The sequence below is a fragment of the Bradyrhizobium sp. Mp19 genome (assembly GCF_029952935.1).
Lineage (GTDB): Bacteria > Pseudomonadota > Alphaproteobacteria > Rhizobiales > Xanthobacteraceae > Bradyrhizobium > Bradyrhizobium elkanii.
In genome coordinates this window covers 1-88,642 of record NZ_JASAUT010000034.1, presented here as the reverse complement: position 1 = coordinate 88,642, position 88,642 = coordinate 1, and the positions used below count along the sequence as shown (strand labels likewise).

Annotated in this window: 94 protein-coding genes, 1 tRNA gene and 3 pseudogenes; 48 read left to right on the top strand and 50 right to left on the bottom strand. The window is 63.2% G+C overall.

The features are described 5' to 3' along the window. Positions 1–344 precede the first annotated feature (344 nt). The 4 genes from tnpB to QJT82_RS30095 all read left to right on the top strand — a co-directional run bounded on the left by tnpB (position 345) and on the right by QJT82_RS30095 (position 1,898). Positions 345–701 carry an IS66 family insertion sequence element accessory protein TnpB gene (tnpB, locus tag QJT82_RS30110; protein WP_011082867.1) on the top strand — a complete coding sequence of 119 codons (357 nt, stop codon included), beginning with the start codon at positions 345–347 and terminating at the stop codon, positions 699–701. Further along, positions 688–990 carry a transporter substrate-binding domain-containing protein gene (locus QJT82_RS30105; protein ID WP_014490263.1) on the top strand — a complete coding sequence of 101 codons (303 nt, stop codon included), beginning with the start codon at positions 688–690 and terminating at the stop codon, positions 988–990. Before tnpB ends, QJT82_RS30105 begins: the two co-directional genes overlap by 14 nt. A 12-nt stretch (positions 991–1,002) precedes the next feature. Then, positions 1,003–1,359: an ABC transporter permease subunit gene (locus tag QJT82_RS30100; protein ID WP_011082869.1), complete on the top strand. Its 357-nt coding sequence runs from the start codon at positions 1,003–1,005 to the stop codon at positions 1,357–1,359. Between the two features lie 257 nt (positions 1,360–1,616). After that, entirely contained in the window at positions 1,617–1,898 is a 282-nt protein-coding gene (locus tag QJT82_RS30095; RefSeq protein WP_011082870.1) for a helix-turn-helix transcriptional regulator, read from the top strand. Between the two features lie 109 nt (positions 1,899–2,007). Here QJT82_RS30095 and QJT82_RS30090 read toward each other — a convergent pair whose 3' ends face one another. Further along, a complete protein-coding gene (locus QJT82_RS30090) occupies positions 2,008–2,130 on the bottom strand; it encodes a hypothetical protein (protein ID WP_256379488.1) in 123 nt (40 codons plus the stop codon). A gap of 166 nt (positions 2,131–2,296) precedes the next feature. On the opposite strand from QJT82_RS30090, the gene QJT82_RS30085 reads away from it, so the two are divergent. Next, positions 2,297–2,536 carry an AAA family ATPase gene (locus QJT82_RS30085; protein ID WP_011082871.1) on the top strand — a complete coding sequence of 80 codons (240 nt, stop codon included), beginning with the start codon at positions 2,297–2,299 and terminating at the stop codon, positions 2,534–2,536. Between the two features lie 328 nt (positions 2,537–2,864). Here the strand turns inward: QJT82_RS30085 and QJT82_RS30080 are convergent, their stop codons facing one another. The 16 genes and pseudogenes from QJT82_RS30080 to QJT82_RS30005 form a co-directional block, all read right to left on the bottom strand. After that, positions 2,865–3,260, bottom strand: coding sequence for a GFA family protein (locus QJT82_RS30080; protein WP_014490264.1), 396 nt, complete (start codon positions 3,258–3,260; stop codon positions 2,865–2,867). A 536-nt stretch (positions 3,261–3,796) separates the two neighbouring features. After that, positions 3,797–3,898, bottom strand: a pseudogene (locus QJT82_RS30075) (P-type conjugative transfer ATPase TrbB); the annotation flags it as partial. Next, positions 3,895–4,335, bottom strand: a complete 441-nt coding sequence (locus tag QJT82_RS30070; protein WP_011082874.1) for a ribbon-helix-helix protein, CopG family — start codon at positions 4,333–4,335, stop codon at positions 3,895–3,897. The pseudogene QJT82_RS30075 and the gene QJT82_RS30070, both read right to left, overlap by 4 nt. 7 nt (positions 4,336–4,342) lie before the next feature. Next, positions 4,343–6,325, bottom strand: coding sequence for a conjugal transfer protein TraG (locus QJT82_RS30065; RefSeq protein ID WP_018269525.1), 1,983 nt, complete (start codon positions 6,323–6,325; stop codon positions 4,343–4,345). A gap of 41 nt (positions 6,326–6,366) precedes the next feature. Next, positions 6,367–8,106, bottom strand: coding sequence for a VirD2 family relaxase/mobilization nuclease (locus tag QJT82_RS30060; RefSeq protein WP_018269524.1), 1,740 nt, complete (start codon positions 8,104–8,106; stop codon positions 6,367–6,369). 468 nt (positions 8,107–8,574) lie between these two features. Then, positions 8,575–9,483 carry a lytic transglycosylase domain-containing protein gene (locus QJT82_RS30055; protein WP_011082877.1) on the bottom strand — a complete coding sequence of 303 codons (909 nt, stop codon included), beginning with the start codon at positions 9,481–9,483 and terminating at the stop codon, positions 8,575–8,577. 4 nt (positions 9,484–9,487) lie between these two features. Then, entirely contained in the window at positions 9,488–9,823 is a 336-nt protein-coding gene (locus tag QJT82_RS30050) for a DUF736 domain-containing protein (RefSeq protein ID WP_011082878.1), read from the bottom strand. 34 nt (positions 9,824–9,857) lie between these two features. Continuing rightward, a complete protein-coding gene (locus QJT82_RS30045) occupies positions 9,858–10,403 on the bottom strand; it encodes a S26 family signal peptidase (protein ID WP_011082879.1) in 546 nt (181 codons plus the stop codon). Further along, complete coding sequence (locus QJT82_RS30040; RefSeq protein WP_011082880.1) at positions 10,400–10,918, bottom strand: DUF2840 domain-containing protein; 519 nt, start codon at positions 10,916–10,918, stop codon at positions 10,400–10,402. The genes QJT82_RS30045 and QJT82_RS30040 overlap by 4 nt, the downstream gene beginning before the upstream one ends. After that, complete coding sequence (locus tag QJT82_RS30035; RefSeq protein ID WP_011082881.1) at positions 10,905–11,171, bottom strand: hypothetical protein; 267 nt, start codon at positions 11,169–11,171, stop codon at positions 10,905–10,907. The genes QJT82_RS30040 and QJT82_RS30035 overlap by 14 nt, the downstream gene beginning before the upstream one ends. Further along, positions 11,168–11,806: a ParA family partition ATPase gene (gene parA / locus QJT82_RS30030; protein WP_011082882.1), complete on the bottom strand. Its 639-nt coding sequence runs from the start codon at positions 11,804–11,806 to the stop codon at positions 11,168–11,170. The genes QJT82_RS30035 and parA overlap by 4 nt, the downstream gene beginning before the upstream one ends. Then, positions 11,803–12,918 carry a replication initiator protein A gene (locus QJT82_RS30025; RefSeq protein ID WP_014490269.1) on the bottom strand — a complete coding sequence of 372 codons (1,116 nt, stop codon included), beginning with the start codon at positions 12,916–12,918 and terminating at the stop codon, positions 11,803–11,805. The genes parA and QJT82_RS30025 overlap by 4 nt, the downstream gene beginning before the upstream one ends. Positions 12,919–12,931: 13 nt before the next feature. After that, positions 12,932–13,183 carry a helix-turn-helix domain-containing protein gene (locus tag QJT82_RS30020; protein ID WP_014490270.1) on the bottom strand — a complete coding sequence of 84 codons (252 nt, stop codon included), beginning with the start codon at positions 13,181–13,183 and terminating at the stop codon, positions 12,932–12,934. Between the two features lie 203 nt (positions 13,184–13,386). Beyond that, positions 13,387–13,902 carry a DUF2285 domain-containing protein gene (locus tag QJT82_RS30015; RefSeq protein ID WP_014490271.1) on the bottom strand — a complete coding sequence of 172 codons (516 nt, stop codon included), beginning with the start codon at positions 13,900–13,902 and terminating at the stop codon, positions 13,387–13,389. A gap of 61 nt (positions 13,903–13,963) precedes the next feature. Beyond that, positions 13,964–14,173, bottom strand: coding sequence for a DUF6499 domain-containing protein (locus QJT82_RS30010; RefSeq protein ID WP_014490272.1), 210 nt, complete (start codon positions 14,171–14,173; stop codon positions 13,964–13,966). Positions 14,174–14,292: 119 nt separating this feature from the next. Then, positions 14,293–14,556, bottom strand: coding sequence for a hypothetical protein (locus tag QJT82_RS30005; protein WP_011082886.1), 264 nt, complete (start codon positions 14,554–14,556; stop codon positions 14,293–14,295). 231 nt (positions 14,557–14,787) lie between these two features. On the opposite strand from QJT82_RS30005, the gene QJT82_RS30000 reads away from it, so the two are divergent. Both QJT82_RS30000 and QJT82_RS29995 read left to right on the top strand, forming a co-directional pair. After that, positions 14,788–15,021 carry a helix-turn-helix transcriptional regulator gene (locus QJT82_RS30000; protein ID WP_016841283.1) on the top strand — a complete coding sequence of 78 codons (234 nt, stop codon included), beginning with the start codon at positions 14,788–14,790 and terminating at the stop codon, positions 15,019–15,021. A gap of 163 nt (positions 15,022–15,184) precedes the next feature. Beyond that, positions 15,185–15,595 (top strand): hypothetical protein, encoded by a 411-nt coding sequence (locus QJT82_RS29995; RefSeq protein ID WP_011082888.1) that lies wholly within the window; start codon positions 15,185–15,187, stop codon positions 15,593–15,595. A 116-nt stretch (positions 15,596–15,711) separates the two neighbouring features. Here QJT82_RS29995 and QJT82_RS29990 read toward each other — a convergent pair whose 3' ends face one another. After that, entirely contained in the window at positions 15,712–16,038 is a 327-nt protein-coding gene (locus QJT82_RS29990) for a DUF736 domain-containing protein (protein ID WP_011084751.1), read from the bottom strand. Positions 16,039–16,745: 707 nt separating this feature from the next. Between QJT82_RS29990 and QJT82_RS29985 the strand changes: the two genes are divergently transcribed. Then, positions 16,746–17,087: a hypothetical protein gene (locus QJT82_RS29985; protein ID WP_011082890.1), complete on the top strand. Its 342-nt coding sequence runs from the start codon at positions 16,746–16,748 to the stop codon at positions 17,085–17,087. Positions 17,088–17,118: 31 nt separating this feature from the next. On the opposite strand, the gene QJT82_RS29980 is transcribed toward QJT82_RS29985, so the two are convergent. Further along, entirely contained in the window at positions 17,119–17,352 is a 234-nt protein-coding gene (locus tag QJT82_RS29980; protein WP_011082891.1) for a cold-shock protein, read from the bottom strand. 407 nt (positions 17,353–17,759) lie between these two features. On the opposite strand from QJT82_RS29980, the gene QJT82_RS29975 reads away from it, so the two are divergent. Then, a complete protein-coding gene (locus QJT82_RS29975; protein WP_011082892.1) occupies positions 17,760–18,533 on the top strand; it encodes a class I SAM-dependent methyltransferase in 774 nt (257 codons plus the stop codon). Positions 18,534–18,581: 48 nt separating this feature from the next. Here QJT82_RS29975 and QJT82_RS29970 read toward each other — a convergent pair whose 3' ends face one another. Next, entirely contained in the window at positions 18,582–19,004 is a 423-nt protein-coding gene (locus tag QJT82_RS29970) for a hypothetical protein (RefSeq protein ID WP_014490276.1), read from the bottom strand. A 295-nt stretch (positions 19,005–19,299) separates the two neighbouring features. Here QJT82_RS29970 and QJT82_RS29965 point away from each other — a divergent pair, with 295 nt between their 5' ends. Next, complete coding sequence (locus QJT82_RS29965) at positions 19,300–19,968, top strand: hypothetical protein (RefSeq protein WP_011082894.1); 669 nt, start codon at positions 19,300–19,302, stop codon at positions 19,966–19,968. Between the two features lie 75 nt (positions 19,969–20,043). Here the strand turns inward: QJT82_RS29965 and QJT82_RS29960 are convergent, their stop codons facing one another. The 4 genes from QJT82_RS29960 to QJT82_RS29945 form a co-directional block, all read right to left on the bottom strand. Further along, a complete protein-coding gene (locus QJT82_RS29960; protein ID WP_011082895.1) occupies positions 20,044–20,973 on the bottom strand; it encodes a DUF2493 domain-containing protein in 930 nt (309 codons plus the stop codon). A 326-nt stretch (positions 20,974–21,299) separates the two neighbouring features. Further along, positions 21,300–22,358: a toprim domain-containing protein gene (locus QJT82_RS29955; protein WP_011082896.1), complete on the bottom strand. Its 1,059-nt coding sequence runs from the start codon at positions 22,356–22,358 to the stop codon at positions 21,300–21,302. Between the two features lie 56 nt (positions 22,359–22,414). Further along, positions 22,415–24,508 (bottom strand): ParB/RepB/Spo0J family partition protein, encoded by a 2,094-nt coding sequence (locus QJT82_RS29950; protein ID WP_014490278.1) that lies wholly within the window; start codon positions 24,506–24,508, stop codon positions 22,415–22,417. 172 nt (positions 24,509–24,680) lie between these two features. Beyond that, positions 24,681–25,877, bottom strand: a complete 1,197-nt coding sequence (locus tag QJT82_RS29945) for a hypothetical protein (protein WP_026192137.1) — start codon at positions 25,875–25,877, stop codon at positions 24,681–24,683. 382 nt (positions 25,878–26,259) lie between these two features. Here QJT82_RS29945 and QJT82_RS29940 point away from each other — a divergent pair, with 382 nt between their 5' ends. Together QJT82_RS29940 and QJT82_RS29935 are read left to right on the top strand one after the other, a co-directional pair. Further along, a complete protein-coding gene (locus QJT82_RS29940) occupies positions 26,260–26,418 on the top strand; it encodes a hypothetical protein (protein WP_016839828.1) in 159 nt (52 codons plus the stop codon). 361 nt (positions 26,419–26,779) lie between these two features. Further along, entirely contained in the window at positions 26,780–26,995 is a 216-nt protein-coding gene (locus tag QJT82_RS29935; RefSeq protein WP_011082899.1) for a helix-turn-helix domain-containing protein, read from the top strand. Between the two features lie 267 nt (positions 26,996–27,262). Here the strand turns inward: QJT82_RS29935 and QJT82_RS29930 are convergent, their stop codons facing one another. Genes QJT82_RS29930 through QJT82_RS29920 form a run of 3 tightly spaced genes read right to left on the bottom strand, consistent with a single transcriptional unit; the run spans position 27,263 to position 29,563 of the window. Then, on the bottom strand, positions 27,263–28,669 hold the full coding sequence (locus QJT82_RS29930; RefSeq protein WP_011082900.1) for an exodeoxyribonuclease I: 1,407 nt from the start codon (positions 28,667–28,669) through the stop codon (positions 27,263–27,265). Positions 28,670–28,676: 7 nt separating this feature from the next. Further along, positions 28,677–29,198 carry an ImmA/IrrE family metallo-endopeptidase gene (locus QJT82_RS29925; RefSeq protein ID WP_011082901.1) on the bottom strand — a complete coding sequence of 174 codons (522 nt, stop codon included), beginning with the start codon at positions 29,196–29,198 and terminating at the stop codon, positions 28,677–28,679. Continuing rightward, positions 29,195–29,563: a helix-turn-helix transcriptional regulator gene (locus tag QJT82_RS29920; protein ID WP_016839826.1), complete on the bottom strand. Its 369-nt coding sequence runs from the start codon at positions 29,561–29,563 to the stop codon at positions 29,195–29,197. The genes QJT82_RS29925 and QJT82_RS29920 overlap by 4 nt, the downstream gene beginning before the upstream one ends. 161 nt (positions 29,564–29,724) lie before the next feature. Here QJT82_RS29920 and QJT82_RS29915 point away from each other — a divergent pair, with 161 nt between their 5' ends. From QJT82_RS29915 to QJT82_RS29900, 4 genes are all read left to right on the top strand, one after another. Further along, positions 29,725–29,946, top strand: coding sequence for a DUF2188 domain-containing protein (locus QJT82_RS29915; RefSeq protein WP_011082903.1), 222 nt, complete (start codon positions 29,725–29,727; stop codon positions 29,944–29,946). 75 nt (positions 29,947–30,021) lie between these two features. After that, positions 30,022–31,272: a nucleotidyltransferase gene (locus QJT82_RS29910; RefSeq protein WP_011082904.1), complete on the top strand. Its 1,251-nt coding sequence runs from the start codon at positions 30,022–30,024 to the stop codon at positions 31,270–31,272. 6 nt (positions 31,273–31,278) lie between these two features. Continuing rightward, complete coding sequence (locus QJT82_RS29905; RefSeq protein WP_202557271.1) at positions 31,279–31,728, top strand: hypothetical protein; 450 nt, start codon at positions 31,279–31,281, stop codon at positions 31,726–31,728. Beyond that, the gene (locus tag QJT82_RS29900; protein ID WP_014490283.1) at positions 31,721–32,848 is read left to right on the top strand and encodes an SAVED domain-containing protein; all 1,128 of its coding nucleotides are present in this window, start codon (positions 31,721–31,723) and stop codon (positions 32,846–32,848) included. The genes QJT82_RS29905 and QJT82_RS29900 overlap by 8 nt, the downstream gene beginning before the upstream one ends. Positions 32,849–33,210: 362 nt before the next feature. On the opposite strand, the gene QJT82_RS29895 is transcribed toward QJT82_RS29900, so the two are convergent. Then, a complete protein-coding gene (locus QJT82_RS29895; protein WP_011082907.1) occupies positions 33,211–33,765 on the bottom strand; it encodes a restriction endonuclease in 555 nt (184 codons plus the stop codon). 115 nt (positions 33,766–33,880) lie between these two features. Beyond that, a complete protein-coding gene (locus tag QJT82_RS29890; RefSeq protein WP_264641751.1) occupies positions 33,881–35,692 on the bottom strand; it encodes a hypothetical protein in 1,812 nt (603 codons plus the stop codon). A gap of 571 nt (positions 35,693–36,263) precedes the next feature. Here QJT82_RS29890 and QJT82_RS29885 point away from each other — a divergent pair. The 6 genes and pseudogenes from QJT82_RS29885 (at position 36,264) to QJT82_RS29860 (ending at position 44,586) form a co-directional block, all read left to right on the top strand. Continuing rightward, positions 36,264–37,403: a 5'-methylthioadenosine/S-adenosylhomocysteine nucleosidase gene (locus QJT82_RS29885; RefSeq protein ID WP_223153803.1), complete on the top strand. Its 1,140-nt coding sequence runs from the start codon at positions 36,264–36,266 to the stop codon at positions 37,401–37,403. Between the two features lie 246 nt (positions 37,404–37,649). Further along, positions 37,650–37,814 (top strand): annotated as a pseudogene (locus QJT82_RS29880) (JAB domain-containing protein); the annotation flags it as partial. A gap of 330 nt (positions 37,815–38,144) precedes the next feature. After that, positions 38,145–40,259 carry a glycogen debranching protein GlgX gene (gene glgX / locus QJT82_RS29875; RefSeq protein WP_028340438.1) on the top strand — a complete coding sequence of 705 codons (2,115 nt, stop codon included), beginning with the start codon at positions 38,145–38,147 and terminating at the stop codon, positions 40,257–40,259. Between the two features lie 390 nt (positions 40,260–40,649). Beyond that, complete coding sequence (locus QJT82_RS29870) at positions 40,650–42,515, top strand: sigma-54-dependent Fis family transcriptional regulator (RefSeq protein WP_028340437.1); 1,866 nt, start codon at positions 40,650–40,652, stop codon at positions 42,513–42,515. 83 nt (positions 42,516–42,598) lie between these two features. Continuing rightward, on the top strand, positions 42,599–44,182 hold the full coding sequence (locus QJT82_RS29865; protein WP_035631471.1) for a hypothetical protein: 1,584 nt from the start codon (positions 42,599–42,601) through the stop codon (positions 44,180–44,182). Next, on the top strand, positions 44,182–44,586 hold the full coding sequence (locus QJT82_RS29860; RefSeq protein ID WP_028340435.1) for a hypothetical protein: 405 nt from the start codon (positions 44,182–44,184) through the stop codon (positions 44,584–44,586). The genes QJT82_RS29865 and QJT82_RS29860 overlap by 1 nt, the downstream gene beginning before the upstream one ends. A gap of 9 nt (positions 44,587–44,595) precedes the next feature. On the opposite strand, the gene QJT82_RS29855 is transcribed toward QJT82_RS29860, so the two are convergent. After that, positions 44,596–45,351, bottom strand: coding sequence for an SDR family oxidoreductase (locus tag QJT82_RS29855; protein ID WP_028340434.1), 756 nt, complete (start codon positions 45,349–45,351; stop codon positions 44,596–44,598). A 462-nt stretch (positions 45,352–45,813) separates the two neighbouring features. Between QJT82_RS29855 and QJT82_RS29850 the strand changes: the two genes are divergently transcribed. After that, a complete protein-coding gene (locus QJT82_RS29850) occupies positions 45,814–46,290 on the top strand; it encodes a hypothetical protein (RefSeq protein ID WP_028340433.1) in 477 nt (158 codons plus the stop codon). 295 nt (positions 46,291–46,585) lie between these two features. On the opposite strand, the gene QJT82_RS29845 is transcribed toward QJT82_RS29850, so the two are convergent. The 3 genes from QJT82_RS29845 to QJT82_RS29835 form a co-directional block, all read right to left on the bottom strand. After that, positions 46,586–47,140, bottom strand: coding sequence for a flavin reductase family protein (locus QJT82_RS29845; RefSeq protein WP_016847112.1), 555 nt, complete (start codon positions 47,138–47,140; stop codon positions 46,586–46,588). Positions 47,141–47,296: 156 nt separating this feature from the next. Beyond that, positions 47,297–48,397, bottom strand: a complete 1,101-nt coding sequence (locus QJT82_RS29840; RefSeq protein WP_018269514.1) for an LLM class flavin-dependent oxidoreductase — start codon at positions 48,395–48,397, stop codon at positions 47,297–47,299. 321 nt (positions 48,398–48,718) lie between these two features. Next, positions 48,719–51,061 carry a mechanosensitive ion channel domain-containing protein gene (locus QJT82_RS29835; protein WP_028340432.1) on the bottom strand — a complete coding sequence of 781 codons (2,343 nt, stop codon included), beginning with the start codon at positions 51,059–51,061 and terminating at the stop codon, positions 48,719–48,721. Between the two features lie 314 nt (positions 51,062–51,375). On the opposite strand from QJT82_RS29835, the gene QJT82_RS29830 reads away from it, so the two are divergent. The 3 genes from QJT82_RS29830 to QJT82_RS29820 all read left to right on the top strand — a co-directional run bounded on the left by QJT82_RS29830 (position 51,376) and on the right by QJT82_RS29820 (position 53,775). Next, positions 51,376–53,106, top strand: coding sequence for an ATP-dependent Clp protease adaptor ClpS (locus tag QJT82_RS29830; protein WP_028340431.1), 1,731 nt, complete (start codon positions 51,376–51,378; stop codon positions 53,104–53,106). A gap of 103 nt (positions 53,107–53,209) precedes the next feature. Next, on the top strand, positions 53,210–53,497 hold the full coding sequence (locus tag QJT82_RS29825) for a type II toxin-antitoxin system RelE/ParE family toxin (RefSeq protein ID WP_338132175.1): 288 nt from the start codon (positions 53,210–53,212) through the stop codon (positions 53,495–53,497). A gap of 32 nt (positions 53,498–53,529) precedes the next feature. Beyond that, on the top strand, positions 53,530–53,775 hold the full coding sequence (locus QJT82_RS29820; protein ID WP_244435836.1) for a helix-turn-helix transcriptional regulator: 246 nt from the start codon (positions 53,530–53,532) through the stop codon (positions 53,773–53,775). Between the two features lie 35 nt (positions 53,776–53,810). On the opposite strand, the gene QJT82_RS29815 is transcribed toward QJT82_RS29820, so the two are convergent. After that, the gene (locus QJT82_RS29815; RefSeq protein WP_051447851.1) at positions 53,811–55,898 is read right to left on the bottom strand and encodes a tetratricopeptide repeat protein; all 2,088 of its coding nucleotides are present in this window, start codon (positions 55,896–55,898) and stop codon (positions 53,811–53,813) included. A 340-nt stretch (positions 55,899–56,238) separates the two neighbouring features. On the opposite strand from QJT82_RS29815, the gene QJT82_RS29810 reads away from it, so the two are divergent. Beyond that, positions 56,239–56,703 carry an Rrf2 family transcriptional regulator gene (locus tag QJT82_RS29810; RefSeq protein ID WP_028340427.1) on the top strand — a complete coding sequence of 155 codons (465 nt, stop codon included), beginning with the start codon at positions 56,239–56,241 and terminating at the stop codon, positions 56,701–56,703. Further along, on the top strand, positions 56,690–57,508 hold the full coding sequence (locus QJT82_RS29805; protein WP_035631469.1) for a class I SAM-dependent methyltransferase: 819 nt from the start codon (positions 56,690–56,692) through the stop codon (positions 57,506–57,508). Before QJT82_RS29810 ends, QJT82_RS29805 begins: the two co-directional genes overlap by 14 nt. 39 nt (positions 57,509–57,547) lie before the next feature. Here the strand turns inward: QJT82_RS29805 and QJT82_RS29800 are convergent, their stop codons facing one another. The 9 genes from QJT82_RS29800 to QJT82_RS29760 all read right to left on the bottom strand — a co-directional run bounded on the left by QJT82_RS29800 (position 57,548) and on the right by QJT82_RS29760 (position 64,080). Then, positions 57,548–57,715 (bottom strand): hypothetical protein, encoded by a 168-nt coding sequence (locus QJT82_RS29800; RefSeq protein WP_196238152.1) that lies wholly within the window; start codon positions 57,713–57,715, stop codon positions 57,548–57,550. Positions 57,716–57,765: 50 nt separating this feature from the next. Continuing rightward, positions 57,766–58,185: a large conductance mechanosensitive channel protein MscL gene (gene mscL, locus QJT82_RS29795; protein ID WP_028340425.1), complete on the bottom strand. Its 420-nt coding sequence runs from the start codon at positions 58,183–58,185 to the stop codon at positions 57,766–57,768. Between the two features lie 79 nt (positions 58,186–58,264). Beyond that, positions 58,265–58,543, bottom strand: a complete 279-nt coding sequence (locus QJT82_RS29790) for a hypothetical protein (RefSeq protein WP_028340424.1) — start codon at positions 58,541–58,543, stop codon at positions 58,265–58,267. A gap of 77 nt (positions 58,544–58,620) precedes the next feature. Beyond that, positions 58,621–59,025, bottom strand: a complete 405-nt coding sequence (locus QJT82_RS29785) for a DUF3597 domain-containing protein (RefSeq protein ID WP_028340423.1) — start codon at positions 59,023–59,025, stop codon at positions 58,621–58,623. Between the two features lie 499 nt (positions 59,026–59,524). After that, on the bottom strand, positions 59,525–60,025 hold the full coding sequence (locus tag QJT82_RS29780) for a Rab family GTPase (protein ID WP_028340422.1): 501 nt from the start codon (positions 60,023–60,025) through the stop codon (positions 59,525–59,527). Beyond that, positions 60,025–61,776, bottom strand: a complete 1,752-nt coding sequence (locus tag QJT82_RS29775; RefSeq protein ID WP_028340421.1) for an OmpA family protein — start codon at positions 61,774–61,776, stop codon at positions 60,025–60,027. Before QJT82_RS29775 ends, QJT82_RS29780 begins: the two co-directional genes overlap by 1 nt. Before the next feature lies 1 nt (position 61,777). Then, positions 61,778–62,164: a hypothetical protein gene (locus tag QJT82_RS29770; protein ID WP_245288701.1), complete on the bottom strand. Its 387-nt coding sequence runs from the start codon at positions 62,162–62,164 to the stop codon at positions 61,778–61,780. Between the two features lie 139 nt (positions 62,165–62,303). Continuing rightward, positions 62,304–62,960: a response regulator transcription factor gene (locus QJT82_RS29765; RefSeq protein WP_018269507.1), complete on the bottom strand. Its 657-nt coding sequence runs from the start codon at positions 62,958–62,960 to the stop codon at positions 62,304–62,306. Positions 62,961–63,009: 49 nt separating this feature from the next. Next, positions 63,010–64,080, bottom strand: a complete 1,071-nt coding sequence (locus QJT82_RS29760) for a histidine kinase (protein WP_028340419.1) — start codon at positions 64,078–64,080, stop codon at positions 63,010–63,012. Between the two features lie 248 nt (positions 64,081–64,328). On the opposite strand from QJT82_RS29760, the gene QJT82_RS29755 reads away from it, so the two are divergent. The 5 genes from QJT82_RS29755 to QJT82_RS29735 all read left to right on the top strand — a co-directional run bounded on the left by QJT82_RS29755 (position 64,329) and on the right by QJT82_RS29735 (position 67,545). Beyond that, positions 64,329–64,643 carry a hypothetical protein gene (locus tag QJT82_RS29755; protein WP_245288700.1) on the top strand — a complete coding sequence of 105 codons (315 nt, stop codon included), beginning with the start codon at positions 64,329–64,331 and terminating at the stop codon, positions 64,641–64,643. 222 nt (positions 64,644–64,865) lie between these two features. After that, on the top strand, positions 64,866–65,318 hold the full coding sequence (locus tag QJT82_RS29750; protein WP_028340417.1) for a MarR family transcriptional regulator: 453 nt from the start codon (positions 64,866–64,868) through the stop codon (positions 65,316–65,318). Between the two features lie 40 nt (positions 65,319–65,358). After that, positions 65,359–65,973, top strand: a complete 615-nt coding sequence (locus tag QJT82_RS29745; protein WP_028340416.1) for an isochorismatase family protein — start codon at positions 65,359–65,361, stop codon at positions 65,971–65,973. Continuing rightward, a complete protein-coding gene (locus QJT82_RS45625; protein WP_348652649.1) occupies positions 65,960–66,097 on the top strand; it encodes a hypothetical protein in 138 nt (45 codons plus the stop codon). The genes QJT82_RS29745 and QJT82_RS45625 overlap by 14 nt, the downstream gene beginning before the upstream one ends. A gap of 185 nt (positions 66,098–66,282) precedes the next feature. Further along, positions 66,283–67,545 (top strand): MFS transporter, encoded by a 1,263-nt coding sequence (locus QJT82_RS29735; RefSeq protein WP_028340414.1) that lies wholly within the window; start codon positions 66,283–66,285, stop codon positions 67,543–67,545. A gap of 67 nt (positions 67,546–67,612) precedes the next feature. Here QJT82_RS29735 and QJT82_RS29730 read toward each other — a convergent pair whose 3' ends face one another. After that, positions 67,613–67,789, bottom strand: a complete 177-nt coding sequence (locus tag QJT82_RS29730) for an MJ0042-type zinc finger domain-containing protein (RefSeq protein ID WP_311986722.1) — start codon at positions 67,787–67,789, stop codon at positions 67,613–67,615. A gap of 391 nt (positions 67,790–68,180) precedes the next feature. Between QJT82_RS29730 and QJT82_RS29725 the strand changes: the two genes are divergently transcribed. The 6 genes from QJT82_RS29725 to QJT82_RS29700 all read left to right on the top strand — a co-directional run bounded on the left by QJT82_RS29725 (position 68,181) and on the right by QJT82_RS29700 (position 75,726). Beyond that, a complete protein-coding gene (locus QJT82_RS29725; protein WP_028340413.1) occupies positions 68,181–68,888 on the top strand; it encodes a TetR/AcrR family transcriptional regulator in 708 nt (235 codons plus the stop codon). Between the two features lie 19 nt (positions 68,889–68,907). Continuing rightward, entirely contained in the window at positions 68,908–69,879 is a 972-nt protein-coding gene (locus tag QJT82_RS29720; RefSeq protein WP_018269503.1) for an ABC transporter permease, read from the top strand. A 42-nt stretch (positions 69,880–69,921) separates the two neighbouring features. Further along, positions 69,922–70,938, top strand: a complete 1,017-nt coding sequence (locus tag QJT82_RS29715) for a sugar ABC transporter substrate-binding protein (RefSeq protein ID WP_028340412.1) — start codon at positions 69,922–69,924, stop codon at positions 70,936–70,938. Positions 70,939–71,015: 77 nt separating this feature from the next. Then, positions 71,016–73,139, top strand: coding sequence for an SMP-30/gluconolactonase/LRE family protein (locus tag QJT82_RS29710; protein WP_028340411.1), 2,124 nt, complete (start codon positions 71,016–71,018; stop codon positions 73,137–73,139). Then, positions 73,136–74,233: a hypothetical protein gene (locus tag QJT82_RS29705; protein ID WP_028340410.1), complete on the top strand. Its 1,098-nt coding sequence runs from the start codon at positions 73,136–73,138 to the stop codon at positions 74,231–74,233. Before QJT82_RS29710 ends, QJT82_RS29705 begins: the two co-directional genes overlap by 4 nt. Then, the gene (locus QJT82_RS29700) at positions 74,230–75,726 is read left to right on the top strand and encodes a sugar ABC transporter ATP-binding protein (protein WP_028340409.1); all 1,497 of its coding nucleotides are present in this window, start codon (positions 74,230–74,232) and stop codon (positions 75,724–75,726) included. Before QJT82_RS29705 ends, QJT82_RS29700 begins: the two co-directional genes overlap by 4 nt. Before the next feature lie 116 nt (positions 75,727–75,842). Here the strand turns inward: QJT82_RS29700 and QJT82_RS29695 are convergent, their stop codons facing one another. The 3 genes from QJT82_RS29695 to QJT82_RS29685 are packed head-to-tail and all read right to left on the bottom strand — an operon-like array spanning position 75,843 to position 77,351. Continuing rightward, positions 75,843–76,217: a hypothetical protein gene (locus QJT82_RS29695; RefSeq protein WP_028340408.1), complete on the bottom strand. Its 375-nt coding sequence runs from the start codon at positions 76,215–76,217 to the stop codon at positions 75,843–75,845. Positions 76,218–76,267: 50 nt separating this feature from the next. Further along, on the bottom strand, positions 76,268–76,555 hold the full coding sequence (locus QJT82_RS29690) for a DUF5658 family protein (RefSeq protein ID WP_244435841.1): 288 nt from the start codon (positions 76,553–76,555) through the stop codon (positions 76,268–76,270). Then, positions 76,542–77,351: a sterol desaturase family protein gene (locus tag QJT82_RS29685; RefSeq protein ID WP_016848119.1), complete on the bottom strand. Its 810-nt coding sequence runs from the start codon at positions 77,349–77,351 to the stop codon at positions 76,542–76,544. The genes QJT82_RS29690 and QJT82_RS29685 overlap by 14 nt, the downstream gene beginning before the upstream one ends. Before the next feature lie 303 nt (positions 77,352–77,654). Between QJT82_RS29685 and QJT82_RS29680 the strand changes: the two genes are divergently transcribed. Then, positions 77,655–79,442 (top strand): adenylate/guanylate cyclase domain-containing protein, encoded by a 1,788-nt coding sequence (locus tag QJT82_RS29680; protein ID WP_051447845.1) that lies wholly within the window; start codon positions 77,655–77,657, stop codon positions 79,440–79,442. Between the two features lie 160 nt (positions 79,443–79,602). Here QJT82_RS29680 and QJT82_RS29675 read toward each other — a convergent pair. Both QJT82_RS29675 and QJT82_RS29670 read right to left on the bottom strand, forming a co-directional pair. Next, a tRNA-Arg gene (locus tag QJT82_RS29675) sits at positions 79,603–79,679 on the bottom strand. Positions 79,680–79,832: 153 nt separating this feature from the next. Further along, positions 79,833–81,311 carry a HAMP domain-containing sensor histidine kinase gene (locus QJT82_RS29670; protein WP_028340405.1) on the bottom strand — a complete coding sequence of 493 codons (1,479 nt, stop codon included), beginning with the start codon at positions 81,309–81,311 and terminating at the stop codon, positions 79,833–79,835. Between the two features lie 365 nt (positions 81,312–81,676). Between QJT82_RS29670 and rpmH the strand changes: the two genes are divergently transcribed. The 8 genes from rpmH (at position 81,677) to QJT82_RS29630 (ending at position 88,465) form a co-directional block, all read left to right on the top strand. Further along, complete coding sequence (gene rpmH / locus QJT82_RS29665) at positions 81,677–81,811, top strand: 50S ribosomal protein L34 (RefSeq protein WP_008542748.1); 135 nt, start codon at positions 81,677–81,679, stop codon at positions 81,809–81,811. A gap of 32 nt (positions 81,812–81,843) precedes the next feature. Beyond that, positions 81,844–82,239, top strand: coding sequence for a ribonuclease P protein component (gene rnpA, locus QJT82_RS29660; RefSeq protein WP_028340404.1), 396 nt, complete (start codon positions 81,844–81,846; stop codon positions 82,237–82,239). A gap of 3 nt (positions 82,240–82,242) precedes the next feature. Beyond that, complete coding sequence (gene yidC / locus QJT82_RS29655; protein WP_028340403.1) at positions 82,243–84,150, top strand: membrane protein insertase YidC; 1,908 nt, start codon at positions 82,243–82,245, stop codon at positions 84,148–84,150. Between the two features lie 253 nt (positions 84,151–84,403). Then, positions 84,404–85,054: a ribosome biogenesis GTP-binding protein YihA/YsxC gene (gene yihA / locus QJT82_RS29650; protein WP_028340402.1), complete on the top strand. Its 651-nt coding sequence runs from the start codon at positions 84,404–84,406 to the stop codon at positions 85,052–85,054. Further along, positions 85,054–85,422 carry a DUF423 domain-containing protein gene (locus QJT82_RS29645; RefSeq protein ID WP_028340401.1) on the top strand — a complete coding sequence of 123 codons (369 nt, stop codon included), beginning with the start codon at positions 85,054–85,056 and terminating at the stop codon, positions 85,420–85,422. The genes yihA and QJT82_RS29645 overlap by 1 nt, the downstream gene beginning before the upstream one ends. A gap of 224 nt (positions 85,423–85,646) precedes the next feature. Continuing rightward, on the top strand, positions 85,647–86,540 hold the full coding sequence (argB, locus tag QJT82_RS29640; protein WP_016848093.1) for an acetylglutamate kinase: 894 nt from the start codon (positions 85,647–85,649) through the stop codon (positions 86,538–86,540). 59 nt (positions 86,541–86,599) lie between these two features. After that, a complete protein-coding gene (locus QJT82_RS29635; RefSeq protein WP_028340400.1) occupies positions 86,600–87,586 on the top strand; it encodes a DUF1036 domain-containing protein in 987 nt (328 codons plus the stop codon). Positions 87,587–87,772: 186 nt separating this feature from the next. After that, positions 87,773–88,465, top strand: a complete 693-nt coding sequence (locus QJT82_RS29630; protein ID WP_028340399.1) for a pyrimidine 5'-nucleotidase — start codon at positions 87,773–87,775, stop codon at positions 88,463–88,465. A gap of 39 nt (positions 88,466–88,504) precedes the next feature. Here QJT82_RS29630 and QJT82_RS29625 read toward each other — a convergent pair. After that, positions 88,505–88,642, bottom strand: a pseudogene (locus QJT82_RS29625) (IS110 family transposase); the annotation flags it as partial.

The window sequence follows — 88,642 nt, the reverse complement described above, 5'->3', positions numbered from 1 at the left end:
CCTCCCTGCGTCACGAGCCCGGCGTAGCCCTCTCATCATGGTCGACGCTCCACTTCCATCCTGTTCGCCGCGCGGCAGTCGACAAGCCAATTGTTCACGTGGCGCCGGTTGGCGCGGGAAGGCAAGTTGAGCGGGGATGCCGCGCCGGTGCTTGTTCCGGTTGAGATGACGCCTGCGGCGGCTCCGATCTCGAGTGGCGCGCCACAACCGGTGTCTTCACCGCCTGCGCAACGTGCACGGGCCGGCATTATCGAGATCGAGCTTGGGGGCGGCTGTCGCGTGCGCGTTGACCGGGACGTGGACGCGGAGGCGCTGCAGCGGGTTCTTGAGCTTCTGAGACGGCGATGATCCCGATCCCGAGCGGCGTCAGGGTCTGGATCGCCACCGGCCACACCGACATGCGCCGCGGGATGCAAAGCCTGGCGCTTGCGGTCCAGGAGAGCCTGAAGCGCGATCCTCATGCTGGCGATCTCTACATCTTCCGGGGTCGCCGCGGCGATCTGGTCAAGATCCTCTGGCATGACGGGCTGGGCATGTCGCTCTACGCCAAGCGCCTGGATCGCGGCAAGTTCATATGGCCTTCGGCGTCGGACGGCGCAGTATCGATCTCGGCGGCGCAGATGGGTCCAGAAACTAAAGGTCCCAAACGTGAAAATCCTAAACATCTCGAATTTTTCAGAAGGACTCTTGGCTGTCGATAGCGATCGCGCCGACGCGTTTTGTTCGGACGACGCGATCCTCTACACTTTGCGACAAAAGCCGGCTCGCGACCGTCTGGAGGTCGTCGGCCGCCCGCTCTCCTTCGAGCCGTACGGGTTAATGATGCGCCGTGACGACTCTGCGTTTCGCTTGGCTGTCAACAAGACGCTGGCCGAGCTCTTTCGCTCGGGAGAGATAACATCTCTCTACCACAAGTGGTTTGACCAATTTGGAATTCCACTGAGCGAGAAGCTCGAGACCGTTTTGCAAGCGCAAGCAGTCCCTCAATAGCGGCTGGGTCGAATGCTCTCCTACAATTGGAACTGGAGTATTCTCTTCCAGCAGCCGCAGCTTGGATGGCTGCTGGAAGGTCTGCGTCTCACAATAGTCATGGCGGTGGTGAGCTTCCTCCTAGCGCTTGCGATCGGAACCTTAGTCGGTACAGCCCGCACTGCTCGATCGAGAGCGGTGCGTGGAATAGGCTTCGTCTACACAGCTCTCTTTCGGAACGTGCCATTGCTGATCCAGATGTTCCTGTGGTTCTACGTCTTTCCGGAGCTCCTGCCCTCAAATCTTGGACGCTGGGTGAAGCGGGATTGGGCGTGCTTGTCGTCCCTTATGGCGATCGATACGTACGGTTGGTCATCTACGCTGGAATAGGACGGGATCAGATCGATGCGGTCTTGAGCGCTTTTTCGGAGATAGGCCAAAGCTTAGAGGCGAAATACCCCGATACACTGTCGACATCCTAAGCCGCGGGCATCGTGCGAAGCGCGTGGGACGCCGACTGCCCACGTGCATCGATCACGGTCCCGGCCGCGTTTGAGGCTAGATCACGTCGAGGAACACCGACCAAGAAATAATAGCGGGATTATAGCCAGTGTTTTGAGGCCTAGCACCATGGCATGAGTTGACGTATGAAAACTCGTGCGATTGTAGCCTGGAATGTGCGTCGGATTCGCGTGAATCGGGGTATCTCGCAGGAGCAATTGGCTTGGAAGGCCGGGATCGACCGCTCCTACATGAGTAGTCTTGAGCGGCAATCGAAGAACCCGACGATTGATCTTCTCGACCGCATCGCCGAAACGCTGGACGTGCAGTTGTCCGAGTTCTTTGTTCTGCCGCCCAAAGGTGCTAGGTCTCCGAAGACCTTGCCTAAAAGCCGCAAGCCAGCGGGTCCACGTCGCAAGAAAAAATAGCGAATTTCAACGGCTTCTACGTAGCCAATTGAGGGACTTAGAACACCAATTTCGCCCGACAAGCCTTCTTTGCCGGCCGAACAGGGCTGTGATTAAATTGGAGTGCGTTTCACAGCACGGGAGTGAGTGACGACTGGTTGCCGGATGCAGGTTCGCGAAATGCATTGGCGGGCGCGGTCGCATCGGAAGAGGAGACTTCGATAATCGCAATTGCCTCGACTTTTTCAACCATTTGTACGCAGCCGATTGACCACGGCAACCGGGTTCATCCCCACTGGGGCGATCTTTCGTAGTCCACGTGTGATGTGTCCGGAGGCGCAAAGGCGCGGAGATTACGCCTCATCAGGCAAGTCTATTGGAGCGCCAATTGAGCTTGAAGAATATCTGATCGATTCGCCGTGATCTCGGGATGCCCCGGCTGTGGGAAGTCCACGCTGCTGACCGAACTCGGCCGACGCGGCTACGCGACGATAGATGAGCCTGGACGCCCGGTCGTAAGGAAGGAATTGGAGTCGGGCGTTCCCGCGTTGCCCGGGACAGGTATTGAAGCGCGCCTGCACAGTGCGTTTGATCTTTCCCTTGAAAACCTGACGCGAGCGAGTGCGTTCGACGGCTGGGTTTATTCGATCGCGGCCTGATCGACGCCGCAGCGGGTCTCGAACGCGTGACAGGCGAGCCGGCGACAAGGAACTCGGACAGGCACGCCACTATCATCGACGCGTGTTCATCGCTTCCGCCTTGGCCGGCCATCCACGCGACCGATCAAGAGACGCGTCATGATTTCGAGGATGCCTGTCGAAAACGAGCATCTTCTGAAGGTTTTCCCGATGCTCGGCTATGAAGTGGCACTACTCCCAAACTCAGCGTGGTGGAAAGGGCCGATTTCGTTCTTTGAGTGCCGACGTCCAACGAACATCACCAATTATAAACACGTGCAGTCGAACGGAAAGTCCATGGCAAGGGCCGCTATGGCGAATCAATTGTCAGCCTGCTGCCGTGAATCTGCCGAACGGGCACTGAAAACGGATCGAAGTCCTTCAGGCAACGCACGTTCACTGCCCATCCGTCGAACGGCCGAATGCCGGCTTCGCGTTCTGCTGCGGTGGGCTGGCTTGGTTTGCGGAACGGCAAAATACCGCAAACCGGGCAAAAATAGTCAGCCGCAGTGAATAAACCCCAGCGATAGACCGACAACTCCTGGAGGGGCGTCAGGAGCCGGAAGTCGCCCTCGGCGACGCGATAAATCAGCGCGCCACGCTTCGAGCAGATAGAGCAGTCGCAAACCCGCACATGGTCGATATCGGCGTCGATCTCGAAACGGACGGTGCCGCAGTGACACGAGCCGGTGTACGTCTTCATCATCGGCGGTTTGTCTCTAGAAGCCCGACCGAAGATAGATCAACGGATGGGGCCTGACAAAATCTCGTTGATCCTGTTCGCAAACACATAATAGCCGCAACTCCGCCAGCAAGTCACGGGCGCGGCGCGCTGATTGGCTCCTGGCTTACTCGCTCGATTGGAGTCGAGAAGAACTCGGGTGGAAGAAATGCCAGTCGTCGCCTTGAGACACACACCGTCTAAAGATACGCCCGCTTCAATGGCGAGGTCATTGGTTAACCAGTCTGGGAAATCGAGCGTGAATGTGCGAACACTATCCGTGTCTTCGACTGAGGCAATCTTGGCAACGCTTGTACAATTGTCGCAAACACAGGATCCCCCCTCATCCCGTTGACATCACTCGCTAGGTCGCAGTCGATCCTGGCAGGCCGTCGAGGGATATAGCTCGCATCAGACGGTCGCATACGGGGCCAGGGGGTCGCCTCTGATCGAGTTGATCCAGGGGAGGGCATGCATTTCGCAGTTGAGCACGCGGGTCGCCTAACACTTTTTGGATGGTCCACGATCCGCTCGCCGTCGGCGGCGGACATCGTTCGTCCGCTATCCTCCAACCCGCCAGACAGCCAATCGATCCAGAGCCGACCGTCGGGGTTGAGCATCACTCGCCTGGGGACGAGTCAGTCTGCTGGGCATCCTCCGGGATTTCTTGCCGCAGTTTCGGCCCTTGATTGAGCCGGCGGCCCAATGCGGCAAGGAAATTATCATAACGCGCTCCGGCCTGTGCTCTCGCGGCCTTGGCGGCGGGTTCGGGGAGTGATGGTGTTGTCGTGAGCCAGAAGCGGATGAAGAGAGCGATAGTCTCGACCGAAATCCCGACATCCCGCTCAAGGCGCGCGATCCGGCGGTCGATCTGGTCAAGACGCTTGGCAGTAGCAGCCTCTCGCCGTTCATCGGCGTCCGGCGACAGAAAGGAAGCGATCGCGGCTTCCGCGATAAGCGACAGCGACTGCTCGCGCCGGGCGGCGTAGGCCGATAGCGCCTTCATGACATCAGGATCGAGATAGACCGACAGCTGAGCCTTCTTTTTTGTCCCGATCATGGCTACCTCACAATCCGAGATCGTCGCCGGGATCGAGGGAGGCTTGGCGCGCCACGCCCTGCATCATGTCGTTCATGCGCCTGATCCGCGGGACATCTTCATCGAGCTCATCCACGAGGTCCGAAGCGAACTCGTTCTCGAGTGGTTCCTTATTCTCCACCGTGTCTCGATCGAGTTCCGGCTGCTGCCTGCGGTCGGCGGCCTTTGGATCTTCGTCATCCGTCTGGTCGTCGTTCAACGTCTCCAATGCCCTTGGGCGCGGCGGCAATGGCCTTGAGCTCCAATCGTCCAACCGGCCGCCATTGGATTTCGTCAGCATCGGCGGCGCCATGATGCGCTCCTGGAAACGTCTATCTTCGTAATAGCGCGCCTTCTTCGCCCGAATCGGATGGAGGCCCGACATCATGACGATCTCGTCGGAGGGCGGGAGCTGCATCATCTCGCCGGGCGTGAGCAGCGGGCGGGCGGTCTCGGACCGCGACACCATGAGGTGGCCCAGCCAAGGCGCCAGCCGGCTGCCGGCATAGTTCTTCATCGCCTTCATCTCGGTCGCCGTGCCGAGCGCGTCGCTCACGCGCTTTGCGGTGCGCTCGTCGTTGGTCGCAAAGCTGACCCGGACGTGGCAGTTGTCAAGGATCGAGTTGTTGGGCCCGTAGGCCTTCTCGATCTGGTTCAGCGACTGAGCAATCAGGAAACTCTTGATGCCGTATCCGGCCATGAAGGCCAGCGCAGACTCGAAGAAGTCGAGCCGGCCGAGCGCCGGGAATTCGTCGAGCATCAGGAGGAGCCGGCGCCGGCCGGCCTTGGCTTGCAGATCCTCGGTCAAGCGGCGGCCTATCTGGTTGAGGATCAGACGGATCAGCGGCTTGGTGCGATTGATGTCGGAGGGCGGCACGACAAGGTACAGCGTGGTCGCTCGCTCTCCGCCAACGATATCGGTAATCCGCCAGTCGCAGCACCGCGTCACCTCCGCCACCACGGGATCTCGGTAAAGGCCCAGGAACGACATGGCGGTGCTCAAGACACCGGAGCGTTCGTTGCCGGACTTGTTCAGCAACTCGCGGGCAGCGGACGCGACGACGGGATGAACACCGGCCTCGCCGAGATGCGCGGTTCGCATCATTGCGGCAAGCGTCGTCTCAATGGGCCGCTTGGGATCGGACAAGAAGGCTGCGACACCGGCGAGCGTCTTGTCTTCCTCGGCATAGAGGACGTGGAGGATCGCGCCGACCAGCAGGGCGTGACTGGTTTTCTCCCAATGGTTCCGCTTCTCGAGGCTGCCCTCCGGGTCGACCAGAATGTCGGCAATGTTCTGGACGTCGCGCACCTCCCACTCGCCGCGGCGCACCTCGAGCAACGGGTTATAGGCCGACGACTTCGCGTTGGTCGGATCGAACAGAAGGACACGGCCGTGTCGGGCGCGAAAGCCGGCAGTGAGCTGCCAGTTCTCCCCCTTGAGGTCGTGGACGATAGCCGAGCCCGGCCACGTCAAGAGCGAAGGGATGACGAGGCCGACGCCCTTGCCCGATCGCGTGGGTGCGAAGCACAGGACATGCTCCGGTCCATCATGGCGAAGATAGGTGCGCTCGAACCGGCCGAGCACCACGCCGTCGGGTCCAAGCAATCCAGCCTGCTCGATCTCCTTTGCCTTCGCCCACCGCGCGGACCCATAAGTCTCGGCATTCTTCGCTTCGCGGGCGCGCCAGACCGACATACCGATCGCGACCGCCGCAGCGATGATGCCGCCGGATGCCGCGATGAAGGCGCCCTCGGTGAAGATTGAGGGCGCGTAAGCATCGTAGGCATACCACCACCAGAAGAAGGCAGGCGGAAGGTAGAACGGAAAATGGAGCAGCTCGAACCAGGGCTGCCCGAGCTGCGGCTGAAAGCCGAGGCGCCAAGCCGTCCATTCCGTCGCGGCCCAGATCGTGAGCAGGACGATGCCGAAGACCATGATGACCTGCCCCCAAAGAATCTTGGTCGCCGACATGGCGGCCGCCCTCTCCTGACGTCGGTGATTGGAAGGATCACTCACAAGCCGAGCCCCCGGTTGCGCCCAAAACCCCAATCGATGCCGCCATCCGCGCGCGCGACGCCAGAGACATGCCGGCCGAGCTGTTTATCGAGTGAGGGCGTCCAAGGCACGAGCTGGAAGCCGAGACCGTCGTCGATCATGGCGAAGCGGCCGGAGGCGAGCGCGAAGCGCTGCCGATAGGTGCCTGCCACATACTCGCCGCTAGCCGACGGGTTGAACGGCTGACCGGTCTCGGCGGCGAGCTGCTTGCCGAGATCCTCTAACTCCCGACGGCGCAGCGTGCCGATAAGGTTTTTCGCGAACACCAGTCCACGCGCCTGGCGTTCGGCGAGCCCCTGCCCGATGAGCTGCTCGGGCCGCCGTTCCATAGCGTCGCGGACCTCGGCGCCGAAGCCGCCCTGGCCAAGCGCCACAGGGTCGCGCGCGACGGCCTGCCGATCGAGCCATGTCGCGCCGCTCGCGGTCACCTGCGCTTCGATCGAGAGATCGGAGCGGACGGCAAGCGCCACGCGACGCTGCCCTCTTGCGTCATCGAATTTGCGAAGCTCGACGATTGAGCCTGGCGCGCTGTCGCCGGCAGCGTCGAGGTCGGGCAGCCGGATGTGGTGGGTGCGGCCGTCGACCCCGTCGACCACGGCATAGGCGGTCGCCTTGAGCTCGTCGTCGAGACCGCGATCAACGAGACGCCCGATGACGGGGACGTCAAGATTTTCGCCTGATAACACGTAACTCGCGCTCCCGCGCTCGATGCCGCGTTCGGTCAAGCTGCGGTGGATACGCTTGATGATGTCGCCGCGTTCGCCGAGCTCGCGCAAGGTCGTTTCGGCGGCCTCGTCCATGGACCATTGGCCGGGCCCGAGTTGATGAGCGAGGCCAAGACTTTCCAAGTGTCGCAGCCGGCCAACCTTCAACGCATGGAATTGATCGGGCTGCTGCTCGGGACGCGGCGCAAGGTCGATAACACCGTGCTGGTTTGCATCGCGAACAAGCTGGCGATCGAGCTGCGTCCAGCGCTCGGCTCCGATCTGGCTCTCGAGCGAGCGACGAATGTCGAGATCGGAGCGCAGTCCAAGTTCCTGGGTGACCAGGTCCTGGGCGCGGGCGCGCATCCCTTCCTTGATGTAGTCGCGGGAGATGACGAGGTCTTGGCCGTCCTCTGCGACGCCGCGCACGATGATGTGGACGTGGGGGTGCTGGGTGTTCCAGTGATCGACCCCCACCCAGTCGAGCTTGGTACCCAGATCCACTTCCATCTGGCCGACCAATTCGCGGGCGAAACCCTTGAGGTCGGCCATGTCAGGCGCGTCCTCGGGGGAGACGATGAAGCGGAAATGGTGGCGGTCATTCTGACAGCGCTCGGCGAAGGCCTTGGGATCGGCATCCTCGGTGCCCGGGCCGAACAGGTGGGCCTTCTCCCCGTCCCGGGTCACGCCTTCGCGCCGGAGATAGCCGAGATGCGTCGCGAGCGGCGCCGACCTCGCCCTGTGCCGGACGACCCGGGTCTTGATGGTCACCAGACGCGAGCGGCCGGTGAGCAGACGGTTTGCCCGCACGCTGGCGGCTCGGCCGCGGCCGAAGCGCGAATGACGGTGGCTGACGAGCTGGCCGGCTCGCGAAATGCCGCCGCCAGCGCGTTGAGCGGCGGCAAGCGCCTGGGCGATGAAGGGCTTGGCCCGCTGGCTCCTCGAGGAGCGGATGCGGCCGGGCCGTGGTTGAAAATCGCTGTCTTCAGCCATGGCCAGCCTCGACAATGTGCGGAATGCAGAATCCCTGCAACGGGTTGATAGTCGAGCGCACATTGCGCGCCGAAGCCGCACATTGCGGACCCGAGGAAAAATAGCAGCACAAACAACCAACCGACCGAGCCGCACATTGCGGCCTTTTATCTCGCCATCGTTCGGTCGGTACTCGCGGAAGCCCCCACTGTTTGCGAGTGTTTGCGATAGCGATCGTTACGCGAAGGGCCGAGACACCCGTAGGGTGGCTCGGTGAGGAGCGAAGCGACGAGTAGAGCGCGGGCCGAAGGCATCGCCCGTATGACTGTGTTGCAGCGTTTCGAATGCAAACCGAATGTTCGTCAAGGGGCGCCAGCGAACCTGGAAACTGACAGCTGATATCGCGAGCTGCCCGATGTGCAGCCGCCGCAACAAGGGTGCCTGCAGACGTACCGCGATCCGCGCATTGACGTTGAAGATGCCGTGCAGTCATTGCGATCGCCCCATGGCCGAGAGCGCGACGAACAGGCCCTCCGACTGCGGCGCAATCGCCGAAATATCGTGCACCGTAGTGCCGACTGAGCCGCCGTGCGCGGGTTGATCGAGCGCCGCTCGCGCGCCAGGGGACGGCCCGTCAGCGTGGTCGAAGAACAGCGGCGCCCGCGTCCAGGATGAACGAGAAGAAGCCGCGAGGAGAAGAGGTCCTGGCGCTCCCTCCGCGTCGACAAAAGGGACGATGGCCGCGACATAGGCTGTCGTCTCCGCGGGCAGTGGACGGTGTCTATCCCGAAACTCCTCGTAGCGGCCGGGACCTGCATTATAGGCCGCGAGAAAGCCCGGCGAGCCGTAACGGTCGTGCAGTTCGCGAAGAAAGGCGGCGCCGGCGAGGATGTTGTCACGGGGATCGAAGGGATCGCGCCCGAGACCATAGCGCGCGCGCATGTCCGCCCAAGTCTTGGGCATGAGTTGCATCAGGCCGAGTGCGCCTTTGGGTGAGACGGCACGCCGATCGCCATTGCTCTCGACCCGCATGACGGCTCGTATCCATGCAGCCGGAATGCCAAAGCGCTGCGCGGCCTCTGCCACATGAGATGCGTAGTGATCGCTCGCCGGTTGACTTCGTGCCGGTGCTCTCTGCCCGGACACTGCTGCCGTTGGCCCGCCAATCACCAGCAGGCCGGTAAGGAGGAGAACGGCAAGGCTCGCCCTGTCTCCGCCATCATGGCGAGGCGTCTTGCTGCCTACCGGCGGTGCGCACGGACCACCGGTTTGACCGCCGCTGTGCGTGGCGGCCGCCCGACGGTTGCGTGGACCCGAGTTATGAGAGGGCTTTTCCCCGAACAAGGGGGTGGACCGTTGATGCGCCTGGTTGGCGGCACGCGCGACAGGATCCTGCATGCAATCAGTCCCGCTCGGCGCGTTGGGGCTGACGATTCCAGTTCAGCGTCCAGGCCGCTTTGTCGTTGCCCGACTGGAAGAGATTTGCGCGGATCGGCCGCGGCAGCGCCGGGTCGTCGATGACGAGCGAAACGTAATCGCCGGCCTTCTCGCCGGTCCGCTTCCAACCTGCGCCGATCTCCGGGCCATCGGCATCGCCGAGGCGGATACGGTAGTCCGGCGCGTTCTCGGCATCCGAGGATTCGGCCGGGACGAGGGTGAGAATCCGCTCGAAGAACAGCGTTTCAACGCGACCGGTGAAGCCGGACTTATCGCGCGTGAACTGGCCGATTTGTGCCATGGGAAAGCTCCTGGGTTGCTGGGTTGGAAACGGGTCAATGAGTGGCGGCGCGCCAGACGAAACGGCCGTCGGCGGCTTCGTCCGTCCAAAGCGGGACTGCGCGCGCGACGATCGAGCTGACGGGGAGCGCGCCGAAATAGCGGCCGTCCAGGCTGTCTGGGACGGTCGGGTTCATGAGAAAGACCTCGCCCGGTTCGAGGGTATGGCAACCGCTCCAACGCGGCAGCGGACGGCCGCGATGATCGTGCTCGTGTGCGGCGCCGACATCGACAGCATCGACCGTGATGGCATCGCCCGACCGGCACACGGTTTGCCCGGGCAGCGCCATCACACGCTTCAGCAGCGGCAGACCTTTTGGAAGAAAGCCGCCATCGGCAAGGAAGCTGGCGATCGGTTCCGGCAGCCGTACCGCGACCAGTTCCAAGTCGCGCAGCTCTCCGAGCGGATGCAGCGCGTAGAGCCCTATTGGCGTGCTCGCGGTAGCGTTCCAAATCAGCCGCGGCGCAGGATGAACGAGGGCCAGGGCGCCGGCGACCAGCGCCGCAAGGTAGGTCAACATGAGATAGCCGAAGCGGGTCATGGCGTGACGCTCCGGCGCTTGAGCCAGGCGATATGCTGCTCGCGCGTGTAGGCGCGCGGCACATGGTCGGCGGCGAGACGGTTGTGGAGATGCCGCCAGTATTCGGGTGCGGCGTCAGCCGGATCGATGGAGAGCGCCTCGATGGCGTCGATGGCCTGCAACACGCGCTCGACCTTCGGCCAGCTATCAACGCGCAGCAGGATTTCGCCACCGGGGCGGACGAAGGGCAGCGTCTGATAGCGCTGCCCGGCTTCCACGGCACGCACGATGTCCATGCGCGACACCACGGTGCCATAGTCGTTCGATGCCCAGCGGACGAAGCCGAAGATGCTGCCCGGCTCAAAGCTCGAGATGCTGCGGCGACGGTCGAGAATCTTCTCCTCCGCGCGGCGGCCGAAGCGCAGCCAGTGCTCGATCCGCTTCTCGATCCAGGTCAGCTCGACATGGGTGAGCGCGACATCCCGTCGATGCGAGGGCGGCACTGCACGCGGCGGCAAGGCTTCATTGTCGTTCATGACGGTTCTCCGGGGCGTCAGCGGGGAACTCTCGCGCCAGCAATTCGCGCAGCATGTCGGCGACGGTCACGCCGCGCTGGAACGCGGCGACCTTGATGCGGCCGCGCAGCGTGGGCGTGACGTCAATCGTCAGGCGCGCGGTGAATGCGGCAGCATCATTCACGCTGCGTGGCGGCGTATCACTGGCTTTGATCCAGCTCTCGGCATCGCCCGGACGCGAGGCGAAGCCGCGTTTGATAGAGCGGTCGCTCATGGCGCGAACCTCGCAACTTCTGCCGCGAGCGCGGCGATCTCGCGGGCGGCGGCGCTCTGCTCGACGAACTCGAAGACGAGCCGTCCGGACTGAGCGGCGTCGGCGAAGACAACGCGTTGGCCGATGGTGCTGGCGAGCACCGGCGGATCGTGGTCGGCGAGAGTTTCGGCAGTCTCGCGGGCGATGATCGTGCGCGCGCCGCAGCGGTTGAGCACAAAGCGAGCAGGAAGCTGCGGACGATAGATGCGAGCCTCTCGCAGCAGAGCGAGCATCTCGGCCGAGGCCCAGCCGTCGAATGGCGACGGCTGCACGGGGATCAACACGAGATCCGCCGCCAGCAGCGCCGAACGCATCAGTCCCGCGACGCGCGGCGGTCCGTCAATGACGACATGATCGGCGGTGCGTGCGATTTCCGGCGCCTCGCGGTGGAGCGTATCGCGCGCGAGGCCAACGACGCCGAATAGCCGTGCGACATTCTCCCGCGCACGCTGCTGCGACCAGTCCAATGCGGAGCCCTGGGGGTCAGCGTCGATCAGCGTCACGCGCTTTCCGCGCAGCGCCCATACGCCGGCGAGGTGCAGGGCGAGCGTGGTCTTGCCGACACCGCCTTTCTGGTTGAGCACGGCGACGATCATCGCATGCCTCCCGTCTTGCGACCTGAAAGCGGCAGAGATGGTTGGCTTGGGTGCTCGGTTGGCGGCTGAGCGCGGATGTCGGTGTTATCCGCAAGACGCGCGGCCCCACTACAACAGTTAGATTCTAAGTTAGACTCTAAGTTAGGGCAGGCGATCGTGTTTCCTGGCCAAAGCGTTAGCTGTGGTTTGCACTCCCGGAATCCCGATACCGGCACGCCCGGAGTCCCGATAGTGTGAACGCCCGAAGTCCCGAGCTGATTCACAGCGCCGTCCACAGGAGCTGTGAATGACTTCGATGGCAGGATGCGCAATAGCTCTCGGCGTTCCCTGCGTTCGATGCTCAGGCAGTAGCCTGGCAGCGGTTGACGTGCCGCGATCCGGCGGAGATCAAAGGCGAAGTCTGCAGGCTTGGCGAGGCTGCCGGATTTCTCATGGAGGTGTGCGACCTCGAACAGCCAACCTCTCGGCTGGCGGCCAGCATGCTTGCGCGCGACGCGGTAGAGCCAGCGCTCGATCCCACCAGTCAGGCTGAAATAGGCCGGATCGATCGTGAGAACGAGTGAGCGATCGATGACGCCGCGATAGAGCCAGTCGGGAAGGACGAATTCCATTCCCTGCACCCGACCGTCGCGCGTCGCGCATTCCTCCCATTCGTTGATCCATGAGAACTGGTGGCGCCGCCAATGCTCCCCCTGCCGGATGCTGGTGCGGATGACGGTCGCCTGCAGGCGGGCCAATGCCCCCTTCAAGAGCTTGTAGTCGCGGGCGCCGGTCTGCCGGCCGACTGCGGTCAGAAGCTGGTAGGGTGTGAAGCGCAGGAAGCGCGAGGTCTTCAGACCGAGGTTCTCGGCCTCGACAATCTGGCTCGCCGCCCAAATCAGCACGTCGGCATCCCAAATGGTCGCCATACCGTGCTCAGGAACTGCATAGACTTCGACACACACGTCGCCGGTCTGGTAGAGGATCGGTCTTGTTCGCTTGGCCTTGGCGAGCGAAAAGAACGGGCGCTCCATCAGGTCGCGTTGATCACGCGGGCTGGCATCACCGGTGGCGACAACGAACGGGTCGAGCTTGCTTCGCTCGCTGGGTGTGATGAGGCGACGCGACGACATGACGAGCGTTGCCTTAGCGATGCGCGTTGCCGGCGGCGCGCGCTTCGAGGTAGCGCGGATCCGACGTTGAGCTGCAGGCGGCCTGATCGGCCCAGGCTTCGAGATCGCCGATGGCGTAGACAACGCGGCCGCCGAGCTTGCGAAAAGTCGGGCCATTGCCATGGCAGCGATATTTTTCAAGCGTGCGCGGCGAGATGCCGAGGAGGCGCGCGGCCTCGGGGGTGCGCACGTAACGGGTGGCGAGTTGCGCAGGCCTGTCGAGCATGGGAGATCTCCGTCTTGCCTCGAAGTGCCGCGGCCAAGTCGCGGCATGTCCGGGCCAGAGTGGCGGAGAGTTCAGGCGTTGGGGGTGGACGAAAATTGACGTACGTTTGTGTCCCCCCATCGTCGCAACCAGGCGAAGCCAGGCGTACTACCGGGGCGCAACTAACTCATCAGGTCGATGGCTTGAAGGAATCGGGGAGCCGATCAGAGGCCGCGTAGAAGTTTCAGATAGCCGCGCTCGACCAAAGCGATTGAATCGTGAATGAGCCGGTTCGCCTTGCGGCGGGCATGAGAATCCTTCCACTCGACCGAGCGGCGCTGAGCGTGGTCGGAGGCGAGCACCTTCGCTGCCACGTCTCGCGGGCCGCCACCCAGGTCGTGGACGTCGAAGGCGTGCAGGAGCTGAATCAGTCGCCGTTTCTGAAACGACGTCAGCCGCAGCGCCGCCGGGAGAAGACCGGTGCGCTGGCCGCTGAGGCGACGCACGAAGTGTAGCGCCACGTCGGCCCGCAGTTCGCCCATGCCGTCGAGCGGCACAAGCACGGCGGGACGGCGCGCGGCCTGCTCGTCGCGCAAACTGACATGGAGCTCACCCGAGCCGTCGGCGACAACCAGCTCGCGACCGTCAGCATCTGTCCGCCCGACGATCGACAGTCCGAAAGCGTTGCGATCAATCGAATGAACGGTCTCGAAGTCCGGCGGCGCGGGCGTCAGGATCAATGTTCCCGGTGATGCCTCGGGCAGCCAAATGGCTGGTTCGGGCCAAACCGGAGAGGCGGGGTCATGGGCGACACCGCAACCTCCATCGACGTGCGAAACTGGTTCGGATGGTGTTGGGATCGGATTCGCCGCGCGCGATCTGTCGCTCAGTGCGGGCGAAGTCGCGGCGGTAGTCGGCATTGCGACGAAGGAATTCGAGGGCAAAACCCGGGCGCTCAAGACGATTCAGGCGTTCGATGGTCTCCGGCGAGCGCCAGTACTGGGTCGGCATGGTCTGTCTTCTCGTCTTTTTGTTCTGTGCCCCGCACCACGATCCCTAAAGACGCTACAAGAGACCAGACCCGGAGGTTGCATCACGCGAGATCGCAATTTGCGTGATTGGGGCGCAAATCACTGCATCCGCGGTTCCAAAAGGCCCTGATATCCGGCTTCCACCATCCATCGCGCGCGGGCGAGATGGCTATCATGGACATTTTTGGCACGATCTGGTTCGCGCGTGGGGTCGAGGCCGAAGATCACGCTGACCACCTCGCGCCAGTCGGCGCCCTCCTCTTCGGCCATCAACAACCGAACGTAGATAGCAAGATGTTTCTCGTCATAGGCGTTGACGCGATCCGTTATTGGCGGCCGGTCCTGGAATGGCGCGCCGTTCATTGCAATTGCCCCTCAGCATTGATGCAGCGATTAGAATTCATCTAAGCTCCAGAACTTTGCAAGCTGGGAAATCGTCACACTCGAATTGTGCCGTGATGCGCAGATCGCATCGCGGCGCTCCCCGGAAGCGGCACACCAGGGCCTAGCCAGACGATATGAATAGCACAGTGACGCACGAATCGGAACGATCGTTCCTGGAACGATCATTCCGATGTGAGTTCCCTTGTTGCCATGGATCTCAAGGAGGTCATGGCGGTCAATCTGCGTCGGATACGTCATGTGAAGAAAATGACGCAGGAAGAGTTGGCCGATGGCGCTGGACTAAGCGTCCGTTACGTCGGCGCAATTGAACGCGCAGATGTGTCGGCCAGCGTGACCGTGCTTGGCCGAATCGCGGAGGCGCTCGGCGTCGAAGCAACCGATCTCGTCAAGCGAACGACGGTTCATTCCCATCGGGCTCGATGACGCGACAATTTTGTGCCCCACCGCAACACCGGCACGTCGTGAATCAACTCCGCATTGCCTCACGCATAAGTTGATAGTCGGCTTTACGTAAATCTGATCTGTCTCCAAAGCGCATGCCTAGTTCAGAAACGGACGAGCATGCTGGGGAGATGGAGTAGGCCTCATGACTCTGTACGAGCACTTGCCAGCCGACATTCGCGAGACAGTGGATGCTCTGGTCACGGAACTCAGGCCGCAACCTTGGCCAACGCGGTTCTTTGCGCTGATTGGCCTGCTCGGAGAGAAGTTGGAGGCGCGGCGCGAGGCGGAGCCGTGGCATCTGATCCAACAGTGGACCGGCATAGTGACGGCAACGATGGAGCACTTGCTCCCCGACAGTTCGGTTGTCGAATGCCTGGGACTGATGAGCATTAGTTTCAACGACCAGTGGCGCGCTCAGGCGCTTGGCCAGATCGAACGGGATCCCACAGTGCTGGATCGTCTCGTCGCCATTTGTCCGGACTGGGAAGACATCGTCGAGAGCGTGATCGAGGCCAACCAAAGACGTCCAATCAAATCGGCACGCGGCCGCTGATCGGCATCGGTTACGCCCTTGCCGCTTGCGCCGTCACGGCAAACGAGGTGCCTTCGCGCTTCCTCAGCGTGGCGGTGCCCCGCCCGGGCCAGCCGGGCGGGGCATTGCGGATCGGCTCAGTCGCCGTTGCGACGGTTGGGGCGAGACCAGATCAGGCTGAAGCCCTCGCCCTCTTCATCGGCGAAGAGGTTGGCGAAGATCGGGGCGGTGAAGCTCGGATCGTCGAGCTTGAGGCCGAGATAATCGCGGCCTTCGTTGGAGCGCTTGGACCAGGCGGCCCCGATCTCGACCCGGCCGACATAGATCCGGTGGCTGGGGGCGTTGTCGCCCGAGCGGCTGGTTTCGGGGACGATGCGGACGTTCCTCGCCTGGAGCGAGAGAGTGACGATCTCGCCGTTGAACTCGTTGTTGCCGGTCTTCTTGAAGGTGCCGATGGTCGCCATGGTAGTTCTCCTTGATCTCTGTTTTCGAGCCCGCACCTTGCGGCCTCGATGGTGATCGACAGGCCGGAGGCGATCGACGGCGCACCCCGAAGGGGCTGGACAGCAAAGGAGGAACTTTCTTGTCTCGCGCGAGGAATGGCGGCGCAGCCGGCAGGGGAAGAAAGTTGTGACGCCGCTGTTGCGCCAAAGGCGGTCGAGGCTTCAGCCGTCCTTCGGCCAGATCCATCCATCGAAGAGGCCGTTGGTGCGCTCGATCCAAACAGAGCTGACATCAAGGAGAACGTGGCGATTTGGGAGCCCACCGAGAGAGCTGGCCCAACGAATCCAATGCTGCTTAGCCCTCTGTAATCGAGACGGACGGATCTCCGCTTCCGCGATCGCGCGTCGGCAGCACGCCCCATTCACGAGAGCGGCTGGCCGTAGTTGTGATCCGTCACCGTTTGGTCGATGCCGCACAACGACTGCCACGAAACTGCCACTCTGCGATGATCGGTCGTGTCTCGATGCTTGGCCGCTCTGTGTGAAGCTCACAGACTAGAATGCGAGCACGCTGGATGTCTGATCGAGTCAGCCCCTTCCAATGGACGCTGCCGGCTTGCGCCAGGCCTTCCCGCCCCTACAGGGGTTACGACAATTCGCCGCGCGGACCCAGAGGAGGATCTCGCGCAAATGATGACCGCTAAGAGCTCGAGTGAGAAGAGAACCGGATGAGCGACAAAAGCGATCTTGAAAACAGAGCCATCGAAGCGATATGGAACTATCGTGAGGCCTTCGCCGTGGTCGGCCGCCTGGAGCGAAAAGAACGTTCCGCGCATCGAGCGGTGACCAGGATACTGCCTGAATTGGGGCGCGCCTTACGCAGCCAAGACACGCGGTGTCTTAAGAATAGCATTAAGATCGGCTCGGCAGCTGTCTCGCGGCAGAACGAAGCGTGGGCCAACCTAACTGAGGCGACCGCACGTTTGGATTCAGCCCACTCGACTTTGGCCGCCCTCGAGCGCCAACTAGGATATCTTCCAAAGGTCTCAAAACCACGAGATTCAGGCTAGCTCAAAGTATGCCAGGACGTCGAGCTGCGCCTTATCCTAGGCGGAGATTTTCTGCGGCTTGTTTGCCGCTGCGGTTCATCACCAGCTCGTAGCTGACCTTCGCGCCTTCAACAAGCGAGGTATAGCCGGCCTTCTCTACCGCCGAGATGTGCACGAAAACATCGTTGCCACCGTCGTCCGGCGCAATGAACCCATAGCCTTTGGTCGGGTTGAACCACTTAACAGTCCCTAACGCCACGTCATTTGCTCCAAAAAGAAAAAACACCTTCCCATCTAAATCATTGAACGAGCCGATCGCAAGTCTCCGCGCGAAAGCGGCTCGATGGGATCCGTTGTCCCGCCCGTTCGTAGGTCTTGGACAGAAGAAATAGAGTGCCCCACTCGATGAAATGAACGAGCACGCTGAAATCGGCCGGCATTCAAGAACGACGAGGCGAAGGTCACATTTTCTTCGAAAACTCCGTGCTAACTGTCGCCTGCTTGTCGCGGCCGGATGTACGTCGTGGCATCACGGGAGCCCCGGCTTTCATGCCGGGGTTTTTCGTTTCCGGCGCGAGAAGCAGCTTGACCGGATAGGCTCGTCAAATGGCGCAGCCCACTGCGACAATTCGACTTGGATGCGTAAGAATCATCCGGAGCGGCACAGAGCGAAAAGCCGAATAGCAGGCAGATATGGCGCAGAATATCTACGACAATCCCGATTTCTTCGCTGGCTACAGCCAATTGCCCCGGCAGGTGCATGGGCTGGACGGCGCTCCTGAATGGCCGGCGATCCGGGCCATGCTGCCCGATTTGGTCGGGAAACGTGTCGTTGATCTCGGATGTGGCTTCGGCTGGGCCTCGCGCTGGATGCGCGAGCAGGGCGCGGCCTCGGTTCTGGGTCTCGATCTGTCGCAGAACATGATCGAGCGTGCCAGGGCGGACACAGCGGATACGGCCATTGAGTATCGCATCGCCGATCTCGACACACTGGACCTCCCTGAGGCGGCTTTCGACCTCGCCTACAGCGCACTGACCTTTCACTATGTTCAGGACTTTGGCCGTCTCGTACATGTGATCCGCAAAACGCTCGTTCCTGACGGGCATTTCGTCTTTACGATTGAGCATCCGATCTTCATGGCCGCGGCACATCCGCACTGGATTTCCGATGAGGAGGGCCGCAAAACCTGGCCGGTCAATCGATATTCCGTCGAGGGCGAACGTCGGACGGACTGGTTTGCCAAGGGCGTTCTGAAATACCACAGGACACTTGGCACTACCTTGAATACGCTGATCGGCGCAGGCCTTCAAATTCGGCGGATCGAGGAGTTTGCCCCAACACGCGAGCAGATCCAGCAGATGCCGCAATTGGCCGAAGAACTCGAACGCCCCATGATGCTGATTGTATCTGCGTCCACATCGATCGGCGGTAAGCTTCGAAGCCTTCGTGATATCCGGCCGGATTAGGTTCCTGCCGGGCCCGCCCCGGTATTGATATCAGCCCGGCGTCAAGCGCTATCTTGCCGGCCCGTCTGCGGCCATGCCGGTGAAGCGAGCCAAGGCCGTGATGCTGACCGCAACGGCCCCGGCGATCGCGAAGACCGTTTGCCAGGTGGGCGAAGACATCGCCATCTGGGCGATTCCATGCGTCGCGCTGTAACCGGCGACGGTCGCGGGCGCGACATAGAGGATGATGATTAAGAGCCGCAGCCAAGCCCATGTCACGAGGGCGAGCGCGAGTTGGCCGATGCCGAAGGTTACGGCGCCAGCCGCGAACGCAACCGCGATTCCGCCCAGAGCGCCAGCCCCTGTGTGGAAGGCCCGAAGACCAATCGTCACGCCGGCGAAGACGGGCACCGCGAAGACCGCAAGCGTGAAGAGTAGCCAGGCGAAGAAGCCTATGGCGAGGAAAATAAGCAGTGGTCCCAAGGCAATCATGGTGGTGGGCTCCGTGAGATAGGGGTCTGACGGTCGCGCCTTCCACCACCACCACGGCGCAAACGCAGTATAGCAGCAAATGCCAGCGACCGGAATCGTCACAAATCCGGTTGCGGGCGAATGACAAAATGACCATATTGAGCGTCAGGAGCCGATCGCCCGGGCTGCAAGCGACCCAAAAGGCGGCATCTCGATTTCCCAATCGAACACCCGAACGGCAACCATTCTGCCGGCGCGCGGTGGTCATGAAGCGCTTGTGACTGCCACTAAGACGCCGGTGTGAAATGGATTTGCCATGTCTACCATCCAAAAGAAGTGCGCAGACTTTCTGCGTATGACCTTCAACGATCTGGCCGGCGGCAAGCTCGGATCAGGTCACGCCCACGAGATCGTGGCTGCGTATTTCGGCTATGGTACCGCGGCGGCTCTAAGGGCCGAGCCGAAGTATCAGCTTGCGGCTTTGGATAAAGCCGCGATCCTGATGCCTGATCTGCGCTTGATGGATCAGCGCGTGCAGCACCTCAATGGTCTCCCTGCAGGTCTACCCAATGTTGACGAGCTGGCTTCGCTGCTCTCGAGCTTTCTTAACGCAAACGGCTACTTTTCAGGTGAGGTTTGGTACACCCGAGATCTCGAGGAGTATATCGATGTATCCTTCATTCAAGAAGATCCCATGATGATCGAGGACGCTCTCTCGGGTGAGATGGCTATGACGAATGCTTTTTTTGACGAGCTTTACATAGACAAAGTAAGCCTAGACGTCGGAGACGATGTGCTCGTGGCAAATGTCTCAGGTTCTCTCAATGGAGAGAACGATCCGGATAAGCCGTTCCACGGGGATTCGATCGCTTTCACGACGATGATAACATTTGAGCGTGTGGCCGGTCGAACCGGCTATATGCGGCCGGAGCTGGAGACGTCGGGCGCCATTGATGACTCACATTACTATGATCAGGACGCCTGAGGGCAGCTAGGCATTTCATGGCACGATTGGGCTCTCATTTCGTCTGTCGTTCTGCACGACAAGGTACGGCGGCGCTCACGAGCCGCCGTACCTCCAGACCGGGATGCCTAGCTTCTTCGCTTTGTCAGCGAGATTGTCTTGGATGCCGGTGCCAGGAAAGTGCATCACGCCGATGGGTAGCGTCTCCAGCATCGCATCGTTGCGTTTGAACGGCGCGGCCTTGGCGTGCTTTGTCCAGTCGGGCTTGAAGGCGATCTGCGGGACCTTGCGATTGTCGGCCCACTTGGCGGCAATCAGCTCGGCGCCCTTGGGCGATCCGCCGTGCAGCAGCACCATGTCCGGGTGCTTGGCGTGCACCTGGTCGAGCTTAGCCCAAATTAGCCGGTAGTCGTTGAAGTCGAGTCCACCGGTGAGCGCGACTTTCGGTCCGCGTGGCATGAGCACCTGATTTTCGGCGCGCTTCTTCGCGGCCAGGAAATCGCGGCTGTCGATCATCGCTGACGTCAGATTGCGGTGGTTGACCTTCGATCCGTTGCGCGGCCGCCATGCGGAATGGGCGTGGCGTTCGAACTCGTCGGCGGCCTGGTCGCGCATCAGCTCGAAGGCGTTGCGTCGCTCGATCAGCGTTTGCCCTTCTGCCGTCAGACGCTCCAGCTCGACGGATTTGATTTCGCTGCCGTCCTGCTCCCGCTGCGAGCGCTGCTGGGCCAGCTCGTTATCGTCGAGCTCGCGCTCGATCCTGTCGATCGCACGATGGAAGACGTTTACCATCGACCAGAGCAGGTCGTCGAGGTCGGGCTCAAGACGGGTATCGGACAGCGCCACCACCAGGGCATCGAAGATGTCGGCGACGCTGCCGGCGAGGATTCGCGCTTCAGGAAGCCCCCGGGGATCGGGATCATCGTGGAAGGGACGGTAGCCATGGAGCTGGAGTTCCTGGAGGACCTGGTCGGTCGGGGATGAGCTGTGGTGCGGCTCGAAATCGTTGTCGTGGTCGGCGGTCATTGCGGTTTTCCCTCGTCGGATCGACCGCGCCCATCGCGGCCTTCATGGCGACGAAAGCGGCAGGCGGAACGGACTTGCACCCGCAGCGCAGCGGAGGGCCGGAGCCTTGGCGGAGGACCGAAGGGGGCCGACTATTTTGTCTCGCGATGTAAAGGCGGCTCTGCCGCCGACGGAAAATAGTCGGCCCACGAGGTTGCCGGTCCGGGCCGCCTGCCGCCCGATCGCCCTCTCAGAAGGCCGTGGGGCAGTCCTCTGGCGCCGAGGGGAAACACGTTCACCGACCGTGCGGTAACGAAGCGGCCGCGTCGCCCCTCATCCCGTTTCGGCTATGCCGCCAGCTCCATAAAGCGCGCGACGTCCTGCGCCGCGATCTGTACGCGGCTTGCGGCCCGAAGGGCGTCAAATCCGAGCAGGCGAAGATCCTCGTTGAAGTCGCCAAGCTGTGGCGAGATCACGATTGCCTCGATGCCGGCCTCCTGCGCCCGATCCATCAAGGTCGCCATGGCGCCGTCACCGGCAGGATCGTCGTCCCGGGCGATGTAGAGCCGGCGGAGCGTATCCGGAAGAAGGACGGCGGAGAGATGCGCTGCCGAGAGAGCTGCGACCATCGGCATGGTCGGCAGGGCGCAGCGGAGCGACAGCATCGTCTCGATGCCCTCACCGGCCGCCATGACTTCACCAGCGACGCCAAATCGAACAGCGTGACCAAGCAGGTCGCCCATCGCCCGCTTTGGCGTGTCGATTGGCGCCTTGCCCAGCGTCGCCTCGCTGAAACCATGCGGGTCGAGCCAGGTGCGGTGTACGCCAGCCAGCTCGCCGGACAGATCGGTGACGGCGGCGATCATCGCCGGCCAGGTCTCGGTCGGGCTGTGGTCGTCGGGCCGGTAGTAGCAACGTGGGTGAAAGCGCAGGCTTCCGGTTTCGTGCAAAGACGTAATGCCGCGATTGCGGAGATACGCTTCTATGAGTGTGCGTTCGATCGGCTGCGACATGGCAAAGAGCCGACGAGCGGCCTCCGGCGATCCTCGTGCCGCGCTGGAATTGCGGAGCCGCGGCTGATTGGGCTCGGGCTCTGGATGCGGCAAGCTGAGAAACAAGCGCGCCTCGTCGAGGACGTTCTTGAAGTCGACCAGGCGGCAACTCTCGCGAATGACATCGAGCAAATCGCCATGTTCCCCGGTGGCGGCATCGGTCCATTTGCCGGCGGCTCCCTTCGCCGACTGCTTGAGCCGCACGAACATTGAGCGGCCAGGCGTATTGCGGACGTCGCCGACGAGCCAATAGCTACCTTCCCGTCGTCCGGCAGAGAGGTAGTGACGGCACACGGACTCAGCCTGCCGGCCGAGACGCCGTGCGAGATCGTGTGCGTTATCGGCCATCGTCATCCCCAAAAAGAAAAGGTCCGCCGTCGCCAGCGGACCTTGTTGTTGCTCTCGACGGCTTATTCGGCTGCCATAATCTGCTCACCGGCTCGCTGATTGTGGGCGGTCCGCTCTTCTTCGTCTTCCAGTTTGTTTTCGCTAGGCTGCTCTGGAGTTTCCTCGACTATAGATTCGACCGCCGGTTCGTCGCCAATGGCTCGGCCCAGCGTGCGAAGCGGTTCGGGCAGCCAGGCCGTGTCGGTGAGCAAGGTCTGCGCCTCGGCAGCCATGTCACCCTTCTTCAGATGCTCGATCCGATCGGCGGCGCGCTGCCCTTTTGCCTCCACCACGGCCTGGAGGATTCGCGTCTTCGTCACCCGACCGAAGAAGTTGTCTACGGTCGGTTTCCACCCCGCCGCAGCCATGTCGAGATCGACAGCCCGGGCGAGACGGTCGGCGTGAGCGAGCGCACGCGGCCGCCGATTCCAGGGTTCATGCACGGCGTTGACCGACAGGCTGACGACATGGGCAAAGAGCATCGCCTGGCTGTCGCCGTCCCACGCCTGAAGTGCGTCCCAGAGGTCGGCCGATTCCTTCGGCAAAGCCTTCGCCCAGCGCTCGTGCCGAGCGCGGATCGCCTCGGCTAAGGCGCTGTCGTTCAGGCCGAGCGCCTGGGCGCCGAAACTCACGCTCTTCAGATCCAGCTCCAGGCAGCTATCCGAGCCGTAGTGGTAGAAGGTCTTCAATGTCAGAGCATGCAGGGCCGCATGAAAGGCGACCTGCGGCTGCTCACCGAGGGCATGACGCAGGCCGAGTGTCCGATGGGTGGTGAGCTCGGTCATCAGCCGGTCGGAGATGGGCGAAAGGCCCTCGTCCTCCTCCTGCTCGGCGCCGGGCTCGACCGACACGTTGCGCTCGCCGCCTTCGTAGCTCGCGGCCTTGGCCCGTTCGGCCTCACCATCTTCTTCAGCAAGACCGGGCTCCGGCTCCGCCGACGGTTCGTCTTCGGGCCGGACGTAGCCGCGCTCAACACGAAGCTCGCCTTCAGCGCCAATGCTGACGAAGACGCCTGCGCGCACGATCTCGGCCGGGTCGAAAACAACCGGCCGGCTCTCGAGCCCCTCCAAAGCTGTTTCCAGCTCGGACAACCGTTCGTCGACCTCGTCGGGCAGTTCATCGGCGTCCGCGTGTTTCTCAGACAGCTGATCGAACTCTGCTTGCAAGGCGTTGCGGGCCGCTTCCTCCTCGGCAGTGAGGGTGACGATCTCGCCGCGAAGTTGTCGCAGACCGAAAGCGTGGCCGTAAGCGAAATCGGGGGCGACCTCGGTCCACTTCCAACCCTCGGCGGCAATCGTCTCGGATTCCGCCTTCAGCTTGTCGGCCACCATCTGGTCGACGAGCGCGACATCCTGCATCCAGCCGCCATCGTCGCCCTGAAACAGATCTCGCAGCACCGTGCCACCGGCGGCAGTATAGGCGTCAACCCCGATGAACAGCGCCCGCTTGTCGGAAGCGCGGACCGCGCCTTCTGTCAGCATGCGGCGGATGACGTAGGGCTGCTTGTCGTGGGACGCCTTCAGCCGCTCGAACACAACTTCCTGACGCTCGTGGTCGCCAGATACAGCGAAGGCCATGAGCTGGTCGAGCGTCATGCCGTCCTCCGCATAGACGTCGAGCAGCGTCGGCGAAACCGACGCGAGCTTGAGGCGTTGCTTGACGACGTTGACGGAGACGAAGAAGGCGGCAGCGATCTCCTCCTCCGACTGGCCCTTTTCGCGCAGCGCCAGGAATGCCCGGAACTGGTCGAGCGGATGAAGCGGAGCGCGCTGGACGTTCTCGGCGAGCGAGTCTTCCTCAGCGATGCCGCTATCGCGGACGACGCAGGGCACCGGGGCGGTCTTGGCGAGGCGCTTCTGCTTGACGAGCAGCTCCAGCGCGCGGTAGCGCCGGCCGCCAGCCGGGATCTCGAACACGCCGGTCTCGGCGCCGACCTGGTCGACGACGGGCCGGACACTGAGGCCCTGCAGAAGGCCCCGGCGGGCGATGTCCTCTGCTAGCTCCTCGATCGAGACGCCGGCCTTCACGCGCCGGACGTTCGACTGACTCAGCACGAGCCTGTTGAAGGGGATATCGCGCGAGGGCGAAAGGGTGATCTTGCGAACGGTAGTCGCCATGGGATGATACTCCGCGACGGGCGCCGAGAGCCTCTCTCTCGACATCAACTCGTCACGAAGCGCAGCGCCGCCCTCTCACTTTGGAGGGCGGCGTCGCAAAGCCAACGAACAGGAAAGACGGAAAGCCTCGGAACCGGAAAAGCACCGTTCCGTATCTCCGGTTGTCCGGGAATCAGGCCGCGCGGTCGAGCAGCTTCTTCGCCCGTGCCTCCATGTCGAGTCGTGCGTCCTGATGAGTCTTGTCGCGCGCGACGGCTGTGATGCCCTGGACGAAATCAAACACGCTCTCGGGCTTCCGGCCTTCCTCGGACAGAACTGTGTCGATGATCTTCGCCGTCTCGGTCTTGGAGAAGCCGCCCTTGCGCAGAAACTCGCTGCGGTCCTCGTCGGTCCGGGCGACGATCCGCTCCCGCGCCGATTTGATGCCGTTGACGAAGGGCATCGGCGAAGAGTTCGCGAAGCGTGTCAGCGCCGGCGCCGCCTCATGGGCGAAGCGCGTCGCGGCGTATTTCGAATGGCGGATGGTGATCTCCTCGAAATCCTGAACACCCCACAAATTCCGATTCTGACAGACGGCGCGAAGATAGAAGCTCGCTATGCCGAGCGTCTTCGCGCCCACCTCGGAATTCCAGCAGTAGAAGCCGCGGAAGTAGAGGTCCGGCAAGCCGTCGGGCAGCCGGCCGGCCTCGATCGGATTGAGGTCGTCGACCAGAAACAGGAAGACATCGCGATCGGAGGCGTAGAGCGTCGTCGTATCCTGGGTGATGTCGACGCGCGGGTTGTAAACGCCAGTCGACCAATCAAGCACGCCTGGGACCTTCCAGCGCGTGTCACCCGTGCCATTGCCGGCGATGCGCTGAACAGCTGCCACGAGTTCGTGGTCAAATATACGCCCATATTCCGGACCCGTCGCGGCGCGAAGCTCGAGGCGACTGCCCTGCACCTCAAGCGTTTTTATCTGCTCGGCTCGATGAAAGCTGAGGCCGAACTGCAGGTTGATGCCAGCGAGCGGTGCCGGAAGCTGACGGAGGTAAGCCGCCGGCGCTCCGACCAAGCTGGCAAGTTGACCGAAGCTCCAATGAGTCGGCGCGATCGGCGCGTCGCAACCGGGTAGCATCAGCGTCAGGCGCTCGGCATCGTCGCGGTTGGCCTCCACTCGGATCGCGGTGCTCTCGACCGTTCGGGTCCGGCTGCGCTCGCTCCGGCTGCGCACGGCGGAGTAGAGATCCGACAAGGACAGATAGCGTTCGTCCGCCGGCCGCGAGAACCATTCGGATGAAACGCGGCCGATGCGCTCGCCGCGACTCACATCCACCTTGTAGCCGCCGGCGCAGTCGTGGGCAGCGATCAAAACTTCTGCTTGGGTCATGGGACAATCTCCATGACGGGCGCCGGAGGCCTCTCCTCCGATCATCAACCCGTCACGGCGAAGCCGATCCGTCCTCTCACTCTAATGGGGGCGTTGCGGGGTCTCCCCGCAGAAGGGGGTGCGTCGGCGACCGCGGCGCCGACCAGGGGGAAGGCTTTCCCCTCAAAGGCGCACCGCCGGAATTCGCCATATCATCGGAGCAACAGGCTGCGTAACCCGATGGACCAGCTCGGAAAGTTAGTGCGCGCGCAAACAAGGGGAACTGAACATCGGAGCCAACTGGCGGGTGCTTTCGCCATTTTCATACGACAGCTTGACTTGACGTCCCACACACCGGCAGAACGATCCTCCACAGACCACAACGTCAGCGATTGAAACGAAAATGACGTTCGATATCAGGGGCAGCATCAAGAATACGAAGATCAGCTCGAACCTGTATGTCGTTTTTGAGGAACCGATCTCAAATGCGACCGACTCATTCCTTATCCGCAAGCACGAAGACGCCTCTGAAACGGACATGCTGGTTGAAATCGACGTCTAATTTATTCGAGCTGACATGCTCGACGACCGAGAGTCCATGATCGTTTCCTGCAAAGACAACGGATACGGGTTGGGAGACGATCAGCTCAAGGCATTTCTAACCAAAGACACTTCCTACAAGGACGACCTTCCGATCTTCGCGATTGGTCAGTGTACCTGCGGCCGAGAGCCGCAAGTATTTTTGCTACGCTCCGTTACGCTATCTTGCGGCTATCAACGCAGGCTGACGCGTTAACTCGCTCGCGTTTGACGCGAGCTATGCGGGGTCATCGAGAATATCGTTTTCTTCCGTCATTCTGGGTGCCAACATCTCAGTCATCTCGACCGTGACGTTTCGTGCGGCGGAGTGATGGAGAAGACGAATGACGGAGTCCAAATTCCTGACACCGGAGGAAGTGTCTGCACGATACCGTGGCGAGGTCTCCGTGGGTACGCTGCGGAATTGGCGCGCAATGCGAACTGGGCCTGCATACATCAAGATCGGCAAAGCCGTCTTATACCCGGTGGACGAGCTTGACGCATGGGATCGGGGAAATCTGGTGATTTGTAGTGCGTCGAAAGAACTGAACGTGAGCTAGCTTGAGAAAAACAAAATCGCGCTCTAATATGATGACTCAATCCGCTGGCACGCTCGAGACAACGACTCGGTTGCTGTGCTCGGAATGATAGGGAGCTAAAATCGCGAACCGCGCTGCGTTTCCCCTGTTCAGCGGTGCACCGTCAGACCACCGCTTTCATCATAAGTCGGCTCAACACTGACGCCATGTCCTCGCGGCACTCCGTCCGTGACCAAATACTCAGCGCAGAGAAGGCGACGTTGAGTTGAGCGCTCCGAACCGGTCGGTTCAGGCAATCAGCCGTGTCCGATAGGCCTCAAGCCGCGCCAGTCGATCCTGCAGATACGTGCGATATTGGATCAGAAGATCATCTGGACTGGCGAACTCGCCAAGCACCCTTTCCGTCTCTGCCATCGCCTGATCGATGGTGAGGCAGCCCGAACCGTCGCCTGTCATCTGATCGGTCAAGTAGCGCTCGACCTCCAATCGAGTAGGTTCGGGGAGAACCGAGCGCGCTTCGAAATAGATCAACCGGAGCCCGAACCAGCGCAGTCGCTCGTCCTCCATGCCCTGGACGATCGCGAGGCGGTCCTCCCATCGCGCATCGTGGAACGCGGCAATGCGTGCCTCATCAGCAGGACCGGGAAAGCCGCTATAGATGCGCTCTTCGAGGTGCGGAGATAATGCGTAGGGCTCGCGCGCAGCCATGTAAGCAGCCACAAGCCGCGCGCACAGACCAGTGTCCGCCTTCATGAGACAGGCCCGGTCTCCGGTGGCGCCCATCGAACCGCCATCCAGCATATGCTCGGGAGCGTCGTAGAACGCCGTCAGCGTGGGCGCGGCATTGATCCTGAAGCGACGAATCGGACTTGGCTTCTGCGTCAGATGAACTTGCAGTTCGAGATCGCTCATCGCGGCAAGCCGGCCCATGTCTTCGTTGAGACTCAAGCAAAGCCGGCCATTGGCCTGATCGGGATCCCTGCCGATGCAGACGACCGACGTATGATAAGCTTGGCCGCCGAAAAACTCGGTCAACACGAAGCCGTCTTCGACCTCAATGAAATCCGCGACGGTCGCTTTGTTCGAGAAGCGCACGAAGCGCTGCCACAACTCCGGAGACCTTCGATAGACCAATCGGCTCAGTTCGAGCGTCGCAAGCACATCGGACATCGCGTCGTGTGCCCGAGCATGTGCGACGCCATTTGCCGCCGCCAACTGTTGCAAGCGAAATGTCCGCCGCCCTTCTTCGCTGACCGGCACAACTAGTTGCGCAGGCGACACGGCATCGGCGGCCATCACCAGACTGAGCGCATCGGCGCGGCAGTTTCGATGATTACTTGTCAGATATGCCGGATATAGGCACTGGAAGAGGGCGTGGCGCAGCATCTCCTCGTCGAAGCGGATGGAGTTGAAGCCGACGAAAACCGCAGGGCTCCAGGAAATCAAGGTCCGGCGAATATCTCCTACCATGGTGTAGTGCGACGGCAGGCTGGAATCAGTCAACGACTCGATCGGCAATCCGTTCGTCCGAAGCGCCGAAGGATGGGGAAGCACATGTGGCTGAAGGCGCGAGCGCGTCTCGAACCGAGCCACCTCGTTCAGGTTTTCATCGGTGCGAACAGCGGCGAAGTGGAGAATCTGATCGAAGCCACGCTTAAGCCCCGTCGTCTCGGTGTCGAAAAAGACGAAGCTCATGGGTGTGCTACCAACGAGTCAACCGGAAACGCATCGCCGCCGGGCTTACCCTAAACCGGCGCGCGAGACCCTCAATCGCTGCCTCGTCCTCGAGATCCACACCACCGCCTTCCAAGACGGCGGCTAAGAGGTCGCCGGGGATCAACAGCTCTGAGGCGAAGGCGTTGGCTTCGATCTCTATCGGTTCGGTTCCGAGCGCTGAGATATCATCTCGGAAGAGAACGCGTATCCCCTTGTCGACGTGAACGGCTTGTCTGATGTCTTCGTCGTGCAGCACATGATGGGCGAGTTCATGGGCGGCGGAAAAACGCTGGCGGTTGGGATGATGTAGCGCATTGACGCCGATGATGCCGATGCCGTCCTTGATATAGGCCATGCCCGAAAGATCCTCCTCCAGCGGTGCGTACTGAAGGACGATCTTGCGCGATTTAATGATGCGTTCGACAGGGACGGGCGGCGCTGAAACGCCGAACTCCCGAAGGATCGAGCGCGCAGCTTCGCGCGCTCGACCTGGATCAGCGTCCCTCACGATCCGACCTTAGAGCCGCGGCGTGGCGCGAGCGCGCTGCTGATCAAATCAGCGACCTGGGCGCCCGCGTTCTCGGACAGCGACTCCTTCGAAAGCTTCTCATTGACCAGCGTCATCTTCAATTCCTCCCCGATGGACTTATGCGGCATTGGCGGCAGCAGGTCGGCGACCTTCGCGAAATCAAGCGCGGTGGCGAGGGCATAGACATGGTGCAGCAATATGTTCTGCCGGCCGCTCTCGATGTTGGCGATCGACGCGCGAGACATCTTAACTTTGCTCGCCAACTGGGCCTGGGTCAGCGAAAGAGCCTTGCGCCGCGTCGAGACCGCGTTGCCGAACGCTATATAGACCGGATTGCCCGCCATCGCCGATGTTTGCGCTGCTTCGGGCATAATGTCAATCCCGCAAACATTATGTGCTTATTACAAACTTACTAGTGTGATCATTACTTGACATATTGGCCAATCTCAGGAATCCATATCCCGCCGGAGAGCGCGACGCTCACCGACGAGGCGAAGGAACCGAGATGTCGAAGCGCATTCATGTCGTGCCGCACGAATCAGGTTGGGCAACCCGACGTGAGGGGGCGTTGCGGGTGGGGTCCACCCATCACACCCAAGCCGAGGCGACGGAGGCGGCGCGTAGCACTGCGCTTCGCGAGCACGGCGAAGTCGTCATCCACCGTCCCGATGGCCGCATTCGCGACGCCAACTCCTACGGAAACGATCCCTTCCCGCCGAAAGGATAACCCAACGGATCGCTCACCAGGGCGATCCGGTCGGATCGGCGCGCGGAGGTCATTCAAAGAAGAGGACCAATATCGATGTCGAATTTTCCGTCCCTGCGCCGCGATGATCGGCCTGATGATCCCTTTGCCGACCCGCTGGACGCGGTACTCGCCGAGCTTGCCATCAATATTCAGCTTCCGCCCGGCCTGCATGCCAAGGCGGTCGAGCGATATGAGGCGGTCCGACGCTACATCGAACGACCCGGTAGTCCGCTCGAAGGCAGGGTCGCCTGCTTCTATCCCCAGGGCTCCATGGCAATCGACGCAACCACGTCGACCCGCGGCACGGACGACGAGTACGATCTCGATATCGTCGCCGAGATCGAAGGCCCCGACCTCGGTCCCGAGGCGCTGCTGGATGACCTGGAAGCCGCACTCGAGAGCTACCCGGTAAGCAAGGTCGTGCGCCAAACTCGGTGCATCACGCTCTACTACGCCGACGGCATGCATCTTGACATTACGCCGTCGCGGCGGCGGGCGCCGAAGGAGAAGGAAGGCGAGATCCCGCATGCGAAGAAGGGGACTCGCAGCGACCCGGCGCGCTATGTGCCGATGAACTCATATGCCTTCGGGAAGTGGTATTGCGCCCGAACGCCTACCGAGGAGCGGTTCGCGCTGGCGCTGAATCGTCAGCTGTACGAACAGGCCGGAATCGCCTTCGCCGCAGCGGACGTCGAGGACGTTCCGCCGCAAACGCCGCTCATCATCAAGAGCGTGACGACGGTCGCGCTGCAGCTAATCAAGCGGCACCGCAACATCGCCTACGCGACCGAGACGGGCCGGATCCCGCCATCGGTGATGTTGTCGTGCCATGCCGGCCATGCCGCCCGTCCGGGCATGAGGCTTGCGGAAATGCTGATCCGGCAGGCGCGCTGGACGGCCCGCGCGATCGACGACGCCGCGAAGCGCGGCCAGCTCCTGGTCGTGCCCAACCCCGAATTTCCGGTCGAGCGTTTCACCGACCGTTGGCCAGAATCTCAGCTGCAACAGACAACCTATTCTCGCCACCTGCACACCCTCGCTAACGGGCTCGAAGCCGCCCGCACCGGCGACGTGCAGCTGGAGGACTTGCAGGAGTGGTTGCGCGGGCAGTTCGGGGACCGGGTCGTCACGCGTTCTGTCAAAGCTTTCAACCAGCGGCTCGGGCGCCAAGTTCAATCACGGCAGCATGGTTATACGCGCTCCGGCGGCCTGTTCGTTCCCGCCGCGCCGGCGATCATCGGCGCGGCGACCAGCCTGGCGCCAGTCGCGGCTCGCGCACACACCAACATGGGAGAGCGCCGATAAGTGGTGATGACGGTCGACGCCCAGATCACTGACATGGCTTCCTTGTGGCCGAACTTGAAACTCATCGGCCGCCACGGCGCAATCGCGGCGTGGCAGGGCCCTCTCCGGCCTTTGCTTCAGACGTTTCAGGTCGAGATCACTTATCGAGCGCCGCTGGTGATCGAACGGCTCGACGTGCGCATTCTCCAGCCACGCGTCAAAGTCTTGTCACCGCCGTTACGGCACCGTCCGGGCGACCCGGAGGGTAGGCTCCCTCACGTGTACTACGGTTCGGATGGCGAAGTGACGCTATGCATGCTCGATCCCGATTCCGACGATTGGTCGCCGTTCGACAGCCTCTCGCAGACAACTGTGCCCTGGGTGATCGAGTGGCTTGCCGCTTACGAGGGCTGGCGCGCAACGGGTCAATGGACAGCGAGCGGCCGCCACGTCGTAGCAGGTGGCGTCGGTGTCTAAGAGCAGCATTCCGCAAAAGGTCCAATCGGCGCTGTGGGCGCGGGCTGCTGGCCGCTGCCAATATCGTGGATGCAATACTGATTTGGTCGGCGACCTGGTGGCCGGGCGGCAAGACGGGATCTTCGGCTTCATCGCACACATCGTGGCTGACGTCGAAGGCGGCCCGCGCGGCGATCCGATCCGGTCGACTCAGCTCGCGCGTAGTCTGGAAAATCTAATGTTGATGTGCGCCCGACATCACAAGCTGATCGATCTTGACGCCGTCGCCGATCATCCGGAATCTGTTCTGCTAACTATGAAAGCCGAGCACGAGGGCCGGATCGCGATCGTTGCCGGCATCGACGAAGACCGGGCATCTCACGTCATCAGGTTTGGGGCGAGCATTTGTGACAACGAGGCGCTTGTATCGACGCAGGCGATCTTTTCGGCGATGCCGCCCGACCGCCACCCAGCCAGCGGCCAGAGGTTGGATCTTGAAATGGTAGGCTGTGCGTTTCGAGACAACGAGCCTGCCTATTGGACGGTCCAGCGCGAGAACCTGAGACGCCAGTTCGAAGCGAAGGTGCGAGGCCGCGTAGAGCGACAGGAGATTAGGCATCTAAGCGTATTCGCACTCGCACCGCAGCCGCTGCTGATCGAGCTTGGCCGGCTGCTCTGCGATATCGTTCCGGCCGTCGTTCATCAAAGGCATCGCGAACCCGCGAGTTGGCGATGGGCGTCCGATGGCCCCCCGATCACATTCCAGGTCACCGAACCGGATATCGGGCTGTCAGGCTCGGTCGCGCTAAAGCTCGGTGTCAGCGCTACCGTGACCGACGCGCGACTCCAGGCGGTTCTCGGCGACGAAGCCGCGATCTGGTCGCTCTGCGCGGATCAACCTCACAACGACGTCTTGCGGCGAGCTGACGATCAGGCCGCATTTCGGCGCGAACTCCGACGGCTCTACGACCGCATCAAGGCTCGGCATGGCGAGGGAACGCTGCTGCATGTTTTTCCCGCGCTTCCCGCCTCCCTGGCGGTCGAGGTCGGCCGCGTCTGGATGCCCAAATCGGATCTTTCCCTCCGGCTCTACGACAACAATCGATCGCACGGGTTCATACGGACCTTCGATATTCCCTAAACCCGATGCGACAAGCGCGCGGACATCTTCCTGTCCGCAATCCTCCTCGCCGCTGCGATTACCTGGTGGATCAATTAAGTCCGGACCCAAGCCCTCTCTCGTAGAGGCATGTATCCGAACGGGAGAAGCCTATTTTTTCAGGAGGCCACCAAGCCACTTTTGAAGGCTGTCACCGTTCATCAATTCGAGACGCGTCGGCAGAAAGGGAGTTATGAACGGATCAGATATTAGCCTTGGCGGAAAGTCCGACGTTGTAGTCAGGATTCCCTTAGAGGCATTCTGCTCCCCGCTGAGTACGCCCAGCAATGCACGAATGTCATCATATGAAACCTCGTTCCTCGGCTTATACGCCTTCACCGATCCTATGATCTTGATGCAACCAACCCCCTTCGAACAGCTATGACATCCCGTCCGTGATCCCCTGAGCGTGGCGTTAATGTCACCTCGTCGAACCCCGCTTTATCGAAGGCACCAGCGACGATCTCTTCCCAACGCGTCGCAGAAAGTGAATACGCTTGGCTCCAATCCGATTGCAGGCTTGCTACAATTTCATACCAAACCGCTGAGTTTGCCTTTATTAGAAATCCCTCTGCCGTTTTACGATCTGCCAGGACGATCTTGTGATCTGGTGTAATGATTCCCGCTACTCGCAACTCCGCTTGCTTATTCCCCTCGGAAAACCGCCGAGCGATAAACGACTCGAACACTGACGGAAGCCTGTCTTCGTAGATCAAGTCAGTAATTTTGATCTTCTCTGGTGGAATTTCCAGATTCCTAAAATCCACTAGTCGTGTGAACTCTAAAAGAATCGGAAACGCTAATTTCTGCGCAATAGGAAACAGCTTAACGGGCATGTAGAATATCAGTTGCTGCGCTAGGCGAACCCTTACCTCTTCCATCTGCTGCAAAGTAAGCATGGCACGCGCTCTTTACTACAACTGCGCATAGGTTAGCAGTCAGCCGGCTGTCGGGCCTTAACAGCCGGAATAGCCAAATCGCAGTTTCGAATACCGACTCCGTGATCAGCGCCTGCTAAGTTTGACAGATCACGTATCCATGTGCGTTCATTTCGGTACACGCCGAGAAGAATGACATCAACAGCCAATAGAGCTGAACGAAGTATGGGTCTGGCGCTTGGCCGGCTGCGACTTCCTTTAGCGCCTCTTCAACAGCACCGCGGCTCAGCGAAGAGGTCACGATGAAGACCCGACGAATTGCATCCGGCGCAAGCCGCACTTGAGCGAATTCGTTCATTAGCTCGTCGGCATCGCCTCGGACAATCCTCTTGATCCGGGTTTTGACTCCGCTACCGCTTACATACTTGTTGTCCCAACCACGAATTTTCGCTTCCATCGATTCCGGCGGAAGGCTCATACGCTGCAAGTTCTTAATTGCTTGGCTCACGGAGATATGGAACGGCCCAGCACCGAGCGATAGTGGACCATGCTTTGCGTGATAAAAGGTAATTCTAGGCGGGCTGCTGGAGTTGTTTAGCCCAATATAGTCCGCCCATTCGTCGCCAAGATCGTCGCACACAAGCACATCGTCCCCGTCCGCAACACTCGCTTCGATCACACCGAAAGTGGAGTCAGCATCAAAGGTGGCCTTTCGCGTCGAAAAGTTACCCTTTTCATCAGTCACTCCGTCTAGGAGCGGATCAGAGCGCAAATGGCGCAACAGGGCTGCGCCACCATCTACAAAGCCTTCGTCGCGGAACAAGGTCCCGTCGATGTAAGCTAAAGAGAGGGCGTCGAACAGCAATATGAACTTATCCTCGCGATCGATGTAGCGTCGGAGCGAGATCCGATTTGGATCGTGACCGAGAGCATACTCTGTACTTTCGACCTCGATGCCGGCAGTGATCGGCAATTGCAAGTCACGCAATGCTACGCGAGCTTGGTTGATTGCAATTGCTCCAACCGAATCAGCACCGTCGAAGATATCCATCCTCTTTCCGTCGCCGCTGACCCTAAACGCACGATCGAGCTCATTTAACGCTGCATCGATTTCATGCTTGGAGAGTTGAGTGAGTCTACCGCTATCTTCATGTACAAGTCTGATTTCGCGATCGACATGGATCGCATCAACAAATCCCGCAACGTCGACGGCAAAACTTGTTGGACGCGCGGTGCCGCCAATACTCGCCAAATCGATAGCGCGGGCTAAGGTACGGAGAAAGCTGGCAGGTGCAGCTCTTCCACCTACCAGCTCGTCAATTACAGATTTCGCGTACTCCACAAGTGCGAGGTGATCGACCCGATCAGACCGCTGCCCTATCCTGCCGGTGCTAGGAGTTGTAGAATAGTGGTCAGTTCCCGACCGGACCGCGTACGCCTGGGGCACATACCGGTTTGCGCCAGCAGGCCCGACAACATTTTGTAGGTCATCGGCTTCGAACGTTTTACTCCTCATCACGTGCTTGGAGACCGACATGTTTCGAAGCCGAATCTTTTCGAACACCGCTCCCTGCCGTGCGACCGCACGATCCACGCGTTCGGCTGATACTCGACCGAGATAGCGGGTGAAAAATCCTGCCGGAAGATCGAGCTTGGATTTAAGAATCGCGAGATGATCGCGATATTCGATCAAAAGAATAAATCCGCAGATTCGTTCTCGGATTCCTGCGTCTTCGGTTAAGAATGAAGGCGAGCGGTCATAGAGGAAGGAGATCGCAGACCAACGCGCGCGCCCAGCTTGGACGCGCCGATGGTAGAATATGTTTTGGGAGGCCGAGGGCTGGCTTGCCCGAACTTGGCGAAAAAGGTCATCCAATGCGGCATTGCTCATCTGCCGCTTAAGAATGTGAAAATTTGCTGTTTTTGCAACGCGAAGAGAGTCGATCATCCATCCCCCGTCGCGTTTCCGCGCGGAAGTACGCCATGTCAATTAAGACGGACCTTCAATATGATCAACTTAAGCGCGAATGCCTCCACGATGCAAATGGAAAGAACATGCCCCCCGCAAAGAAGAGTTAGAAGGCTACTCGATGTCGCGCAGCTCTAGACGGCCTGCTCAATAGCAACGTTAGCCACAAAGTGTCGGCTTATCGACACGTATCCGGTTGATGGGCGTTGAAGGCTATGATCTCTTGACTACGGGGCGACGGCATGCGGAGCGTGCTTGAGGTGCTATGCGACGACAACCCAGTGATCGTTCGATAAAGATTCTGTTCGCTTCTTCGGGGGGCCTATGCGCTTTCCCGGGATGTACAACGCAGCTCGTTCAGCCTCAATCTCGCGCATTACTGGGCGAACTCTGCCACATTCGTGCGGCCTCTCCCGGGGGGCCGAGATTCGATCCCGCGCAATCCGAAGAGTCGCGCAACGACGCAGACAACTTGATCATCCTATGTCCAACGCATCATCGTTTGGTCGATCAGGATCCGACCACTTACACAGCGGATTCGTTGCTTCTCATGAAACGGCGCCATGAGAGCCGCGTCGCAGCATTTCTCAGCTCGGTTGCTGTCGAGCTTACTGACAAGCAGGCTACCGACCTCTCGCGACAGGTGGAGGACGAATCAGTCGACTTCGCAGTTGTCGTCGCGTTGCGGAAGGAATTGGCTGCGCTTAAGCATTATTTTCCTGAGCTGGTACCGATTTCGTCGACATCGGATTCGACCCGCACGTACCTTCGCGGAACGATTCCAACAAGACGCGGCGGCTCGTATCGAGTTGTTGCCACTCTCCTTCATTCGATGGGAAATCTCGATGCCGCACATGCGACATCGGACCTCATCCACAAATGGAAGCCGCGATTTGTACTTGTGAATGGAATTGCTGGTGGAATCTCTAGAAAGGATCAGGGCTTCGGCGATATCGTGGCCTCGAACTCCATTTTCTATTATGAGCTCTCGAAGGTTCGACCCAATCATCAGGAGCATCGAGCTCGGCAATTTCAGGCGGACCCCATCCTCGTGGATGGAATACTGAACTTGACCGACTCAACGTGGCGCGCACATTTGCCTTCAAGGCCCGATGGGAAAAGCGCGAGCGCCATCGAGCCGAGAATTCATGTCGGACCAATTGCCTCTGGAGAGAAGGTGATTGCTTCAAGCGAGGCTGCCCAAGAGCTTCGGTCGTTGCAACGCGATCTCATCGCAATTGAGATGGAGAGTGCAGGAGTCGCTTCTGCGGCATTCAGCGCTGTCAAGAAGGTGGGATTCTTGACGATCCGAGCCATCTGCGACTTCGCCGACGGCAAAAAGAATGACATGTGGCAAGAGTACGCAGCGTATTCCGCGGCTTCGTGCTTGCGAAGCTTCATTGAGTCGCGCCCAGTTTCCCTCTCGGAGGGGGCGTGGCCGAAGTCCGTTGCTTCGGTAGCGGCAACGAAGTCGCGTATTTCGATAGCTCAACGTAAGAAATTGTTCGATGAGCTGTGTACGGCGTTCGATATGGAAGAGTTTAAGAACCTTTGCTTTCTCCTGGGCGTGGACATTGACGAAATTCCCGGCGACCGCAAATCGGCCCGGGTCAGAGAGCTAATTTTACTGTTCGAGCGGCGCGATACGTTGCACGTATTGGAGGAAGCCGTCGATGAAAGGACACGTTAACGGAAAACCTGAGCATTCAGGCTGATGCTTTCGGCGGTGTCCGTAAGCCGTCGATACGCACTGAAATGCATGTCACGGACAGATCGGGCATTGAAACAAGGACTCCAATCGAAGCGGCCAGGACCGAGCGTGAACTCTCGTGACTATCACGAACAATCACCCACTACATGCCCCAGTCTCCGCCTCCTACAGCTCGATCAGAATCTAAAATAACAGCAAACTCAAATAGATAATAGACGCCGCAGGCTCATGCACAACCATCCCTCCGGCGACCCGACGCCGTCGCAGGCCGACATCCAGATGACGAAAGCCATCGTCGACATCGCCAAGCCGCTCGGGATCGCCGTGCACGATCACATCATCGTCGGCAAGAACGGGCATACCAGCTTCAAGGGCATGCGGCTGATTTAGGATTGCACTCAACAAGCCCTCCGCTGTCGTCCCGGCGAAAGCCGGGACCCATAACCACGGGGTGAATTGTTGAAGCAGGCTGCGGCCCCACCATCGCCAACCAACTGATATCCGGGGTAATGGGTCCCGGCCTTCGCCGGGACGACAGTGAATATGTTGCGCGCTCAGTGAGTCACACATACGCTTCGTATGCCCCGAATGACGAACGGAGAGAGCGGCGCCGCGTTTGAACCGTCACACAGGCCAAGGGCAAACTCTCCTAACATGACCCATGCAACGTTTTCCGCGCGGCGGCGTTTGTTGCAGGTTGATCTCATGGCTGGGGGACCGATGTCCGATTACGTCATTGAGGAGGGGCTGCCCTATCCGCTGGGCGCCCACTGGAGCGGCCACGGCACCAACTTCGCGGTGTTTTCCGCCAACGCCACCAAAGTCGAGGTCTGCCTGTTCGACGGCGAGCGCGAGACGCACCGCTTCGAGCTGCCCGAATATACCGACCAGGTGTTTCACGGCTTCATCCATGGCGTGCAGCCGGGGACGTTCTACGGCTATCGCGTTTACGGTCCCTACCAGCCGGATGGCGGTCACCGCTTCAATCCGAACAAGCTGCTGCTCGATCCCTACGCCTGCGCCCACGCCGGCAGCCTGACCTGGAATCCGGCGGTGTTCGGCTACAAGATGGAGAGCGGCGACGACCTCACCTTCGACGAGCGCGACAGCGCGCCGTTCATGCCGAAATGCGTGGTGGTCGATCCCAATTTCGACTGGGTCCAGGAAGCGCAGCGGCAGGACGTGCATTGGGACGAGACCGTGGTCTACGAGACCCACGTCAAGGGTTTCACCAAGCAGCACCCGGGCGTCGACGAACATTTGCGCGGCACCTATGCCGGCTTCGGCTCGAACGCGGCGATCGACCATCTCAAGGCGCTCGGCATCACCTCGGTCGAACTGCTGCCGGTGCATTCCTTCATCAACGACAGCAACCTCCTCGACAAGCGCCTCACCAATTACTGGGGCTACAACACCATCGGCTTCTTCGCGCCGGATCCGCGCTACGCCGCCGACGTGCCTAACAGCCTGCGCGAATTCAAGGAGATGGTGTCGCGGCTGCATGGCGCCGGGCTCGAAGTCATTCTCGACGTCGTCTACAACCACACCGCCGAAGGCAATGAGCGCGGCCCGACGCTGTCGTTCAAGGGCATCGACAATGCGAGCTATTACCGGCTGCTGCCGGACAAGCGGCGCTACTACATCAACGACACCGGCACCGGCAACACGGTGAACCTGTCGCATCCGCGGGTGATCCAGATGGTGATGGACAGCCTGCGCTACTGGGCCGGCCACATGCATGTCGACGGCTTCCGCTTCGATCTCGGCACCATCCTGGCGCGCGAGGTCTACGGCTTCGACGAGCAGTCCGGCTTCCTGAAGGCGATGAACCAGGACCCGCTGCTCGCGACCGTCAAGCTGATCGCCGAGCCTTGGGACTGCGGTCCCGGCGGCTACCAGGTCGGTGGCTTCCCGCCAGGCTGGGCGGAGTGGAACGATAAATACCGCAACGTCGTCCGCGATTTCTGGCGCGGCGAGGCGGCACCAGGCAGCCTGGCGCCGCGGCTGCTCGGCTCGCACGACGTGTTCAACCGCGAGGGCCGCCGCACCTGGGCCAGCGTCAACTTCATCACCGCCCATGACGGCTTCACGCTGAACGACTGGGCGAGCTACAACAACAAGCACAATGAGGCCAACGGCGAGCACAACAATGACGGCTCGTCGGACAACCACTCCTGGAATTGCGGCGCCGAGGGCCCGACGAACAATCCGGATATCCGCACTTTGCGTGAACGCCAGAAGCGCAACATGCTGGCGACGCTGCTGGCTTCGCAGGGCACGCCGATGCTGCTCGGCGGCGACGAGTTCGGCCGCACCCAGCGCGGCAACAACAATGCGTACTGCCAGGACAACGACATCTCGTGGTTCGACTGGAATTTTTCCGACGACGCCGGGAAGCTGCTCGCTTTCACCAAGCGGATGATCAAGCTGAGGCGCGACTATCCGATCCTGCGCCGCAGCCGCTTCCTCTCCGGCGATCGCGATTCCCAACTCAAGATCCGCGACGTGGTCTGGATCAGCGCGGCAGGCGTCGAGATGACGCAGGCCGACTGGACCACCGGCTGGATCAAATGTTTCGGCGTCGTGCTCGACGGCCGCGCGCGCAAGACCGCGATCGCGCGTGAGGGCGAGGACGACACGGTGCTTGTCATCCTCAACAGCTACGAGGGCGAGGTCGACTTCAAGCTGCCGCGGACGTCGGCCGGCCCGCGCTGGTCGCTGCTGCTCGATACCAATGCGCCGGAAGAGCCGCCGGGCGCGCAGTTTGCGTTCGACGGCACGTACAAGGCGGCGGGGCGTTCGTTCGTGCTGTTCGCGGCGGGTGAGGTCAAGTAGTCCCCGTAGCCCCGGATGGAGCGCAGCGAAATCCGGGGACTGGACCATCCGCGGTTGAAGCAACCCCGGATTACGCTGCGCTCCATCCGGGCTACAGGTGCGCCTTCTCCTTCCCCCTGAAAGAGGGAAGGTCGGGATGGGGGTCAGCCACAGGCGACGCTGCAAGCGGAGAAAGCAGATCCCCACCCGCTTTGCTCTGGCGAGCAAAGCGACCTCCCCTTTTCAAGGGGAGGTTGGAGCCGATCCGCTCGGAATGGCGGATTACGCTTCGCTGATCCTCTGGACAGAGCTGCCTTCCCAAACGCTCCCCGCCCCGCGACCCTGTCGGCCAATTGACATTCGGCCGCGGACTGCCAGACTTCGCGGAAAATTAGGGGTGGAGACCTCTGGATGGCCAATCTTTCGGCCTCAAATCACGTCGCCCGTGTTTTGTCGGCGGCCAACCAGGTGGCCGGCGTCGACACCGAGACGCGGATTGCCGCGTCCTGGCGGCGCTGCGTGGTCAGTCACAACCTCGATCCGGCCCGGCGCGGCCCGCCGCAGACCCTGACCGAGGCCGAGGTCCGGCACCTCGCCGAGCCGATGGAGGATTTGATCCAGGTCGCGATCCCCGAGCTCGAGGACCTCGCCCGTGTGCTCCACGACTCCGGCTACTGCGTCAACCTCGCCGATCCCAACGCCACCATGCTGGTGAGCCGGCTGCCCGGGGGCGACTACGCGCGGATGTTCCTGGAATGGAAGATCTACACCGGCTCGAACTTCGCCGAGATGTTCGAGGGCACCAACGGGCTCGGCACCGCGCTCGCCGAGCAGCGGCCGATCCTGGTGCATGGCGACGAGCATTTCCGCGAGCAGTGGCACATGTTCACCTGCGCGGTGTCGCCACTGTTCGATCATGCCGGCCGCCTCGCCGGTGCCGTCAACATCACCTCCTGCCGCAGCGACCTCGGCCGCAGCGCGCATGAACTGGCGCTCGCCGTCACCACGGAGGCAACGCGGCGGATCGAGCAGTCGTTCTTCCGCCGGCGCTACCGCGCCTCCTGGATCGCGATGCTGCCCGGCGATGGGCACGGCATGCTGGCCTATGACGACGACCGCCGCGTGGTCGGCGCCTGCCGCACCGCACGCGCCGCGTTCGGCCTGACCGATGCGATGATCGACGACGGCATCGACCTGTCGCATCTCATTCAACTGGACGATCGCGCGACGCGGGCCGCGGACGAGCAGGTCGCGCTGCGCCGCGCCGACGGCACGCCGTGGGGACGCGGCCATCTGGCGCCGCCGGTGCGGACGCGATCGCCGCGTCCACCATCGACGCCGCCGCGCGAAAAACCGGCCGGACAGTTTTCCGGCCTGCACAGGCTGGCGGGCCGCGATCCCGCGCTGATCAAGGGCGTGAAACGGCTGATGACGGTCGGCAATCTCGATCTGCCGATCCTGCTGCATGGCGAGACCGGCGCCGGCAAGGACGTGTTTGCGCGCGCCATCCATGCCGCGAGCAATCGCGCCGGCCGCAACTATGTCGCGCTGAACTGCGCGGCGATGCCGGAGAGCCTGATCGATGCCGAGCTGTTCGGCTACGAGGCCGGCGCCTTCACCGGCGCGCGGCGCGAGGGATCGAAGGGGCTGATCGTGCAGGCCTCTGGCGGCACGCTGTTCCTCGACGAGATCGGCGACATGCCGCTTTCGCTGCAAACCCGGCTGCTTCGCGTGCTGGAAAACCGCGAGGTGTGGCCGCTCGGCGCGCTGAAGCCTGTCGCCGTTGACATCCGCCTGATCAGCGCCACGCACCGTGATCTGGCGCGGATGGCGGAGGACGGCAGCTTCCGCTCCGATCTGTATTACCGGCTGCGCGGCATGGAGATCCGCCTGCCCGCGTTGCGCGAGCGCGCCGACCGCAGAGACGTCATCGCGCAGATCGCCGACGAGGAAGCGCCGCATTGCCGCATCGCGGCCGACGCCTGGGCGCAGCTGATGGCCTATCCGTTCCCCGGCAACATGCGCCAGCTTCGTCACGTGCTGCGGCTCGCCGGCGCCACCGCGGAGGACGGCGTCATCACCGAGGCGGATCTCGATCTGCCGCCGCTCAGCGCACGCGATGTGGAGGCCGATCACGCAGCGAGCGAGCGCGCCGCGATCGTCGATGCATTGCGCGCCAATGACGGAAGAGTGACGAACGCGGCCAGGGCGCTCGGGCTCAGCCGCGCGACGTTGTACCGGAAGATCAAGGCGTTAGGGATCGCGTTGGACAGCTAGACCAGAACGGCCCCTGCTGTTCCGGCGGTGCGGGAAAGGTGATATCGTACGGTTTTCGCCTTCAACGCCACGGAGCGGGTCCCATGACACGGTTTCCCCTCGCTGTGGTCGTTGGCCTCATTGCCGCGACCATTTCGCAGCCTGCCGCCTCGGATTCTCCTGAACAACGATTGGGCAAAGTCCATTTTGTAACATCCTGCAAGCCTGAAGCGCAGGAGCTGTTCGATCGCGCCATGCTGTATCAGCATTCGTTCTGGTACAGTGCGTCGCGACGCACCTTCGAGGAGGTGCTGGAGGCCGACCCGCAATGCGCCATCGCCTATTGGGGGATCGCGCTCAGCTATCTCTACAATCCGCACGCGCCGCCGCCGCCGGAAAACCTTCCGCTCGGTCTCGAAGCTGCGAAAAAAGGCCAGGCGCTGAATGCCGGCACCCCGCGCGAGCGGGAATACATCGATGCGATCGCGGCGATGTATGTCGACTACGACAAGGTCGATCACCGCACCCGCGTGCAGCGATTCCTCGCGGCCGAAGAGCAGGTCGCGACGCACTATGCCGACGACGACGAGGCGCAGATCGCCTATGCGATAACGCTCAACGTCGCGGCCTCCCCGGGTGACAAGACCTACGCCAACCAGCTGAAGGGCGCGGCGCTGCTCGAACCGATCTTCACGCGCCAGCCCGAGCACCCCGGCATCGCCCACTATCTGATCCATCTCTACGACTACCCGGCGCTCGCGGCGAAGGGCCTCCCCGCGGCGATGCGCTATGCCAAGATCGCCGAACACGCGCCGCACGCCCAGCACATGCCGTCGCACATCTTCACGCGCGTCGGCTACTGGAAGGAGTCGATCGCCTCGAACAAGGAATCCGCGCGCATCGCCAAGGAAGACGGCGAGCAGCAGGACCAGGCGCACGCGATGGACTATCTGGTCTATGCGTATCTGCAGCTCGGGCAGGACAAGGAGGCGCGTGCGGTGGTCGACGAGCTCGGCAAGCTCCAGTTCAAGCTCGACCGGTTCGCAGGCCCCTTCGCGGTAGCGGCAAGCCAGGCCCGCTATGTCTTCGAACGCGGCGACTGGAAGGGTGCTGCCGCGCTTGAAGTGCATCCGACCAAATACGCCTATGCTGACGCCATCACCTATTTCGCCCGCGCGGTCGGCGCCGCGCGCTCCGGTGACCCCGTCGCCGCCAAAGCCGATGTCGCCAAGCTGGTCGAGCTGCGCGACAAGTTGAAGGACGCCAAGGACGCCTACTGGTCCAACATCGTCGACATCCAGCAGCAGATCGCGAGCGCCTGGGTGCTGTACGCGGAAGGCAAATACGACGATGCGCTCGGCGCGATGAACGCCGCTGCGGAGGCGGAAGACAAGACCGAGAAGCATCCCGTCACCCCGGGACCGCTCGCGCCGGCGCGTGAGCTCTACGCGGCGATGCTGCTCGATCGCGGCATGGCCAGGGAGGCGCTCGCCGCCTATGAAGCGGTGCTCAAGAAAGAGCCCAATCGGCTGGCGACTTATCTCGGCATGATCAAGAGCGCCAAGGCGGCCGGCGATCAGGCCAAGATCCGGGAATGCGCTGATCAGATTGCCCGGCTCACCGCGGATGCCGATCTGTCGCGGCCGGAGCTGATCGAATTGCACCAGACGACCGGAAGCAAGCTGTGATGCCACTGACGACATGGCGCAACGGTGGTGCGGCGCTGCTCGGCGCCGTTGCGCTATCGCTTTGCCAGGTGCCGCCGGTTGGCGCGATGGAGATCCTCGGCCAGGCCGGCGTGCTCGGCGAATGGGAGCTGACCGGACATCTCACCGAAAGCGCGCCGGGCACACCCAGGCAGTTTTCCGGACCGCTGAAGATGAAGCATGTGGGTATCTGCACGCAGGACGGACCGGACGAACGCGCCGGAGAAATCAAGCTGCAAATCACGGGTGCGGATTCGCAGGTCACCGCCGAGCTGGTGCTGGACGGTGCGCCCTGCACCTACAGCGCCCGCAAGACGCGCAATTACGAGGGCACGCTGTCCTGCGTGGGCCGCGCGCCCGTTCCGCTGCTGGTGTGGCTCAAATAGCTGATACCGTCAGGCCGCCGGCCGCGCGCGGCGCAGCCATTCGTTCAGATCGATGCGGCCGAGGCGCGCCTCGCCGAGCGGCACCAGCGAGTGCTGCTCGACCCGGCCGCCCCAGTAAAGCGCGTCGGGATCTTTGACCACCTCGCGCGGATCGCCTTTTGCCTTCAGGTAGCGCGCGACGATCTCGTTGAACGGCGCGCGGTCGGGACCTGCGATCTCGACGATGCCGTTGCGCGGCGGCTCGAGCGCGATATCGGCGACGAGCGCGGATACGTCTTCCGCCGCGATCGGCTGGAACAGGCCGGGCGAGAGCCTGATGGTGTTTCCAACAGCGCTCGCATCGGCGATCGCGCCGACGAATTCCATGAACTGGGTCGCGCGGATGATGGTGTAGGGAATCCCGGACGCCTCGATCAGCTTCTCCTGCGCCACCTTGGCGCGGAAGTAACCGTTCTCGGGCGTGCGGTCAGTGCCGACGATCGACAGCGCGACATGGTGCCTGACGCCGGCCGGCTTCTCCGCCGCCAGCAGGTTGCGGCCGGAGGTCTCGAAAAATTCCATCACCGCCTTGTCCTCGAACGAGGGCGAATTGGCGAGGTCGATCACGACGGCCGCGCCGGCCAGCGCCTCCTTCAGCCCCTCGCCGGTGATCGCATTGATGCCGTTTTTCGGCGAGGCGGCGACGACGTCATGGCCGCGCTGGCGCAGAATGGCAACGCTCCTTGAGCCGATCAGTCCGGTACCGCCGATCACAACGATCTTCATGGTGATACTCCTTGTCGGTGACGAGGTTTCTCGAGACATGCTTGCCGGATTCACCGCGGCAATCGTCATGGGTATGTCGATCCGCCGCAACTTCGATGGTTGCCGCGCGCGCGGCCGACCACGTCAGCGGGGAGAAGGACTAATGAGTTCGCGCTCCCTCCTCGGTCGCTCTCTCGCATGCAACCACACTATAGCACGCCACGGGTGTTCTGATGTCGCGGAACCTGCCATCTGGTGCGTCATCTGATGCGCACGAGCCGTCGGTGGCTACGCTTGCTGAACCTTCTACCGTCGCGTAAACTAATGCGTGCGTTCCAGCCAGCGTGCTGGGGTACCGAAAGCTTCGGCCGCTGCCGGGATATCACCGCGGGCTCTCTTTCGTGCTGCAACGCAAATGCTGGGCATGACGTTTAGCCCGCTGTGCACTCCTTGATTTGATTTCAGCAAACACAGGAGGAGTCTATGCGGAATTTTATCACCTTTTTCGTTTCCAGCGCGGCAATCGTCGTTGCGGGGTCGACCGCGTTAGCGGGTGAGAAGGTGCTCGAATTCAAGCTCGTCACCAAGCCTGTCGACGTCAAGGTCATCGAGGCAGCAAACGTCGAAGGACAGACGGTCGTTTCCGGCAAGTTCTTTGGTGTCGCCGTCTTCAGTGACGGCCATATCGGGGTGAAGGAGTTCGTCCATTCAGGGGACATGCTGAAGGGCTCGGGCTCCTATTACGGCTACAGCACCTACACGTTCGAGGAAGGCGCGATCACCGCGCGTTACACCGGCGCGATCAAGGACGGAAAATCAAACGGCGAATATACGATCCTTTCGGGCACGGGCGCCTATGCGAATGCAACGGGCACAGGAACGATCGAAAGCGCGCCGAACCCGTTCAAGGGGGTCAATCTCCTGAACATCAAACTGGTCGTGAGAACGCCGGGGTCATAGCAGCGCAGCGTCCGCGCGACCACGGCAAGGACAGCGACGCCTCACATGAGCGTTGGCCCGGCCAGCGGTCGCACGGCCGCGCCGGGCCCACGCTGCGCGGGAAGGTCAAGGCGTTGACGATCGAGCTGAATGGTTGGCGAGTTCGTATTCTATCTCCGTCATGGCCGGGCTTGTCCCGGCCATCCACGTCTTGGCCGTGCAGGAAGTAAGGACGTGGATGCTCGGCACAAGGCCGGGCATGACGAGTGCAAAGAGTGTCGCAGCGAACCAAACAATCGCCGATTTGATCAATCCGTCAGGAAAACTCGTTCCAGCTGACACGCCGTGCGTCGAGGTCGCCGAGCTCGACCGGATCATGGATATTGCGCACGCTCTGGAAGCCGCTGCGCAGATAGATCAGCGGATCGACCGTGGTCGCGGCGCGGACGTGCTGGACTTCGCCGATGAAGATCGAATGGGTCTTGGTCTCGAGCTCCTGCGCCAGCACGCAGTCGAACGCCGCGACGGCATCCTCCAGCACCGGGGCGCCGGTGGCGCCGGTGGTCCAGCGCCCAAACGCAAAACGGTCATCGCCGTTGACGCCCTTCTGGCCGGAGAAGGTCAGCGCCAGCAGCGCGTGGTCCTCGTTCAGGAAGTTGATGACGAAATGGCGCTCCTCGCGGATGCGCTGATGCGCGCTGGCGTTACGGTTAACGCAGACCAGCACCGAGGGTGGATTGTCCGACAGCGAGCAGGCCGAGGTCACGGTCAGGCCGGTGCGCTGCCCAGTCTCCGAGCCGACCGTCACCAGCGCGACGGCGCCCGCGCAATGGCGCATCGCCTGCTTGAAACTCTGTGCGTCGACCGTCATGCCGCAAACCCTGTTTGAGCATGATCTTGCCCGGAAAACCGCTTCGCACTTTGCGCTAACGCGGCCCTCCGGGTCCGGATCATGCTTCGGTAAAAAACACTCCGTTCAAGATATGCGAGGCGGGGTGCGAGGCAAGCCCCGCACCCCGCGCAGCTGTCATGCAGCCTTCTCGAACTCGGCGCCGAGATGCTTGAGCCGCGGCATCACCTCGTTCTTGAGCAGGTCCAGCGAGTGCCGCCAGGCTTCCGGCTTGTGCTTGTAGTCGAAGCCGAACACACAGAGGACGCCGAAGCCGCCGACCTCCCGGTAGATCTTCTCGATCTTCTCGGTGACCGTCGCGGGCGAGCCGACGATCCAATTCCGGCGCGCGCAATATTCGACGGTGACGTCGCTGTCGGGCACGTCGGGCGCGTGCTTCAGATAGTCCTTGAAGCCGAAATGGCCGAGCAGCGGCAGGAAGTACTCGCTCATCATCCGGCCCATCATGTCGCCGGTCGACAGCTTCCACGCCTCCTCGTCGGTATCAGCCACGAACACCTCGCGCACCAGCCGCCAGTCCTTGCGGCTCGGCTTGCGGCCGGTCTTGGCCGCGCCGGCCTCGACCGAATCCCAGTGGCTGCCGACATAGGCCGGGTTGAGGTTGAGGCTCATCGGGATGAAGCCGCGCTCGCCGGCGAGCTTGAGCGTGTCGGAGTTCTTCGACAGGCCGGCGACGCCGATCGGCGGATGCGGGCCCTGCAACGGCTTGATGTGTGGCTTGAGGAAGTCGAACATCGTGTCCGGCTTGCTCACCGTCCAATATTTGCCCTTGTGCGTCCAGGGCCCCGGTTCGGACCACATCTTCAGGATGATCTCGAGCGCCTCGCGGGTCATGTCGCGGTTCTGGCCCGACATGCCGTCGACATTGAACATCGCCCAGTCGCTCGGCAGGCCCGAGGCCGCGACGCCGAAGTTGAGGCGCCCGTTCGAGAGATGATCGAGCATCGCAACGCGGTTCGCGAGTTCGGCGGGATGATGATATGGCAGCAGGAAGCCGCCGGGCCCGATGCGCAGATTCTTGGTCTGCAGAAGCGCCTGCGCCACCAGCAGGTCAGGTGACGGGTGCGGCTCCCACGGCGCGGTGTGGTGTTCGCCGATCCAGGCTTCCTGATAGCCGAGTTCGTCGAGCCAGCGCAGCGTCTGCAGGTCCCAGTCGTGACCCTCCTTCAATCCGCACTCCGGCGGGTGCGAGGGCATGGTGAAGTATCCAAGCTCCATGTGCGTTTCCTTCCTTCGCGTTGGGTTCAGTCATGCAATGCGTCTTGCCGCGCATTGCATGACGATCAGCAAGCGCTGTGCCAGCGGAGGAAGTCGCAGGGAATGGGTGAGAACGGCCGGATTTCGGCCGGCTGCGCGCCGGTCTTCGGGCTCAGGAGCACCGCGACCGTCTCACGGTCGCGAGACGTGTCGCAACCGTGAGACGGATAATGCCCCTCATGGTGAGGAGCGCGAATGCGCGTCTCGAACCATGAGGCCCGTCTGTGGCCTACATCCTTCGAGACGCCCGCTATGCGGGCTCCTCAGGATGAGGGTCAGGAATCACCCCGCCGCGCGGCGCGGCTGGGCGTTGGTATCGGGCTCGGAGGGTGGAGGAAGCTGCATCAGGATGGTCTGGCCCATCGAGGCGATCTCGATGCCCTCCTCCTGGAAGCGCCGCTTCATGCGGCGGTTGAACTCGCGTTGCACCGCCCAGCGGCCGCTATCGGTGCAGCGGATCTGGCCGACGATGGTCACGACCGAGCCATCGACCTTGTCGACGCCCCACAATTCGAGGTCGCCTCGGATGAATGCGCGATACGCCGTCTCCTGGCGCATCTGGGCGACGATGTCCTTCAGCACCTCGCCGGCGCGGTCGGTGTCCTCCTTGTAGGACACGTTGACGCTGACCGCGGCGTTGCCGGCGCCGCGGCTGGAGTTGGTGATCGTCGTCACCGCGCTGAACGGCACGACGTGCACCGAGCCATCGCCGGCGCGCAGCCGCATGGTGCGGATCGAGACGTTCTCGACCACGCCCGAGAGCCCCGACACCGTGACATTGTCGCCGACCTGCACGGTGTTCTCGATCAAGAGGAACAGCCCGGTGATGAGGTCCTGCACCAGCTTCTGCGAGCCGAAGCCGATCGCGATGCCGACGATGCCGGCGCCGGCGAGCAGCGGCGCGACATTGACGCCGATCTCGCTGAGCGCAGTGAGGCCGACCACCGCGACGATCATGCAGAACAGCGCGGTGCGCAGCATCGGCTGGAAGGTGCGCAGGCGCGCGGCGCGGGCGTAATGCCCGTCGCGCGACAGGGTGTCGATCTGCCGGTCCATCAGCGCGTTGGCGACTTCCCAGATCACGGCCGCGGCCAGCGCGGCAATGCCGATCGTCACCAGCGCCGAGATCAGGCGGCTTCCGATCTGGCCGCCATAGAACCAGACGATGGCGTCGACGCCCCAGACCTCGAGCAGCGCGACGAAGCCAATGAAGGCGATCACCGCCGTGACCACCTTGCGCAGCAGCGGCAGATAGCGGTTGGCGCGGGTCTCGAGCCCGGGGAAGCGCTGGATCAGCTCCGGGCTGATGCGGAAGCCGCGATCGATCAGGCTCAGCACCACCATGGTGACGAGGCGGGTAACCAGGAGCACCGCGATGGTGCCGACGAAATATTGCAGCAGCAGCGAATAGCCGTTGCGGATGTTGAGCGCCCACACCGCCCACAGCGCGAGGTCGAGCGCGATCGCCAGCACATGCCAGAGCGCCGCGAGCCGGTTGCGCGTCCGCGCCGCAAGGCCGGTGCGGTCGGCCGGCGCGCGGATGACGTCGGCGACCTGGCGGCGGCACTGCAGGATGATGACGACAACGAAGAGATGCACCACCAGCATCACGAGCCGGATCAGCGCGGCATAGCCGGCGCGATGCAGCCCGAGCAGCAGCGCGACATTGGCAAAGGCGATACCCGAGACGCCGACGGCAACGATCCGCCGGGCCCAGATTTCGATATAGGCCGCGGTCTCGGCACGGACGCGGAACAGGCCGAACGGCCCCGCCAGCGCGCGCACCGCGCAGATCAAGACGCGCGAGAACACATAGGCGTTGACGACGGCCAGGATCACGAGCCGCGTGGTCGATTGATCGCCGATCTCGGTGCCGAGCAGCGCGGTGGCGATGCCGCCGAACACGACGACCGGCAGCAATTCGAGCAAAAGGCGCCCAAGCACGAAGGGCAGCCGGACCAGCGACTGCCAGGCCCGCGCCAGGCTGAGCCGGCGCCGCTGCAGCTCGGGCGCCGGCGTGACGTCGGCAACCGACGACGGCGGATCGACGCTGGCGAGCGTCTGCACCGGCATGCGCGCGGTCTGCGGCAGCCGCGCTTCCAGGAACGCGACCGGCCGCTTGATCAGGCGGAACACCACCCATTCGGCGGCCAGCGCGCAGCCGAACACCAGCGCCAGCTTCCAGGCGATATCGATCAAGAGGCCATAGGCGACCGGATCATTGGCGGTGCGCACGAACCAGTAATAGAACGCCGGGAAATGCGTCAGCGTGCGCGCGACGTCGGCGACCTCGCGCGACATCTCACCGACCTGCTCGGACACCATCAGCAACAGCTGCGCACCGAGGCTGTCGGCGGTGAGCGGGATCGATGACTGCGGCTGCTCGGGCGCCGGCTGCGCCGCCGCCTGCGGCGAGGCATTGGCGATGGCGCGCAGCGTGTTGATGATCTCGCCACGCTTCTTGTCGTCCTGCAGCGTGTCGAGCGCGCGCTTGGCCTGCTCGGGCGTCAGCGCGTCGCTGGCAACGGGTTGCGGCGGCGCCGGCTTGGCGGCCGGCTGCGCGAACGCGGGAGAGACGAACAAAGTGAAGACGAGAAGCAGCGCAAGGCGAAGTTTGTGCGACACGAGGGCCTCATAAAATAACTGCGCGACCGCAAACCCTTGGGAGGAATCTGCTCTCGCGCTCGCGCCATGTCGGATACTCCTTTTCGCCCCGATGGTGTGTCGGAAGTTTGCCGCTGTGACGGCCATCTCTTGGCATTTGCCGCAACATAATCGTCACAGGCGTTGAGCCGCGTTTACACTTCCAGTGCACGTTCCCGGCCGATCGGCTCACTACACGTCAGGGATGAGACGGCAGAATCTTTCGCTTGACGCGCAGGAGCCGCCGTGATGTTCTTACTTTGTTCTTTTGTTCCCAATTGCGTTTCGGGGGTCTCATGCACGACGTGTTTAGCGACGACGGTCCGGTGCGGCTCTTCATTCACGACGACGACGAGACCCCGCTGGAATTCGTGCAGGATTTGTTGCGCACCGTGTTCGGGAAATCCGAGCAGGAAGCCATCGCATCCGCTGCCTTGATCGAGGCCAAGGGCGCCGTTCCGTGCGGCCCCTATCCGGGACCGGTGGCACGGGCAATCTTCAACTCGGCGAAATGGCTGATCCGCTCGAACGGTCAGCCGTTGATGATCACCACCGAGTCCGCCGACGCCAGCCGGCCCTGCGATCTCTGCGAAGCCCCGAGGGCCGTGACGGAGATTCTGATCCCCGGTACAACTGCGTCGCTGTGCAGCGAATGCCTGCTCGCTGCACGCCGCAGCTCGGAAGAATTGCCGGGCGAGACGTTTCGGTCCGCTTACGTTGCGCTCGACTGGCATTTCGCCGGCGTGCCGCGCAACCTGATCGTGACACGGGCGCGACAGTTTCCGGGCCACATGCGCGCCGACGTTCAGGTCGCGATCGACAAGCTGCTCACCGATCCAATCCATTTCTTCGGCATCCATGAGGAATATCGCTACGAGACGCTCGACTTCGCGGCGCTGATGAAGGCCGGCCGCAATGCGCCGGCGATCGCGCCGCCGCAATATCGCGACGTCGATATCGGCGAGGCCGAGCCGGTGAAATGCCTTGCCAATGGACTGTGGCTGTGCCGAACCGGCGAGCTGCGCTACGCCGTGCTGCTGACGTTCCATCGCGAATATAATCACGAGCCGTCGCTGCGAATCGAGCTTGCGTTGCCCGCCGGGGCGACCGGCAATGCTTTCGTGCAGCGCACCTTCTCCGAGTTGGAGGCCGCCGTGCATGCAGCGCGATCCTATCGCGGCAAGATCCTGTCGCTGGAGGATGGCGCCAACTATCGCGGACGTTCGCGTGGCTTGACCGTGCATCGCCTGCCGACGGTCGCTCGCGATGACGTGATCCTGCCGGACCGGACGCTGCGGCTGCTCGACCGCAACGTGCTCGGTTTTGTCGGGAGCCGCGATCTGTTGCGCGGGCTCGGCCAGTCGACCCGCAAGGGCATCCTGCTCTACGGCCCGCCCGGCACCGGCAAGACCCACACCATCCGCTATCTCGCCACCAACCTGCCAAACCACACAACGCTGATCATCACCGCCGAGCAGGTCGGCCTTCTGGGCGCCTATATGAGTCTTGCCCGGCTGCTGCAGCCGACCATGGTCGTGATCGAGGATGTCGATCTGATCGCACGCGACCGCGAGGACATGGGCGGACCGTGCGAGGAATCCCTGCTCAACAAGCTGCTTAACGAGATGGACGGCCTGAAGGAGGATTGCGACATCCTGTTCGTGCTGACCACCAATCGGCCGGAAGAGCTGGAAGGCGCGCTGGCCGGCCGGCCCGGCCGCATCGACCAGGCCATCGAGGTGCCGCTGCCCGACGAGACCGGACGCGGCAAGCTGATCCGGCTGTACGGCAAAGGCCTGCCGCTGGAGCAGCCGATCGTCGACGAAGCGGTGCAGCGCACCGCCGGCGTCAGCGCCGCCTTCATCAAGGAGCTGATGCGCCGCATCGCGCAGGCCAGCATCGCCCGCGAGGGAGGCCAGGATGTCACCGCTGACGACATCGACGGAGCGCTGAACGAGATGCTGTTCGACGGCGGCCGGCTCAACGTGAAGCTGCTCGGCGGCGCGCAGGGCATGAGTGCGGGGTGATCAGAATGGCTGCGCTTCCCGGCCGATTTGCTGCTTCTCTCTATCTCAAAAATGAGATATCCTCACGATGTCCTGGAGGGTCGAAATCCTCAACGAGGTCGTCGTGGAAGAGATCGCGGCGCTTCCAGCCGACATGCAGGCGCGTTTCATCCGCCTTTCGGAGCGCATTGCTGCCGCTGGGCTCGAAAGCCTGGGCGAACCGCATGTGAAGCATTTGGTCGGCAAACTTTGGGAGTTGCGATTGACCGGGCGCGATGGAATCGCAAGGGCACTCTATGTGACGGCCTTCGGCCGGCGCGTTGTGATCGTCCGCGCGTTCGTGAAGAAGTCTCAAAAGACGCCACCGAGTGAGATCGAGTTAGCGCTGCGGCGAGCGAAGGAAGTCGCATGACTGTACCGTTCGAAAAGCTCAAGGCGCGCCTGTTGGCCAATCCGAAGGTCCGGGCGGAATACGATGCACTCGCGCCTGAGTTCGAAATCGCTGCCGAGTTGCTCAGGGCGCGTCAGCGCGCGGGACTGTCGCAATCCGAGCTGGCGGCCAAGATGGGCACCAGCCAATCAACCATCGCCCGTCTCGAAAGCGGCCAGACGCTTCCAAGCACCAAAACGTTGCTGCGATTTGCCAAGGCGACTGGCAGCAAGTTCCAGATCCGGCTTTCAGCCGCATAAGGCCTGCCAAAGCAGCAGACAGCACGGCTGGCCGATCATTTCATCGTTTGCGGCAGCAGCAGCGCGCCCTCGCCGGCCGCGACGCGGGCAAGCTCTTCCGACACGCGCGCCAGCACGCGGTCCCAAGCCTGTGGCTTGTCCTGGCGGAACAGCCGCATGGTCGGATACCAGGGCGTGTCGGCGCGGTCGCGCAGCCAGCGCCAGTCGAGCGCATAGGGACACAGCATCCAGACCGGGCGGCCCAGCGCGCCGGCGAGATGCGCCACCGAGGTGTCGACGGCGATGACGAGATCGAGCGCGCAGATGGCCGCCGCGGTGTCGGCGAAATCGCCGAGCGTCGGCGCGAGGTCGACGATACCTGCGCCAAGGCCCCGCAGCACCGGAGCATCGTCCGGCCGCGGCTCCTTCTGCAGGCTGTAGAGCTGCACGCCTGATGTGACCAGCCGCGGCAGCACCGCGTCCGCCGGCAGCGAGCGCTGGCGGTCACCCTTGTGCCTGGGATTGCCGGCCCAGACCACGCCGACCTTCAGCGCAGTCACGCCGGCGAGCGCCTCGCGCCAGCGCGCGAGCTTGCCGGCATCCGCCCTCAGATAGGATATCGCTGCGGGAATGGTCTCGACGGTGGTGCGGAAGATCCGCGGCAGGCTCAGCAGCGGCAGCTGCAGATCGAGCGGCGGCAGCGGCTCGCCGCGCGCGAACACCGCGACACCGGGCAGCATCGGCCGCAGCAGCGCGACCAGCCCCGGCTGCACCTGCAGAATGATCCGGCCGCCTTTGCCCGCCAGCATCGGCACATAGCGGACGAAATTGATGGCGTCGCCGAGCCCGTATTCGGCAAACAGCAGCAGCGTACGTCCTGCGAGCGGCTCGCCCTGCCATTCCGGCTCGTCGAACACGGGATCGCCGTCGCTGAGCATCCTGGTCTTGCGGCGCCACTGATACTCCTCAAAGCCCTCCTCGAACTCGCCGTTCATCAGCAGGAAATGGGCGTGGTTGTAGTGCGCCAGTGGCTGCTCGGGATCGAGCGCGATGGCCCGGCGCGACGCGACGAGCGCCGCATCGATCTCGCCGGCATTGCGCAGCGCGACCGCGAGATTGGCGTGGCCCTTGGCATAGAGCGGCTCGAGCTCGATGGCGCGCCGATGCGCGGCGACCGCGGCCTCGACCAGGTTCTGCGCCTCGAAGATGATCCCGAGATTGGTGTGCGCGGCGGCGTAGTCCGGCTTCAGCGCCAGCGCGAGCTCGGCGCAGGCGATGGCGTCGTCGACCTCTCCGAGCTCGAACAGGCAGGCGCCGAGATTGTTGAGGATGACGTGATCGGACGGGTCGCGGGCCGAGACCTGCCGATAGATGCGCACAGCCTCTTCGCGCTCGCCCGCCTCGTGCAGCACCATGGCCAGCAGGCGCTGCGGCGCGATGTTGCCGGGATCGAGTGCGATCGCGCGGCGGTAGTGCGGGATTGCATCCTCCAGCAAGCCCTGGCGATAAAGCGCCGCGCCAAGGCCGCAATGCAGCCCGGCATTGTCGGGATCCGCGGCAAGTCCGCGGCGATAGGCCGTGGCGGCCGCTTCGTGCCTTTTCTGATCGCTCAACACATTGCCGAGGTTGAGCCAGACGCCCCGATAGACCGGGTCGCGCGCGATCACCTCGCGATAGGCCTGTTCCGCCTCGACCGGCCGCTGCTGCCCGGCCAGCGCGACGGCGAGGTTGAACCGCGCCCGCGTCAGGCCGCCGTCGAGTGCGATTGCGCGGCGGAACGCGGTCTCGGCCTCGTCGAAACGCGACAGATCGCACAGCGCAACGCCGAGCTTGATGTGCAGGCCGGCATCGTCCGGCCGCAGCGTGACACCGCGCCGGAACGCCGCCGTCGCGCCTTCGTGCTCACCCTTCACGGCGAGCGCATCGCCGAGCGTGGCGAAGGCCGGTGCATGATCCGGATCGAGGTTGAAGACCCGGTTGAGCAGCAGCGCGCCTTCGGCGGCACGATCGGTCACGAAGGCGATGACGGCGGACAGATGCAGCGCCGGAACATGGTCGGGATCGGCGGTGAGGATGTCGCCGCACAACGTGCCGGCCTCCGCCGCGCGGCCCGCGCCGTAATGCGCCACCGCATCCCGCAACATCCGATCGACCGCCACGCTGCCCACGATACCGCCCCTGCCAAAGACCCCGATGCGGATTAAACGGGCGGCGTCGCCAAATCCGGCACGCGAATCCCGGTTGAAGAATCATAGCCCGGGTGCAGGCCCTTGATCTCTTCCCCTCCCCCTGAAAGGGGGAAGGTCGGGATGGGGGTCAGCCGCAGACGACGCTGCAAGTGGAGAGAGCTGATCCCCACCCGCTTTGCTCTGACGAGCAAAGCGACCTCCCCTTTTCAAGGGGAGGTCAGAGGGCGACCAGGAGAGACGATACCCGCCATCGCCGCTCTTGACGGCCGCCGCATCATGTAACATATGAAGTTACATGATCCGCGATAGCCGTCTGTCCAGCGTCCTCCATGGCCTGCTCCACATGATCGGGGCCGGCGAGCCGGTCACGTCAGAGCAACTTGCGCAGGCGATGGCCACCAACCCGGTGGTGGTGCGCCGCGTGATGGCGGGGCTGCGCGAGCAGGGTCTGGTGCATTCGGAGAAGGGCCATGGCGGCGGCTGGACGCTGGCGCGCGATCCCGCCGACATCACGCTCGCCGACATCTATCGCGCGGTCGGCGCGCCCACGATCGTTGCGATGGGCCATCGCTCGGAAAATCCCGGCTGCCTGGTCGAACAGGCCGTCAACGACGCGCTCGGAGACACGTTTCGCGAGGTCGAGGCGCTGTTCCTGAAGCGGCTCGGCACGGTGACGCTCGATGCGCTCGCGAGGGATTTCAAGCGTCGGCTCGCCAAACACAAGCAAAGTCTCGAGGACCAGATTCATGCAGTCAAGTGAGCACGCGAAACCTCTGCCGTACAACGATCCCGCGCACTGGGACAAAATGGTCGCCGCCTACGAGGCGCAGTCGCAGCCGTTCACGACATTGTTCGCCGACGCCGCGGTTGCAACGCTGCCGATCGGCCCCGCATCGAAGGTACTCGACATCGCCACCGGCACGGGCGCCGCGGCGCTCGCCGCCGCGCGCAGCGGCGCCGAGGTCACCGCGATCGACTTCTCCGCCGGCATGGTGGCGCGGGTCCGCGCGCATGGTGCGGCGAATATCGAGGCGCGGCAGATGGATGGCCAGGCGCTCGATCTGCCGGATGCCGCCTTCGATGCGGCGGTGTCGGTGTTCGGCGTGATGCTGTTTCCGGACTGGCGCGCCGGTCTCTGCGAGATGGCGCGGGTGACACGACCGGGCGGATCGGCGGCGATTGCGGTCTGGAAAAGCGCCGACGGCGCCGCCGTGCATCTCTTGCTCTCGCAGATCATCCGGCGGCTCTATCCCGACAACGTCACGCCGATGCCCTGCACGGGCCTCGCCGAGCTCGCCGATCCCGACCGCCTCGCCACTGCGCTCATCGCCGCCGGCTTCTCCGATCCGGCGATTGCCGAGGTCACCCACGACTTCAAGCTCAATGTGGCCAATCCCGGCGACGTCGACAAATTGTTCGAGTTCATGCCGCATTGGAGCGGGCTCGATGCCGACCAGAGCGCCGCAGTCGCGCGCGCCTTCCGCGCCGAAATCGCGCGCAGGCGGGTCGGCGACAGCTTCGCGATTCCGTCGACCGCGCTGATCGCAACGGCCCGGCGGGCTTGACCGAAACGGCCGCGATCCGGCAATGCCAGGTCATGGCCCCTAGCGCTTGTAGTCGTCCGGCGTTTCTTCATCGCTCGGCGGCTGCAGGCCTGGGCTATTGGCCCAGCGATCGAGTTCCTCGATGACCCGCCGGTGGCTCGGCCGTAGCGGCTCTGCACCACCGGGCTCTTGCGATAATTTTCGAGGCAGCTTGACCTGATCTGGCATGGCTAGGCTCCAGAGCTGGGGGCTGTACGCAGTCGCATTCGCAGCGATTGCTACGCGCGCGACTTGAGGAGATCGCGGATCTCGGTGAGCAAATCCTGATCTTTGGTCGGCTTCGGCGGCTCGGCCGGCGCCGCGGGCGCTTCGCGCTTGAGCTGGTTCATGAGGCGGACCACGATGAACAGCACGAAGGCGACGATCAGGAAGTTGAGCGTCAGGGTCAGGAAGTTGCCCCAGGCCAGCACCGCGCCCTGCTTCTTGGCATCGGCAAGGTTGGTCGCCGTCACCGACTTCGACAGCGCAGTGAAATAGTTGGAGAAGTCGAGCCCGCCGCTGACCGCGCCGATGATCGGCATGATGACATCGGCCACCATCGACGAGACGATCGCGCCGAATGCCGCGCCGATGATCACGCCGACGGCGAGATCGACGACGTTGCCTTTCATGGCGAATTCCCTGAATTCCTTCAGCATGAGATCTCCTGTCTTCCAAATGAATGCGATGGCACGGCGCGGCGACTGGATCGCCGGCCGCTACAAAGGGGACGAAAGACTATTTGCGCACTTCCGGCTTTGCAGGTGCCGCGACCGGCTGCGCGGGCGCGGCCTGCTCCCACGGCGCCGGCAGAATGACCCGCGCCGGCGGCGGGTTCTGCGCGGCGCGCTGCACATTCGCATTGGCCGGCTGCGGTTCGTCGCCGGCGTTATCTGCACGGGCGATGGCGACGGTCATACCCAGCGCCAAGGCTGCGAGTCCGAGTCCTGCACCGATCGAAGCGGCGACGACGCCGGTCCGCGGCCTGTTCATGATGGCAGGATGAGATGAGGTCATCGCAACTGCTCCTCACGCAATACACATCGTTCGGAACCGCGCGGGCGCGAGCGCCGCGCGCGGCTGGAGGCAGGACGTCAGGTCTTGATGTCGTCCGGCAGCTTGCCGCCATTGGCGGCGAGCTTGGCCATCACTTGCTGATGCAGCCAGACATTCATGGTGGCAGTGTTGCTGGTGTCGCCGGTGTAGTGCAGCTCCTTCGCGAGCTCCTTGCGCGCCGCAAGGCTGCTGTCGAGACCGAGCGCCTTCATCAGGTCGACGATCGAGCTGCGCCAGTCGAGCTTCTCGCCGATCGCCGCGGCGGCCTTGTCGACGATCGCGGCGACGTCGACGGTTTGTGCGGCTGATGTGCCGGGTGCAGCGGATGCAGACGTCGACGCCGATGGCGCTGCGCCGGGCGCTGCCGCCGTCGCACTCTCAGCGGTCTTGGCCTGGGCGCCGTGGCCGAAGATTGCACCCATGATGCTTCCAAAAATGCCCATGATCTCTCGCTCCATGCGCCCGGGACACCGTTCGTCCCGTGGCTGTTTCCAGTGACGGGGCGGACGATAGGCAGGCCATTGGCCGAGCGGAAGATGACCATCGTCACTATCGGAGTGTGGGACGGCGTGGTGCTGTTGGCGCGGAAAGCGTGCGGCTTTCTGCGGCCGCGCGAGAGCCTTTCATCGCACGCCCCACGTGCGATGAAGTCAGCCGTCCCGGCCCGATTCGCCAGCCCCGAGAAGTCGGGACGGCTGACACAGACATGCGTTCGGTATCGCGAGCTAGCCAAGCGCTCAGGATCACCTCGCCCCGCGTGCGGGGAGAGGTCGCAACGCATCGTTAGATGCGTTGCGGGTGAGGGGGAGTTTCCGCAAACACCGCTATCACCGTATTTGTGGAGACGGCCCCTCACCCCAACCCTCTAAGAGCGAGCTTCGCTCGTCTCGACCCCGTAAGAACGGGGAGAGGGGTGCAGCGTCATCGCGATCGCTATTCGAGCTAGAGCTGGCGGCGGCGGATGGTCTGGGCAAGTTCGACAAAGCTCTCGGCAATGCCGACGCCGGTCTTGGCGCTGACCGATTTGACGCTCGACTTCGCAAGCTCGGCGATCGCGCCCGCGCTGCCCGCGGCCTCCGGCAAATCGATCTTGTTCAGCAGCGCCCGGTACGGCCGGCCGGGGAAGCGCTCCTCGAAGCCGCGGACCAGTTCGACCATGCGGGTCACCGTCTGCGGCCGCGTGACGTCGGACACGATGATGGCGGCAGATGCGCCGGTGACATAGACGGTGTCGAAGATCTGCGTGCCGAAATCACCGTCGGTGTCCCACAGCACGAGGCGCATCGGATCGCTGCCGTCCGCCGGCACCACGTCGTGGCTCAGGATCTCGACGCCCAGCGTCGATTTGTACTGGCCCTCGAACCGGTTGTAGATCAGCCGATAGAGGATCGACGTCTTGCCGACCCCCATATCGCCGAGCAGCATGACTTTCGCGGTGAGCATCAGCGGGCCACTTCGCCTCGATAGACCGTCTCGAACGCCACGCGGCGATTGCCGCCGACGGTGGCGTCGACCCGGTCGGTGATCGGCATCGTCGCGGCGCGCGAAACCAAAATCAGCCGCGACGGATCGACCCCCAGCGCGGTCAGCCGGCGCTGGACCTGCTCGGCCCGCTTGCGCGCCAGCGTCCGGTTGGTGCCTTCCGTGCCGCTCTGATCGGCATAGCCGACGATGCGCAGCCTGAGATCGTTGTTCGCCAACAGTCCGGCGAGCTCGCGCAGCTGCTGCTCGGCCTGGTCGCTGTCGAGGACTTCGTCTGAATTGTTCGCGAAGAAGATCGCGGTCGTGGCGATGAAGCGGTCGAGCCGCGCCGCCGGGCCGTCGACGACGGATTGCAGCTTCGCGTATTGCTCGCCCAGTTTGGCGTACTGCTCGCCGAGCTTGTCATATTGCTCGGTCAGGGCGGCAGATTTCTGATCGCCCGACTTCGCCTGCGCACTGATCGCCTCGCGCATCTGGTCGAGACTCGCCTGCAGGCGCGTCAGGCTCTGCTGCAGGCCCGCGATGCCGGCCTGCGATGCCGCGATTTGCTCCGGTGCGGACACCAGACCGATGTGGTTGACGATCTTGTACGGTGCCGCGGCCGCGGCGAGCGCATCGATCAACGGCGCGGTCTCGAGCTGGCTCGGCTCGATGCCTGAAACGGCCACGCTTCGGCTGCCGTGATCGAAGTCGAGCCGCAGCGGGAACGAGGCCAGCAACGGCTGCTTTGCGGCGAGCTGTTCCAGCGCCGCCTGGGTCCGCCGCTCCAACAGGCCGCGCGTCACCGAGGTCGCGGCAAGCCAGAGCAACAGCGCGGCCACTGCCGCGAGCAAGGCGAAAAGGATCACCTTGCCGCGCCGGCTCACGATCCTGGGTGGCGTATCGTCGGTTTCGATTGCGGCCGCCAGCGACGCCAGCATCGGCCCGTCGCAATCCGCGCCGCGGTCGATGCGCTCGATCGCATCGAAGAACAGCGAGTTGATCCGGGCATTGTCGGCGGGCCGCAGCGGTCCCAGGCACTCCGCCGCCAGGATGAAGCGCGGCGAGGCGCGCAGCGCGAGTTGCCGTCCGCCGAAATCGAGCGTTTGCAGATTGCCTTCGCCGGCCAACGCCTGCACGGAGAACTCCAGGATCGCCGCGACCATCGCGCTGAGCAGGTCGGCGCGTTCGTCGGCGGTCGCATCGCGCTTCCAGTCCGCGATCAGGCGGCCATTGCCGCGTTCGATGATCAGGAGCCGGTTGATCTGCGGCGGCTGGTCGGCGAGCACGAATTCGCTGATCGGGCGTCCCGTCACCAGCGACTTGACGCGGCCGACCCACAATTGCGCCGAGGTCAACGCATTGATGCGCTGCTCGAGCGAGGCAACCAGCTCCCTGAACGAATTCGCCACCGCGGCACTGACCAGCCGGCCGACGATCGGATAGAGCGCCTCGATCATCTGCTCGCGCGAATTCCTAATCTCGCTGCGGATCGCCGAGACCACGACCGGCGCAATCGCGCTGGCGAGCTCGCGCGGCCGGTTAACCTCGGCGCGCTCCAGCGCCTCGACCAAAATGCCTGCGGTTGCCGTCTCCAGGCGGTCGGCGTTGCCGACATAGCGCTGCAGCGAGTCGAGGTCGGCCTCCAGCGACGTCAGACGCGTCGCCTCGGGCTGAAACAGCAATGTCTTGAGCTGCTCGATCTCGCGGTTCTGGCCGGCAGCAGCTGCCATGCTATTTGCCCGTGCGGCCGGATCCCAATCCGCTGATGACCGAGCCGAGCTGGGTGATCGCCGCGCCGACATCCTTCAGCGAGTCGAGCCGCTTCTGCTCGGTATCACGCTCGAGGTCGGAGAGCCGCGCAGAAAGCGCGGTGAGCTCGTTGGTGAAGTCCGCCTGCATCTGCTTGAGCGATGCCTGCATCTCCTCGCGCAGGCCCGAGAGGTTGGTCTCGAGCGAACGTTGCGCACCGCCGAACAGCAGGTCGCGGACCTGATCGATCGCCGCCATGCCATGCGCCACGGCGTCCGCGCCGTTGCCGGCCGCCGGAGCGTCCGCCGGTCCGTCCGTACCTTTGGTCTGGCGCTCGATACCCTTCATGGTCATTTCCCGCTTACTCATAGCCGCGCAATCCGGACCTGCGGTGTCAAAAAGCAAATCCGAAACAACCCTATAGCCAATTTTGCGGGCGCGGCCCAGAGAAAGGCGAGCAATCTCAGCCGGATCAACCGCGTGGTTGTGCGATCGCGGCCAATTATTTCTAGTAAGTTATTGCCTTTATTGCGAGTTCTGTACGGTTCTTGACCTGGCATTTCTCCAGAATCGTGCTGACATAGTTCTTCACGGTTCCTTCCGCCAAATGCAGCTGCTCGCCGATCTCGGTGTTGCTCTTGCCCTCGACGATCAGCGTAAGAATTTCATTCTCCCGCGCCGTCAGCCCGTCACGAACCGGCAGCTTCGCCGAGACGCGCGGACCGCGCAGCCGCTTGAATTCATCGAGGATGCGCGCGGCGACGCTGGGCGAAAGCCCGGACTGGCCGTTGATCACCGCGCGGATCGTCGAGGCGATCTCCTCCATCCTGGCGTCCTTCAGGAGATACGCCTTGGCGCCTGCGCTCACCGCCTCGAAGATCAGATCGTTGGTCTCGAACGTCGTCAGCACCACGATATGGGTCTGCGGCAATTCGCGGAGAATCCGCTGGGTCGCGGCGATGCCGTCGACCCGCGGCATCTGCAAATCCATCAGGATGACATCCGGCCGATAGCGCCGCGCGAATTCGATGGCCTGCTCGCCATCGGCCGCGCCGGGAAGGATCTCGAAATCGTCGTTCTGCTGGGCAAGCAGCGTGGCGATACCTTCCCTGATCAGGGTCTGATCCTCGGCGATCAGCACCCGTATCTTCTCAATTCTGCTCACGGGCTTTCCGTCATCCTCTCGAAAACGCGTTGAACGCGCGGCAACGAATTCACTCGGCCAGCACGCCGGCAGACGCTGCCGGCGGCACCGCCACGGGGAGCGAGATCCGGACCAGCGTTCCCTGCCCGGGCGCGCTCTCCACCGCACAGCTGCCGCCGACAAGTTCAGCAAATTCGGCCATTCCAATCAATCCGAAATGTCCTGGCGTCGGGACCGCGAGATCGAAGCCGCGGCCGTCATCGCGGATCTCGACAATCAGCTTGCGGCCGACCGCGGCCGGTTCGTCGAAGGCGTGAAAGGAGACGCGGCGCGCCCGCGCATGCGTCTGAACATTGCGCAGTGCCTCGCTGAGAATGCGCTGAACCGTCAAGCCGCAATCGCGCAAGCCGGGGCGCGCCGCTTCGTCGATCTGGATCGACACCCTGACACCGCTGCGTGCGGCGAAGTCGCTGAGCAGCCCCTCGACGTCGGGATCAAGCTTCAGGTCGTCGGGCGTGCGCAGGCGATCGATGGCTTCGCGGGCGCGCGAAAGGCCGCTCGCGGCCGCATCTTCAGCGGTCGCAAGGCTGTCCGCCACACGGCCGGGATCGGCCGACAGATAATGCCGGATCAGCCGGATCTGGGTCAGCAGCGCCACGATCGAGTGCACCAGCGTATCGTGCAGATCGCGCGCCAGCCGCAGCCTCGTCCGCGCCAGCGAGGCAAAGCGCACCTCCGCGCTCGCCGCCTCGAGCTGCTGCTCCATCAGGCGCCGGGCGCGGCGCTCGCTGCCGAGCAGCGTTTCGACCTGACGGCCGGCAAAATCCGGCATGGCGATGACGAAGTAATGCGACTGCGCACCGTTCCACAGCACGACCGCCGTCATCGGCTGCGTGATGTCAGGCGACGCGCCACGCACACCGGCCAGCGCAATCATGTCCCGCTGGCCTTGGGCGAGCGCCGCCAACTCGGCTTCCATGCCGACCAGCAACACACACTCGCAGCAATCGACGCCGGTTGCGGGAAGCCACTCGACCAGCCGGCCGATCTTCCGCTGCATGCTTCGATCGGCGCCGATGACGGCGAGACCGATGACGTCGGCTTCTGCGGCCGCAAGCAAATCCGCGCTCAGATCGATCATGCGTTGCCCATCAGCTCAGCGAGCAGCCCACTCTGGCGTAAGCCGGCAGCGGTCGCAAACGAATATGACTTTCGTCACAACCGGTCCTGACCTTCGTCAGATGCCGCCGCTGCTCGAAATGCGGTTCTGTCTCACGAATGAGCAACAGCGCAAGCCATGATGTGCCACATGCCGGCGTCCATGGCGATGCCGGCCGGGCGCCGGGCCTCGCGGAAGGTCGCGCCAGTCGGCCGGAATGTGAGCTGACAATGAAGGGCGCACCACGGAAACCGTCGGGCATCGAGCTGCGCATGTTGGCGGAAGCAAGCAAGCCCGCGCGGCGCCGGCGCCTGAGCGCAACCCAGAAGATGGCGTTGCAGGAAGCGCTCGCCGGCCGCCTGCAGCTCTATCCGCGCGGATATGCCGCGAGTAAGACCGGACCGTTCCACTCCCGACGCGCCATTCTCGGACTGGTGCGCGCCGGCCTGATGAGCCTCAGCGCGACCGCGCGCTATGCGGCCGCGACCAGGCGCGCGCGCGAGATGTACGAGGCCGCGGCAAGCAGCGACGCTGCGCCCGAGTAAGCGCGCGCCATTGCGCTGAGGCGCTCGAAGCCCTCACCATCCATTTCATTTCTCCGCAGAGGCCTGGCCGGCGTCGCACGCGCGTGGACGCTCTCGCGTGCCGCGCCGATTCCGGCCGCGAGCAGCGTCGGACCAGCCGGTTGGCTGCAGCAGGGCACGTATGCAGATAAACTGCGAAGATAATCTTTACAGTTTATCTTCATATGTGCTATCCGATACGGCATGAGCAATGTACCGGCCCGTCCCGGCTCGGCGCGCACATCCGCGCTGGCCGAAGATCTTCGCCTGTTGATTGGAACGCTGAAGCGGCGGCTTCGCGAGCAGGGCCAGCGCGAGGACCTCCCGCCTTCCCAGGTCGCGGTGCTGCTTCGCCTCGAAAAGGACGGCCCCGCGACCGTGTCCAGCCTGGCGCGATCGGAGGGCATGCGTCCGCAGTCGATGAGCTCGGCGATATCGGCGCTCGAGGCTGCGGGCCTGGTCCGCGGCGCGCCGGATCCGGACGACGGCCGGCAAACCATCATGTCGCTTACCGATAGCTGCCGCGAGCGGCTGCGCACCGGCCGCGCCGCGCGGCAGGACTGGCTGTCGCGCACCATCGCCGCGCGGCTGTCGGCGCGGGAGCAGGACGAACTCGCCGCCGCCGTCGGCTTGCTGAAGCGGCTGGTCGAGGATTGAGCCGGCTGCACTGCGACAGCTTGCGAGAAAGGTAATGACCATGGCCCTGACGACGCTCGATCCGATCACCGCATTGATCGTCATCGATCTACAAGGCGGTCTCATGGGCTGGCCCTTCGCCCATCCGATCGGCGACATCGTGGCTCGTGCCGCCGCGCTTGGCGCTGCGTTCCGGCGGCGCGGTCTGCCGGTCGCGCTGGTCAATGTCGACGGCAGCTCGCCGGGACGAACCGAGCAGGCGCCGCGCCATGGAAATTCAATTGGAAATCCAATTGGAAATCCATTCGGCGGCCCGCTTCCCGACGGATGGACCGATCTCATTCCGGAGCTCGACCGACAGCCCAGCGACATCGTGGTGACCAAGCGAACGCGAGGCGCATTTGCCAGCACCGACCTCGAAAGCCTGCTGAGAGCGCGCGGTGTCACGCAAGTCGTGATCGCCGGCGTCGCCACCGCCGGCGGCGTCGAATCGACGGCGCGGCAGGCCTATGAAGCGGGCTTCAACGTCACGCTCGCGATCGACGCCATGACCGATGCGCGGCCGAACGCACATGCCTACAGCGTCGAGCACGTGTTCCCGCGGCTCGGCGAAACCGGCTCGACGCAGGCGATCATCGATCTCGTTGAAAGGACCAACGCGCATGAACTGGCTTGACCTCGTCGCCTATTTCTTCGGCGGCGCCTTTCTCACCAATGCGATCCCCCACGTCGTCGCCGGCATGATGGGCGAAGCGTTCCAGAGCCCGTTCGCCAAGCCGCCCGGCGAAGTCGGATCGTAGCCATGTCGTTCTGTGAGCCAAGGAGTTGCCAGACATATTTGTCTTCCTAAGACCGCTTGGCCTCCGACTTTCGGCTTGCGAACCACCAGCGACGTCGCAGCGCTCGGTCTCGGCGGTCTGCTGATCGGCCTGTTCCTGACGCGGCGGTTCGGGCGGTTTCACGGCGGCAATGAACCTCAGAGAACATGAGACGCGTATTTCGATCGCTCGCGAGCTTCAACTACCGGGTCTGGGCGGCCGGCGCGCTGGTATCCAACATCGGCACCTGGATGCAGCGCGCCGCGCAGGACTGGCTCGTTCTCACCCAGCTGACAAATCACAGCGCGTCCGCCGTCGGCATCGTGATGGCGCTGCAATTCGGGCCACAACTATTATTGATGCCGTGGACCGGCTTTGCCGCCGATCACTTCAACCAGCGCAAGCTATTGATGGCGACCCAGGCGACGATGGGCGCGCTCGCACTCATCCTCGGCATTCTCACCGTCACCGGGCTGGTGCAGCTCTGGCACGTCTACACCTTCGCGTTCCTGTTCGGCTGCGCGGCAGCGCTCGATGCCCCGGTACGGCAAACCTTCGTCGCCGAGCTGGTCAGCGATACCAATTTGTCGAACGCGATCGCGCTGAACTCGACCTCGTTCAACGCCGCGCGCATGATCGGCCCGGCCGTCGCCGGCCTCATCATCGCCTCCGTCGGTACCGGCTGGGCATTCCTGTTCAACGGAGCATCGTTCCTGGCGGTGCTGACGTCGCTGACCCTGCTGCGCACCTCCGAGCTGCGCCCGAACGCGCGCGCCCATCCCACCAAAGGCAGCGTGATGCAGGGCTTCCATTATGTCTGGTCCCGGCCCGATCTCAGGGCGACGCTGATCATGCTGTTCCTGATCGGGACCTTCGGACTGAACTTTCCGATCTTCATCTCCACCATGGCAGTCGGCGTGTTCCACACCGATGCACGCGGCTTCGGCCTGCTGTCGTCGGTGATGGCGCTCGGAACGATGTCGGGCGCGCTGCTCGCCGCGAGCCGCGAGGAGCCGCGCTTCGGCTCGTTGATGCTGGGCGCCGCGATCTTCGGGCTGGGCTGCACGCTCGCCGCATTGGCGCCGAGCTATTGGCTGTTCGCCGCGGCGCTGGTCGTGATCGGCGTCGCCGCGCTGACCGTCACCAACACCTCGAACGCGCTGATGCAGCTCTCGACCGAGCCCGCGATGCGCGGACGGGTGATGGCGCTGCGGCTCGGCGTCGCGCTCGGCGGCACGCCGATCGGCGCACCGATCGTCGGCTGGGTCGCCGATCACCTCGGCCCGCGCTGGGCGCTCGGCGTCGGCGCCGCCGCCGGCTTTGCCGCAGCGATCGTGGCGATCGGCATGCTGTCCCGATCGGGCGGCGAAGCCGAGCGCCGCAGCCAGGAGGCGCGAAGGAGCGAGGTCAACCTGCCGCAGCAGCGTTGATCGCGGCGCCATCGACCGGCGCTCCTACTCTGTGTTTGGACACGTGTCCGTCACGCGGACCGAAACGCTAGTAAGCGTAGGACGGCTTGCCCGGCTGCACGGTCAGCCGAAAGGCGACATCGGTCGAACCATCCATCAGCTCGATGATGTGGTCGCACACCAGGCAGCGAAACTCACCCGCGACGCCGCCCTTCGACGTCAATTCGATCCGGCGATAGCCGGCCTGGCAATGGGGGCACGTCACGTCAGATTTTCGCATCGAATCAGCAAGCCGTTGCGCTCTTGAGCTTCCCACACGCCCATCATCGGAATGTGACGGCCGTCTAACCGGCGTGCTGGTCGACGAGAACGCCGGGAATTTGTGCTGTGCTTTCAGCGCGAAAAGTTCCCGACGATGGCCGGAACGACGACGCGCCCAGGCCGGGCAACACGGCTGCGAACCAAAAAACGAGCGAGCGCTCTCTCAGAAAATTTCATCATCCCCCTTTTCCGGGCGCCGTTTCGTGGGCTAGGAATTAGGCAAGGGCGTAACGCCCAGCCCGGACCAGCAACAAAATGAAATGGTTCGGGAGCATAGCCAGGGAGGCAACGTGGGTCTCGCGCGTCAGCGACCGGGGACGGCGAATGCGTTCGCGATGGACGTGCTTTGCGCGCGCATCCTCGAACGTCATCGGGATTCCATCCGGGTCCAGAAAACCCATCTCGCCGTTCCGAATCTCACGCGCATCATCGGCGCCACGCTCACGCTTTCCAACAAGCACGGTTTTCACGCCACCACGCTGCGCCAGCTCGCGGAGGCCTCGGGCCTCAGCATGGGCGGCCTTTATACGTATTTCGACAGCAAGCCGACGCTGCTGTCGATGATCCTCGGCGAGGTCGCCGAGACGGTGGCGGAGGTTCTCAACTCGCCGCCCGCCGACGTGAAGCAGGATGCGCGCAAGCATCTGCACTGGATCATCGCGACCCATGTCCGCATGAGCGAGGCGATGCAGCCCTGGTTCGTGTTCTGCTTCATGGAAGCAAAGTCGTTTCCACCCGCGGAGCGCCAGCGCGCCATCGAGATGGAGGTGATGACCGAGAAGATCATCGCCGGCGTTCTCAAGCAGGGTGTCGCCAGCGGCGTCTTCGCGATCGACCAGGTCACGCTGACCGCATCGCTGATCAAACCGCTGCTGCAGGACTGGTACGTCAAACGCGCGAAGTACCGCAGACGCGGCACCTCGATCGAAACCTACATCAACGTCGTTGGCGCGTTCGTCGATGCCGCGGTCTCAGGCCGGACGCGGCCCGGCCGCGTCGTGACCGGCTCCCGCACAAGATCCAGGCAGACGGCGCACCCATAGCCGCAGGAAGGACGAGGCAATGAAGCGATTGCGGTTCAATCAACAGGAGATCGTCTTCGCCGTCTTTGCCGTGCTGTTCCTGGCGTTCTCGATTTTTCTACGCGGCTTCCTGACGCCGGAGAACATGCTGACACTGCTGCAGAACGTCGCGGTGCTCGGCATCCTCGGGCTGGCGATGGCGATCGTCGTGATCGGGCGCGGCATCGACATCTCGCTGATCGCAGCGCTCGCGGTGCCGCCGGGGCTCGTGCTGCAGATGGTGCAGAACGGCCACTCGCTGCCGACCGCGCTGGTGACAGCGGTGCTGCTCACGATCGCGTTCGGCCTGGTCAATGGCTGGCTGATCGCCTACGCCGAGGTCCCTTCGCTGTTTGCGACGCTGGCGACCGGCCTGCTGCTCGCCGGCCTCGGGCAGGCCGCGCTGTTTCAGCTCGACGTCGTGCAGTGGAGCGACGGCATGAAGGGCTTCGAGCGGCTCGGACAGGGCACCATTTCAGGCATCCCGACCTCGATCGTGATGTTCGCGATCGCCTGCGTCGTGGTCGCGTTCCTGCTGCGCCAGACGCGCTGGGGCGCCTATATCTACGCGATCGGCGACAATCCCTACGCGGCCCGCGTCACCGGCATCCCCTCGCGCCCGATCATCGTGCTGCAATATGTCGTCGCGGCGCTGATCGGCTGCTTCGCGGGCCTGGTGATGGCGGCATCGGTCAACTCGATGCCGACCCGCATCTTCAATTCGACCCTGATCTACGACGTCATCCTCGTCGTCGTGCTCGGCGGCATCGGCCTGTCGGGCGGCCGCGGCGGCGTGCTCAACGTCATCATCGGCACGCTGCTGATCGGCACCATGCTGAACGGCATGACCATCATGGACATTTCCTACGCCGGACAAAACCTCGTCAAGGGTGTCGTCCTGCTGCTCGCCGTCATCACGGATTCGTTCCTGAATCCGCGCAACGAAGAAACGGCACAGCAGGGCGACATCTGAACCAAGCCACAAGAACATTCAATCACGACCAAGGAGGAAGCAATGAAATACGCTGTCAGGACTGCAAAGGTGATCGCCGCAGCGCTCGGGCTCGCAGCCATCGCCGCCCCGGCTCTGGCCCAGCAGGGCCTGGACGAGCCGTTCCAGAAGCCGTTCAGGGAAGCCCTCGCCGGCAAGACGGTGGCCTACGTTCCGGTCGCCATGAACTTCGACCTCACCGAAGGCTGGTACGCCGGCATGAAGAAGGAGCTCGAGCCCTTCGGCGTGAAGTTCGAGATCCGCGATCCCAACTGGAACACCAATGCCGGCGCGCAGGCGGTGACCTCGCTGATCTCGGAGAAGCCGGCCGTGATGGTGATCCACAATCCGGACGTGCAGACCTACGCCAAGTTGCTGCAGCGCGCCGAGAACGAAGGCATCTACGTCATTCAGATCAACATGGGGTCGGCCTATCGCTCTTCGGCCTTTGTCGGCGCCAACTGGATCGAGATCGGCGAGCGGGACACCGAAGCCGTGGTGAAGGCCTGCCAGGGCAAGTCGAACAAGATCGCCATCGTGCAGGGCGCGCTCTCGGCGGCCGCCAGCGCCTACACGCTCAAGGGCGTCGAGAACGTGCTTGCCAAGCATCCGGAGATCAAGGTGGTCTCGAGCCAGGCCGCCGACTGGGACGCCGCGAAGGCCAAGGCGATCACCCAGACCGTGCTGAAGCAGAATCCTGATCTTTGCGGCATCGTCGGCTTCTGGGACGGCATGGACATCGGCACCGCCGCCGCGGTGAAGGAAGCCGGCCTGACCGGCAAGGTGTTCGTCGCGACCTCCGGCGGCGGCGAGCGCAAGGGCGCCTGCGAGCTCGTGAAGTCGGGCGCGTTCGATCTCAACATGAGCTACGACGTGCCGACCCAGGCCGCGCAGATGGCCGGCACGATCAAATGGCTGCTGTCGTCGGGCGCCAAGGCCGGCTCGATCAAGGGTTCGGAATACACGACGCTGATCCCGATCACCAAGGAGAATGCGGACAGCCAGACCGCGTGCTGGAATCTCAGTGACCTGAAGAAATAGTCCGGCGATTCCCGCTCGACGTCCCGGGCGATTTCACCCCGGGACGTCGATCTTCCCAAATCGAACGCCTTGCTGGAATGCCGATGCGCGACACCCTGACGAGCCTGCGTTACCGCTATTGGCCGGATCATCTCCTCGGCGAGATCCTGTCCAAGCGTTGGACCGAGACCGCAATACCGGTGATCCTGCTTTTGATCGTCGGCTTCGCGCTCAGCCGTTCCATCGATCACTTCCTGTCGCCGTCGAGCCTCGCCGACACCGCGCGGCAGGCCGGCGAGATCGGCTTCATCGGCCTCGGCATGGCGCTGGTCGTCATCGTCGGCGGCATCGATCTGTCGGTCGGCTCGATCTTCGCGCTGACGGATTTCTGCGCGCTCTATCTGCTCGACGTGCTGAACTGGCCGGTTCCCGCGGTGGTGGTCGCCACCCTCATCTGCGGTGCACTGCTCGGCGCCGTCAACGGCGTCCTGATCGGCTATTTGCGGCTCCGCGCCTTCATCACCACGCTGATCACCCTGATCATCTACCGCTCGGCGTTCGATCTGTTGATCCAGCGCTACTCCAATTCGATCGCCGCGGCCTTCCCCGACATCCCGTCCTGGAATTTCATCGGCGGCGGCGACGTGTTCGGCATTCCGAGCGTCGCTTTGGTCTACATCGCGATCGCGATCTTCGGCCATATCTTCATGACCCGGCTGCGCCCGGGCTGGCACATCACCGCGATCGGCGGCTCGCGCCGTTCCGCCTACAATTCCGGCATTCCGGTCCGCCGCACCATCGCGCTCTGCTATGTCGCAAGCGGCGTGCTGACCAGCATCGCCGCGCTGTTCTTCGCGGCCCGGCTCGGCACCGTCGGCGGCGACATCGGCGTCGGCCTCGAGGTGATCGTGCTGACCGCGACCGTGCTGGGCGGCATCACGCTCGGCGGCGGCAAGGGCTCGGTCGCCAAATCGCTGGTCGGCGTGCTGATCGTGCTCCTGATCACCAACGGCCTGACCACGCTCAATGCACGCGGCGGCATCAACCGCATGGCGCTGGCCGGCATCCTGCTGGTTGCGGCGATGGTCGACATCCGCTGGCAGAAGAACCGCACCCGCATCATCAGCAAGGTCTATGTCGCGCCGACCTATCACGCCTTGCCGCCGCCGCCGGCCACCGAGATCGGCCAGGGCGGCCCGTTCGAGCAGAACGACAAGCTGCGCGACGTCGAACTGATCGGCCTCGGCCGCATCGAGGCGCCGGAGGACGTGATCCTCGATCGCAACAACAATCTCTACGCCGGCTCGCGCCATGGCGACATCATGCGCTTCTTCGCGCCCGACTATCAGCGCATGGAGGTGTTCGCCCATATCGGCGGCCAGCCGCTCGGCATGGCGTTCGACCGGCAGGACAATCTCTATGTCTGCATCGGCGGCATGGGCCTGTATCGGATCGCGCCCGACGGCACCGTCGAGAAGGCGACCGACGAGACCAACCGCAGCATGCATTCGGTGAACGACGACAGCCGCCTGCGGCTGGCCGACGACCTCGACATCACCGACGACGGCCTGATCTTCTTCTCGGAAGCCACCGTGCGCTACGAGATGGACGAATGGCCGATCGACGGGCTCGAGGCGCGCGGCAACGGCCGCATCATCTGCTACGACACCAAGACCGGCGCGACGCACACGGCGCTGCGCGGCCTCAAATTTCCCAACGGCATCTGCGTCGCCAGCGACGGGGTGTCGATCCTGTTCGCCGAGACCTTCGGCTGCTCGATCAAGCGGCTGTGGTTCGCGGGGCCGAAGAAGGGCCAAGTCGAGGTCGTGATGGACAATCTGCCGGGCTATCCCGACAACATCAATCTCGCCTCCGACGGCAATTACTGGCTGGCGCTGGTCGGCATGCGCAGCCCCTCGCTCGACCTCGCCTGGAAGATGCCGGGCTTCCGCCGCCGCATGGCCAAGCGCGTCCCGGTCGACGAATGGCTGTTCCCGAACATCAACACCGGTTGCGTGGTCAAGTTCAACGAGCAGGGCAAGATCCTTGAATCGTTCTGGGACCTGCGCGGCGAGAACCATCCGATGATTACCTCGATGCGCGAGCATCGCGGCTATCTCTATCTCGGCGGCATCATGAACAACCGGATCGGCCGCTACAAGCTGGAGAACGCGGACCCGAACTTCGTGCAGTATGACAAGCGCTGGGGGAAGCTGTCGTGATCGCGGCCGTCAGGGAATTCGCCAACCGCTTTCTCGGCCGTGGCGAGGCCACCATCACCGTGCCGTCGTTCGACGGCGCACTGAAGCCGAACCAGAAACTGGAATCTGCGACCACCTTGCTGGAATGCGAGGCGCCCGAGGATCTCGCAACCGACGGCCGCAACCTCTATGTCGCCGACGGCCGGCGTCTGCTGCGCCTCGACGGCGGCGGAGCGGCCGAGCTGCGCCGCTTCGAGCAGCCGATTTCGGCGCTCTGCGCGCTCACCGGCGGCGGCATCGCGGTCGCGCTCGGCGGCCGCGAGGTGCGGCTCTATACCAATCCCTCGTCGGGCGAGCTGAGCGTGACGTTCAGCGACGCCGCCTTCAACGCGATCAACGCGCTGACGCAGGCCGGCGACGGGACCCTGATCGCAACCGACGGCTCAGCGACCTGCGGCATCGACGATTGGGCGCGCGACCTGATGGAGCTCAATCGCAGCGGCCGCGTGTTCCGGCTCGACCCCAGGACCAGCTCGGTGCAGCCGCTGGCCTCGAAGCTCGGCTACGCCTTCGGCGCCTGCGCGCGCGGCGACGGCGTGCTGGTCAGCGAGAGCTGGCGGCATCGCCTCGTCCTCGTCTCCAATGGAAGGCCGCCGCAGGTCGTGCTCGGTCATCTGCCCGTCTATCCGTCGCGGCTGTCGAAGGCCGCGGGCGGCGGCTATTGGCTCACCGCGTTCACCGCACGCACCCAGCTGATCGAGTTCGTGCTGCGCGAGCCGGCCTACCGGCGTCGCATGATGGCCGAGATCGACCCGGCCTATTGGGTGGCGCCGCGGCTGCGCTCGGGCTTCTCGTTCAAGGAGCCGATGCAGGGCGCCCACATCAAGACGATGGGCGTGATCAAACCGTGGGCGCCGCCGCGCTCCTATGGCCTCGTCATCCGGCTGAGCGAGGACGGCAAGCCAAAGTATTCGCTGCACAGCCGGGTCGACGGCGTCAATCACGGCGTCGTCGCCGCGCTTGAGCTCGGCGACGACCTTGTGCTGATCGCCAAGGGACCGGGCCGCGTGCTGAAACTGCCCCTCGCCGGGCTCGCCGAGGAGGTCGGCTCATGAGCGACACCGTGCTTTCCCTGCGCAAGGCCACCAAGCTTTACGCCGGCGTCCCCGCCATCGAGGGCGTCGACTTCGATCTACGCCGCGGCGAGATCCACGCGCTGGTCGGCGAGAACGGCGCCGGCAAGTCGACATTGACCAAGGTGATGGCCGGCGTCGTGACCTTGACCTCGGGCGGCATGAGTGTCGATGGCGCGGAGGTCGCGCCGCGGACGCCGCTCGAGGCCCGCAATCTCGGCATCGCCATGGTGTTCCAGGAGAACAGCCTGGTGCCGACCATGACGGTCGCGCAGAATCTGTTTCTCGGGCAGGAGAAATTCTACAACCGGCTGCGCGGCATCTACATCGCCGCCCAGCAATTCCTGCAATCGCTGAATTTCGACGTGACGCCGACCGCCACCGTCAGCGGACTCGGCGCTGCCAAGAAGCAGATGGTGGAGATCGCGCGCGCGGTTCTGCACAAGGCCAAGGTCATCATCTTCGACGAGCCGACCGCGTCGCTGACGCCGGAAGAGAAGAAGTATTTCTTCGACCTGGTCCGTGACCTCAAGAAGCGCGGCGTCTCGATCATCTTCATTTCGCACGCGCTGGAAGAGGCTCTGCTGCTCGCCGACCGCATCACCGTGCTGCGCGACGGCAAGCACGTCATCACCGACGACGCCGCGAAATTCGATCGCGCGGCGATCGTGCAGGCGATGGTCGGACGCGACCTCTCCAACACGCTGTATGGCGCGCGGAAGACCAGCGTCCGGCCGGCGGGGACGCGCGTGCTCACGGTGCAAAACCTCAAGATGGCGCCGATGGTGAAGAACAATTCGCTGTCGGTATTCGCCGGGCAGATCACCGGCGTGTTCGGCCTGGTCGGCGCGGGCCGCACCGAGACCTTCAAGATCGTATCCGGCGTGTTGAAACGCGACTTCTTCCACGGCGGCGAAATCATGCTGCACGACAAGCCGGTGCGCTACCGGGTTCCGGCGCCGGCGGTCAAGGCCGGCATCGCCTATGTGACCGAGGATCGCAAGGTCGAGGGCTTCTTCGAAACCGCCTCGATCGCCCGCAACATCTATCTCGGCCTGCTGTCGAAGTTTCCCGGGGGCCGCATGATGTTGTCGCGGCGCGAGACCAATTCGGTCGGCAAGACCTGGACCCAGCGCCTCAAGGTTCGCGCCATCGGCGACGAGGCCAAGGTGGTCGAGCTGTCGGGCGGCAACCAGCAGAAGGTGGTGATCGCCAAATCGCTGGTGCAGGAGCCCGAGCTGATCATCTTCGACGAACCGACCCGCGGCGTCGACGTCGGCGCCATCGTCGAGATCCACGAGCTGATCAACAGGCTCGCCGACGAGGGCAAGGCGGTGGTGGTGATCTCGTCCTATCTGCCCGAGATCATGGCGCTGTCCGACCGCATCCTGGTCTCGCGCCAGGGCAAGGTGGTCGAGGAATTCTCCGCGCTCGAAGCCACCGAGGAGAAGATCATGTACGCGGCGATTCATTGATCGCCGCAGCGGACGTGTGTCACAGCCGGCTGACCGCACGCAGCGCATTCATGCAGGCATCGCTCAAGCAGGTGCGGTGCGGGTAGCCCCCCGCCTGGTGCGATTCTGGTCGCGTGCTACTTTGGTCCGACGGTTCCAGTCACCTTCAGTCTCGCCGACCTCACCCAACCCGAGACGTCGTTGCCCGTCCCCGGATTGAGGTACATCACCGACGACCAGCCATCACTGGTTTGCGCATACGCGATCAGCGCGTCATTTGGAATGACGAACACCCCGCGGATCGGACAGTGCAGGTTCGGCGCCGAGTAGAATTGCAGCCGTCCCGTGCCCGTCACCACATTGGCAAGCGGCGGCGACAGCATCGGGACGCGGCTTGTGCCGGTCTGCGGCTCCTTGCAACTCGACGGTGTCTGCGCGTGCACGGTCGCTCCCGGAGCCCCCAGGATCAGGGCGCACCAGACCATGCAGGCGACAACAGACCTGTCCGACATCACTGATCCTCCTGATTTCGCCGGTTGCGGCAACCGGCGAAGGGATTGATTCAGTTCGTCCCCGCGATGATGACGAGGTTGTTCAGGACAGGCGTGGAGCAGAAGGCGACGACGAGAGCGATGTTGTAAACGTTGTTGCTCCGCCAAAGCAGCCACGTGACCACGAACGTCAGGCCAAGCTTGGGCACCAGCCACCATACGCCGAACCATGTCTGCGCCAGATGCATGAACGGGTTCAGCTCACCCAATCCGAGACTCAGGATCACATTCGTCGACACGAGGTCGGCGTAACCCAGCAGCAGGGCGAGGAGCACCAAGAGACCCTTAACCCAATTCATTCCGAGACTCCCGATGCCAGTAATGCCGAAGATGCCGGATTGGCCAGATCACACTATTGATGATGTCCACGCGCTCGGCAGGCACGAGGCCCGTTGCAGGATATTCGTCCGGCTTCGGTATCCAGGCCGTGCCGAACAGAATGTCGAGGAGCGGAAAGCAGGCAGCGAAGTTTTTGTCCCTGTGCTCGGGAAGGACCGAGTGATGGATCCGGTGCCATTGCGGATTGTTGATCCATGTCACATACCGACCGAGCGGAATGCGGACGTTGAGATGGGCACACGCATCGGGCATGAAGAAGATGAATCCCACCGCGATCACCATGTCCGGCGGGATGCGGAACAGGATCGCCATGATCGGAAGAAAGGCGTCGGACAACACCCGCTCCAGCCAGAAATGCCGGCCGCCGGTAATGAACGTCACGCCGTTCGCGCTGTGATGGAAGGAGTGCATCGCCCATAGGAAGGGGATCGCATGTTGAAGGCGATGGTATGCGTACTTGTAGAGATCGAATGCGACCACGATGATTGCGAGGGAGACGTACCACCAGTAACCGTCGGTCGGCAGCTTGATCCAGCCGAGACCGGTATAGCTGGCAATTTTCCCCGCACTGATCGCCGCGATCGGAGCGAGCATGGACGACAACCCGAGGCTCACGATCACCGCGAGCCAATCATCGCGAAACTCGCCGTAGGGAACGTCCGCGATCGGCCATCTTTTTTCCAGGATGCGACTGGTGTAGACGATGCCCAGGAATACGGCCGCATAAAATACGGCGTTTGCGATGTCACTCTGCATGAGGGATGACTCGCCGGTTCAAAAGGACAGACAATAAGAATAAAAACATTTGTGTGCCTATAAGCTAAAAAAGCTTATTTTTTCTCAACGTTCCGGCGGCGGCAAGCAGGGTTTTTACGGGGGGCGGGTCCGAGTGGGGGCCCCGGGACAGGTTGCATCCAGACGGCGCTGGCGCCCATTTCTGGTCTGAGGAAGCCGACCGGTGTCGCCTTTCGACCCATTTCGCAAGTTTTCGCTGGCTCAGGCGGAGCCCGCCGTGCTTTGATCGCTGGCAATATTTTGAGAATATTTTGAGGGCATGCCTTGGCCTCCGATCGCATCGAGCGGCGATTGGCTGCAGTGCTAGCGGCCGACGTCGCTGGGTACAGCCGGCTGATGGGACGGGACGAGGAAGGCACGCTGACTTGCCTGAAGACCCTTGTAGGGACCATCGTTAATCCGGCAATAGCCGCCCATCGGGGCCGTGTCGTCAAGACAACGGGAGATGGCCTGCTCGTCGAGTTTGCGAGCGTCGTCGACGCGATACGCAGTGCCGTTGAAATTCAAAACACGTTGGCGGCGCGGACGATCGCCGTGCCGCTGGATCAAAAGATAGAATTTCGCATCGGCATTCATACCGGCGACATCATCATCGATCGAGACGATATTTTCGGGGATGCCGTCAACATCGCCGCTCGACTCGAAAGCATCGCCGAACCGGGCGGGATCTGCGTATCCGACGACGCCTACAGACAGATCAGAAGCAAGGTCGACATTGTCTTTGAAGATATGGGACTGCAGTCTCTGAAGAATATCGCCGAACCAATTCAGGCTTGGCGATCCCGGTTGAGCACTCAAACGCCATCCGACGAAAGGTCAGCTTCGGCTGCGGCCCATCCGCAGCCGCTCACTCTTCCTGACAAACCTTCGATCGCGGTGTTGCCGTTTCAGAACATGAGCGGCGATCCCGAGCAGGAGTATTTTGCTGACGGGATGGTTGAGGAGATCACGACGGCACTATCGCGCAGTCGCGCCCTTTTTGTCGTCGCACGCAACTCCGCCTTTACTTACAAGGGAAAGGCCATCGACATAAGCCGTGTCGGACGGGAGCTGGGAGTCCGCTATGTCCTCGAGGGCAGCGTGCGAAGGTCGGCCGACCGAATAAGAATAACGGGACAATTGATCGAGGTGACAAACCAGGCCCATATCTGGGCGGATCGCTTCGACGGATATCTAAACGACATTTTCGTGCTGCAAGATACGGTTGCATCAAGCGTAATCGGAGCGATCCTTCCCAACATCGAAAGGGCGGAGATTGCGCTTGCCGTTCGCAAGCCGCCTGCGAACCTCACCGCCTATGACCACTACCTTCGCGGCCTCTCGTCTTTATATCTGTTTACAAGAGAGGCGCATCGCGGGGCCCTGCCTCTTTTTGTGCGCGCCACCGAACTCGATCCGGGCTTTGCACTTGCCTACGCAGTACAAGCTGGATGGTACCTCACGGCCAAGGCCTTCGACTGGGTCAGCATCGGACGCGTCGAGATAGAACATGCCGAGCGAATCGCGCGCGAAGCATTGCGGCTGGGCGATGACGATCCGCGAGTGCTCGCTTTCGCGGGTCAAGTCTTGACCTATGTCGTGAAGAAGGTTGCGGAAGGCGAGGCACTCCTCTCGCGCGCAGTCAATCTGGACCCTAATCTTGCGACGGCGCGATTATGGCTCGGCGGAGCCAAGAATTTCCTCGGCGAGTATGATGAGGCGATCGAGCAGTTACACCTTGCATTGCGATTGAGCCCGCTCGATCCACGAACTTTCCTCGCCTATCAAGGATTGGCGAGTGCACACTTCCAGGCAGGACGATACGACGAGGCTTTGGTATGGGCGTCCGACGGTGTCCGGCGTTGGCCTGACTTTGTTCAACTCCATCGTCAGATGATGGCGGCTCTCGCGATGCTGGGCCGGATAGACGAAGCTACCAAATGCAGCGATCAGGTCCGTCGATTGAGCCCGGGCTTGACGATCGCGGAATACAAGAGAACGACGCCCTTTGTGCGCAGCGAGGATGTCGAGAAGGTCGCGGCGGCCTGGCGACTGTCCGGCATGCCCGAATAGATCCTCTGAAGCGCCCGACACCGACAGCCGATTCCCGGCCCGGTCTCACCCCGCATCCTGACCATCTTTCAACGTCGGCTTGCGACCCGGCGCCTCGGTCCAGGCCGCCATCGCGGGCAACCGGGTCGAGAACGGAAATGTTCGTGGTTTTGAACGAAAATGGCGCGCCCGGAACGATTCGAACGTCCGACCCTCAGATTCGTAGTCTGATGCTCTATCCAGCTGAGCTACGGGCGCATTTTCGCGGGAGGGCTTGAGCCCGCATGGCTCCGGGAGCCCCGGAACGTCGCGAAAGAGCGCTCTAGCTACAGGCTCCGGCTCCAGTTGGCAAGGTCTGGAAGTGCCAATTTCGGCGCGGCTTTAGCCCGCCCTGGAGTACCGGAAGGGCCCCTATGCCCTCGCCCGCTCGCTGCGGACCGACAGCAGTTCCACCGGACGATCCGGGATCGAAATCCGGAAGGTGGCGCCGATGGTGCCCTCGACCAGGTGGATGTGGCCGCCATGAGCGCGGATCAGCTCGGCGGCGATCGCGAGGCCAAGCCCGCTGCCGCCGGGGCGGCCGGAGGTCTGGAACGCCTCGAACAGGTGCTCGCGCGCCTTGGCCGGAACGCCCGGACCGGTGTCGGAGACCTCGATGATCGCAACCGTCCCCTCGCGGCGGCCGGTGATGCGGATCTGCTGCGCGCCGCCGTCGCTGGCCGGCCGGCTTTCCAGCGCCTGCGTCGCGTTGCGCACCAGGTTGAGCAGCACGCGGAACAGCTGGTCCGGGTCGGCGTCGATGGTCAGGCCGCGCTCGATCGCGCTGATCCAGGTGATCGAGACATCGGTCGCAAGCCCCGCCGACTCCCGCACCTCGGCGACCGCGGGCTCCACCATGATCACGCGGCGATCAGGCGCCGCCTCCTGCGCGCGGCCATAGGAGAGTGTCGACTGGCAGAAGGCGATGGCGCGCTCCAGCGAGCGCAACAATTTCGGCGCAAAGCGCTGCACCCGCGGGTCGGGCACGCTGGCCAGCTGGTCCGACAGCAATTGCGAGGACGCCAGCAGATTGCGCAAATCATGGTTGATCTTGGAGACGGCGAGCCCGAGCGCGGCAAGCCGGCTCTTCTGATGCAGCATCGAGACGAGGTCGCGCTGCATGTCCGACAGCTCGCGCTCGGCAACGCCGATCTCGTCGCCGCGCTGGCTCGGCACGATGATTCGCGCCGAACTCTCCGGATTCTCGTGGAAGCCGACCAGGCTCGCGGTCAGCCGCCGCATCGGGCGCACGAACAAATAATGCAGCGCCAGATAGACCAGGCCGGCGGTCAGGCCGGCAATCAACAGCGCGACGACCAGGACGTTGCGCGAGAAGCGGTACATCGCCTGCCGCAGCGGCTTCTCGTCGATCACGACCTCGATGAATTGCGCCTGGCCCGGCGCGGGTCCGACCACGCGGATGGTCTGGTCGCCATGCTCCAGCATGATCTCGAAGGCATCGACGATCGCCGACCACACCGTCATGGTCCGCATGTCGACGTCATGGTCGATCGCGGCCGGCAGGTCGGCGCTGGCGAGCAGCCGGCGCTGCTGTCCCAATTTGATGGCAACGGCACGGGCGCCGATGCTGGTCAGGATCTGCCGCGCCAGCGATTCCGGCACCAGGCCGGACGGGGCGGCATCGAGCACCAGCGCCGCGGTATTGGCGGCGGCCAGGCGGTCATTGAGCCGGTTCATCCGGAAGTTGGCGATCGCCGGCACGTAGATCAGGAGCCCGGCGATCATCACCAGGGGAATTGTCAGCAACAAAAGCTTGCCCGACAGCCCGAGCCGAGGGGACGGCTTGGGCCGCTGCTTCTGCGCGGTCGCCTGATCGTCAGTTAGAGCCACAAGATAAGGCCTTGTTTGGCTTAGGGGTCGGAAGATGGGGCCCGGCCCCCAAGCCGGTCAAATTACGGATCGCTAATGTGGGCGGTTCCCCGAACGCCCCAAAGCGTCTCCATACCGTCAAATACCCCGCGAAATCAGATATATTCGCCCAAATTGCGACGTTTCGAAGAAGCCTTTTTGCGACGGCCTGTGACATTGACGAAAACAGGGCGCTCCCTTATAAGCCGCGCCAACTGTCCGCGATGGCCCGGTTCTTGACCCGGGGGCGGCTCCTTGGGGCCGTCAACGGCTCGTTTGGGCCTGCCAGCATCACCGGACTCCATCTCAATACAACGGCAAATTGCCCGGTCAGCGGAGAATTACCCGTGAAGCGGACTTATCAACCCAGCAAACTGGTGCGCAAGCGCCGTCACGGCTTCCGCGCCCGTCTCGCCACGGCCGGCGGCCGTAAGGTCCTCGCTGCGCGCCGCGCGCGTGGCCGCAAGCGCCTGAGCGCCTGAGCCCGGACGTCTCCTCTCCGGAGATACCCATTATGGATCGGCTGAGGCAGCGGGCGGATTTCCTCGCCGTTGCCAATGGCGCACGGGCGAATACCACAGCTTTTGTGCTGCAGGGCCGCCGCCGCGACGATCAGGGCCCGATCCGCGTCGGCTATACCGTCACCAAGAAGAACGGCACCGCGACCGAGCGCAACCGCATCCGCCGCCGGCTTCGCGAAGTGATGAGACAGGTCGACGCCGTATTCATGCGGCCGCACCATGATTATGTGCTAGTGGGCCGTCGTGACGCGCTGACCCGCGACTTTGCGACCATGCTTGACGACCTGCGGTCGGCGCTGCGCCGCCTCGACCGGCCTGCGCCCAAGACGGGTAACGACAAGGCGGGTAACAAAAGCGCGCCCAATCCGAATGGAATGACGAGACCCTAAGAGATGTCCGACAACCGCAACACGATCCTTGCCGTCATTCTGTCCGGCCTCGTCCTGATCGCCTGGCAATACTTCTACAATGTGCCGCAGATGGAGAAGCAGCGCGACGCGCAGCGCCAGGCGGAGTTGCAGAAGCCGGCGCCGCAGGCGACCCCGGGTGCTGCTCCTGGTGCTACTCCTGGCGCCGCTCCGGGAACCGCGGCGACCCCCTCTCCGGCCCCCGGCGCGCCTGCTGCTGACGCTCCGGTAGCGAGCCGCGAAACGGTGCTTGCCTCTGGCCCGCGCATCAAGATCGAGACCCCGCGCGTCACCGGCAGCATCGCGCTGAAGGGCGCCCGGATCGACGACCTGGCGCTGGTTCAGTTCCGCGAGACGGTCGATCCCAAATCGCCGGCTGTCGTGCTGCTTTCGCCGTCGGGCACGGCCGAGCCTTATTATGCCGAGTTCCTGTGGCTGACCGCCAACGGCTCATCGGTGAAGACGCCGAACGCCGAAACCGTCTGGCAGCAGGAGGGATCGAACAGCCTGTCGCCGAGCACCCCGGTGATTCTGAAATACGAGAACGGCCAGGGCCTGACCTTCCGCCGCACCATCTCGATCGACGATCGCTACCTCTTCAGCATCAAGGACGAGGTCATCAATCAAGGCAGCGCGCCGGTGACGCTGTATCCGTTCGGGCTGATCTCGCGCGGCGGCAAGCCGCCGGTCTCCGGCTACGCGATCCTGCACGAAGGCCCGATCGGCTATCTCGGCGAACACGGCCTGCAGGAATTCAGCTACAAGAACATCGACGAGGCCAAGACCCCGACCGGCGGAAATTCGCGCGGCATCGTGTTCACGAAGGTCACCGACGGCTGGCTCGGCATCACCGACAAATACTGGGCCACGGCACTATTGCCGGAGACCACCGCAACGCTCGAAAGCGCCCGCTTCACCACCGGCGACAAGCGCTACCAGACCGACTACATGCTCGGCGCGCAGACGATTCCGATCGGCGGCACCGGCGTTGCCAACGGGCGGCTGTTCGCCGGCGCGAAGGAGGCCGCCACGGTCGGCCTCAACTTCCCGCTGGTCGGCTTCGGCGGCTACAACAAGCAGCTCGGCCTCAACCATTTCGATCTCCTGATCGACTGGGGCCATTTCTACTTCATCACCAAGCCGATGTTCCTGGCGCTCGACTGGTTCTATCGCCTGGTCGGCAATTTCGGCATCGCGATCCTCTTGGTGACCGTGATCGTGAAGCTGTTGTTCTTCCCGCTCGCCAACAAGTCCTACGCCTCGATGGCGAAGATGAAGTCGGTGCAGCCGCAGCTGCAGGCGCTGAAGGAACGCTATCCTGACGACCGCGTGAAGCAGCAGCAGGAGATGATGGAGATCTACAAGAAAGAGAAGATCAACCCGATCGCGGGCTGTCTTCCCGTCGCCTTGCAGATCCCGGTGTTCTTCTCGCTCTACAAGGTGCTGTTCATCACCATCGAAATGCGGCACGCGCCGTTCTTCGGCTGGATCAAGGACCTCTCGGCGCCCGATCCGACCAACCTGTTCACGCTGTTCGGCCTCATTCCGTTCGATCCGATCGCGCTGCTCGGACCGCATTTCGGCTCCTATCTGGTGATGGGCATCTGGCCGATCATCATGGGCATCACGATGTGGGTCCAGATGAAGCTCAATCCGGCGCCGCCGGATCCGACCCAGAAGATGATCTTCGACTGGATGCCGCTGATCTTCACCTTCATGCTGGCAGGCTTCCCGGCGGGTCTCGTGATCTACTGGGCCTGGAACAACCTGCTGTCGGTGCTGCAGCAGAGCTACATCATGCGGCGCAACGGCGTGAAGGTGGAGCTGTTCGACAATCTGAAGTCGACGTTTCAAAAAAAAAGCGTGACGACTGAGACAAAGAAGGCGACGTAGCTTCCAGCAACAGCGCTTCGTCACCATGTCATGCCCGGCCCTGTGCCGGGCATCGACGTATTGGAGGGCGGCCAGCGCGTTTTCGAGCGAAGCGGGCGACGGTTCGCTGGAAGAAAGCGCGTCAAGACAAGCAGCTGGAGCTTCGATTCAATCAGAACCGAGGCTCCAGACGTTGACCTGGATGGCCGGGTCGTCCTACGCCAAGGACCCGCCTTGGGCCTTTGCCCGGCCGCCACGAGATGGAATCCTTCGCATGAGCACCGAACCCGATGCGGCGCTGATCGAGCAAGGCCGAAAACTGTTCGCCGGCGACTGGCGTTTCATCTGGGCCTCGCCCTCGATCGAGACGCTGCCGCCGATGGCCGGCCTCGAGGTCGCCTTTGCCGGCCGCTCCAATGTCGGCAAGTCGAGCCTGATCAACGCGCTGACCGGCCGCAGCAACCTGGCGCGCACCTCGCACACACCCGGCCGCACCCAGGAGCTGATCTTCTTCGAGGGGCCGGAGAAGGCGGGCTTCCGCCTGGTCGACATGCCCGGCTACGGCTACGCCTCGGCGCCGAAGACCAAGGTGGCGTCATGGACGGCGCTGATCCACAAATTCCTGCTCGGGCGCGCGACACTGGCGCGGGTCTACGTGCTGATCGACGCGCGCCACGGCATCAAGGACGTCGATCTCGACGTGCTGAAGACGCTGGACAAGTCCGCCGTCAGCTATCAGGTCGTGCTGACCAAGGCCGACCAGGTGAAGGCCGGCGAACTCAAGACTGTCATCGCCGACACGTCAGCAACACTCGCAAAGCATCCCGCCGCCTTCCCCGAAATGCTGGTGACCTCGTCGCGCACCGGCGACGGCATGCCGGAGCTGCGTGCCGCCATGGTGCGCCTGATCGAGGAACGGCGCTGATGAGCGGCGCATCCCGCCTCCTGATCGGCCTTGCCGCCATCATGGGCGCCTGCGGCGTGATGCTGGCGGCGGCCGCAGCCCATCTGCCTGATGCCACGCGGCTGGCGGCGGCATCCTCGATGCTGCTGTTCCATGCACCAGCCGTAGTTGCGACCATCGCGGTCGCGGATCGCGCGATCATCCATGCGAAGCTCGCAGTCGTGGCGGCGGCCGGGTTCGTCATCGCGGCGTCACTGTTCGCGGGCGACCTCGTGCTGCGCCAATATGCCGGCCATGGATTGTTTCCGATGGCTGCGCCGACCGGCGGAACGCTCTTGATCCTGAGCTGGCTGGTGCTGGCGGCCGCGGCGGTGTGGCCGAAGCGGTGATGACCGCCATACTTCCTTCTCCCCTTGTGGGAGAAGGTGGCGCGGATGCAATCCGCGCCGGATGAGGGGTCTCTATCCGCGGAGACAGACCCCTCACCCGGCTTCGATGCCGTCGCATCGAAGCCACCCTCTCCCACAAGGGGAGAGGGTCAAGACCGCTTTGCGCCCTGCCCGGCAATCAGATAGAACCGCGCCACCCCTCCGCTGACGACGAGACCAGCCCCATGACCGACCAGCACATCAGCCCGCTCGATCAGGCCCGCATCCTGTCCGAGGCGCTGCCGCACATGCAGGAATATGACGAGGAAACCATCGTCATTAAATATGGCGGCCATGCCATGGGCGCCGAGGACACCGCGAAGGCGTTCGCGCGCGACATCGTGCTGCTCGAGCAGACCGCGATCAATCCGGTGGTCGTGCATGGCGGCGGGCCGCAGATCGCGACCATGCTGAAGCGCCTCGGCATCCAGTCTGAATTCGCCGCGGGCCTGCGCATCACCGACGCCGCGACCATCGAGATCGTCGAGATGGTGCTGGCGGGCTCGGTCAACAAGCAGATCGTCGGCTACATCAACGAAGCCGGCGGCAAGGCCGTGGGCCTCTCCGGCAAGGACGGCAACATGGTGAAGGCGTCGAAGACGACGCGCACCATGGTCGATCCGGATTCCAACATCGAGAAGGCCATCGACCTCGGCTTCGTCGGCGATCCCGAAAAGGTCGACCTCACGCTGCTCAATCAGCTGATCGGCTATGAGCTGATCCCGGTGCTGGCGCCGCTCGCGACCTCGCAGGACGGCCAGACCCTGAACATCAACGCCGACACCTTCGCCGGCGCGATCGCGGGCGCGCTGAAGGCCAAGCGCCTGCTGCTGCTGACCGACGTGCCGGGCGTGCTCGACAAGTCCAAGAAGCTGATTCCGGATCTGTCGATCAAGGAAGCCCGCAAGCTGATCGCCGACGGCACGATTTCCGGCGGCATGATCCCGAAGGTCGAGACCTGCATCTACGCGCTCGAACAGGGCGTGCAGGGCGTCGTGATCATCGACGGCAAGACGCAGCACGCGGTGCTGCTCGAGCTCTTCACCAACCAGGGCACCGGCACGCTGATCCATAAATAATGGCAGACGCGGGACACACGGCGAGGATCCCTCGCCGGTCGCCGGCGGCGCGGCTCGCGATGGCGCTGCCGGCCGCGCTGGTGTCGTTCCTGTTCTCGTCGGCGCCGGCGCATGCCGACCTCAAGCTCTGCAACCGCATGAGCTATGTGATCGAGGCCGCGATCGGCATCGACGACAAGGCCGCGACCGCGACACGCGGCTGGTTTCGCATTGATCCGGCGGCCTGCCGGGTCGTGGTGCAGGGCGCGCTCACCGCCGACCGCGTGCTGCTCAATGCGCGGGCGCTCGGCGTCTACGGCGCTTCGCCGATCCCGCAGAACGGCACCGACACGCTCTGCGTGGCGCAGGACAATTTCGTGATCGCCGCCGCGCGGCAATGCCGCTCCGGCCAGATGCCCGCGCAATTCACCCAGATCACGCCGACGAAGACCGACGACGGCAATCTGGTCGCCTATCTCGCCGAAGACAGCGAATATGACGACGAGCAGGCGCGCCTCGCCGGCATCCAGCGCCTCTTGGTGATCGCGGGCTACGATGCGGCGCCGATCGACGGCGTCGACGGGCCGAAGACCCAGAGTGCGCTGTCGGCGTTCCTCAGGAGTCGCGGGCTCGCCAGCGACGTCGTGCAGTCGCCGAATTTCTTCGCCACCATGATCGATGCCGTGCAGAAGCCGTCCCCATCGGGGCTGACCTGGTGCAACGACACGCCGCACAAGGTGATGGCCGCAGTTGCAACCGACGACGGCAAGGTGGTGACCAGCCGCGGCTGGTATCGCATCGATCCCGGCAGGTGCCTGCATCCGGACGTGACGGGCACGCCGAAGCAGATCTATTCGTTTGCCGAAGCCGTCGACAACGACAACCGCGCCATCCGCATCAAGGACAAGCCGCTGAACTGGGGCGGCGGCGTCCAGCTCTGCACCCGCGAAAGCAAGTTCGAGATCAACGAACAGGGCGACTGCGCCACCCGCGGCCTCGCCGCGCTCGGCTTCACCACCGTCGACATGACCAGCGGCGGCAAGACGCTGCGCTTTACGATGCCGTGATGAAGATGCTTACGCCACAAATATCGATGTCGTCCCGGCGAAGGCCGGGACCCATAACCACAGGATTGCGTTTGGCGAAGAACGACGAGCATCGTGCCACATTGATGGATTCCGCGGTATGGGTCCTGGCTTTCGCCAGGACGACGGCGGAAGACTGGGCGATCGCGCCGACACGCGGAGAAAACCATGACTAAAACTGCCCGCAGCTTCGGCCATGTCGAGACCTGGGTGTTCGACCTCGACAACACGCTGTACCCGCATCACGTCAACCTGTGGCAGCAGGTCGATGCGCGGATCGGCGAGTTCGTCAGCAACTGGCTGAAAATCTCGCCCGAGGAAGCACGGCGGCTGCAGAAGGACTACTATCTGCGCTACGGCACCACGATGCGCGGCATGATGACCGAGCACGGCGTGCAGGCCGACGACTATCTCGCCTATGTGCACAAGATCGACCACTCGCCGCTACAACCCAATCCGGCGATGGGAGCCGCGATCGCAAAACTGCCGGGACGCAAGCTGATCCTGACCAACGGCTCGGTCGACCATGTCGATGCGGTGCTGGGCCGACTCGGCATCAGCAATCATTTCGACGGCGTGTTCGACATCATCGCCGCCGATCTCGAGCCGAAGCCGGCTCCGCAGACCTACCAGAAGTTCCTCAAGCTGCACGACGTCGATCCGGCGAGGGCTGCGATGTTCGAGGACCTCGCGCGCAATTTGGTGGTGCCGCATGAGCTCGGCATGACCACCGTGCTGGTCGTGCCCGACGGCAGCCGGGAGGTGGTGCGCGAGACCTGGGAGCTCGAAGGCCGCGACGCCGCCCATGTCGACCATGTCACGGACGATCTCACCGGCTTCCTGCAGCGGCTGAAGCCCTAGCCTCTCAACAGGTGTCGTCCCGGCGAAAGCCGGCAACTGTTATGTCGGTTTGGTCTGTAGGTACGGCTTTCGGTCTCGCATCATGGCATTGAGGACCGTGAGCAGCTTCCTGGCGACGGCGATGAGGGCGAGTTTGGCTGGTTTTCCGGCCTGTCGCAGTCGTGCATAGAAGGCCTT

Excerpts from the sequence above, each read along its gene's own strand:
- tnpB (WP_011082867.1), top strand. The coding sequence starts at position 345 with ATGATCCCGATCCCGAGCGGCGTCAGGGTCTGGATCGCCACCGGCCAC.
- QJT82_RS30100 (WP_011082869.1), top strand. The coding sequence starts at position 1,003 with ATGCTCTCCTACAATTGGAACTGGAGTATTCTCTTCCAGCAGCCGCAG.
- QJT82_RS30095 (WP_011082870.1), top strand. The coding sequence starts at position 1,617 with ATGAAAACTCGTGCGATTGTAGCCTGGAATGTGCGTCGGATTCGCGTG.
- QJT82_RS30090 (WP_256379488.1), bottom strand. The coding sequence starts at position 2,130 with ATGGTTGAAAAAGTCGAGGCAATTGCGATTATCGAAGTCTCCTCTTCC.
- QJT82_RS30080 (WP_014490264.1), bottom strand. The coding sequence starts at position 3,260 with ATGATGAAGACGTACACCGGCTCGTGTCACTGCGGCACCGTCCGTTTC.
- QJT82_RS30070 (WP_011082874.1), bottom strand. The coding sequence starts at position 4,335 with ATGATCGGGACAAAAAAGAAGGCTCAGCTGTCGGTCTATCTCGATCCT.
- QJT82_RS30065 (WP_018269525.1), bottom strand. The coding sequence starts at position 6,325 with ATGTCGGCGACCAAGATTCTTTGGGGGCAGGTCATCATGGTCTTCGGC.
- QJT82_RS30060 (WP_018269524.1), bottom strand. The coding sequence starts at position 8,106 with ATGGCTGAAGACAGCGATTTTCAACCACGGCCCGGCCGCATCCGCTCC.
- QJT82_RS30055 (WP_011082877.1), bottom strand. The coding sequence starts at position 9,483 with ATGCAGGATCCTGTCGCGCGTGCCGCCAACCAGGCGCATCAACGGTCC.
- QJT82_RS30050 (WP_011082878.1), bottom strand. The coding sequence starts at position 9,823 with ATGGCACAAATCGGCCAGTTCACGCGCGATAAGTCCGGCTTCACCGGT.
- QJT82_RS30045 (WP_011082879.1), bottom strand. The coding sequence starts at position 10,403 with ATGACCCGCTTCGGCTATCTCATGTTGACCTACCTTGCGGCGCTGGTC.
- QJT82_RS30040 (WP_011082880.1), bottom strand. The coding sequence starts at position 10,918 with ATGAACGACAATGAAGCCTTGCCGCCGCGTGCAGTGCCGCCCTCGCAT.
- QJT82_RS30035 (WP_011082881.1), bottom strand. The coding sequence starts at position 11,171 with ATGAGCGACCGCTCTATCAAACGCGGCTTCGCCTCGCGTCCGGGCGAT.
- parA (WP_011082882.1), bottom strand. The coding sequence starts at position 11,806 with ATGATCGTCGCCGTGCTCAACCAGAAAGGCGGTGTCGGCAAGACCACG.
- QJT82_RS30025 (WP_014490269.1), bottom strand. The coding sequence starts at position 12,918 with ATGTCGTCGCGTCGCCTCATCACACCCAGCGAGCGAAGCAAGCTCGAC.
- QJT82_RS30020 (WP_014490270.1), bottom strand. The coding sequence starts at position 13,183 with ATGCTCGACAGGCCTGCGCAACTCGCCACCCGTTACGTGCGCACCCCC.
- QJT82_RS30010 (WP_014490272.1), bottom strand. The coding sequence starts at position 14,173 with ATGCCGACCCAGTACTGGCGCTCGCCGGAGACCATCGAACGCCTGAAT.
- QJT82_RS30005 (WP_011082886.1), bottom strand. The coding sequence starts at position 14,556 with ATGAACGGCGCGCCATTCCAGGACCGGCCGCCAATAACGGATCGCGTC.
- QJT82_RS30000 (WP_016841283.1), top strand. The coding sequence starts at position 14,788 with ATGGATCTCAAGGAGGTCATGGCGGTCAATCTGCGTCGGATACGTCAT.
- QJT82_RS29995 (WP_011082888.1), top strand. The coding sequence starts at position 15,185 with ATGACTCTGTACGAGCACTTGCCAGCCGACATTCGCGAGACAGTGGAT.
- QJT82_RS29990 (WP_011084751.1), bottom strand. The coding sequence starts at position 16,038 with ATGGCGACCATCGGCACCTTCAAGAAGACCGGCAACAACGAGTTCAAC.
- QJT82_RS29985 (WP_011082890.1), top strand. The coding sequence starts at position 16,746 with ATGAGCGACAAAAGCGATCTTGAAAACAGAGCCATCGAAGCGATATGG.
- QJT82_RS29975 (WP_011082892.1), top strand. The coding sequence starts at position 17,760 with ATGGCGCAGAATATCTACGACAATCCCGATTTCTTCGCTGGCTACAGC.
- QJT82_RS29970 (WP_014490276.1), bottom strand. The coding sequence starts at position 19,004 with ATGATTGCCTTGGGACCACTGCTTATTTTCCTCGCCATAGGCTTCTTC.
- QJT82_RS29965 (WP_011082894.1), top strand. The coding sequence starts at position 19,300 with ATGTCTACCATCCAAAAGAAGTGCGCAGACTTTCTGCGTATGACCTTC.
- QJT82_RS29960 (WP_011082895.1), bottom strand. The coding sequence starts at position 20,973 with ATGACCGCCGACCACGACAACGATTTCGAGCCGCACCACAGCTCATCC.
- QJT82_RS29955 (WP_011082896.1), bottom strand. The coding sequence starts at position 22,358 with ATGACGATGGCCGATAACGCACACGATCTCGCACGGCGTCTCGGCCGG.
- QJT82_RS29950 (WP_014490278.1), bottom strand. The coding sequence starts at position 24,508 with ATGGCGACTACCGTTCGCAAGATCACCCTTTCGCCCTCGCGCGATATC.
- QJT82_RS29945 (WP_026192137.1), bottom strand. The coding sequence starts at position 25,877 with ATGACCCAAGCAGAAGTTTTGATCGCTGCCCACGACTGCGCCGGCGGC.
- QJT82_RS29940 (WP_016839828.1), top strand. The coding sequence starts at position 26,260 with ATGACGTTCGATATCAGGGGCAGCATCAAGAATACGAAGATCAGCTCG.
- QJT82_RS29935 (WP_011082899.1), top strand. The coding sequence starts at position 26,780 with ATGACGGAGTCCAAATTCCTGACACCGGAGGAAGTGTCTGCACGATAC.
- QJT82_RS29930 (WP_011082900.1), bottom strand. The coding sequence starts at position 28,669 with ATGAGCTTCGTCTTTTTCGACACCGAGACGACGGGGCTTAAGCGTGGC.
- QJT82_RS29920 (WP_016839826.1), bottom strand. The coding sequence starts at position 29,563 with ATGGCGGGCAATCCGGTCTATATAGCGTTCGGCAACGCGGTCTCGACG.
- QJT82_RS29915 (WP_011082903.1), top strand. The coding sequence starts at position 29,725 with ATGTCGAAGCGCATTCATGTCGTGCCGCACGAATCAGGTTGGGCAACC.
- QJT82_RS29910 (WP_011082904.1), top strand. The coding sequence starts at position 30,022 with ATGTCGAATTTTCCGTCCCTGCGCCGCGATGATCGGCCTGATGATCCC.
- QJT82_RS29905 (WP_202557271.1), top strand. The coding sequence starts at position 31,279 with ATGACGGTCGACGCCCAGATCACTGACATGGCTTCCTTGTGGCCGAAC.
- QJT82_RS29895 (WP_011082907.1), bottom strand. The coding sequence starts at position 33,765 with ATGCTTACTTTGCAGCAGATGGAAGAGGTAAGGGTTCGCCTAGCGCAG.
- QJT82_RS29890 (WP_264641751.1), bottom strand. The coding sequence starts at position 35,692 with ATGATCGACTCTCTTCGCGTTGCAAAAACAGCAAATTTTCACATTCTT.
- QJT82_RS29885 (WP_223153803.1), top strand. The coding sequence starts at position 36,264 with ATGAAACGGCGCCATGAGAGCCGCGTCGCAGCATTTCTCAGCTCGGTT.
- glgX (WP_028340438.1), top strand. The coding sequence starts at position 38,145 with ATGTCCGATTACGTCATTGAGGAGGGGCTGCCCTATCCGCTGGGCGCC.
- QJT82_RS29870 (WP_028340437.1), top strand. The coding sequence starts at position 40,650 with ATGGCCAATCTTTCGGCCTCAAATCACGTCGCCCGTGTTTTGTCGGCG.
- QJT82_RS29865 (WP_035631471.1), top strand. The coding sequence starts at position 42,599 with ATGACACGGTTTCCCCTCGCTGTGGTCGTTGGCCTCATTGCCGCGACC.
- QJT82_RS29860 (WP_028340435.1), top strand. The coding sequence starts at position 44,182 with ATGCCACTGACGACATGGCGCAACGGTGGTGCGGCGCTGCTCGGCGCC.
- QJT82_RS29855 (WP_028340434.1), bottom strand. The coding sequence starts at position 45,351 with ATGAAGATCGTTGTGATCGGCGGTACCGGACTGATCGGCTCAAGGAGC.
- QJT82_RS29850 (WP_028340433.1), top strand. The coding sequence starts at position 45,814 with ATGCGGAATTTTATCACCTTTTTCGTTTCCAGCGCGGCAATCGTCGTT.
- QJT82_RS29845 (WP_016847112.1), bottom strand. The coding sequence starts at position 47,140 with ATGACGGTCGACGCACAGAGTTTCAAGCAGGCGATGCGCCATTGCGCG.
- QJT82_RS29840 (WP_018269514.1), bottom strand. The coding sequence starts at position 48,397 with ATGGAGCTTGGATACTTCACCATGCCCTCGCACCCGCCGGAGTGCGGA.
- QJT82_RS29830 (WP_028340431.1), top strand. The coding sequence starts at position 51,376 with ATGCACGACGTGTTTAGCGACGACGGTCCGGTGCGGCTCTTCATTCAC.
- QJT82_RS29815 (WP_051447851.1), bottom strand. The coding sequence starts at position 55,898 with ATGTTGCGGGATGCGGTGGCGCATTACGGCGCGGGCCGCGCGGCGGAG.
- QJT82_RS29810 (WP_028340427.1), top strand. The coding sequence starts at position 56,239 with ATGATCCGCGATAGCCGTCTGTCCAGCGTCCTCCATGGCCTGCTCCAC.
- QJT82_RS29805 (WP_035631469.1), top strand. The coding sequence starts at position 56,690 with ATGCAGTCAAGTGAGCACGCGAAACCTCTGCCGTACAACGATCCCGCG.
- QJT82_RS29800 (WP_196238152.1), bottom strand. The coding sequence starts at position 57,715 with ATGCCAGATCAGGTCAAGCTGCCTCGAAAATTATCGCAAGAGCCCGGT.
- mscL (WP_028340425.1), bottom strand. The coding sequence starts at position 58,185 with ATGCTGAAGGAATTCAGGGAATTCGCCATGAAAGGCAACGTCGTCGAT.
- QJT82_RS29790 (WP_028340424.1), bottom strand. The coding sequence starts at position 58,543 with ATGACCTCATCTCATCCTGCCATCATGAACAGGCCGCGGACCGGCGTC.
- QJT82_RS29785 (WP_028340423.1), bottom strand. The coding sequence starts at position 59,025 with ATGGGCATTTTTGGAAGCATCATGGGTGCAATCTTCGGCCACGGCGCC.
- QJT82_RS29780 (WP_028340422.1), bottom strand. The coding sequence starts at position 60,025 with ATGCTCACCGCGAAAGTCATGCTGCTCGGCGATATGGGGGTCGGCAAG.
- QJT82_RS29775 (WP_028340421.1), bottom strand. The coding sequence starts at position 61,776 with ATGGCAGCTGCTGCCGGCCAGAACCGCGAGATCGAGCAGCTCAAGACA.
- QJT82_RS29770 (WP_245288701.1), bottom strand. The coding sequence starts at position 62,164 with ATGAGTAAGCGGGAAATGACCATGAAGGGTATCGAGCGCCAGACCAAA.
- QJT82_RS29760 (WP_028340419.1), bottom strand. The coding sequence starts at position 64,080 with ATGATCGATCTGAGCGCGGATTTGCTTGCGGCCGCAGAAGCCGACGTC.
- QJT82_RS29755 (WP_245288700.1), top strand. The coding sequence starts at position 64,329 with ATGAAGGGCGCACCACGGAAACCGTCGGGCATCGAGCTGCGCATGTTG.
- QJT82_RS29750 (WP_028340417.1), top strand. The coding sequence starts at position 64,866 with ATGAGCAATGTACCGGCCCGTCCCGGCTCGGCGCGCACATCCGCGCTG.
- QJT82_RS29745 (WP_028340416.1), top strand. The coding sequence starts at position 65,359 with ATGGCCCTGACGACGCTCGATCCGATCACCGCATTGATCGTCATCGAT.
- QJT82_RS45625 (WP_348652649.1), top strand. The coding sequence starts at position 65,960 with ATGAACTGGCTTGACCTCGTCGCCTATTTCTTCGGCGGCGCCTTTCTC.
- QJT82_RS29735 (WP_028340414.1), top strand. The coding sequence starts at position 66,283 with ATGAGACGCGTATTTCGATCGCTCGCGAGCTTCAACTACCGGGTCTGG.
- QJT82_RS29725 (WP_028340413.1), top strand. The coding sequence starts at position 68,181 with ATGGACGTGCTTTGCGCGCGCATCCTCGAACGTCATCGGGATTCCATC.
- QJT82_RS29720 (WP_018269503.1), top strand. The coding sequence starts at position 68,908 with ATGAAGCGATTGCGGTTCAATCAACAGGAGATCGTCTTCGCCGTCTTT.
- QJT82_RS29715 (WP_028340412.1), top strand. The coding sequence starts at position 69,922 with ATGAAATACGCTGTCAGGACTGCAAAGGTGATCGCCGCAGCGCTCGGG.
- QJT82_RS29710 (WP_028340411.1), top strand. The coding sequence starts at position 71,016 with ATGCCGATGCGCGACACCCTGACGAGCCTGCGTTACCGCTATTGGCCG.
- QJT82_RS29700 (WP_028340409.1), top strand. The coding sequence starts at position 74,230 with ATGAGCGACACCGTGCTTTCCCTGCGCAAGGCCACCAAGCTTTACGCC.
- QJT82_RS29695 (WP_028340408.1), bottom strand. The coding sequence starts at position 76,217 with ATGTCGGACAGGTCTGTTGTCGCCTGCATGGTCTGGTGCGCCCTGATC.
- QJT82_RS29690 (WP_244435841.1), bottom strand. The coding sequence starts at position 76,555 with ATGAATTGGGTTAAGGGTCTCTTGGTGCTCCTCGCCCTGCTGCTGGGT.
- QJT82_RS29685 (WP_016848119.1), bottom strand. The coding sequence starts at position 77,351 with ATGCAGAGTGACATCGCAAACGCCGTATTTTATGCGGCCGTATTCCTG.
- rnpA (WP_028340404.1), top strand. The coding sequence starts at position 81,844 with ATGGATCGGCTGAGGCAGCGGGCGGATTTCCTCGCCGTTGCCAATGGC.
- yidC (WP_028340403.1), top strand. The coding sequence starts at position 82,243 with ATGTCCGACAACCGCAACACGATCCTTGCCGTCATTCTGTCCGGCCTC.
- yihA (WP_028340402.1), top strand. The coding sequence starts at position 84,404 with ATGAGCACCGAACCCGATGCGGCGCTGATCGAGCAAGGCCGAAAACTG.
- QJT82_RS29645 (WP_028340401.1), top strand. The coding sequence starts at position 85,054 with ATGAGCGGCGCATCCCGCCTCCTGATCGGCCTTGCCGCCATCATGGGC.
- argB (WP_016848093.1), top strand. The coding sequence starts at position 85,647 with ATGACCGACCAGCACATCAGCCCGCTCGATCAGGCCCGCATCCTGTCC.
- QJT82_RS29635 (WP_028340400.1), top strand. The coding sequence starts at position 86,600 with ATGGCGCTGCCGGCCGCGCTGGTGTCGTTCCTGTTCTCGTCGGCGCCG.
- QJT82_RS29630 (WP_028340399.1), top strand. The coding sequence starts at position 87,773 with ATGACTAAAACTGCCCGCAGCTTCGGCCATGTCGAGACCTGGGTGTTC.